At 69.8% G+C, this 115,343-nt stretch carries 92 protein-coding genes, 10 tRNA genes, 1 other RNA gene, 6 pseudogenes and 1 riboswitch (1 of these 110 running past the window's edge); of the genes and pseudogenes, 43 read left to right on the forward strand and 66 right to left on the reverse strand.

What is annotated here, in order from left to right; genetic code table 11:
* Positions 1–435 precede the first annotated feature (435 nt).
* A complete protein-coding gene (locus tag ACFT7S_RS13660; RefSeq protein WP_382730876.1) occupies positions 436–990 on the reverse strand; it encodes a MarR family winged helix-turn-helix transcriptional regulator in 555 nt (184 codons plus the stop codon).
* 152 nt (positions 991–1,142) lie between these two features.
* On the opposite strand from ACFT7S_RS13660, the gene ACFT7S_RS13665 reads away from it, so the two are divergent.
* Entirely contained in the window at positions 1,143–2,441 is a 1,299-nt protein-coding gene (locus ACFT7S_RS13665; protein ID WP_382731343.1) for an MFS transporter, read from the forward strand.
* Here ACFT7S_RS13665 and ACFT7S_RS13670 read toward each other — a convergent pair.
* Together ACFT7S_RS13670 and ACFT7S_RS13675 are read right to left on the reverse strand one after the other, a co-directional pair.
* Positions 2,435–4,096 (reverse strand): SpoIIE family protein phosphatase, encoded by a 1,662-nt coding sequence (locus ACFT7S_RS13670; protein ID WP_382730878.1) that lies wholly within the window; start codon positions 4,094–4,096, stop codon positions 2,435–2,437. The genes ACFT7S_RS13665 and ACFT7S_RS13670 overlap by 7 nt on opposite strands.
* Positions 4,097–4,528: 432 nt before the next feature.
* The gene (locus ACFT7S_RS13675) at positions 4,529–5,944 is read right to left on the reverse strand and encodes an NAD(P)/FAD-dependent oxidoreductase (RefSeq protein ID WP_382730880.1); all 1,416 of its coding nucleotides are present in this window, start codon (positions 5,942–5,944) and stop codon (positions 4,529–4,531) included.
* 382 nt (positions 5,945–6,326) lie between these two features.
* On the opposite strand from ACFT7S_RS13675, the gene ACFT7S_RS13680 reads away from it, so the two are divergent.
* Positions 6,327–7,163: a TetR/AcrR family transcriptional regulator gene (locus ACFT7S_RS13680; protein WP_382730883.1), complete on the forward strand. Its 837-nt coding sequence runs from the start codon at positions 6,327–6,329 to the stop codon at positions 7,161–7,163.
* A 227-nt stretch (positions 7,164–7,390) separates the two neighbouring features.
* Positions 7,391–9,340, forward strand: a complete 1,950-nt coding sequence (locus tag ACFT7S_RS13685) for a sigma-70 family RNA polymerase sigma factor (RefSeq protein WP_382730885.1) — start codon at positions 7,391–7,393, stop codon at positions 9,338–9,340.
* A 19-nt stretch (positions 9,341–9,359) separates the two neighbouring features.
* Here ACFT7S_RS13685 and ACFT7S_RS13690 read toward each other — a convergent pair whose 3' ends face one another.
* Positions 9,360–11,468, reverse strand: coding sequence for an asparagine synthase-related protein (locus ACFT7S_RS13690; RefSeq protein ID WP_382730888.1), 2,109 nt, complete (start codon positions 11,466–11,468; stop codon positions 9,360–9,362).
* 955 nt (positions 11,469–12,423) lie between these two features.
* On the opposite strand from ACFT7S_RS13690, the gene ACFT7S_RS13695 reads away from it, so the two are divergent.
* From ACFT7S_RS13695 to ACFT7S_RS13710, 4 genes are all read left to right on the forward strand, one after another.
* Positions 12,424–13,938, forward strand: coding sequence for a sporulation protein (locus ACFT7S_RS13695; protein WP_382730890.1), 1,515 nt, complete (start codon positions 12,424–12,426; stop codon positions 13,936–13,938).
* Between the two features lie 182 nt (positions 13,939–14,120).
* Complete coding sequence (lhgO, locus tag ACFT7S_RS13700; protein ID WP_382730893.1) at positions 14,121–15,377, forward strand: L-2-hydroxyglutarate oxidase; 1,257 nt, start codon at positions 14,121–14,123, stop codon at positions 15,375–15,377.
* Positions 15,370–16,191 carry a tRNA (guanosine(46)-N7)-methyltransferase TrmB gene (gene trmB, locus ACFT7S_RS13705; protein WP_382730895.1) on the forward strand — a complete coding sequence of 274 codons (822 nt, stop codon included), beginning with the start codon at positions 15,370–15,372 and terminating at the stop codon, positions 16,189–16,191. The genes lhgO and trmB overlap by 8 nt, the downstream gene beginning before the upstream one ends.
* Positions 16,192–16,304: 113 nt before the next feature.
* Positions 16,305–17,804 (forward strand): PrsW family intramembrane metalloprotease, encoded by a 1,500-nt coding sequence (locus tag ACFT7S_RS13710; protein ID WP_382730897.1) that lies wholly within the window; start codon positions 16,305–16,307, stop codon positions 17,802–17,804.
* Positions 17,805–17,809: 5 nt separating this feature from the next.
* Here the strand turns inward: ACFT7S_RS13710 and ACFT7S_RS13715 are convergent, their stop codons facing one another.
* The 5 genes from ACFT7S_RS13715 to ACFT7S_RS13735 all read right to left on the reverse strand — a co-directional run bounded on the left by ACFT7S_RS13715 (position 17,810) and on the right by ACFT7S_RS13735 (position 23,102).
* Positions 17,810–18,754, reverse strand: a complete 945-nt coding sequence (locus ACFT7S_RS13715) for an aldo/keto reductase (RefSeq protein ID WP_382730899.1) — start codon at positions 18,752–18,754, stop codon at positions 17,810–17,812.
* Positions 18,755–18,917: 163 nt separating this feature from the next.
* On the reverse strand, positions 18,918–19,961 hold the full coding sequence (locus ACFT7S_RS13720; protein ID WP_382730902.1) for a M23 family metallopeptidase: 1,044 nt from the start codon (positions 19,959–19,961) through the stop codon (positions 18,918–18,920).
* Between the two features lie 11 nt (positions 19,962–19,972).
* Positions 19,973–20,126, reverse strand: a riboswitch (cyclic di-AMP (ydaO/yuaA leader).
* Positions 20,127–20,410: 284 nt separating this feature from the next.
* Positions 20,411–21,580: a PP2C family protein-serine/threonine phosphatase gene (locus ACFT7S_RS13725; protein ID WP_382730904.1), complete on the reverse strand. Its 1,170-nt coding sequence runs from the start codon at positions 21,578–21,580 to the stop codon at positions 20,411–20,413.
* Positions 21,581–21,793: 213 nt separating this feature from the next.
* A tRNA-Met gene (locus tag ACFT7S_RS13730) sits at positions 21,794–21,867 on the reverse strand.
* Between the two features lie 62 nt (positions 21,868–21,929).
* Positions 21,930–23,102 (reverse strand): sulfite oxidase, encoded by a 1,173-nt coding sequence (locus ACFT7S_RS13735; RefSeq protein WP_382730906.1) that lies wholly within the window; start codon positions 23,100–23,102, stop codon positions 21,930–21,932.
* A gap of 242 nt (positions 23,103–23,344) precedes the next feature.
* Between ACFT7S_RS13735 and ACFT7S_RS13740 the strand changes: the two genes are divergently transcribed.
* Together ACFT7S_RS13740 and ACFT7S_RS13745 are read left to right on the forward strand one after the other, a co-directional pair.
* Positions 23,345–24,724, forward strand: a complete 1,380-nt coding sequence (locus ACFT7S_RS13740; protein ID WP_382730908.1) for an FAD-binding oxidoreductase — start codon at positions 23,345–23,347, stop codon at positions 24,722–24,724.
* Positions 24,725–24,850: 126 nt separating this feature from the next.
* Positions 24,851–25,084: a hypothetical protein gene (locus ACFT7S_RS13745; protein ID WP_382730911.1), complete on the forward strand. Its 234-nt coding sequence runs from the start codon at positions 24,851–24,853 to the stop codon at positions 25,082–25,084.
* A 376-nt stretch (positions 25,085–25,460) separates the two neighbouring features.
* On the opposite strand, the gene ACFT7S_RS13750 is transcribed toward ACFT7S_RS13745, so the two are convergent.
* Positions 25,461–26,720, reverse strand: coding sequence for a S8 family peptidase (locus ACFT7S_RS13750; protein WP_382730914.1), 1,260 nt, complete (start codon positions 26,718–26,720; stop codon positions 25,461–25,463).
* 499 nt (positions 26,721–27,219) lie between these two features.
* Positions 27,220–27,559: pseudogene (locus tag ACFT7S_RS13755) on the reverse strand (ATP-binding protein); the annotation flags it as partial.
* A 387-nt stretch (positions 27,560–27,946) separates the two neighbouring features.
* On the opposite strand from ACFT7S_RS13755, the gene ACFT7S_RS13760 reads away from it, so the two are divergent.
* From ACFT7S_RS13760 to ACFT7S_RS13770, 3 genes are all read left to right on the forward strand, one after another.
* Positions 27,947–28,276, forward strand: coding sequence for a hypothetical protein (locus ACFT7S_RS13760; RefSeq protein ID WP_382730917.1), 330 nt, complete (start codon positions 27,947–27,949; stop codon positions 28,274–28,276).
* Positions 28,277–28,719: 443 nt separating this feature from the next.
* Complete coding sequence (locus ACFT7S_RS13765) at positions 28,720–29,478, forward strand: IclR family transcriptional regulator (protein ID WP_382730919.1); 759 nt, start codon at positions 28,720–28,722, stop codon at positions 29,476–29,478.
* A 139-nt stretch (positions 29,479–29,617) separates the two neighbouring features.
* Positions 29,618–30,766, forward strand: coding sequence for a PP2C family protein-serine/threonine phosphatase (locus ACFT7S_RS13770; protein ID WP_382731345.1), 1,149 nt, complete (start codon positions 29,618–29,620; stop codon positions 30,764–30,766).
* A gap of 338 nt (positions 30,767–31,104) precedes the next feature.
* Here the strand turns inward: ACFT7S_RS13770 and ACFT7S_RS13775 are convergent, their stop codons facing one another.
* Complete coding sequence (locus tag ACFT7S_RS13775) at positions 31,105–31,965, reverse strand: carbonic anhydrase (RefSeq protein ID WP_382730922.1); 861 nt, start codon at positions 31,963–31,965, stop codon at positions 31,105–31,107.
* A 188-nt stretch (positions 31,966–32,153) separates the two neighbouring features.
* Here ACFT7S_RS13775 and ACFT7S_RS13780 point away from each other — a divergent pair.
* Positions 32,154–32,429, forward strand: a pseudogene (locus ACFT7S_RS13780) (hypothetical protein); the annotation flags it as partial.
* 38 nt (positions 32,430–32,467) lie between these two features.
* Here ACFT7S_RS13780 and ACFT7S_RS13785 read toward each other — a convergent pair.
* The 8 genes from ACFT7S_RS13785 to ACFT7S_RS13820 all read right to left on the reverse strand — a co-directional run bounded on the left by ACFT7S_RS13785 (position 32,468) and on the right by ACFT7S_RS13820 (position 40,446).
* Positions 32,468–32,541: transfer RNA gene (locus ACFT7S_RS13785), tRNA-Lys, on the reverse strand.
* 100 nt (positions 32,542–32,641) lie between these two features.
* The gene (locus tag ACFT7S_RS13790) at positions 32,642–34,231 is read right to left on the reverse strand and encodes an amino acid permease (RefSeq protein ID WP_382730925.1); all 1,590 of its coding nucleotides are present in this window, start codon (positions 34,229–34,231) and stop codon (positions 32,642–32,644) included.
* Between the two features lie 95 nt (positions 34,232–34,326).
* Complete coding sequence (locus ACFT7S_RS13795) at positions 34,327–35,547, reverse strand: FG-GAP-like repeat-containing protein (protein WP_382730928.1); 1,221 nt, start codon at positions 35,545–35,547, stop codon at positions 34,327–34,329.
* A gap of 224 nt (positions 35,548–35,771) precedes the next feature.
* Positions 35,772–38,276, reverse strand: a complete 2,505-nt coding sequence (locus ACFT7S_RS13800) for a DEAD/DEAH box helicase (RefSeq protein WP_382730930.1) — start codon at positions 38,274–38,276, stop codon at positions 35,772–35,774.
* 232 nt (positions 38,277–38,508) lie between these two features.
* Positions 38,509–39,087 carry a hypothetical protein gene (locus ACFT7S_RS13805; RefSeq protein WP_382730931.1) on the reverse strand — a complete coding sequence of 193 codons (579 nt, stop codon included), beginning with the start codon at positions 39,085–39,087 and terminating at the stop codon, positions 38,509–38,511.
* 92 nt (positions 39,088–39,179) lie between these two features.
* The gene (locus tag ACFT7S_RS13810; RefSeq protein ID WP_382730933.1) at positions 39,180–39,554 is read right to left on the reverse strand and encodes a fluoride efflux transporter FluC; all 375 of its coding nucleotides are present in this window, start codon (positions 39,552–39,554) and stop codon (positions 39,180–39,182) included.
* Entirely contained in the window at positions 39,551–40,000 is a 450-nt protein-coding gene (locus ACFT7S_RS13815) for a fluoride efflux transporter FluC (protein WP_382731348.1), read from the reverse strand. The genes ACFT7S_RS13810 and ACFT7S_RS13815 overlap by 4 nt, the downstream gene beginning before the upstream one ends.
* Positions 40,001–40,095: 95 nt before the next feature.
* Positions 40,096–40,446 (reverse strand): metallopeptidase family protein, encoded by a 351-nt coding sequence (locus ACFT7S_RS13820; protein WP_382730935.1) that lies wholly within the window; start codon positions 40,444–40,446, stop codon positions 40,096–40,098.
* A 101-nt stretch (positions 40,447–40,547) separates the two neighbouring features.
* Between ACFT7S_RS13820 and ACFT7S_RS13825 the strand changes: the two genes are divergently transcribed.
* The 4 genes from ACFT7S_RS13825 (at position 40,548) to ACFT7S_RS13840 (ending at position 42,523) form a co-directional block, all read left to right on the forward strand.
* Positions 40,548–42,065 (forward strand): metallophosphoesterase, encoded by a 1,518-nt coding sequence (locus ACFT7S_RS13825; protein ID WP_382730937.1) that lies wholly within the window; start codon positions 40,548–40,550, stop codon positions 42,063–42,065.
* 172 nt (positions 42,066–42,237) lie between these two features.
* A tRNA-Glu gene (locus tag ACFT7S_RS13830) sits at positions 42,238–42,310 on the forward strand.
* Positions 42,311–42,349: 39 nt separating this feature from the next.
* Positions 42,350–42,424: transfer RNA gene (locus ACFT7S_RS13835), tRNA-Asp, on the forward strand.
* A gap of 22 nt (positions 42,425–42,446) precedes the next feature.
* A tRNA-Phe gene (locus tag ACFT7S_RS13840) sits at positions 42,447–42,523 on the forward strand.
* A 38-nt stretch (positions 42,524–42,561) separates the two neighbouring features.
* Here ACFT7S_RS13840 and ACFT7S_RS13845 read toward each other — a convergent pair.
* The 3 genes from ACFT7S_RS13845 to ACFT7S_RS13855 all read right to left on the reverse strand — a co-directional run bounded on the left by ACFT7S_RS13845 (position 42,562) and on the right by ACFT7S_RS13855 (position 44,625).
* Complete coding sequence (locus ACFT7S_RS13845) at positions 42,562–43,422, reverse strand: cytochrome c biogenesis CcdA family protein (protein ID WP_382730940.1); 861 nt, start codon at positions 43,420–43,422, stop codon at positions 42,562–42,564.
* Positions 43,419–44,204: a DsbA family protein gene (locus tag ACFT7S_RS13850; protein WP_382730943.1), complete on the reverse strand. Its 786-nt coding sequence runs from the start codon at positions 44,202–44,204 to the stop codon at positions 43,419–43,421. The genes ACFT7S_RS13845 and ACFT7S_RS13850 overlap by 4 nt, the downstream gene beginning before the upstream one ends.
* Before the next feature lie 67 nt (positions 44,205–44,271).
* Positions 44,272–44,625, reverse strand: coding sequence for a hypothetical protein (locus ACFT7S_RS13855; protein ID WP_382730946.1), 354 nt, complete (start codon positions 44,623–44,625; stop codon positions 44,272–44,274).
* A gap of 155 nt (positions 44,626–44,780) precedes the next feature.
* Between ACFT7S_RS13855 and hrpA the strand changes: the two genes are divergently transcribed.
* The 3 genes from hrpA (at position 44,781) to ACFT7S_RS13870 (ending at position 49,368) form a co-directional block, all read left to right on the forward strand.
* Positions 44,781–48,716: an ATP-dependent RNA helicase HrpA gene (gene hrpA / locus ACFT7S_RS13860; RefSeq protein ID WP_382730949.1), complete on the forward strand. Its 3,936-nt coding sequence runs from the start codon at positions 44,781–44,783 to the stop codon at positions 48,714–48,716.
* A 127-nt stretch (positions 48,717–48,843) separates the two neighbouring features.
* A tRNA-Asp gene (locus ACFT7S_RS13865) sits at positions 48,844–48,918 on the forward strand.
* A gap of 144 nt (positions 48,919–49,062) precedes the next feature.
* The gene (locus ACFT7S_RS13870) at positions 49,063–49,368 is read left to right on the forward strand and encodes a DUF6274 family protein (protein ID WP_382730951.1); all 306 of its coding nucleotides are present in this window, start codon (positions 49,063–49,065) and stop codon (positions 49,366–49,368) included.
* Positions 49,369–49,835: 467 nt separating this feature from the next.
* Here the strand turns inward: ACFT7S_RS13870 and bldC are convergent, their stop codons facing one another.
* Positions 49,836–50,042: a developmental transcriptional regulator BldC gene (gene bldC / locus ACFT7S_RS13875; protein WP_003949541.1), complete on the reverse strand. Its 207-nt coding sequence runs from the start codon at positions 50,040–50,042 to the stop codon at positions 49,836–49,838.
* Between the two features lie 632 nt (positions 50,043–50,674).
* On the reverse strand, positions 50,675–51,520 hold the full coding sequence (locus ACFT7S_RS13880) for a hypothetical protein (RefSeq protein WP_382730954.1): 846 nt from the start codon (positions 51,518–51,520) through the stop codon (positions 50,675–50,677).
* Positions 51,521–51,697: 177 nt separating this feature from the next.
* Here ACFT7S_RS13880 and ACFT7S_RS13885 point away from each other — a divergent pair, with 177 nt between their 5' ends.
* Together ACFT7S_RS13885 and ACFT7S_RS13890 are read left to right on the forward strand one after the other, a co-directional pair.
* The gene (locus ACFT7S_RS13885; protein ID WP_382730955.1) at positions 51,698–52,780 is read left to right on the forward strand and encodes a Leu/Phe/Val dehydrogenase; all 1,083 of its coding nucleotides are present in this window, start codon (positions 51,698–51,700) and stop codon (positions 52,778–52,780) included.
* Between the two features lie 302 nt (positions 52,781–53,082).
* Complete coding sequence (locus ACFT7S_RS13890) at positions 53,083–53,340, forward strand: DUF3073 domain-containing protein (protein ID WP_123460581.1); 258 nt, start codon at positions 53,083–53,085, stop codon at positions 53,338–53,340.
* A 182-nt stretch (positions 53,341–53,522) separates the two neighbouring features.
* Here the strand turns inward: ACFT7S_RS13890 and purM are convergent, their stop codons facing one another.
* Positions 53,523–54,590, reverse strand: a complete 1,068-nt coding sequence (gene purM, locus ACFT7S_RS13895) for a phosphoribosylformylglycinamidine cyclo-ligase (protein ID WP_382730959.1) — start codon at positions 54,588–54,590, stop codon at positions 53,523–53,525.
* Between the two features lie 60 nt (positions 54,591–54,650).
* Positions 54,651–56,177, reverse strand: a complete 1,527-nt coding sequence (purF, locus tag ACFT7S_RS13900) for an amidophosphoribosyltransferase (RefSeq protein WP_382730961.1) — start codon at positions 56,175–56,177, stop codon at positions 54,651–54,653.
* A 475-nt stretch (positions 56,178–56,652) separates the two neighbouring features.
* On the opposite strand from purF, the gene ACFT7S_RS13905 reads away from it, so the two are divergent.
* Together ACFT7S_RS13905 and ACFT7S_RS13910 are read left to right on the forward strand one after the other, a co-directional pair.
* Positions 56,653–56,745 carry a putative leader peptide gene (locus ACFT7S_RS13905; RefSeq protein ID WP_351527697.1) on the forward strand — a complete coding sequence of 31 codons (93 nt, stop codon included), beginning with the start codon at positions 56,653–56,655 and terminating at the stop codon, positions 56,743–56,745.
* 187 nt (positions 56,746–56,932) lie between these two features.
* Positions 56,933–58,402 (forward strand): sulfatase, encoded by a 1,470-nt coding sequence (locus tag ACFT7S_RS13910; protein ID WP_382730963.1) that lies wholly within the window; start codon positions 56,933–56,935, stop codon positions 58,400–58,402.
* A 3-nt stretch (positions 58,403–58,405) separates the two neighbouring features.
* Here the strand turns inward: ACFT7S_RS13910 and ACFT7S_RS13915 are convergent, their stop codons facing one another.
* The 7 genes from ACFT7S_RS13915 to purS all read right to left on the reverse strand — a co-directional run bounded on the left by ACFT7S_RS13915 (position 58,406) and on the right by purS (position 64,878).
* Positions 58,406–59,245, reverse strand: coding sequence for an META domain-containing protein (locus ACFT7S_RS13915; protein ID WP_382730965.1), 840 nt, complete (start codon positions 59,243–59,245; stop codon positions 58,406–58,408).
* 37 nt (positions 59,246–59,282) lie between these two features.
* Complete coding sequence (locus tag ACFT7S_RS13920; RefSeq protein WP_382730968.1) at positions 59,283–60,083, reverse strand: sterol carrier family protein; 801 nt, start codon at positions 60,081–60,083, stop codon at positions 59,283–59,285.
* 21 nt (positions 60,084–60,104) lie between these two features.
* On the reverse strand, positions 60,105–61,016 hold the full coding sequence (locus tag ACFT7S_RS13925; RefSeq protein ID WP_382730971.1) for a M23 family metallopeptidase: 912 nt from the start codon (positions 61,014–61,016) through the stop codon (positions 60,105–60,107).
* Between the two features lie 44 nt (positions 61,017–61,060).
* Positions 61,061–61,600, reverse strand: a complete 540-nt coding sequence (locus ACFT7S_RS13930; protein WP_382730973.1) for an ArsR/SmtB family transcription factor — start codon at positions 61,598–61,600, stop codon at positions 61,061–61,063.
* Positions 61,601–61,703: 103 nt separating this feature from the next.
* The gene (gene purL / locus ACFT7S_RS13935; protein WP_382730975.1) at positions 61,704–63,953 is read right to left on the reverse strand and encodes a phosphoribosylformylglycinamidine synthase subunit PurL; all 2,250 of its coding nucleotides are present in this window, start codon (positions 63,951–63,953) and stop codon (positions 61,704–61,706) included.
* Entirely contained in the window at positions 63,950–64,630 is a 681-nt protein-coding gene (gene purQ / locus ACFT7S_RS13940) for a phosphoribosylformylglycinamidine synthase subunit PurQ (protein ID WP_382730977.1), read from the reverse strand. Before purQ ends, purL begins: the two co-directional genes overlap by 4 nt.
* Positions 64,627–64,878, reverse strand: coding sequence for a phosphoribosylformylglycinamidine synthase subunit PurS (gene purS, locus ACFT7S_RS13945; RefSeq protein WP_382730980.1), 252 nt, complete (start codon positions 64,876–64,878; stop codon positions 64,627–64,629). The genes purQ and purS overlap by 4 nt, the downstream gene beginning before the upstream one ends.
* A 374-nt stretch (positions 64,879–65,252) precedes the next feature.
* Between purS and ACFT7S_RS13950 the strand changes: the two genes are divergently transcribed.
* From ACFT7S_RS13950 to ACFT7S_RS13970, 5 genes are all read left to right on the forward strand, one after another.
* Complete coding sequence (locus ACFT7S_RS13950; RefSeq protein ID WP_382730981.1) at positions 65,253–65,588, forward strand: Lsr2 family protein; 336 nt, start codon at positions 65,253–65,255, stop codon at positions 65,586–65,588.
* A gap of 151 nt (positions 65,589–65,739) precedes the next feature.
* Positions 65,740–65,811 (forward strand) — tRNA-Gly (locus tag ACFT7S_RS13955).
* A 79-nt stretch (positions 65,812–65,890) separates the two neighbouring features.
* Positions 65,891–65,963: transfer RNA gene (locus ACFT7S_RS13960), tRNA-Gly, on the forward strand.
* A gap of 131 nt (positions 65,964–66,094) precedes the next feature.
* Entirely contained in the window at positions 66,095–66,859 is a 765-nt protein-coding gene (locus tag ACFT7S_RS13965; protein WP_382730983.1) for a response regulator, read from the forward strand.
* A 23-nt stretch (positions 66,860–66,882) separates the two neighbouring features.
* Positions 66,883–66,958 (forward strand) — tRNA-Gly (locus ACFT7S_RS13970).
* 56 nt (positions 66,959–67,014) lie between these two features.
* On the opposite strand, the gene ACFT7S_RS13975 is transcribed toward ACFT7S_RS13970, so the two are convergent.
* The 6 genes from ACFT7S_RS13975 to ffs all read right to left on the reverse strand — a co-directional run bounded on the left by ACFT7S_RS13975 (position 67,015) and on the right by ffs (position 75,628).
* Positions 67,015–67,929, reverse strand: a complete 915-nt coding sequence (locus tag ACFT7S_RS13975) for a phosphoribosylaminoimidazolesuccinocarboxamide synthase (protein ID WP_382730986.1) — start codon at positions 67,927–67,929, stop codon at positions 67,015–67,017.
* Positions 67,930–68,034: 105 nt separating this feature from the next.
* Positions 68,035–69,495: a N,N-dimethylformamidase beta subunit family domain-containing protein gene (locus ACFT7S_RS13980; RefSeq protein WP_382730989.1), complete on the reverse strand. Its 1,461-nt coding sequence runs from the start codon at positions 69,493–69,495 to the stop codon at positions 68,035–68,037.
* A gap of 263 nt (positions 69,496–69,758) precedes the next feature.
* Positions 69,759–71,465 (reverse strand): hypothetical protein, encoded by a 1,707-nt coding sequence (locus tag ACFT7S_RS13985; RefSeq protein WP_382730991.1) that lies wholly within the window; start codon positions 71,463–71,465, stop codon positions 69,759–69,761.
* A 355-nt stretch (positions 71,466–71,820) separates the two neighbouring features.
* Positions 71,821–73,071 (reverse strand): phosphoribosylamine--glycine ligase, encoded by a 1,251-nt coding sequence (purD, locus tag ACFT7S_RS13990; RefSeq protein WP_382730993.1) that lies wholly within the window; start codon positions 73,069–73,071, stop codon positions 71,821–71,823.
* Between the two features lie 144 nt (positions 73,072–73,215).
* Positions 73,216–75,456, reverse strand: a complete 2,241-nt coding sequence (locus ACFT7S_RS13995) for a DNA polymerase III subunit gamma and tau (protein ID WP_382730995.1) — start codon at positions 75,454–75,456, stop codon at positions 73,216–73,218.
* 75 nt (positions 75,457–75,531) lie between these two features.
* An RNA gene (gene ffs, locus ACFT7S_RS14000) (signal recognition particle sRNA small type) lies at positions 75,532–75,628 on the reverse strand.
* 121 nt (positions 75,629–75,749) lie between these two features.
* On the opposite strand from ffs, the gene ACFT7S_RS14005 reads away from it, so the two are divergent.
* Positions 75,750–75,837: transfer RNA gene (locus tag ACFT7S_RS14005), tRNA-Ser, on the forward strand.
* Positions 75,838–75,911: 74 nt separating this feature from the next.
* Here the strand turns inward: ACFT7S_RS14005 and ACFT7S_RS14010 are convergent.
* The 13 genes and pseudogenes from ACFT7S_RS14010 to ACFT7S_RS14070 form a co-directional block, all read right to left on the reverse strand.
* Positions 75,912–77,174: pseudogene (locus ACFT7S_RS14010) on the reverse strand (tyrosine-type recombinase/integrase); the annotation flags it as partial.
* Positions 77,175–77,256: 82 nt separating this feature from the next.
* Positions 77,257–77,475: an excisionase family DNA-binding protein gene (locus tag ACFT7S_RS14015; RefSeq protein WP_382730998.1), complete on the reverse strand. Its 219-nt coding sequence runs from the start codon at positions 77,473–77,475 to the stop codon at positions 77,257–77,259.
* A 469-nt stretch (positions 77,476–77,944) separates the two neighbouring features.
* Positions 77,945–79,420: an ATP-binding protein gene (locus ACFT7S_RS14020; protein WP_382731000.1), complete on the reverse strand. Its 1,476-nt coding sequence runs from the start codon at positions 79,418–79,420 to the stop codon at positions 77,945–77,947.
* Between the two features lie 2 nt (positions 79,421–79,422).
* Complete coding sequence (locus tag ACFT7S_RS14025) at positions 79,423–80,259, reverse strand: bifunctional DNA primase/polymerase (RefSeq protein WP_382731003.1); 837 nt, start codon at positions 80,257–80,259, stop codon at positions 79,423–79,425.
* Positions 80,256–80,447: a hypothetical protein gene (locus ACFT7S_RS14030; RefSeq protein WP_382731006.1), complete on the reverse strand. Its 192-nt coding sequence runs from the start codon at positions 80,445–80,447 to the stop codon at positions 80,256–80,258. Before ACFT7S_RS14030 ends, ACFT7S_RS14025 begins: the two co-directional genes overlap by 4 nt.
* A gap of 177 nt (positions 80,448–80,624) precedes the next feature.
* Positions 80,625–81,086 (reverse strand): hypothetical protein, encoded by a 462-nt coding sequence (locus tag ACFT7S_RS14035; protein WP_382731350.1) that lies wholly within the window; start codon positions 81,084–81,086, stop codon positions 80,625–80,627.
* Between the two features lie 206 nt (positions 81,087–81,292).
* Positions 81,293–83,410: an ATP-binding protein gene (locus ACFT7S_RS14040; protein WP_382731008.1), complete on the reverse strand. Its 2,118-nt coding sequence runs from the start codon at positions 83,408–83,410 to the stop codon at positions 81,293–81,295.
* 62 nt (positions 83,411–83,472) lie between these two features.
* A complete protein-coding gene (locus ACFT7S_RS14045; RefSeq protein ID WP_382731011.1) occupies positions 83,473–84,027 on the reverse strand; it encodes a hypothetical protein in 555 nt (184 codons plus the stop codon).
* A gap of 27 nt (positions 84,028–84,054) precedes the next feature.
* Entirely contained in the window at positions 84,055–84,393 is a 339-nt protein-coding gene (locus ACFT7S_RS14050) for an RRQRL motif-containing zinc-binding protein (protein WP_382731013.1), read from the reverse strand.
* Positions 84,393–85,241, reverse strand: a complete 849-nt coding sequence (locus ACFT7S_RS14055; RefSeq protein WP_382731016.1) for a DUF2637 domain-containing protein — start codon at positions 85,239–85,241, stop codon at positions 84,393–84,395. Before ACFT7S_RS14055 ends, ACFT7S_RS14050 begins: the two co-directional genes overlap by 1 nt.
* Positions 85,238–85,564, reverse strand: a complete 327-nt coding sequence (locus tag ACFT7S_RS14060; RefSeq protein ID WP_382731018.1) for a DUF6303 family protein — start codon at positions 85,562–85,564, stop codon at positions 85,238–85,240. The genes ACFT7S_RS14055 and ACFT7S_RS14060 overlap by 4 nt, the downstream gene beginning before the upstream one ends.
* The gene (locus tag ACFT7S_RS14065) at positions 85,561–86,160 is read right to left on the reverse strand and encodes a hypothetical protein (protein WP_382731021.1); all 600 of its coding nucleotides are present in this window, start codon (positions 86,158–86,160) and stop codon (positions 85,561–85,563) included. Before ACFT7S_RS14065 ends, ACFT7S_RS14060 begins: the two co-directional genes overlap by 4 nt.
* A complete protein-coding gene (locus ACFT7S_RS14070) occupies positions 86,157–86,423 on the reverse strand; it encodes a DUF6284 family protein (protein WP_382731024.1) in 267 nt (88 codons plus the stop codon). The genes ACFT7S_RS14065 and ACFT7S_RS14070 overlap by 4 nt, the downstream gene beginning before the upstream one ends.
* A gap of 493 nt (positions 86,424–86,916) precedes the next feature.
* On the opposite strand from ACFT7S_RS14070, the gene ACFT7S_RS14075 reads away from it, so the two are divergent.
* Both ACFT7S_RS14075 and ACFT7S_RS14080 read left to right on the forward strand, forming a co-directional pair.
* A complete protein-coding gene (locus ACFT7S_RS14075) occupies positions 86,917–87,705 on the forward strand; it encodes a GntR family transcriptional regulator (protein WP_382731027.1) in 789 nt (262 codons plus the stop codon).
* A complete protein-coding gene (locus tag ACFT7S_RS14080) occupies positions 87,702–88,355 on the forward strand; it encodes a YdcF family protein (protein ID WP_382731030.1) in 654 nt (217 codons plus the stop codon). Before ACFT7S_RS14075 ends, ACFT7S_RS14080 begins: the two co-directional genes overlap by 4 nt.
* A gap of 101 nt (positions 88,356–88,456) precedes the next feature.
* Here ACFT7S_RS14080 and ACFT7S_RS14085 read toward each other — a convergent pair whose 3' ends face one another.
* From ACFT7S_RS14085 to ACFT7S_RS14100, 4 genes are all read right to left on the reverse strand, one after another.
* Positions 88,457–89,404 (reverse strand): SLATT domain-containing protein, encoded by a 948-nt coding sequence (locus tag ACFT7S_RS14085; RefSeq protein ID WP_382731033.1) that lies wholly within the window; start codon positions 89,402–89,404, stop codon positions 88,457–88,459.
* A 1,655-nt stretch (positions 89,405–91,059) separates the two neighbouring features.
* Positions 91,060–91,500: a hypothetical protein gene (locus ACFT7S_RS14090; RefSeq protein ID WP_382731036.1), complete on the reverse strand. Its 441-nt coding sequence runs from the start codon at positions 91,498–91,500 to the stop codon at positions 91,060–91,062.
* A 677-nt stretch (positions 91,501–92,177) separates the two neighbouring features.
* Positions 92,178–92,489 carry a hypothetical protein gene (locus tag ACFT7S_RS14095; protein ID WP_382731039.1) on the reverse strand — a complete coding sequence of 104 codons (312 nt, stop codon included), beginning with the start codon at positions 92,487–92,489 and terminating at the stop codon, positions 92,178–92,180.
* A 66-nt stretch (positions 92,490–92,555) separates the two neighbouring features.
* A complete protein-coding gene (locus ACFT7S_RS14100) occupies positions 92,556–92,969 on the reverse strand; it encodes a MerR family transcriptional regulator (RefSeq protein WP_382731042.1) in 414 nt (137 codons plus the stop codon).
* Positions 92,970–93,375: 406 nt separating this feature from the next.
* Here ACFT7S_RS14100 and ACFT7S_RS14105 point away from each other — a divergent pair, with 406 nt between their 5' ends.
* Positions 93,376–94,878, forward strand: a complete 1,503-nt coding sequence (locus ACFT7S_RS14105) for a SulP family inorganic anion transporter (RefSeq protein ID WP_382731045.1) — start codon at positions 93,376–93,378, stop codon at positions 94,876–94,878.
* Positions 94,879–95,239: 361 nt separating this feature from the next.
* Here ACFT7S_RS14105 and ACFT7S_RS14110 read toward each other — a convergent pair whose 3' ends face one another.
* The 3 genes from ACFT7S_RS14110 to ACFT7S_RS14120 all read right to left on the reverse strand — a co-directional run bounded on the left by ACFT7S_RS14110 (position 95,240) and on the right by ACFT7S_RS14120 (position 97,526).
* Positions 95,240–95,503 carry a hypothetical protein gene (locus tag ACFT7S_RS14110; RefSeq protein WP_382731047.1) on the reverse strand — a complete coding sequence of 88 codons (264 nt, stop codon included), beginning with the start codon at positions 95,501–95,503 and terminating at the stop codon, positions 95,240–95,242.
* Positions 95,503–96,783 carry a Na+/H+ antiporter NhaA gene (gene nhaA, locus ACFT7S_RS14115; RefSeq protein WP_382731050.1) on the reverse strand — a complete coding sequence of 427 codons (1,281 nt, stop codon included), beginning with the start codon at positions 96,781–96,783 and terminating at the stop codon, positions 95,503–95,505. Before nhaA ends, ACFT7S_RS14110 begins: the two co-directional genes overlap by 1 nt.
* A gap of 275 nt (positions 96,784–97,058) precedes the next feature.
* Positions 97,059–97,526, reverse strand: a complete 468-nt coding sequence (locus ACFT7S_RS14120) for a hypothetical protein (protein ID WP_382731053.1) — start codon at positions 97,524–97,526, stop codon at positions 97,059–97,061.
* A 106-nt stretch (positions 97,527–97,632) separates the two neighbouring features.
* Here ACFT7S_RS14120 and ACFT7S_RS14125 point away from each other — a divergent pair.
* Both ACFT7S_RS14125 and ACFT7S_RS14130 read left to right on the forward strand, forming a co-directional pair.
* Positions 97,633–98,007, forward strand: a pseudogene (locus ACFT7S_RS14125) (LuxR C-terminal-related transcriptional regulator); the annotation flags it as partial.
* 1,380 nt (positions 98,008–99,387) lie between these two features.
* On the forward strand, positions 99,388–101,256 hold the full coding sequence (locus tag ACFT7S_RS14130; RefSeq protein WP_382731353.1) for a protein-arginine deiminase domain-containing protein: 1,869 nt from the start codon (positions 99,388–99,390) through the stop codon (positions 101,254–101,256).
* A gap of 140 nt (positions 101,257–101,396) precedes the next feature.
* On the opposite strand, the pseudogene ACFT7S_RS14135 reads toward ACFT7S_RS14130, so the two are convergent.
* Positions 101,397–101,598, reverse strand: a pseudogene (locus ACFT7S_RS14135) (MarR family winged helix-turn-helix transcriptional regulator); the annotation flags it as partial.
* Between the two features lie 17 nt (positions 101,599–101,615).
* Between ACFT7S_RS14135 and ACFT7S_RS14140 the strand changes: the two are divergent.
* Positions 101,616–104,750 carry a BTAD domain-containing putative transcriptional regulator gene (locus tag ACFT7S_RS14140; protein WP_382731055.1) on the forward strand — a complete coding sequence of 1,045 codons (3,135 nt, stop codon included), beginning with the start codon at positions 101,616–101,618 and terminating at the stop codon, positions 104,748–104,750.
* 48 nt (positions 104,751–104,798) lie between these two features.
* Here ACFT7S_RS14140 and ACFT7S_RS14145 read toward each other — a convergent pair whose 3' ends face one another.
* From ACFT7S_RS14145 to ACFT7S_RS14155, 3 genes are read right to left on the reverse strand one after another with little or no spacing between them, the layout of a single operon-like run.
* Positions 104,799–105,638 (reverse strand): ABC transporter permease, encoded by an 840-nt coding sequence (locus tag ACFT7S_RS14145; protein WP_382731058.1) that lies wholly within the window; start codon positions 105,636–105,638, stop codon positions 104,799–104,801.
* Positions 105,635–106,648: an ATP-binding cassette domain-containing protein gene (locus ACFT7S_RS14150; RefSeq protein WP_382731060.1), complete on the reverse strand. Its 1,014-nt coding sequence runs from the start codon at positions 106,646–106,648 to the stop codon at positions 105,635–105,637. Before ACFT7S_RS14150 ends, ACFT7S_RS14145 begins: the two co-directional genes overlap by 4 nt.
* A gap of 3 nt (positions 106,649–106,651) precedes the next feature.
* On the reverse strand, positions 106,652–106,855 hold the full coding sequence (locus tag ACFT7S_RS14155) for a hypothetical protein (protein ID WP_382731063.1): 204 nt from the start codon (positions 106,853–106,855) through the stop codon (positions 106,652–106,654).
* Here ACFT7S_RS14155 and ACFT7S_RS14160 point away from each other — a divergent pair.
* The 4 genes and pseudogenes from ACFT7S_RS14160 to ACFT7S_RS14175 all read left to right on the forward strand — a co-directional run bounded on the left by ACFT7S_RS14160 (position 106,854) and on the right by ACFT7S_RS14175 (position 109,268).
* Positions 106,854–107,069 (forward strand): type II toxin-antitoxin system VapB family antitoxin, encoded by a 216-nt coding sequence (locus tag ACFT7S_RS14160; protein ID WP_382731066.1) that lies wholly within the window; start codon positions 106,854–106,856, stop codon positions 107,067–107,069. The two genes, ACFT7S_RS14155 and ACFT7S_RS14160, sit on opposite strands and share 2 nt — an antisense overlap.
* Positions 107,066–107,404: pseudogene (locus ACFT7S_RS14165) on the forward strand (PIN domain-containing protein); the annotation flags it as partial. The gene ACFT7S_RS14160 and the pseudogene ACFT7S_RS14165, both read left to right, overlap by 4 nt.
* Before the next feature lie 203 nt (positions 107,405–107,607).
* Complete coding sequence (locus ACFT7S_RS14170; RefSeq protein ID WP_382731069.1) at positions 107,608–108,225, forward strand: RNA polymerase sigma factor; 618 nt, start codon at positions 107,608–107,610, stop codon at positions 108,223–108,225.
* Positions 108,222–109,268, forward strand: coding sequence for a CU044_5270 family protein (locus ACFT7S_RS14175; RefSeq protein WP_382731071.1), 1,047 nt, complete (start codon positions 108,222–108,224; stop codon positions 109,266–109,268). The genes ACFT7S_RS14170 and ACFT7S_RS14175 overlap by 4 nt, the downstream gene beginning before the upstream one ends.
* Before the next feature lie 341 nt (positions 109,269–109,609).
* Here the strand turns inward: ACFT7S_RS14175 and ACFT7S_RS14180 are convergent, their stop codons facing one another.
* Positions 109,610–110,200: a TetR/AcrR family transcriptional regulator gene (locus ACFT7S_RS14180; protein ID WP_382731073.1), complete on the reverse strand. Its 591-nt coding sequence runs from the start codon at positions 110,198–110,200 to the stop codon at positions 109,610–109,612.
* 142 nt (positions 110,201–110,342) lie between these two features.
* Here ACFT7S_RS14180 and ACFT7S_RS14185 point away from each other — a divergent pair, with 142 nt between their 5' ends.
* The 3 genes from ACFT7S_RS14185 (at position 110,343) to ACFT7S_RS14195 (ending at position 113,643) form a co-directional block, all read left to right on the forward strand.
* On the forward strand, positions 110,343–111,689 hold the full coding sequence (locus ACFT7S_RS14185; protein ID WP_382731076.1) for an erythromycin esterase family protein: 1,347 nt from the start codon (positions 110,343–110,345) through the stop codon (positions 111,687–111,689).
* Between the two features lie 152 nt (positions 111,690–111,841).
* The gene (locus ACFT7S_RS14190; RefSeq protein WP_382731079.1) at positions 111,842–112,831 is read left to right on the forward strand and encodes an ATP-binding cassette domain-containing protein; all 990 of its coding nucleotides are present in this window, start codon (positions 111,842–111,844) and stop codon (positions 112,829–112,831) included.
* Positions 112,828–113,643: an ABC transporter permease gene (locus ACFT7S_RS14195; protein WP_382731082.1), complete on the forward strand. Its 816-nt coding sequence runs from the start codon at positions 112,828–112,830 to the stop codon at positions 113,641–113,643. Before ACFT7S_RS14190 ends, ACFT7S_RS14195 begins: the two co-directional genes overlap by 4 nt.
* 11 nt (positions 113,644–113,654) lie before the next feature.
* On the opposite strand, the gene ACFT7S_RS14200 is transcribed toward ACFT7S_RS14195, so the two are convergent.
* Positions 113,655–115,343: the 3' portion of a BTAD domain-containing putative transcriptional regulator gene (locus ACFT7S_RS14200; RefSeq protein WP_382731085.1), read on the reverse strand. It continues 1,545 nt past the right edge of the window; 1,689 of the gene's 3,234 nt are visible here — the last part of the coding sequence; its start codon lies beyond the right edge, outside the window; the stop codon is at positions 113,655–113,657.

Here is a 115,343-nt window from a genome sequence, read left to right on the forward strand (position 1 = left end):
CTTCGGTCCCGTTTCACCGGGGCCCTCCGGGCGCTTCCCTTCGTTCTTGCGTTTCCGACTCTATCAGACTCTTTCGTGTCCGATTCCCGGTCGAAGCGGGTTTCGCCTTTAAGTTCTTCGCTTTCGCGTTTCCCTTTCCGGCGAGTCCGACTCTATCAGATCCTTTCGGGCCTGACTCCCAGTCAGCGGGCTTTGTCTTTCCGGCTGTTGGGCCGTTCCGACGTCTCAAACTCTAGCGGATTCTCCCGGCGACTCATAATCGAGTCTTTCGAAATGAATTCCGGCATGCCGAAATTCTCCCCGGTGGGAGATCGTGCTGAGTTTGGTTGCCGCGTTCGCGGCGGGATCGGTTGTCGCAGAACCGTTCCGGCCCCATGACAACTCGACGAACCTTACGGATCGGGGAGGGGCGTGTCAACCCCTCCCCAGGGCGCTTCAGTCCAGGTCGGTGAGACGGCCGCCGGCGTCCGGCTGGGCGTGCTCCACGCGGCGCAGCAGGCGGATCAGCATGTCGCCCAGGCCACCGCGTTCGTCGTCGGAAAGGTCCTGGACCAGGTCTTCCTCGAAGGCGGTTGCCATGCGCATCGCCTCCAGCCACTTCGTACGACCTTCATCGGTCAGTTCGACGATGACGCGTACCCGGTTGTTCTCGTCCCTGTCGCGGGTGACCAGTCCCTCGCCCGCCATGCGGTCGATGCGGTGGGTCATCGCGGCCGGGGTGAGGCCGAGGCGCTTGGCGAGTTCGCCGGGGCCCAGTCGGTACGGGGTGCCGGCCAGGACCAGGGTCTTGAGGACCTCCCATTCGGCGTTGCTGATGCCGAGGGCGGCGAGCTGCCTTCCGTACGCGACGTTCATACGGCGGTTGAGGCGGCCGAGGGCCGAGACGACCTGCTCGACCTGGGGGTCGAGATCGCGGAATTCGCGCTGATAGGCGGCGATCTGCTCGTCGAGGCTCGGCTCCTGCGGGCCGGGCTCGGTGGTGTCAGACATGGCGGGAAGTATGGCACGCCCTCCCTCACCATCGAAGTCCTTCAAGGTCAATTGTTAACTGTCTAACTTTAGTGTTAAAGTCTTCGAGTCTTTGTAGTTCGATGTCGTCCGACGTCTTCGAGATCTTGAGGTAGGTGAGCGTGACCAGGGAGATGGGTGCAGCGCTGCGGCGAATCCAGGTGGGGAGCGCGCTGAGCGCGTTCGGACTCGGGTTCACCGTTCCGTATCTGTACGTCTACGTGGCGCAGGTACGGGATCTTGGTGCCGGCACGGCGGGTGTCGTACTGGCTGTCTTCGCCATGGCAGCTCTGGCCGTCCTGCCGTTCACCGGGCGGGCCATCGACCGGCGCGGTCCGATGCCCGTGCTGATCGTCGCCGCCGCCGTCGCCGCTGTGGGCGCTGCCGCGCTCGGGGTGTCCAGCAATGTGACGACCGCCGTGCTGTCGGCCGCCGTGCTCGGCGCGGGTACCGCGGTCATGCAGCCGGCGCTCGCCACGATGCTGGTGTGGTGCTCCAGCACCTCCACCCGTACCCGTGCCTTCGCCATGCAGTTCTTCCTGCAGAACCTGGGTCTCGGGATCGGTGGGCTCTTCGGCGGGCTGATCGTCGACACCAACGATCCGGCGAGCTTCACCCTGCTGTTCCTGATCGAGGCGGCGATGTTCGTCGTGCTCGGCGTCGTGGCGGGGACCGTACGCATGCCGCGCACCCCCTCCATCGCCGACGCCAGGCCCACCGACGGCACGGCCCCCAAGGCCGGGCTGCGGGTGCTGCTCTCGCACCGAGCCATGGTGCAGCTGTGTGTGCTGGGCTTCGTGCTGTTCTTCGCCTGCTACGGACAGTTCGAGTCCGGGCTCGCGGCGTACGGCACCGAGGCTGCCGGGATCGAGCCCTCGACCCTCGGTATCGCGCTGGCCGCCAATACGGCCGTCATCGTCGTCGCTCAGTTCGTCGTACTGCGGCTGGTGGAGCGGCGTCGGCGCAGCCGGGTCATCGCCTGGGTCGGTGTGATCTGGGCGTTCGCCTGGATCGTGGCCGGGTACGCGGGTCTCGGGGACGGCAGCCAGACCATGGCGACGGCCGCGATGATCTCGACGTACGCACTGTTCGGACTCGGTGAGTCGATGCTGTCGCCGACCGTGGCTCCGCTGGTCGCCGATCTGGCGCCGGAGTCGATGGTCGGGCAGTACAACTCGGCGTTCGCGCTGTGCAAGCAGCTGGCGCTGGCGGTCGGGCCGGCCGTGGGCGGGCCCATGGGGGCGACGCTGCACGGGCCGTACATCGTGACGTTCGTGCTGTTCTCGCTGGGCATCACCGTGCTGGCACTGCGGCTGGGCCGCCGGCTCACCCCCGTACAGGACCAGCCTTCGCTCGCGGTCGTGCCGTCGCGGGTGGTGGCCGTGTCACTGCCGGGGACCGAGCCGGCCCCGGCGCCCGCCGCCGCTCACTGAGGCAGCGCGAACTCGCACCACACCGCCTTGCCGCCCCCGGGTGTGCGGCGGCTCCCCCAGGACGAGGCGATCGTCGCGACGATGGAGATGCCGCGTCCCGCCTCGTCCGCCGGTTCGGCGCGGCGGCGGCGCGGCAGGTGGTCGTCGCCGTCCGTCACCTCGATGATCAGGCGGCGGTCCGTGCGGCGCAGGCCGAGACGCATGGGCGGGGTGCCGTGCTGGAGGGAGTTCGCGACGAGCTCGCTCGCCGCCAGGACGCCCAGGTCGCACAGCTCGACGGGGAAGCGCCAGGACGTGAGCACTCCGGTGGCGAAGGCGCGGGCGCGCGGGGCGGCCTCGATGCCACCGAGCAGATCGAGCGAGGCGTTGTGGAACAGCTCCGCGTTCGACCCCGTACGCGCCGGGTGCTGGACGACCAGCACGGCCACGTCGTCATCGTGTTCGGCGGTCACGCCGAGGGAGCGGATGAGGCGGTCGCAGACCACCTGGGGTGATCCCTTGGCCCCGGAGAGGGCGCGCTCCAGCGCCGCCACCCCTTCGTCGATGTCCTCGCTGCGCCGCTCGACCAGGCCGTCCGTATAGAGGACGGCGGTGGAGCCCGGGGGCAGGGCGATCGTGCCGGAGGTGTGAATCCAGCCGCCGGTGCCGAGCGGCGGGCCGGTCGGGTCCTCGGCGCGGTGGATGACTCCGTCCTCGTCGCACACGAGGATCGGGAGGTGGCCGGCGGAGGAGTAGACCAGCCGGCCCTCGTTCGGATCGTGGACCGCGTAGACGCAGGTGGCGATCTGGCTGGCGTCGATCTCGGAGGCGAGACCGTCGAGGAGCTGCAGAACCTCGTGGGGCGGCAGATCGAGACGGGCGTAGGCGCGGACCGCGGTGCGCAGCTGGCCCATGACCGCCGCGGCGCGCACACCGCGTCCCATCACGTCCCCGATGACGAGGGCCGTGCGGCCCGCGCCGAGCGTGATGACGTCGTACCAGTCGCCGCCGACCGCGGCGTCCGTGCCGCCCGGCTGGTACGTGGCGGCGATCCGCAGGTCGTCGGGCTGCTCCAGCTCCTGCGGGAGCAGGGAGCGCTGGAGGGTGACGGCCGTTTCGCGGTGGCGGCGCTCGCTGGTGCGGAGCCGTTCGGCCGCGTCGGCGTGGCCGGTGACGTCGGTGGCGTACACGAGCACGCCTCCCTCGCTCTCCTTGTCGGAGGCGGCCACGGGGGTGCAGGTCACGGTGTACGAGCTGCCGCCGAGGACCTTGCGGGACTTGACCGTGCGGGGTGTGCCGCTGCGCAGCACCTGGTCCAGGAGCGGCAGCAGGCTCAGCTCGACGAGCTCGGGCATGGCGTCGGCCGCCGGGGTGCCGGTGGGGCGGGGGCCGAACGCGGTCTCGTACGCCTCGTTCACGTAGGTGATGCGGTGGTCGGGGCCCTGGAGGAGGGCGACCGGGGCGGGGAGCTGACCGAGGATCTCGCGGGCCGAGAGGGCCTCCAGGCCGCGCCCCGGTCCGGGCGCGGACGTTTCCGCGTCGCCGTCCGGCAGGACGGTCACGGTCTCCGGCCTGGCGCACTCGGCGCGGGCGGCGGGGACGGAACTGCGGTCGTCCCGCGCGGCGGCTCGTCGCTGCGTGCCGGGAAGGCGGGCGCTCCAACGCGTGAAGTTCACGGAATTTCTGGCCTCGTGTGTCGGTCTGGTCCGCTCGGGCGGGCTGCTTCTTCTGCCGGCCCTTCGACCGGTCCTTCTGCCGTTCTTCTTCCGGCTCCACGCCCGGTTCCACGCCCGGTGCTGTGCCCGGTTCTGCTGCCGGGCGGGGCGCCGGGGGCGAACCCCCGAGAAGGCGCGGCCGGGCCCCGTCGTGCTGGTGGGGCGCCGCTGCTGGTCACTGTTGGTCACTGCCGACGGGGTCACTCTGTGCACGTGTGGGCCCACCTATGGTCACACGTCCAGTGTGACGGTCCGTACTGACAGTGGTCGTTCAGCCGTCGGTCGGCCGTGGGTCGGCCATGGGTCCGGGGGCTGAACGAAAGCCGTCGGAACGGCGCTCGGGTCCCGGGCCGGTGGCCGGCTCGGGTCCCGGTTCCCGTCCTGGTCGCGGGCTCAGTCGTCCGTCTTCGGCGGGTCGCCGTCCTTCGGGGGCGCCGCCGGTCTTCCGGGGCTTCCGTTGCGGCCGGGGCGGCTTCCGTTGCTTCCCTGGCCGCCCGCCGCGAGGGCGAATTCGGCGCGCGGGTGTTCCAGCGAGCCGAGCGAGACGATCTCTCGCTTGAAGAGTCCGGCCAGGGTCCATTCGGCAAGGACGCGCGCCTTCCGGTTGAACGTGGGAACCCGGCTGAGGTGGTACATACGGTGCATCAGCCAGGCCGGGTAGCCCTTGACCTTGCGACCGTAGACGTGCGCGACGCCTTTGTGGAGACCGAGCGAGGCGACGGAGCCCGCGTAGGCGTGCCGGTACTCCTTGAGCGGCCGGCCGTCGAGCGTCGCGAGGATGTTCTCCGCGAGGACCGTGGCCTGGCGCACCGCGTGCTGGGCGTTGGGGGCGGTTTCCCGCCCCGGTTCGGAAGCGGTCAGGTCGGGAACGGCCGCGGCGTCGCCCGCAGCCCACGCGTGCGGGGCACCGTCGACGGCGAGCGTGGCCGTGCAGCGGAGCCGTCCGCGTTCGGTGAGGGGCAGGTCGGTCGCGGCGAGGAGCGGTGCGGGTTTGACGCCGGCCGTCCACACGAGCGTGCGGGTCGGGAAGCGGGAGCCGTCGCTGAGTACGGCGACCCGGTCCTCGCACGAGTCCAGGCGGGTGTCGAGGCGTACGTCGATATTGCGGCCGCGCAGCTCGCGGATTGCGTACTTGCCCATCGCGTCACCGACCTCGGGCAGGATGCGGCCGGACGCCTCGACGAGAATCCATTTCAGGTCCGTGGCCTTGATGTTGTGGTAGTACCGCGAGGTGTACCGGGCCATGTCCTCGAGTTCGGCGAGTGCCTCGACGCCCGCGTAGCCGCCGCCCACGAAGACGAAGGTGAGGGCGGCGTCGCGGATGGCGGGGTCGCGGGTGGCGGAGGCGATGTCCATCTGCTCGATGACGTGGTTGCGCAGACCGATGGCCTCCTCGACGGTCTTGAAGCCGATGCCGAAGTCGGCGAGGCCGGGGATCGGGAGGGTGCGCGACACGGAGCCCGGTGCCATGACGATTTCGTCGTACGCGATCTCGAGTGCGCCGGTGCCGTCCTCGCCCGATGCGAGGGTGGTGACAGTGGCGGTGCGCTTGGCGTGGTCGATCCGCTCGGCCTCACCGATGACGATCGTGCAGTGGTTCAGGACCCGGCGGAGCGGCACGACGACATGGCGGGGCGAGATCGAGCCCGCGGCCGCTTCCGGGAGGAACGGCTGATACGTCATATAGGGCTCGGGAGTGATCACCACAATCTCGGCATCGCCGCTCTTCAGTCTCTCCTTCAACTTCCGCTGGAGACGCAGCGCTGTGTACATCCCGACGTAGCCGCCACCGACTACGAGAATGCGCACACCTGGCCGGGTGCCGGGGGTCGTTCCCCGGGAATCTGGAGCCATCACCATCCCATGACGCAACGGAGTCAGGTGTTTGTCCACAGGCCCGGCACATTGTGTGACTGGAGGTCAGGGGCGGGCCGGTGGCACCTGCGAGCCGCAGGATGCGGCACCTGTGCAGGTCAGACGTTGCGGGAGGGGTGGTGGGCGGGGGTGGAATCAGTGACCAACCGGTCCTTGCTCCGATCGGGGGGCGCTCCGTACGGAACTACCCCCTTCTGAATTGACCCGGGCTCAACTATGTTCGTATCTCGTCGAGGTGTCGGGTACGGACAATGATCCGCTCCTCGGCGGATACGGCGGGAAGTCTCCGGGGGGAGACGTCATAACCGGGGGAAACATGCACATTCAGGATTCGCATTGGCAGGCTGCTGTCTCGTCCTCTTCCGAGGGCCATGGGCGGCTGAGCGCAGTGGGAGCGGTCGGTACCGCGGGGACGGCTGTGACCGGCGCCCGTCAAGCACCGCTCCGCGTGGACGCACAGCGCAATCTGGAACACGTTCTGCGGGCCGCACGTGAGGTGTTCGGCGAGCTGGGTTACGGGGCTCCGATGGAAGACGTGGCGCGTCGCGCCAGGGTCGGAGTCGGCACGGTCTACCGGCGGTTCCCCAGCAAGGACGTGCTGGTACGGCGGATAGCCGAGGAGGAGACCTCCCGGCTGACCGAGCAGGCGCGGGCCGCGCTCGGGCAGGAGGAGGAGCCGTGGTCGGCGCTCTCCCGTTTCCTGCGGACGTCCGTGGCATCGGGTGCGGGCCGGCTGCTGCCGCCGCAGGTGCTGCGCGTGGGCGTCGAGGCGGACGAGACGACCACGTCAGTACGGGAGCCGGGCACGGATTCCGTGGCCGACCCGGCGCCGGGCGAGAGCCATGGAGCGACGCGGGTTCCGCAGCAGCGGCAGGGAGCGGGTCAGCCCGACCTCCGTGTGGTCTCGCAACGCTCCGCCGCCGATGAGGCCCTCGACGAGGACACGGGCGCGGGCGAGCTGCTGGAGGTCGTGGGCAGGCTCGTCGACCGGGCGCGGGAATCGGGCGAGCTTCGCGGTGATGTGACGGTGGCCGATGTGCTGCTGGTCATCGCCACGGCGGCGCCCGCGCTGCCCGACGCGGCTCAGCAGGCCGCGGCGTCGGCACGGCTGCTCGACATCCTGCTGGAGGGACTCCGGTCCCGGACCGTGTGATGTGCCCGGTGTCCGTCCCCCGGCGGACGGACACCGGTTCGGCCGTGGCCGTCAACTGTGTGCCTCGCGGGGAAGGTTGGATCGTCCCCGGACGAGTGATCCCTCATGCCCGCGCGCGGGGAATTCACCTCGGATGAGTGGTTGCCGGGGCCAGCAGTCCGTGGCGATTGCGCTCTGTGGCACTCTTGCCCGGTTCAGGTCCGAAGGCGCATACGGGGGCTTCCGCGATGAGCGGTGACGGGCGACAGGAAGTACCACTCGACGGGATCGCTGCCTCGGGTGGGAACACGGAGACCGGCGGACAGGTGCCGAGTCAGGCCGGACCGGGCCGCTCGGCCGGCGACGCCGAGGGTGGCACCCTCCTGCCCGGCCCCTGGCCGGCGCCCGTCGGCGGCTCTCCGGCGGTTCCGCCGCAGCGCGAGGGCGGCAGCGCCACCGCGGACGACGTGGTGTCCGACGCCCAGCTGATCCAGGCCATGCGGGCCGGTGACGACCAGGCGTACGACGAACTGTTCCGGCGGCACTCGGGTGCGGTGCGCCGCTACGCGCGCAGCTGCTGCCGCGACGCGCACACCGCCGACGACCTGACGGCCGAGGTGTTCGCGCGCACGCTCCAGGCGGTGCGCGGCGGCAAGGGGCCGGAGGAAGCCGTCCGGGCCTACCTCATGACCGCCGTACGGCATGTCGGCGCCGTCTGGACGAAGAGCACCAAGCGGGAACACCTGGTCGACGACTTCGCGGTCTTCGCCGCGCAGTCGTCGCGTACCTCCGAGCTCTCGGACGACGACACCCTGGAACTGGGCGCCGATGTGCTGGCGATGCACGAGGCCGAGCAGTCGATGGCCGTGCAGGCGTTCCGCAGCCTGCCCGAGCGCTGGCAGGCGGTGCTCTGGCACACCACGGTGGAGGAGGAGTCGCCGAGCGAGATCGCCCCGCTGTTCGGACTGACCGCCAACGCCACGGCCGTACTGGCCAGTCGGGCCCGCGAAGGACTCAAGCAGGCGTATCTGCAGGCACATGTGAGCCAGGCGCTGACGACGGGCGGCGACTGCGCCCAGTACGCGGACCGGCTCGGCTCGTACGCCCGGGGCGGGCTCCGTATGCGGGCCGAGCGCGGGCTCCGCAAGCACCTGGACGAGTGCGCGAAGTGCCGGATCGCCGTGGGCGAGCTGACGCACGTCAATACCGGGATTCCGGCCCTGCTGCCCGTCGCGGTCATCGGTTGGTTCGCCGCCGGTTACTCGCTCGAGGCCGCAGGGATCGTCGCGGGAGGCGTGGCCGGTGCGGCCGGTGCCGGCGCCGCCGTGGCGGCCACGGGCGGTGGCTCTTCCGGGGCCTCGGCCGGTGGGGCGGCGGCTTCCGAGGGCCTCGGTGCGCCGGCGAAGGCCGGGATCGCCGCGGCGGTGGCCGTGGCCGCCGCCGCCGGGCTGGTGTGGGCCCTGGTCGGTGACGACCAGCCGAAGCCGGAGCCGAAGCCGGTGGCCAAGCCCCCGGTGGTGGCTCCCGTCGTCCCCACTCCCGAACCGCCGCCGAAGCCGCGGCCTCCGGCCCCGCCGGCCCCTGCTGCGGCACTCGAGCCGAAGCCCACGCCGAAGCCGACCCCCAGCCCGACTCCGCCTTCGAGCCCGAGCCCGAGCCCCGAGCCGCCCCCGAAGCCCACGCCGCCACCGCCACCGCCGCCGTCCCCCAAGCCCACTCCGAAGCCGCCCGCCCCGCCTCCCGCGCCGGCTCCGGAGGTGTACCAGGTCAGCGAGATGCAGTACTCCGCGTTCGGCGACCACACCGAGCCGGAGGTGGTGATCGGCCGGAGCAGCTGGGTCTGGCAGCGTTCGGGCCTCTCGATCGGCACCAGGCAGTACGCGCACGGGGTGACCGTCCACGCGAAATCCTCGGTCCTCATCCAGCTGAACCGCCAGTGCACCCGTTACGAGGCGATGGTCGGCGTCGACGATCTGACGATGGGCCTCGGTGCGCTGCGCTTCTCCGTGTTCAACGGTGACGGGGCGCGGCTGTGGCAGTCCCCGGTGATGCGCGGCAACGATCGGGCCGTTCCCGTGAGCATCGGAATCGCCGGGCAGGAGCGGATTCGTCTCGTCGTCGAGGCGGCGGAGGCGGCGAGGCCGTTCGACGCGGTGGCCCTGGCCGACTGGGCGGAGTCACGGATCAGCTGCGGGTAGGACCGGGTGCCGGCCCCCGCTACGACTGAAGCGTTCGCCTGGCCGGGACCACGCCGCCCGCCACCGCGCGCTGGCGCGGGGCCGCCGTGCCCGTCCAGCAGGTGCCCCGGCGGGCGAGCAGCCGCCTGAGCCAGAGCTCCGTGGACGCCAGCTCGGCCAGCCCGTCCAGCGGAAGCGGCTCGCCCTCGGACGCCGCCCGCAGGGCCTTGCGTACGACGCGTGCCTCGACCAGGCCCGCGTCGGCCAGGAGCGGGGCGTCGAACAGGGCGAGCAGCTCGGGGAGCGCGGTGCGCAGTCCGACGCGGGTGGCCGCCGTCGAGGTGGCGTGGGACGGGGCGCCCCAGCCCGGCGGCAGATCCTGGATGCCCGCGCCCGCCAGGACTCTGCGCAGGATCGCGGCGCGCGCCCCCGGTTGGACCCGGAGCGATTCGGGAAGGGCGCGGGCGGCCCGTACGACCTGGTTGTCCAGGAACGGGGCGTGGAGGCGCTGGCTGCGGATCTCGGCCGCCTGTTCCAGGATGCGGTGATCGTTGGCGTGCCGGGCGAGTGCGGCGCGGGCGCGGGCCTCTCCCGGGCGCTGCACGGAGGTCGGCCGGACCGCCGCCTGCTGGAGGCGAACCGATACTTCAGCGAGCGCCTCCCCCGTCAGCCAGCGGGCCGCGGGTCCCGGCCGCGACCAGGCGAGGGCGGACAGCGACGCGTCGGCGGGGGTGTCGAGGTCGGGGGCGTACCTGTTGGCGTCAGGCAGCCGGTCGGCCGCCGCTTCGAGCCCGGTGCGATACGACGTACGGGCGAGCTTGCGTGCCGCCCGGTAGACGGACAGCGGTACGAACAGGGAGTGCGCCGAGGGCCCTTCGGCCTTGGCGAGTGCGGCGACCGGTCGCAGCAGGTGGCGCCGGCGCCGGTCCATCAGGAGATCGGCCAGGCGGGCCGGATGGGCGTCGAGGACCTGGCGGGCGCCGTGCCCGACGAAGTGGTCGGCGCTGCCCGCGGCGAGGCGGCGGCGGTGGCGTGCCGAGACGACGAGGGACGGGCCGGGCTCGTCGGTGAGCGGACCGTCCAACTCGGCGTAGGGCAGGGCCTCCTCGCCCGCTGCGACGACCACGTGGTGCAGCCGCGGGTTGGCGGCGATGACGCGGGCCCGTTCCAGCTCGTCCTCGTGGTCGCGTGCGGTGAGGTCGTTGAAGGTGACGGCGAGCAGCCGCTCCCCCGCTCCCGTGCCGTGACCGAGGAGGGTACCGGGCAGTCCGGGCAGCCCGGCGGCCAGCAGCGCGAGCGTGCCGGAGGCGCTGCCTCCGGACAGGTCGGCGCCGATGCCGGGCACGGGCGCCCCGCGGGCCGCGCGGCGCTCCGCCGGTCCCATACCGGGTACCGGCCCGGGGTCGACCGGCAGCGCTTCCGGGGCGTGGCGCGGCGCCATGAGCCGGGCGCGTACGGCTTCGACCAGCGCGTCCCGTACGCCCTCCACCGCTCGTACCGGGTCGGCCTGGGGTGCCGCCACGGCGAGGGAGGCCACCGCCTCGTACCCGGTGATCTCGCGGGAGCCCTCGCGCAGGATGAGCGCGTGGCCGGGCGGGATGCGCTTCACGCCCACGTACGGAGTGCCGTTGCCCAGTGCCTCCGGGGTGTCGGGGCAGGCGAGCAGCGCGGCCAGATGACCGATGTCGAGCTGGGCCTCGATGAGGTCGGCGAGCGGGAGGGCGGCGGTGGCGTACGCCGTGCCGTTGGCCCAGGGCGTGTGGAACACGGGGCGGGCCCCGGCCAGATCCCCGGCGACGGTGATCCGGCGGCCGATCTGGACGACGGCCGTGTAGCTGCCGGGCCAGGCGGTGAGGTGGCGCAGCGCTCCGCCGCGTGCGGCGAGCAGGCCGACGCGCAGTTGTTCGTCGGTGGCCCCGCAGCAGCCGAGGACGGCGATCCGGGCGGTGGGGGCGCCCGGGGGCGTCGCGACGGTGACCACACGGATCTCGTCGGACCGCCAGTCCCCGACGGCCCACAGCGGATCGGGGTCTCCCCACAGGAGTTGGGAGCCCACGGGGTGAACCGTGCGCCCCTCGCCGCCCGCGTCGACCGCGCCGACGGTGCCGAAACTCGCGGCGATACTGCTCCACCCCACCAACCAACGCATCGCCGCCTCCACAGGCTGTGGACAAACCGGCGCACCTGAAGAGGAACGCCTGCTGCGGGACATGCTGCCACGACAACGGCCCACCGGAGGGGGTACGGGCAGCGCACGCCGGAACTGCATGCGCCCCTGGCAAAGGCCGGACAGCCCCTCCTCGGAGACTCCACCAACGGAACGCCGCCCTCCGGGCGTTGGGGCACACGGGCGCCGGATGGAGCCGCGATGAACCCCTGCGACAGGCAGTCGGAATCCGGCCAGCGCCGGCCCGCCCGCATCGCCCCAGCTCGATAGGCGTCATTCAGCCAATCTCGGAGGGCCGAGCCACGGCGTGTGCCCGATTCGCGACGCACCGCGACGACCGGCCGGGCGCGCGGGACGGGCGGCGGGCGCCCCCGCTCACCGCATGCCCCGGCCCCGGTCCGGTCCGCAAGAACGCACGGTCCGGGAGGTGTGCTTCACCTCCCGGACCGGTCCACCGCCCGCGGGGAATGGGGCGGCGGTATCCCCCAGCCCACTGAGTCCAGTGCAGCGGGCGACCCACGCAGCACCCATCGAAGCGCTTGCACCCTGGCCGCACGAGAGCGCACGGGCAGGCGCACGGCCACACACCAGGAGCATGTCCGCTGCGGCCCGGTCCGCCACCGCGACCTCCCCCGGACACCCGTTGCGACGGCTTTGCGCGCCCCCGGCCCACACCCCGGCCGCGATCCCGGGGCACACACCCCACCAACACCGGCGGACAACATTCCCGCCATACGGACGTCTGCCCCTTAACGGTAGGGATGCGGCGAACTACGCTGTGTTTACTGACGTTCTCGGCAGGGAGGCATATTCCTCGGGGCTCGGCCAAATGCGTGTGCGGCCGGAGTGCCGGGGTTCGTCCCTGGGGAGGACACGGTACGAATGCCGCGCGCCTCACCGGTGACGCGGCGGCCGTCTGTGTGTCGAGGGGTGGCGCATGTCCAGGGAGCAACGCGGGCCGAACGAGAAGCTCGGCACGGTTCTCGCCCTCGCGGGAATCAGTAACGCCGGGCTCGCCCGGCGGGTCAACGACCTCGGAGCACAGCGCGGTCTGACACTTCGGTACGACAAGACCTCGGTGGCCCGGTGGGTCGCCAAGGGCATGGTGCCCCAGGGCGCCGCGCCCCATCTCATCGCTGCGGCGATCGGCGCCAAACTCGGCCGTCCGGTCCCGCTCCACGAGATCGGGCTCGCGGACGCCGACCCGGCGCCCGAGGTCGGCCTGGCGTTCCCCAGGGACGTGGCCGAGGCGGTGCGGTCGGCGACCGATCTGTACCGGCTGGATCTCGCCGGGCGGCGGGGTGGCGGCGGGATCTGGCAGTCCCTGGCCGGTTCGTTCTCCGTCAGCGCGTACGCGACACCCGCATCCCGCTGGCTGATAACGCCCGCCGACTCGTCGGTGGCGCGGGACTCCACGGCCGCGGAAGCGGCGATCCTCGGGGCGCCCGGAGCGCAGGGCGCGCTCGGAGCGCACGGAGCGCACGCCGGTGTGCCGGTGCAGCCCGGACCGGACTCGGTGTCCGACGCCTCGCCGCTGCGGGTCGGCCACAGCGATGTGTCCAAGCTCCGTGAGGCGGCACAGGACGCACGCCGCTGGGACTCCAAGTACGGCGGCGGGGACTGGCGTTCCTCAATGGTCCCGGAGTGCTTACGGGTCGACGCGGCACCTCTGCTCCTCGGTTCGTACAGCGACGAGGTGGGCCGCGCGCTGTTCGGCGCGTCGGCCGAACTGACCAGGCTCGCCGGGTGGATGGCGTTCGACACCGGCCAGCAGGAGGCCGCGCAGCGCTATTACATCCAGGCGCTGCGCCTGGCACGGGCCGCCGCCGACGTCCCGCTCGGCGGCTATGTACTGGCCTCGATGTCCCTCCAGGCCACCTATCGCGGCTTCGCCGACGAGGGCGTGGACCTCGCGCAGGCCGCCGTCGAGCGCAACCGCGGCCTCGCCACCGCCCGCACCATGAGTTTCTTCCGGCTCGTGGAGGCGCGCGCCCATGCGAAGGCGGGCGACGCACCGGCCGCGGGGGCCGCGCTCAAGGCCGCCGAGAGCTGGCTGGAACGCTCACGGACCGGCGACGCCGACCCGTCGTGGCTGGGCTTCTACTCGTACGACAGATTCGCGGCCGACGCCGCCGAGTGCTACCGCGATCTGAAGGCGCCCCGGCAGGTGCGGCGCTTCACCGAACAGGCACTGTCCAAACCCACCGAGGAGTTCGTCCGCTCGCACGGTCTGCGCCTCGTCGTGTCGGCGGTCGCCGAGCTGGAGTCGGGCAACCTCGACGCGGCGTGCGCGGCGGGGACGCGTGCGGTGGAGGTGGCGGGGCGGATCTCCTCGGCGCGCACCACGGAGTACGTACGGGATCTGCTGCACCGGCTCGAACCGTACGGGGACGAGCCGCGGGTCGCGGAGCTGCGGGAGCGGGCCCGACCGCTGCTGGTGGCCCCGGCGTAGACCGCCGGGCGGCCGGCGTAGGCCACCGGGCGGCTGACGCTGTCCGCAAGGCGCCGGTACGCCCCGGTACGCCCACCTCGCCCGGCACCGGCACCCTGACAGATGTGCGCCACGCCCTGCCCGCCCCTGGTTTGAGCCCGTTGTCAGTGGGTCAGTGCACTATCGGGGTGGGAGGTGGCGTGATGATGACGCACGCGGCGTACGACTGCGAGGTGCTGGTGATCGGCGGCGGGATCGTCGGTCTGTCGACGGCGTATGCGATCACGCGTACCGCTCCGGGCACCCGGGTCACGGTCCTGGAGAAGGAGTGGGGGCCGGCCCGCCACCAGACGGGGCGCAACAGCGGAGTGATCCACAGCGGCATCTACTACCGCCCGGGTTCCCTCAAGGCCCGCTTCGCGGTGCAGGGCGCCGCCGAGCTGGTCGACTTCTGCACGGAGCACGGCATCGCCCACGCGGTGACCGGCAAGCTGATCGTCGCGACCGAGCGGTCCGAGCTCCCCCGGCTGCACGGCCTGGTACAGCGCGGCCGTGAGCACGGCCTGCCGGTCCAGGAGCTGGGACCGGCGCAGATCGCGGAGTACGAACCGCATGTACGCGGGCTCGCGGCGATCCGGGTCGGCACGACGGGCGTGTGCGACTTCGGCTCCGTCGCGGCCCGCTTCGCCACGGAGGTGAGCGCGGCGGGCGGGCAGATCCGGTACGGGGCCGAGGTCACCGCGATCGACCGCCGCCCCTGGGGCGTGGCGGTGCGGACGGCGGACGGCCAGGTCGTCCGGGCCAGGGTCCTCGTCAACTGCGCGGGTCTGCACAGCGACCGGATCGCCCGGCTCGCGGGCGACGACCCGGGAGTGCGGATCGTCCCCTTCCGCGGGGAGTACTACGAGCTCGCCAGGGAACGGCTGGTGCGCGGCCTGGTCTACCCGGTGCCCGACCCCGCCTTCCCCTTCCTCGGGGTGCATCTGACCCGGGGCTTCGACGGCTCCGTACACATCGGGCCGAACGCCGTGCCCGCACTGGCCCGCGAGGGATACAGCTGGCCTGTCGTGCACCCGCGCGAGCTCGCGGCCACGCTGACCTGGCCCGGGTCCTGGCACATCGCCCGGCGCCACTGGCGGTACGGGGCGGGCGAGCTGCACCGGTCGCTCTCGAAGCGTGCGTTCACCCAGGCCGTCCGGCGGCTGCTGCCCGAGGTGACGGAGGACGATCTGCGCCCCTCCACCGCGGGCGTCAGGGCCCAGGCGGTGCTGCGGGACGGCACGCTGGTCGACGACTTCCTGATCCGTGAGGCACCACACACCGTGCATGTGCTGAACGCGCCCTCGCCCGCCGCCACGGCCTCGCTGCCCATCGGGAGGGAGGTGGCACGGCGGGCCCTGCTGCGGGCTCGTGCCACGGGGTGGAAGCCACCCGCCGTAGAATCGGGGCATTGTGTCTGAGTCCCTGAACCTCACCCCCGAGACGCCCGGCGCCACGGACGACGCGGCTGCCCTGCGTGCCGCCTCCTTCGAGCGGATGCGCCGGCTGCGCCAGGAGCCCCGCTTCCCCGGCGGGCCCGCCGCCGACCCCGCCGGCTCGCACCACGAGCGCCGGATCCGCAGCTTCCAGCCGCGCCGCAGCCGGGTCACCGCCGGTCAGGAGGATGCTCTCCAGCGGCTGTGGCCGAAGTGGGGCCTGGACATCGACGGGCTGCGTGTCCTCGATCTGCCCGAGCTGTTCGACGGACTGCCGGTGATCCTGGAGATCGGCTTCGGGATGGGTGAGGCCACCGCGCAGATGGCGGCCGACGACCCGGGCACCGGGATTCTCGCGGTCGACGTGCACACCCCCGGCCAGGGCAATCTGCTGAGCCTCGCGGACCGGACAGGTCTGAGCAACGTCCGCGTCGCCAACGGGGACGCGATCATCCTGCTGCGCGAGATGCTCGCGCCGGAGGCGCTCGACGGCCTCCGGGTGTACTTCCCGGACCCCTGGCCCAAGAGCCGCCACCACAAGCGGCGGCTGATCCAGCCGGAGTTCCTCGACCTGGTGGCCCAGCGGATGAAGCCGGGCGCCGTGATCCACTGCGCGACCGACTGGGAGCCGTACGCGGAGCAGATGCTTGAGGTGCTCACCGCGCACCCCCGCTTCGCGAACACCCAGGCGGACGGCGGGTACGCGCCACGGCCCGCGTTCCGGCCCCTGACCCGGTTCGAGGGCCAGGGCCTGGACAAGGGGCACGTCGTGCACGACCTGCTCTTCGCCCGCGTCTGAGCGCGACGGCCGGTGCCCGCGTGCCGGCCTTTCGGCCGCCGCACACAACCGGTCTCGGCCACGCGCCCCTCGCGCCATGGTCAGGTGTCAGTCCCCCTCGTTAGGGTCATCGGGTGTCCGAGTGGTCCACGCAGCACCAGCAGCCGCAGCCGGCCGTCCCGGTTCTCGAGGAGCAACGGCTCGGCGAGATCCTGGGCGCCGTACCGGAGCGCGGCCAGTGGCGTTACCGCCCGCGCCGCGTCGGCATGGTGTGGCGCAGCAAGGCGTTCCGTGCCGGAGCGGTGATCTCCGTACTGGCGCTCTGCGGGCTGCTCATCCTGTCCCTGGTCCGCGAGCAGACCGGCACGGAGGGCTTCCTCGTCGGGCTCGGGCTCGCCGTACTGCCCGTGCCGCTGCTGATGGCGGCGTTCCGCTGGCTGGACCGGGTCGAGCCGGGCCCCTGGCGGAGTCTGCTGTTCTCCTTCGCCTGGGGTGCGTGCGCCGCCGCGCTGGTCGCGATCACCGCGAACACGTTCGCGGCCCGCTGGATAGCCACGGCGACCGCGGACCCGTCGAGCGCCGACACCCTCGGTGCCACGGTGATAGCGCCGGTCGTCGAGGAGAGCGCGAAGGCCGCCGCGGTCCTGCTGATCTTCCTCTTCCGGAGACGGGAGTTCAGCGGCATCGTCGACGGGATCGTGGTCGCCGGTTTCACCGCGACCGGCTTCGCGTTCACCGAGAACATCCTCTATCTGGGCAACGCCTTCGGCGAGGACCAGCAGTTGGGCAGCGCGGGCCTGGGTTCGGTGACGGCCGGGACGTTCTTCGTGCGTGTGGTGATGTCGCCGTTCGCGCATCCCCTGTTCACCGTGCTCACCGGCATCGGCTTCGGGATCGCCGCGCTCAGCGCGCGGCGCCACCGCGCCCGCCGGATCGCGGTCCCGCTGCTGGGACTCGCCCTCGCCATGGGCATGCACGCACTGTGGAACGGCTCGTCGACCTTCGGCCGGTACGGATTCTTCGCGGTGTACGGGGCGTTCATGGTCCCGGCGTTCGCCCTGGTGACCTGGCTGGCGATCTGGTCGCGCCAGCGCGAGCTGCGCACCCTCGCCGCCGAGCTGCCGGCGTATGCGGCGGCCGGCTGGCTGTCTCCCGCCGAGCCGTCGGCGCTCTCCTCGATGCGGGCCCGCGGAATGGCCCGCGATGTGGCCCGGCACTGGAACAGCGGCGCGGGCCGGGCGGGCGGCAGGGCCGCGGCCCGCTCGGTGGCCGAGTACGAGTCGTTCGCGACGTCGCTGGCCGTGCTGCGGCGAAGGGCCCGCCGCGGTGCGGTGGGCCCGGACTTCGCCGTACGGGAGCAGGAGCTGCTGCACCACCTCTGGGAGCGCAGGGAGGTCGCGGGCCCGGCCCTGACGTACGCGGCGGGCCGGCTCGGATCGCGCCCGTCGGCACCGCTCCCGGCCCCGCACCAGTGGTACGGCGGCTACAACCCGTACCTGAACCGGGCAGCCCCGCCCGCCGGATTCCCGTACCAACAGCCGCCGTACCAGCAGCGTGCGTACCAACAGCCGCCGTACCACTCACACCCGCACCACCCACACCCGTACGACTCACCTCGCCGTCAGGTGCGTTGAGTGCGTCAGGCGGAGGCTTCCGTCAGCGCCGCCTGCTCCTGCTCGGTCAGCTGAAGGCCGGCGACCGCGACCAGCGCGGGCACCTGCTCGACCGTACGGGCCGACGCGATCGGTGCCACCACGGTGGGACGGGAGGCCAGCCAGGCCAGGGCGACGGTCGCGATCTCCGCTCCGCGCTCCGTCGCGATGCTGTCGAGCGCGGCGAGAACCTTCTGCCCGCGCTCCGACTCCAGGTGCTGGCCCGCCTTGTCGGCCCGCGGACTGTCGACCGTGGCGCCCGCGCGGTACTTGCCGGTGAGGAAACCAGAGGCCAGTGCGAAGTACGGGACGGCGGCGAGGCCGGCGGCGGCGGCCGTGTCCTGGAGCCCGCCCTCGTAGGTGTCGCGTGAGACGAGGTTGTAGTGCGGCTGCAGTGCGACGTAACGGGCCAGGCCCTCACGCTCGGAGAAGTCCAGCGAGGCCCGCAGCCGCTCGGGGCTGATGTTGGAAGCGGCGATCTCGCGCACCTTGCCGTCCTTCACCAGCTGGTCGAGGGCGGTGATGATCTCCTCGACGGGGACGGTCTCGTCGTCGAAGTGCGTGTAGTAGAGGTCGATGTGGTCGGTGCCGAGCCGGCGCAGCGATTCCTCGGCCGCGCCCTTGATGGTGGTGGCGGAGAGCCCCCTGTACGAGGGGTGGGCGCCGACCTTCGTGGCGACGACGATCTCGGAGCGGTTGCCGCGCGAGGCGAGCCACTTGCCGACGACGGTCTCCGATTCGCCGCCCTCGTTGCCCGGCACCCAGGCCGAGTACGAGTCGGCGGTGTCTATGAAGTTGCCGCCCGCCGCGGCATAGGCGTCCAGCACGGCGAAGGACTGTGTCTCGTCGGCCGTCCAGCCGAAAACGTTGCCACCAAGGGCGAGGGGGAAGACCTGAAGGCCGGAGGAGCCGAGCGTACGGAGAGAAGTCATGGGTGGTTCAACCCCGTCACCGAACCGCGCTATTCCGTTTCCCGGCGCGAAAGCGCCCCAAAAAACGGCAAACCGGCAGCCCTGACGTCGGGGGGTGTGCGTCAGGGCTGCCGGGGTTCAGGTGCGTCCGGGGAACGGGACGCGGTGTCTCAACTGCCGGGTCTCAGACCGGGAGGCCCTTGCTGCGCAACCAGCTCATCGGGTCGATGCCCGAGCCGCCCGGGGTGTGGACCTCCAGGTGGAGGTGGGCCCCGCTCGCATTGCCGGTCGCGCCGACGCGGCCGATGACGTCGCCGGTGTTGACCTTCTGGCCCGCGGTGACGTTCATCGAGGACTGGTGGCTGTACGTGACCTCGGTACCGTCGTCGAGCTCGATGACGGTGTGGTAGCCGTACGAAGTGTGCCAGCCGGCCGATGTGACGGTCCCGCCGTGCACGGCCTTGATCGGTGTGCCCGCCCCCGCCGCGAAGTCGAGGCCGGTGTGGTAGCCGGAGGACCACATGGGGCCGGACTGACCGAAGGTCGAGGTGATCGTGTACGAGGAGACCGGCAGGGTGAAGCTGGCGGCCAGCTTGGCGAGCCGCTCGGCCTCCGCCTTGCGCGCGGCTGCCTCTTCGGCCGCCTTCTTCTCGGCGGCGACCTTGGCCTCGGCCACGTCCTGCTGGGCCCTGGCCTCGGCGGCGGCCTTCTCGGCTGCCGCCTTCTCCTCGGCGGCCCTGGCCTCGGCGTCGGCGCTGGCCTGCTGCTGCTCGGCCTGCTGGAGGATGCGGGTGCGCAGCGCCTCTCCGGCGTCCGTCGTGCCCTGCTCGGCCTCCGCGGTGGTGATGCCGGCGGTGGTGAGCGGGGACGACGCGGCCACCGTGGCGGTGTCCTTCGCGTCGGAGTCGTCGGACATCAAAGAGCCGACGCCGGGAAGGGACTTGGCGTCGGGCAGATTGTCCGCGATGGAATCGGGAAGAGAGATGGAGACCGGCGGCTTGCCCTGAGCGGTGGCCATGCCACCCGCACCGACTGCCGCGATGACGCCGACCCCGAGGACGGTGGAGCTACGAGCGAGACCGCGCTGCTTGGCTACGCGATGCCTGCCGCGAACGGGCCGGATGGACTCCTCGGTGGGATTCCATTCCTCCCAGGTCCTGTCCTGGGCACCGAGAGTATCGGTGCCGAAGGGTGACGGGGCCTCGGGGGCAGGCTTGTTGGACGCCACGTGGGCGCACTCCTTTCCTTCCTTCTCGCCTACCGGGTTAGCTGACGGGTTCGGAGCAGGAAGGTCTCCTACGGGCCGCTCTGCCTCTCGCGAGACACAGGTGGCCCGATTCACCCCATGTAGGTGGTTCCCCGGTTTCCTTGCGGAATTCGGCGCTCGCGCACGGTGCCGCCTCTTACGACGACTGGGACGACCGCGCTGCGTTATCGAACGTTAATAGACGGACGGGTCCGATTCCAAGCTGTTCCGAGTGATCATTCGCGACTTCGGCCTGGACTTACCGGGATACAACCGGGTGCAATCGGGCGAGTTGAACACCCCTCGTCCGCCATCCGATTTCTGACGTTGCGTCAAATGTTATGCGGAGGGGCACCCTTCGGTTACGGACGGTGGCCCCGCTCCGCAGCACCGGTCGCGCGGCGCCCGCCGACGGCCCGTCACCGACTGGCTCATTCCGCTCCCCCGGGGGTTCCCCGGCCCACGATCTTCACGGTCCGCCGCCGCTCGGGCTGCCCCTCCGCCGGCCGGCCGACCGCGAGCAGCGCCATGTCGTCCGTGGACAGACCGCCCGTATGCAGGCGTACGTCGTCGGTGAGCGCGGACAGCAGCTCCTCGGGCCCGGGGAAGATCCGCCCCCGCAACCGGGCAGCCGGATCGTAGAAGGCCCCGGCCGCGTCGCGTGCCTCGGAGAGGCCGTCGGTGAACATCAGCAGCGTCGTCCCCGCGGGCAGCGGCCACTCCTCCGACCGGTCCGGCCACACACCCAGATCCATCCCGAGCGGCAGCGCGGGCGAGGACGACACGAGCACGTCCAGCCTTCCGTCGGCGTGCAGCAGGATCGGTTCGGGGTGCCCCCGGTTGACGAGCCGCACCAGACCGACCCCGGGCGGGATCTCGGCGAGTGCGGCGGTGATGAACCCTTCCATGGCATCGAGCCCGCCGCGCCGCGTCCGCTCCCGCGCCAGCGCCCGCTCCAGGCGCTGCGCCACGCCCTCCAGAGAGCGCTCCTGCTCGGCGGCCTCCCGGAACGCCCCGATGACCACCGCCACCGCCCCGACCGCGTCAAGACCCTTGCCCCGTACGTCCCCGACCACCAGCCGTACCCCGTACGGAGTGTCCACGACGGCGAACAGGTCACCGCCGACGAACTCGTCCGCCTGAGCCGCCTCGTACCGTGCCGCGACCTGGAGCCCGCCGATCCGGTCGGCCGGCGTCGGCAGCACCGCCCGCATGGCGGTCTCCGCGATGACCCGGGCCGATGCCAGCTGCTCGTTGCCCCGCCGGACGACACCGTTGATGAAGAGGGCGAGCAGCCCGGCGGTGACCACGGTGACCAGCTCGATGACCGGCTCGACCTGACTGAGCGTGCGGCTGTACAGGTCCAGTACCGCCATGACGAGGGCGGCGGCGATTCCCGTCCGGAGCGTGCCGGCCCGCGAGAAGAACGGTGCGGCGATCAGGGGAGCGGCCACGAAGAGGGGCACGGGGGTGAAGGTGGGCGGGGTCGCGAGGTCGAAGAGCATCCCGCCCGCGATCATCAGCGCGGGCAGCATGCGGACGAACCGACGAGCACGGACTCCCCCGGGAGCCCCGCGCCGCCCTGTGTCCCGCTTCCCCACCTGAGTTCTCCTGCCCGGGTCCGCCTACGGTTGCGGACGGTACCGCGCCCCACCCAGGCTGACCGGAGCCGCGCCGCGCGGCGACTCCTCGTCGGCCAAAGGGGGGAGCGCGGAGGTACTACGCACGCCCCGGTCACACGCTGTCGGCCTGCCGGACCCAGGAAACGACTCGGGCCCGGCACGCTGTGTGCGTGCCGGGCCCGGATCTTTCAGTAGCGGGGACAGGATTTGAACCTGCGACCTCTGGGTTATGAGCCCAGCGAGCTACCGAGCTGCTCCACCCCGCGTCGTAAACACAACTCTACGGCATCCCGGGCGGACTCATGACCACTCTCGCGGCGGACGACGGTCAGCCGGTCTCCGGTGCGCAGAGGACGGAGATCCGCTGGACGTGGTTGCTGCCGAAACCGCCACGGTTCCATCGCTGGACGACGGGCTGGGTGCTGCCGGTGGCGTCGGTGGCGCGGACGCCGAGCACGTGGCTGCCGGGGGTGGCCGTCCAGTGCGCCTGCCAGCCCCGCCATGCCCAGGCGTGCGCGCCGTGCTCCTCCGGAGTGCTCGTACCGAGGACGGCATCGCTCCACGTCCGGCAGCCGTCCGTGCTCACCTCGACTCGTACGACGGGGGCGCGCCCGGACCACGCGCGGCCTTCCAGCAGCACCGCTCCTGGGCGTACGACACGGGTCCGCGACATGAAGTCCGGAAAGCCCGGCGGGATCATCAGCGCCCGGGGAGCGATGCGGGTGACGGGTTCGCCCGGCTCACCGGCCTCCTGCCGGTAGCGGTAGGCAACCGCCTGCTGGAATCCGGTGAACGGGGTCGCGGTGAGCGTGATCCCGCGCAGCCACTTCACGGATGCCATGCCGTACCAGCCGGGCACCACCAGCCGCAGCGGAAAGCCGTGCTGCGGCGGCAGTGGCGCTCCGTTCATGCCGTACGCCACCAGCACCTCCGGGTCGCGCCCCGCGGCCACGTCCAGAGGCAGGCTCCGCCGGTAGTCCTGCTCGACGCCGCGCTCGACCCCGTGGTCCGCGCCGCCGAAGACGGCCTCGACGGCGTCCGCCTCCACGCCTGCCTCGGCGAGCAGCAGCCGCAGGGGTACGCCGGTCCACTCGGCCGTGCCGACCGCCTCGACCAGCCACGGCTGGCTCACGGGCCTCGGCGCGAGCCCGGCGCGGCCGTTGCCCGCGCACTCCATCGTCACCCGCTGCGTGACGGCGGGGAACGACCGCAGGGCCGCCGGGTCCAGCGTCAGCGGCTTCCGTACCCGGCCGTCGACGGTGAGCTGCCAGTCCTCGGCCCGGGCGGCGGGGATGTCGTAATGGACGAGTACGTAGTGGAGACCGGGCGGCGTGACCTCGTACCGCAAGGCCTCCAGCGGGAGGCCGTGGTTACGGGCCGCGAGCGCGAGCTCCTCCGGGCTGATGCCCTCGGTCGGCCCGGCGAGGCGCCCGGGCGTACTGATGCCGTCGAGGCGCCCGTACCCGTCCACGACTTCCCCGTCCATGGCTTCCCCGTCCATGACTTCATGGTCCCCCCGTGCCCGGAATCCGGCCTTCCGGCGCGCGCCGGCTACCGCCCCGCACACACAACGGCGGCCGGATTGCGCGGCTTCCCGACCGGCGGGAGGCTTGAAGTACCTGCCCTGCGGTGCCGGTCCGCCTGTGACTCGCGGGGATGCCGAGCGTCGGCGTGAAGCGGCCGCCGACCGAAGCAGAAGAGATGACCGGTGCGTCGCGGCCCACGCGTCGGCGAGGAGACGGTATGGACGACACCACATTCGAAGCGATGAAGACCGCGCTGCGCGGCCCGGTCATAGTGCCGCACGACCCGGAGTACGGACAGGCCCGCAGCCTCTACAACGCCATGATCGACAGACGGCCGGCGGCGCTCGTGCGCTGCAGGGACACGGCCGATGTCATGGCCGCGGTCGACTTCATCCGCGACAACGGACTGGAACTCGCCGTCCGGGGCGGCGGGCACAGCGGTCCGGGCCTGTGCCTCGTCGAGGGTGGCGTCACGATCGACCTGTCGCCGATGCGCGGCGTACGGGTCGACCCGGCCGCGAGAACGGCCCGGGTCGCCGGAGGCGCACAGCTCGGCGACCTCGATCACGCCGCACACGGCTTCGGCCTGGCGACCCCGGCGGGCATCATGTCGACGACGGGCGTCGGGGGCCTCACCCTCGGCGGCGGACACGGCTACCTCACCCGAAAGTACGGTCTGACGGTGGACAGTCTGGTCTCCGCCGATGTGGTCCTCGCGGACGGCAGCTTCGTCACGGCGAGCGAGGACGAGAACCCGGACCTGTTCTGGGCGCTGCGCGGCGGCGGCGGGAACTTCGGCGTCGTCACCTCGTTCGACTTCCGGCTGCACCCGGTGGACACAGTAGGCATGGGGATCACCGTGTGGCCGCTGGACATGATCGGTGAAGTGCTGCGCTGGTACCGGGAGTTCATGCCGCAGGCCCCCGACGACGTATACGGCTTCTTCGCGTCGCTGACCATCCCGCCCGGCCCGCCGTTCCCCGAGGAGATCCACGGCCAGAAGATGTGCGGGGTCGTGTGGTGTTTCACGGGGGACCCGGCCGGGGTGGAGGAAGCCCTGACGGTGGTCAACGACCCCGGTCCGCCCGCCTTCCACTTCACCTCGCCGATGCCCTATCCGGGGCTCCAGAGCCTGTTCGACGAACTGATCCCCAAGGGCCTCCAGTGGTACTGGCGCGGGGACTTCTTCGACCGGATCACGGACGAGGCCATCGATGTGCACGCCAGATACGCGGAGAGCCTCCCCACCGATCTGTCGACGATGCACCTCTACCCGGTCGACGGGGCGGCGGGCCGGGTCGGTCAGGACGACACCGCGTGGGCCTTCCGTGACGCCGTCTGGTCGGGCGTCATCGCCGGCGTCGATCCCGACCCGGCCAACGCCGGGGCGGTCACCCAGTGGGCCGTCGACTACTGGGACGAGCTGCACCCGCACTCCATGGGCGGCGCGTACGTGAACTTCATAGGCGCGGGCGAGGGCCCGGAGCGCGTCAGGTCCACCTACCGCGGCCACTTCGACAGGCTCGCCGCCGTCAAGAAGACGTACGACCCCGACAACCTGTTCCACGCCAACCAGAACATCGAACCGACCGCATGACCGTCAGCACACCTCTCCAGGGGTGACCCGTCCGGGTGCACATGACGCCAACTACCGCACGAGATCATCCCTGTTGCCCGACAATGTCTCCCTTGTTACGTAGTCACGCACGCCCCCGGGGAGACCATGCGCACCCGTACGTCCGCCACCGCCGTCGGCACCGCACTCGCAGCGACGCTCCTGCTCGCGGCTCTCACCGCCTGCGCACAGTCCGAAGCGGAGACGCGGGCCACGTGCGAGCGAGCACTGGACAACAACTCGACGCTCAGCAAGCGCCCCAAGGCCTGCAAGGACGTACCCGAAGAGTCCTACCGAACGCTGCTACTGGTCTACGACCTGAGGGCGGAGGGCCTCGACTAGCCGCCCCCACGACGGGCCGCCGCCCACTCGCGGCCCCAGTCCGAGGTCTGCACCCGCATCCTCGCCTACGGCCGCCCCACCGCACTGCCGTCCCGCGTGGACCTGTAGGCCCGTCAGACCCACAGCTCACACAGAAGCGCCCCACCCGGTCGGAACCGGGTGGGGCGAGCGCGTCGTGCCAACACGTCCGCAAAACGCATCGCTCACGCATCCGGGCTCAACGACTGGCGTTGCGACCCAACACGCTTTCCAAGTGGCCGTCCGGCCGTCCGGGTCTGTTCGGGAGCGTCCTGACCTGCTGTGTATCGCGAGGCGGAGTGTCGCTGTTCGTTGCGCGTGCCGGTGCGCGCCCACGCCATGGTGCAGGTGACCGCCGTCAGAAGGACGTGAGTCTGAGCAGACGCTCCTTGGTGGCGTCGCCGTCCTGGGAGGGCCAGGTCCAGTCGAGGCTGCCGGCGGCCCGCAGAGCCGTCTTGACGGTCTGGGGCAGTGCGCCGGGGTGGGTGGCCCGGTACAGCGCTGCGCCGCCTGCGACGTGGGGCGCGGCCATCGAGGTGCCGGACATTGTGGTGTAGCCGCCGCTGTTGGAGGTGGAGCGGATGCACACGCCGGGCGCGATCAGGTCGACGTCGGAGCCGTAGTTGGAGAAGTCGGCGAAGGTGTCGTCCTGGTCGTTGCGGCACGTCGGCCGGCCGAGACGCCCCGGCTTGCCGTCGAAGTCGGCCAGGGCGCTGACGGTGATCACTTCGTCGTACGCGGCGGGGATCATGTTCTTGGCGTCGGCGTGGTCGTTGCCGGCCGCCACGGTGTAGGTGACGCCCTTGGCGACGGAGTTGCAGATCGCCCGGTGCATGGCGTCGTTGTTGCTCTTGCCGCAGTTGCCGTCGTCGGTGCCCGCGCCGCCCAGGCTCATGTTGGCGACCTCGATCTCGTCCGCGTGCTGGGTGACGTGGTTGATGCCGCAGATGACCGCCGAGGTGGTGCCGCTGCCCGAGGGGTCGAGCACCTGCACCGGCCAGAGCCGGGCGCCCGGTGCCGTACCGACCACCCCGGTGCCGTTGTCCAGGGCGCCGATGGTTCCGGCGACATGCGTACCGTGACCGTGCCAGTCGGAGGGGGGCAGGCTGGGCAACCAGCAGTTCTTGCCGCCGGCCCGGTACACATTGAGGTCGGGGTGGTTCGGGTTGATCCCGGTGTCGATGACGGCGACATCGACGTTCACCCGCGTGTCGACACCGTCGATGGCCGCTGTGGGGCTCTTGTCGGCCTCTGCCCGATCCACACCGGTCGGGACCGACTGAGCGGTGGCCTGTACCCGCCGGTCGGGCTCCACCGAACTCACCTGCGGGTCGTCGGCGATCGCGGCTGCGGCGCTCCGGCTCATGGACGCGGCGTAGCCGTGGAGGGCGTAGCGGTACACGTGCTGCACATTGGCACCCAGACCGGCGGCCTGCTCGACAGCCGCGTCCACAGCCGCGTTCATGCCGGCACCGTCGGGAGCGGCTGTGTCCTTGAGGGTCACGATGTACCCGCCGGGGACCAGGTCGGACTGCGGGGGCGCCTTGGCCACCGCCGGGGTCAGAGGTGCGACCGCAAGAGCGAGCGCGAGGAGGGCGAAAGGGAAGATTTTGGGCATTCCAGATCTTTCTTGAGGACATTGAGAATTTTCGTAGCATGCACGCTTAGCTACCGCGTTCACAGCTAGCAGGTTCGCGGCGGTGGCGGCAGGCCGACATCCGGCGTTCACCGGATTCCCTGACCACCTGTCAGCCGGGTGGTCCCATGCGGCCCTCGCTCCCGGTCGCAGCACGCCACCCTCGGCCCCGTTGCGAGGGCGCTCTGCCCACCGTGGCGCCGACAGCGCATGGGCGACATGCTCTGGGAGCCGCAGAAGGGCAACTGAGACGGACAACGCCGAAGGGCCCCACCGCGAACGGTGGAGCCCTTCGACATCGTGCCCGGGTGAACCCCCAGGCGAACATTTGGAAAGCGTGTTGGGGACAACCCCTCACGGGGCGTACGGGCACGTTTTGACCTGCGGTGCACTCGGCGCCGGTGGGGTTTCCGAACGGTGCTCCACGTCGGTGAACGCAGCCAGAACTGCAACCACAGGAGGCCATCCCCGCTGATGCCTTGCGCCAGGCGCCGAGCAGTTCCTCGGGGCCGTACGCCGCCTGGAGCCCGGAACAGCTGATCCCGTTGCGGGAGACAGCCACGAGAGGCACGGGCTCGTCGGTGATCGCCGCCCGGTGCTTCTGCAGCGCGGCCAGGTCGTGGCTGTCGAACGGGGCGTTCTCCAGCGATTTGACCGAGCCGAGGAAGAGCAACTGCTTGGCCACCGGATGACGGTCGGCGCCCACCAAGTCGATTTCGACGTCGTTGCTGCGGGTCCAGGAATGCGAGCCAGAACCGCAGGTAAGGGTCGGCCACCCGGTAGCGGCGTTCCTTCGATGGCCGCAGTGACAATGGCAGCTCGGTTTCGAAGGAAGCCCCGGCGTGCAACGCCACGGCATCACGCCGACGTCATCCGACCCCGGGGTCGCTACAGTCTTCGCGACGCAAGCCGAGTGATTCAGCGATGCCGTCGTAGAGATCTATCCGCGCGCCGCGCTGGACGGAGTCCCGGTCCACGAGGGATACGTCAGGCGGGAAGCCGAGTGGCCAGTCGAGCTGAGCCCGGCGGAGCTCTCCTCCCGTGCCTCCGGACAGATACCGTCGTCCGTGGCCAGGGAGATCCTCTCCGAGATGGGTATCAACGTCCCACGCAGAATCGGCAACGGGGATATCGATCCGCTCCTCGAAACGATGTTCCCGAACTCACCCCTGAGCAGATCGCGCAGTTCGTCGAGGAGGCCCACCGACGTGCCTGAGAAAGCCACCCTGAGCATCCTGTCGATCGACTCCGTGGCTCCAGGCGGACCAGGCGCAACTGACTGCGTGGCCGTTTGCGTGGTCCGCTGCACTGAGGGCACGGCCCGACTGGGCATGGTGTTCCACCACGTCGCACCGGAGAACCAGGCGCAGGCCGCCGCGCTGTCGCTCACCCTTGCCGCCATCGAGTGGTACGGGAAGCAGGTTGACCAGCTCGACACTGTGCACTCCGGGAAGGTCACCCTCGCGGGCGCGGGAGCGGACGCCCTGGCCCCATGGGATGTCCTTGATTCGGCCCCGGACACCGGCGCAGCGACGTAACCGGGACGGCGCTGCCTAGTGACGACCATGCAGCGCCGTCAGCACCCCGCTCACGCATCCAAGCTCAGCGACTGCCTCTGCCGCCCAACACGCTGTCCGAATAGTCGTCTGGCCGATCGAGGCGCTAAGTAGCAGGTCAGAGGGGGCTTCCCCTCCCTGCATCGCGTAGGCCGTGTGGGACTCGAACCCACAACCAACGGATTAAAAGTCCCGGCAGGTTCCTGCCGGGACTTCCGCTGTATACCCCTCCGGTCCAGAACAGCCTGGTCAGAGAGCTGCTGCTTGACGTCCAGTCCAGATCTGGTTGCGTCATCCCAGTACGTCCGCTCACGCATCGCGCACGCGTCCAGGGTGCCGAGACGCAACGAGTGCCCGCCGCGCTATGCCGGCGATCCGGCTGAAGGGGCCTTGCCCAGGTGGTGAGCCGGGCGCACGCTGGTCTTATGGCTGCGCACGACGGCCCCACGCTCATCACTTCCGTACAGAGAGCGTTCCGCCTGCTGGAAGCGGTGGGCGCGCACGAGAGCGGCGCGCCGGCGAAGCAGTTGGCGCGCGAGACGGGCATGCCTCTGGCCACCACCTATCACCTGTTGCGGACACTGGTCCACGACGGGTACGTACGGAAGCTGGACGACGGCGGGTACGTCATCGGGGACCAGCTGGACGCGCTGCGTGCCGGAAGCCGCGGGCAGGCCCTGCTCAGCCGTATCCGCCCCACGCTCGCCGCTCTGCGGGACGAACTGTCGGCCGCCGCTTACCTGACCTTCTACGAGGAGGGCGAGATCCGGGTCGCCGAGATCGTCGACAGCCCGCGGGCACCCCGGGTCGACCTGTGGGTGGGATTCGAGGACGCCGGGCACGCCACCGCGCTCGGGAAGTGCGTGCTGCGCGAGCTGGACGACGACTCCCGCAATGACTACCTCTCCCGGCACTCCCTCGCCGACCTCACGCCCCGGACCATCACCCACCGTTCCGAACTGCTCAGGCAACTCGACTCGTCGGCCACCGCCCAGGCCGTCATGGACCTGGAGGAGTACGCCCTCGGTACGGTCTGCGTCGCGGTGCCCGTATACAGCGGCGACAGGCTCGGCTCGCTCGGTGTCTCCCTGCGGGCGGACCGGCTCGCCCGCATCGATGAGGTGCGAGCGCGACTGGTGCCGACAGCCGGTCGCGTGACCAGGGGTCTTTCGCTCACTATCTGAAATTCCTCTCCTTGTGGCACCCGCACGGAACCTGTTCCCTGAATGAAAGAGACATTCAGGGCAAATACGACGCCATCGGGAGAGGAGTGCGGACCACAACATGAGTCAGGCCCGAGACCATGAAGGCGGCTGGTGGCCGATGTGGCCCTTCACGAAGCCCCGGACGGGCACCGCCGCGCAGTTCGCCGCCGGTACGCCCGTATTGATCGTCTCTGTCGTTGTACTCCTCGCCCTCGTCAGCGGAGCCGGGATGACCTGGCTGCCACTGCTCGCCGCCGGACCCGCGCTGGCCGCCACCACCAGTCGGCCGCGGGGGGTTCTCTGTGTCGGCTTCCTCGGCGCCGTTCTGGGCGCTGCGCTCGGGGTCCGCGACGGTGTACCGGGTCGCGAGCTGGCAATCGTGCTGTCAGCGTTGGGCGCCGTAACCCTGGCCAGTGCCATGGCGAGCGGGCTGCGCGTGCGCCGCGAACGGGTACTCGCAGCCGTGCGCTCGGTCGCCGAGGCCGCCCAGCACGCCCTCCTCAAGCCCGTGCCCGCGAGGGTCGGCCCGTTTCAGGTGGCCGTCCGCTACAGCGCCGCCGCGGCGGAGGCCCGCATCGGCGGGGACCTCTACGCGCTGGTGCCGACTCCATACGGGGTCAGGGTGATCGTCGGCGACGTGCGCGGCAAGGGACTGCCCGCGGTGGGCACCGCCGCTCTGGTGCTCGGTATCTTCCGCGAGGCCGCCTACGACGAGCCCGACCTCCTCGACGTCGTCAGCAGGATCGAGCGGAGCCTGGCGCGCAATCTGGGTTCCGACGACTTCGTCACCGCCGTGGTCGCCGGATACCCCGGGGCCGGGCGCGTGGAAGTGGTCAACTGCGGGCACGCCCCGCCGCTGGTGGTCCGCGGTTCCCATGTACTGGCCGTCGAGCCGATCCATCCGGCTCCACCGCTCGGGCTGCGTGGCCTTACCGGCGAAACCCCGAGTCTTCAGGTACTGCCCTTCACTGACGGTGACCAGCTGCTCCTGTACACCGATGGTGTCACCGAGGCTCGCAACCACGATCGTGAGTTCTACCCGCTCGTCGAGCGGGTGGCGCGGCACATCTCGGATGAGCCGTCCCATACCCTCGCCGCGCTCCACGACGAGCTGCTGGCGCACGTCGGCGGTCGGCTCCACGACGACGCAGCGCTGCTCCTGCTCCGGAAACCGGCCGCTGTCGGCTCGGCGCCCGTCGCTGAGAGTCAGGCTTCGGTCGGCGGCCGACTTGTTGCCCAGCCGAAGCACGCTGACGCAGCCGGGTGAGAGATCCGGTTGTGACGGAAGCTGAGACGGAGACGACGAAGGCCCCGGCCGGTTTCCCGGTCGGGGCCTTCGTTGCCCTTGCGGGCGAGTGCGGAGGATACGAGATTCGAACTCGTGAGGGGTTTCCCCCGACACGCTTTCCACATGTCCGCCCGGGGGGCCGGCGGGGGTCGTAGGTGTCCTGACCTGCGGCGGAGTGTTCGGGGCGGCCCTGTCCGGACGAGCCCGGACTGGGCTGAACGAGCCCAGAACTGGGACCAGACGGCACAACTGCGCCAGGGCCTGTTGTGGCCGGGCGCTCGAGAGCCAGAACGGCCCTCGGGTGTCGGGATCCGGGGTTACTCGGCCACGACGGTGAGCTCGCGGTCGTTCAGCGGCTGGGTCGGCCGATTGCTCTTCGGGAACAACTCCTTGTACGCGGCCACCTCGTCCGGGGCGACCCGGACGAGGTCCTTGAGAACGGTCCACTTGACGCCCTCGGTGCACGGCGGGGTCGTCAGTGAGCCCTCGTACTGGTACTGCTTGCGGTCACCGGGCAGGAACGCGGTGAGGTCGAATGCCTTGGCGATCCTCGCCGTGACGCCCTCCTCGGACGGCAGTTTCTTGAAGAGGTCCGCGAAGGCGGACTTGCCCGCCTTCTCCTCCATCAACACGGCCACGACGGCGAGCTTGCCGTTCTTGTCCACGTGCACGAAGTGCATCTCCATCGCGGTGTGCTCGCCCTCCTCCGTGTGCTCGCTCGGGAGGTGGAAGTGGAACTGCTTGAGGTCGTAGGAGGTGCCGTCGATGACGATTTTGCTGCCGGTGGAGACATTGGCCTGGATGGTGTGGCCGTTGTTCACCAGCTCCGCGGTGACGGGTCTGTAGTCGATGGTCACTGCCTTGTCGACCGGGGCCTCGTCCACCTTGTCGTCGTCGAGATCGATCGGGGACTGCTCGTGCCCGGCCTCACACGCCTCGAAGTCCTCGGCGAGGGTCGCCCAGTTCGCCGGACCGTCGGCTCCCTTGTAACCCCAGTGGGCACCCTCCTTCTTCTTCTCGTTCTTCACGGCCTTTCCGTCGGACTGCGGTGAAGCGGCCGCGGCCGGTTTGTCCTTCGTGTCCGTGCCACCGCCCCCGTCAGCGCAGGACGTGGCCGTGAGGACCGTAAGGGCGGTGACTCCGGCTATCGCGGCCATGCGTATGACACTGGAAGACATGCTTGTCTCCACCTCGCGGAGGTTGGGTGATCGTGGCCCTCGGTCACCCGCTGGGCGCCGACCTCCACTGTTCCGCCTCGATGGCCAGCACTTAGACAAGCAATGAACAAGGGAGAACCAATAAAGGTAGGAGTTCGTGCAAATTCCGAACCCCCACCCGCGCCGGCGGCTCCTGGCGGACACGCTGCAATCTGCGCCACGTCGCCGCCACTCTCACCCGCGGCGCGGGCGGCGATCTGCACACGATCAAAGAGGCCCTGCGCCACTCCACGATCACCCTGACCTCGGACACGTTCACGAGCCTGCTACCCGAGGTCGACAAGGCTGCCGCAGAAGCCGCCGCCGCTTTGGTGCCACGTGCCCGTAAAGCCCCCTCCGTAGGGCCTGCTGTCGGACCGTCCGCTCACGCACGAGGCCGGGAACGACGAAGCGCCTCGACCGGCCGAAGCCGGTCGAGGCGCTAAGTAGCAGGTCAGAAGGGGTTAACCCTCCCTGCATCGCGTAGGCCGTGTGGGACTCGAACCCACAACCAACGGATTAAAAGTCCGCTGCTCTGACCAATTGAGCTAACGGCCCTCGCGGATCACCCCCGAGCATAGCCCGCCCGGGCCCGGCAGCCGATCCGGTATCCGGTGCCGGGCCCGTCGCGCCCGGTCGCGGGGTGGGCGCCGGCCGGTCAGCGGGGCCCGTCGGCCGTGTTCGTGCGCTTGTGATCCGGCTTGAGGAACCAGTGGCGGGCCGAGGTCAGCCACCAGGTGGCCGCGAAGCCGAGGACCACCAGGACCGCGATCGGGGCGTAGTTGAAGGTCTCCCAGGTGACCGGCGACACCTGGGGCAGCATGAAGAGCACAGTGATCACCGCCACCCACACCACAGCGACGATGCCGATGGGGCGCGACCAGCGGCCCAGGTGCCAGGGGCCCGGGGTGAAGTCGTCGCCGCGCAGCAGACGGAGCAGGGTGGGGATGACGTACGCGATGTAGAGGCCGATCACGGCGATCGAGGTCACGGCGGCGTAAGCGGTGACGTTGATCAGGTACGGGAGGCCGAGGGCGAGGGCTGCCATCGCGGCGAGCCAGACCGCTGCGACAGGGGTGCGGGTGCGCGGGCTGACTGTGTGCCAGATGTGGGAGAAGGGCAGTGCGCCGTCCCGGGAGAAGGCGTAGATCATGCGGCTGTTGGCGGTGACGGAGGCCATGCCGCAGAAGAGCTGGGCTCCGATGACGACGAGCAGCAGGAGTTTGCCGGTCGTGGCGCCCAGGGCGTCCAGGAGGATCTGGGCGGGCGGGGCGCCGGTCGGGGAGGTGAGGGCTCCGTCGTACGACTGGATGGCGAAGGTGAAGCCGAGGAGGAGGACGAAGCCGGCGATCCAGGAGGTCCAGATGGACTGGACGATTCCGCGTGGGCCCGCCATCGCCGCGTCATGGGTCTCCTCCGTCATATGGGCGGAGGCGTCATACCCGGTGAAGGTGTACTGGGCCATCAGCAGGCCGATCATCACGACGTAGAAGCCGCTGTCCCACCCGGTGTTGTTGACGAATTCGGTGAAGACGAACGACGCCGACTGGTGCGAGTCCGGTACGAAGGTGAGGGCGCCGACGATGACCGCGACGCCGACGACGTGCCACCAGACGCTCACGCTGTTGAGGATCGCCACGATCCGCACGCCGAACGTGTTGAGCAGGCCGTGCAGGATCAGGATGGCGGCGAACAGCAGGATCGTACGGCCCGGCGTGACCTCGAAGCCGAACTGAAGGTTCAGGTACGCACCCAGGAACGACGCCGCCCCGAAGTCGATGCCCGCGGTGACGGCGACCTGCCCGAGGACGTTGAACCAGCCCGTGAACCACGCCCAGGCCGCCGCCGAACGCGGTGGGGCGAGACGGTGGGCCCAGAAGTAGAGGCCCGCGGAGGTCGGGTACGCCGAACAGATCTCCGCCATCGCCAGGCCGACGAACAACGTCATCAGGCCGACCCCGACCCAGCCCCAGGTGATGACGGCGGGACCGCCGGTGTTCATCCCGAACAGGTAGAGCGTCAGGCAGCCGGAGAGCACCGAGATGATCGTGAACGAGACGGCGTAGTTGGAGAAGGCGGACATCCGGCGGGCGAGGACCTGGGTGTAGCCGAGTTCGGCCAGGCGGTCTTCGTCGGAGGTCGGGGTGGGAGCCGTCGCGGTGGTGGGAGCTCCCACAGAGGCGGGAGCCGTCGCGGTGGCGTCGGGCGGTGGTGGGGGCTCGGCGGCCCCGGCTTCGCGGTTTGTCATGCCCCCAGCGATTCCCTCGCCGGGGGCACGACATGCGCGGTTCACAGCACGCTCTGATAACCGATCCGCCGAACCGTGCCCGCGCGCCGCATGCCTCAGAACACCTTCGGATACTTCTGCCAGCCCGGCCCCATCCGGGACTTCGCAAGGAAGGTGCCCGAGCCGGTGCCGGTGTACCGCCAGAGCACCCCGTCCCTGTCCCTGGCCAGCAAGTCGTTCTTCCCGTCGCCCGTGATGTCACCGACCGCCGCGAGCGCGTTGTACACCTGCCAGCCCGCGCTGACCCTCACCTTCGGTGCCACTCGGCCGGTTCCCGTGCCGTTGTAACGCCACAGCACCCCCGCCTTGTCACGGACCAACAGGTCTCCGAACCCGTCACCGGTCAGATCGCCCGCGCCGACGACCGTGAGGCCGTTCCAGCCGGTGCCGATCTTGGTTCGCGCCTTCAGCCGGCCGTTGCCGTCACCGGGATAGAGGTAGAGGTAGCCGGTCGACTTCTGACGTGCCAGCAGGTCCGCGACCTTGTCCCCGTTGATGTCGCCGGGCGCGAACAGGTCGTACGGCTTCCAGCCGATACCGATCTTCACCGGCTCCGTGTGAAACCCGTAACCGCTGTCGTCGTCACAGGATCCGTCGAGCCGGATCAGCGTGCCGTCATCCTTGACTGCCAGATAGTCGTTGCACCCGTCGCCCCGGAGGTCTCCGGTCGGGACGATTCTCGTCGAGGCCACGTCGAACAGGCCCCAGTGCCCCATGTGCGGACCGACCGTCCCGGGCAGACGCCCCCGGCGCAGTCCGATCATGCCCTCGTCCACGGCGACAAAGAGATCGCCGAGGCCGTCCCTGCCGCCGAAATCGCGCCAAGCCGGAGCCGCGTGTGTCAGCGCGTACTCACCGGTCCTGGTCAGGGCGGCACCATGGCCGTCGGCGGGCTGGACGGTCAGCGTCCAGTCGTAGCGGCCGTTGACGGCGAGCTTGCCGAGGTCGGTACGGCCGTCCCAGTCCGCAAAAAGCACTCCCCGCGCCTCGCCGCCCATGACGGTACGGACCACTTTCCCCGTCCGCCGGTCCTTGAAAGCGGCCTTCCAGGACGAGGCGGGCTTGGAGAGCGTTGCCCGGTAGTTCCAGTCCCCCACATATCCGCCGGTCGGACCGCCCGTGGGCAGACCCGTCCGCCACTCACCGCGGGCCGACAACACCGTGGGTACTCCGGTCGGCACCACGTGCACCCGCTGCCAGGCATCCACGTACGCGAGGTGCCCGCCGTACTTGTCGACCAGAAAGCAGGCATGGGGGATGGCGCGATGTCCGTACAAGTTCGTTGTCCGGGCGCGGATGAGCGCTCCGGACCTGCCCCCCAGCAGTACCCCCACACAAGTGGACGGAGCCTAACAGCACGTCACGAGCAGCGGAAGGAACTTTCGAACCCGTTCAACCCGGGTTCGGGGGGAAGGCGGCAGGGCCCGTACGTCACCGAGTCGGTGTCGTACGGGCCCTGCCGGTCGGTCAGTCAGACCTGTTCAGACCTGTTCAGCTGCGATCAGCCGTTGCGCTTCCAGCGCGGCTTGTCGTCGCGGCGGCCGAACGAGCCGGTGCTCGTGCCGGTGCCGGTGCCACCGCGGTGGTCGTCGCGGCGGCCGGTCGGACGCTCGCTGGCGCCACCGGCGCGGAAGCCGCCCGCGGGGCGGTCGTCACGACGGTCACGGTTGAACGGGCGGTCGCTGCCACCGGAGCGGAAGCCACCGGAGGGGCGCTCGTCACGACGGTCGCGGTTGAACGACGGGCGGTCGTTGTCACGGTTGAAGGACGGGCGGTCGTTGTCACGACGCTCGAAGGAACGGCCACCGCGGTCGTCGCGGCGGTCGCCGCCACCGGTGCCACCGGCACCGCCGGAGCGGAAGCCGCCCGACGGACGCTCGTCACGACGGTCACGGTTGAACGACGGGCGGTCGTTGTCACGGTTGAACGGGGGACGGCCACCACGGTCGTCACGGCGGTCGCCGCCACCGGTGCCACCGGCACCGCCGGAGCGGAAGCCGCCCGACGGACGCTCGTCACGACGGTCACGGTTGAACGACGGGCGGTCGTTGTCACGGTTGAACGGGGGACGGCCACCACGGTCGTCACGACGCTCGAAGGAACGGCCGCCACGGTCGCCGCCACGGTCGTTGCGGTCGTTGCCACCGCGGTACCCACCACGGTCGCCGCCGCGGTTGTCACGGCGCTCGAAGTTGCCGCGGTCGTCACGACGCTCCTCGCGCACGGCCGGCTGCTGCTCCGGTACGGCTGCTGCGGCGGCCTCGATCGCGGCCTCCGCCTCGGCGGCGGCCGCGGCCACTGCCTCCTCGGGGTCGTCTCCCCGCTCGCGTGCGGCGCGGGCGACCAGACGGTCGGCCTCCTCGCGCAGCTCGCCGGCGCGGCGCTGGATGCGCTCCAGCTGCTTCGTCAGGTCGGAGACCTCGCGCTCGGCCTGCTTGGCGGCGTTGTTCGCGGAGTCGGCCTGGACCTCGGTCAGCGAACGGGCACCGGTGATCTCGGCGACCTCGGGCTCGAAGACGCCCGCGCCCTGCACGATGTGACGCGAGGCGTCGACGCCAGCGTCCTCCATGAGGCGGAAGATCTGGCGGCGCTGGTGCGGAAGCGCCAGCGACACGACGACACCGGACTTGCCGGCGCGGGCGGTACGGCCCGAGCGGTGCAGGTAGTCCTTGTGGTCGCCGGCCGGGTCCACGTTCAGGACCAGGTCGATGCCGTCGACGTGGATACCGCGAGCGGCGACGTCGGTCGCGACGAGTGCGTTGACGTAGCCCTTCTTGAAGTCCTCGAGCACGCGGGTACGGGCACCCTGCGTCATGCCGCCGTGCAGCGCGTCGGCCTTCACGCCGGACTCGATGAGCTGCTCGGCGATACGGTCGGCGCCCAGCTGGGTGCGGACGAAGATGATCGTGCGGCCCTTACGGGCGGCGATCGCGGCCGTGACCGGCGCCTTGTCCTTCGGCTTCACGACGAGGACGTGGTGCGTCATGGTCGAGACGTTGCCCTGGGCGCTGTCCACCTCGTGGGTGACCGGGTTGCTCAGGTAGCGCTTGACCAGCGTGCCGATCTCGTTCTCCATGGTGGCGGAGAAGAGCATGCGCTGGCCGCCGCCGGGGATCTGGTCGAGCAGCTCGGTGACCTCGGGCAGGAAGCCCAGGTCCGACATCTGGTCGGCCTCGTCGAGCACGGCCACCTGGACGTTCGCCAGGGAGCAGGCGCCGCGGTTGATGATGTCGCGCAGACGGCCCGGGGTGGCGACGAGGACGTCGACACCGCGCTCCAGCGCGTAGATCTGGTTGCTCATCGACGTACCGCCGCAGACGACCTTCATCTTCAGGCCGAGTACGTCGCCGTACGGCTGAAGCGCGTCCGCGACCTGCATCGCGAGCTCACGCGTCGGCGTCAGGATGATCGCGCGGGGCTTCTTCTTCTCGGTCGTACCGCCGGCCAGCGTGGCCAGGGTCGGGAGACCGAAGGAGAGGGTCTTGCCGGAGCCGGTACGGCCACGGCCGAGGATGTCCTTGCCGGCCAGGGCGTCCGGGATGGTCGCGGCCTGGATCGGGAAGGGCGCGGTGACGCCGTTCTGGGCGAGCTTGCGGACGATGCCGTCGGGCAGGCCCAGGGAACCGAAGGTGACGGTCGGCTCGGCGTCCTCGGCGTCTTCGGCCTCGGCGCTGTCGCCGGCGGCGACCTCGGCGGTCTCCACGACCTCGACGACGGTGGTCTTGACGGGGGCGGTCTCGACGGCGGGCGTCTCGACGACCTCGGCAGCGGCGGTCTCGACGACCTCCACGACCTCGACCTCGACGACCTTCACGACCTCGGGGTCGGCAGCGACGACGGCTGCGGTGTCGGCCTCGGCCACGACGGCCTCGGCGAGCTCCGCGAGCTCGTTGTCCTCGACGGACTCGATGGACTCGACGATCTCGATGGAGTCGAGGGTGATGAGCTCGTCGTTGTTGTCGACGTTCTCGGGCATGACGGTGTGGTCAGAACTGGAAATTGACATGCGAAATGCGAAACCTTCCGGAGTCTCGGCACGCGCCCGTAACTCCGTGATTCGCAATTTCGACCGCCTCAATGCGGTCCAGCCACGGCAAGGGAGAGTACGCGCCACACGGCGCTCTTCTGTGTCGGCGCCGGGCAATGGGATCAAACGATCTATAACCATACGCACCCTTGCCCACTTAGTGCAAACCGCCTGCCCGCAACCCCCTTCCGCCACCCCACCGCGCCCTCGATCACGCGGGCCCGACCTGCGGTGATGCCTCCGGTGTGCGCTGCGTCTCAGGGCCTTCCGGAACGCCCATCGCCCGGTTTCTGAGCTGTGCGGCAGGCGAGGCGGAGGGGGGTGGCGAGGGCTCCGGCGGCGGGGTCGGTTCCGGGTCCGGATCGGGGGTCGGAGGGGTCGGGCTGGACGGCTCGGGAGTGACCGGCGGGGGCGGCGGCTCGCCCGGTCCCGGCACCGGGGGCTGGGGAGCCGGCGGCTTGCCCGCTCCGGTCGGCACCGGTGCACCCGGCTTCGGGGTGGGCAGCATCCCGCCGGGCGCGGGGGACGGCGTGGCGCCCGAGGCGCTCGGGTCCGGCTTCGCACCGGTCTCCCGGTCGGACTGCGCCTCGGCACGGCTGCCGCCGTAGCCCGACCGGCCCGATCCGGGCACCGTGCCGCCGTTCGGTTCCACCGAGGCTCCCTTCGGGCCGGCCGACCGCGAGGGCGCCGGTTTCTCGCCGTCGTCGCCGACGCTCATACAGCCGGTGGACGCGGCGATCGTCAGCGCGGTGACGGCTGCCCATCGGACAGGGGCGGACAACTGGCGCACGGGTGGCACCTCCGGGCGGGAAAGGGAGCGGGAAGGCGGGGGCGCCGTGCCCAACTCCCTCGACCCCACCGGGGACACGCCCGCGAAGCGAGCTACCGCCCGAACCCGCCCGCGAGTTCCGCCCCCAGGAACACCGCGCCGAGGCCCACCAGCAGGGACGTCACGACATTGGCCGCCGCGAGGAATGCCCGGCCGCCCTCGGCCAGCCGCAACGTCTCGTACGAGAAGGTCGAGTACGTCGTCAGGGCCCCGCACAGCCCCGTACCGACCAGGGCGTACACGGGTTCGGACACCGCAGCCCCGGTCAGCACACCGAGCAGCAGGCTGCCCGCCGCGTTGGCGGTGAAGGTCCCCCACGGGAACACGTACGGAAGTCCGCTGCCGTGGTGCGCCTGCACCGCGCGGTCCGTCAGATAGCGCAGGGGCGCCCCGAAGGCCCCGCCGATCGCCACCAGAAGCCAGTTCACGCGGCCCGCTCACCTCCACGCACGCCCAGCAGCGCCCGTGTCGCCGCGACCGCGGCCCACACCGCACCGAGCGCCCCCACGAGCGTCGCCGCCGCGTACGCCATGGCGGTCAGCGCCTCCTGGCGGTCCAGCAGCTTCGACACATCGGCCGCGTACGTCGAGAACGTCGTGAACCCGCCGAGCACTCCGACCCCGAGGAACGGCCGCAGCAGCGGATGGGCCGCCCCGTCCCGCTCGGCGACCAGCACCATCAGCACGCCGATCAGGGCGCAGCCGGTCACGTTGACGCCGAGGACCGCCCAGGGGAACGCCCCGTCGGCGGCCGGCCAGAGCACCAGGGCCCCGTACCGCGCGACGGCACCCAGCGCCCCGCCCGCCGCGATGGCCCCGAGCACCTTCCACTTCTCGCGACCGGCCGTCTCCGCCCGTTGCGCGGGATCGGTCAGATCGACATCCGGGTCGACGGCCAGACCGTCGACAACCGGACCGTCGGCAACCGGACCGTCACCGCCGCCGGACGCCGGACCGGGCCCGGGAGGGCTCACCCGTAACCCAGGGCGTGCAGCCGCTCGTCGTCGATGCCGAAGTGGTGGGCGATCTCATGGACCACGGTGATCTCGGTCTCGGCGACGACGTCCTCGCGCGACTCGCACATCCGCAGCGTCGGCCCGCGGTAGATGGTGATCCGGTCCGGCAGCACCCCCGCGTACCACTCACCGCGGTCGGTGAGCGGCGTGCCCTCATAGAGCCCGAGCAGGTCGGGGTCGCCGGGGTCCGGTTCGTCCTCGACGAACACCGCGACGTTGTCCATCAGCCGCGTCAGCTCCGGCGGGATCCGGTCAAGAGCTTGGCTCACCAGCTCTTCGAACTCCTCGCGCGTCATCTCCAGCACCCCGCCATTGTCACGTATGACGGCCCCACACCGCCTGCCCCATCCGTACCCACTGTCCCGCGGCCCGCATGTCCCGAGCCGAACCAGGGCATACGGGCCCAATGGCCCGCGACCCGTTCCGCGCCGCAGTCGTCCGTCTCCGGCACCGCACCCGCTCCACCGCCCCCGTCGGCACCCTCACCGACACCCCGCACCCCGTCACCCGCGCACTCGGTCTCGTCGCCGTCGTCGTGCTGGGAGCCTGGCTGGGGCTGTTGATCGTCGGCAGCGTCCGTACGCCGGTGGGGCCCATGGACACGGACATGACCCTGCGCCCGTCCCTCAGCGGCGGCACCAAGATCAATGTGTCCCCGCTCGGCGCCCTGGAGCTGGACTCCCACATCGCCCCGATCCGCCTCGACGTCGATGTCGACCGGCTCGACCCGATGCGCTCCCAGGCGCTGGTCAAACACCCCGAACGGCTCTCCGGCCTCCAGGACGAGGTCGCGTCCGACGTCGTCGCCGGCACCCTCGACCTGGCCGTCCGCTCCTGCGTCGCCGTCGTCTCCGGCGCCACCGCCCTCGGCCTCGCCGTCTACCGCCGCCCGCGCCGCGCCCTCGCGGCCGGCGGCCTGGCACTGGCGCTCCTGGCCGCCTCCGGAATCTCCGCGTACGCCACCTGGAATCCCAAGTCGGTCCTGGAGCCGAAATTCTCCGGGCTGCTCTCCAGCGCTCCCTCACTCGTCGGCGACGCACGCTCGATCGTCACCGAATTCGACGTCTACCAGCGGGAACTGGCCCGCCTCGTCACCAACGTCACCAAGCTGTACGACGCCACGTCCACACTCCCCGTCTACCGCCCCGACCCCGCCACGATCCGCGTCCTGCACGTCTCCGACATCCACCTCAACCCGGCGGCCTGGCACATCATCGGCTCACTCGTCGAGCAGTACGAGATCGACGTGATCATCGATTCCGGCGACACCATGGACCACGGCACCGCCGCGGAGAACGGCTTCCTGGACCCGATCCGCGACCTCGGCGCGCCGTACGTCTGGGTCCGCGGCAACCACGACTCGAAGGTCACCCAGGCGTATCTGAAGGGCCTGCGCAACGCGCACGTCCTGGACGAGGGCAGCGCCCTGAACATCGGGGGGCTACGGGTGGCCGGCACCGGCGACCCCCAGTTCACCCCGGACCGCTCGACCCCCGCCCAGGGGAAGGCCGCCGAACGGATGGCTGGGCTCCGGCTGGCATCCGCCCTGCGCGACCAGGAGCGGGCCGGCACTCCGGTGGACATCGCGGTCGCCCATGACCCGAATGCCGCACGCGAGACCGACGGCACCGTCCCCCTCGTCCTGGCCGGCCATGTGCACCACCGGGTGAACGAAGTGCTGAAACTCGGTACGCGGCTGAAGGTCGAGGGCTCCACGGGCGGCGGAGGCCTGCGCGCCGTGCAGAACGAGAAGCCCGAGAAGGTGCACGCCTCGGTGCTCTACCTGGACCGGGCGACCCGCAGTCTCCAGGCCTGGGACGAGATCACGCTGGGCGGTCTCGGCCTGACGACGGCCGAGGTCAGCCGCCATCTGCCGGAGGGGAACCCGTCCGAAGCGACCCCTTCGCCGAATCGGTTTGGCTGACACCGAAACGCCGTAGTACAGTCTCCGACGTGCCCAAGGGCGCCGGTCAGGGCTTGACCGTTCTGATGCCGATCGGCTGAGGAAGAAGCGGAACCTCTTGAGGGGAAGCGGAGTCACATGCTTCTCACGTCCCCTGGGGCGACAGACGCAGAAGCAGCACAACAGCTGTTTTGCCCTCATCGTCTAGTGGCCCAGGACGCCGCCCTTTCAAGGCGGTAGCACGGGTTCGAATCCCGTTGGGGGCACGCACCACCCTGTGCGACACTTGTGTCGCACAACAGCTTGGTCCTGTGGAGCAGTTTGGAGTGCTCGCCACCCTGTCAAGGTGGAGGCCGCGGGTTCAAATCCCGTCAGGACCGCTGCAGCCCGTATGAGCTGCGTGGCTGGGTAGCTCAGTTGGTACGAGCGATCGCCTGAAAAGCGATAGGTCGCCGGTTCGATCCCGGCCCCAGCCACCACCCGAAGGCCCCGTCCGATGGACGGGGCCTTCGTCGTGTCAGGCTCCCTCCCGCGACTCCCGCTCCCCCTGCTTCTGGTGGACCGCGCGGCGCCACGCCCGTACCGCGAGCACCAGCGTCACAGCTGCCACCACGGCTCCCAGCAGCACCGCGTCCGGCACGTTCTCGCCGAGGCGCTGGGCCCACTGCTCCACGGCGAACGAATCGTCCACGTTCAGCAGTCCGGGCAGCGCGGTCGTCCCGTCGTACGCGAGGAACAGCGTGCCGAGGCCGATGAAGAAGAGTCCGGACAGCAGGGTGGTGCTGTGCAGTTCGAAGCGGCCGACGCGCAGGGTGCGGCCCCGGAGCCACGCCCGGCGCCCCAGTTCGTACCGCTCCCAGAGCAGGGCGAGCACGAACAGCGGTACGGCCATGCCCAGTGCGTACACGGCGAGCAGCAGTCCGCCGTAGACCGGGCTGCCGCTGACGGCCGCCACGGTGAGGACACTGCCGAGGATCGGGCCCGCGCAGAAGCCGGCCAGCCCGTAGACCGCGCCCAGGGCGTAGACCGAGAACACGGTGGTGGGGCGGATGCGTCCGCCGAGGGCGGCGATCCGCCGTGAGGCGAAGCCCAGGCCCACGATCTGGGCGACACCGAGCGCGATGATCAGCCAGCCCGCGCCGAGGACCAGTGCCTCGCGGTTGCCGTAGAAGAGCCGTCCGGCGTACGAGCCCGCGGCTCCGAGGGGGACGAGGGTGGTGGCGAGGCCGGCGTAGAAGATGCCGGTGCGGGCCAGCAGCCGTGAGGCGGAGTCGATGGAGTACGCGAAGAAGGCGGGCAGGAGCAGGGCGCTGCACGGGCTGACCAGCGCCAGCAGCCCGCCGAGGAAGGCCGCGAAGTAGCCGATGTCCGCCGTCACTTCGCGGTGTCCTCGGCTTCCTTGGCGTCCTGGGTGTCCTTGGCCTTCTCCGCCTCCGCCGCCGCCTCGATGGCCTGCGTGAAGGTCTCCATCGGCTGGGCTCCGGCGATGGGGCGGCCGTTGACGAGGAACGACGGGGTGGACGTGGCGCCGATTCCGTATCCCTGTTCCTGGTCGGCGCGGACCGCGTCCGCCGCGGCGGTGCCGTCCGTGTCGCGGACGAAGCGGTCGAGGTCCTTCACACCGGCCTGCCGGGCGAGCTCCTTGAGGCGGTCCTTGCCGAAGCCCTTCTCCTTGGCGTCCTCGGCGTAGGCGGCGCGGTGGAACTCCCAGAAGCGGTTCTGCTGACCCGCGGCCCAGGCTGCGCGGGCGGCGGCCTCGGACTCCTCGCCGAAGATCGGGAAGTTGCGCCACTCGATGCGCAGGGTGCCGTCCTGTACGTACTTCTTGATCAGGGCGGGCTCGGTGTCCCGGGCGAACTTTCCGCAGTAGCCGCACTTGAAGTCGGCGTACTCGATGAGGACGACGGGGGCGTCGGTGCGGCCCTGGGCCAGCTTGTCTGCCGCGTCGCGGCGGGCGAGCCCGGCCAGTTCGGCGTAGACGTCGGCGGACGGGTCGTCGCTCACCTCGGCGACCGATGACGACGCGGCGGAGCCGGAGCCGTCCGGTCCGGTGGCGAGGTAGGAGGCGTAGCCGAGGAGTCCGGCGGCTAGGACGACGACCGCGCCGTAGATCAGCGGCTTCTTCGAGGCGGGCTTGGACGAGGGGGTGGGCGTGGGCATGCGTCACTCCGTGCGGTGGCGTGCGAGAAGGGGAGAAGGGGAAGGGCTGCCGGCTGACCGGCACCGGCTACACCCTCAGCACGGAGAGTTCTATGAGGCTGGGCGTGGCGGGTTCGGGGCCGCGCCCGGCGATCCGTTCAAGCGTTTCCGCGGGTCCCGCGCCGGTGGCGGCGGGAAGGTCCCATGTGGCGAGGCCCGGCGCCTGGTCGTGCGCGGCGCGGCCCCGGACGGGTCCGGCGGGCTCGGTGCCGTCGTGGTCGCTGTCCCTGCCGCAGCCCGGCACGCCCTGACCGTCGGCAGCGGCGGCCACGATCGGGTAACTGCCGGCCGCCGGGGTGACGGACGCGGTGGCCGGGCCGCAGAACAGCCCCAATACGACCGTGAGCGCCGCCAGGAGGCAGCACCACTGCGTACGGGACACGGCGACCGGCCTCTCGGAAATGGGTACGGGTGATCAGTTGCCCGAAATGGTACGTGGTGTGATGCCGCCCCACCCCGCAGTCACCGGGGGAGTGACGGAGACCGCGCGAAATGCGTTCGCCACTCTTCGCGCCCGGGTGCGATCCTGGGACCCGTATGTCTACTTCCTTTGTCGATCTCCAGTCACAGCTCGGACAGCTCTCACTCCGCGAAGCGAACCGGCTCGGCCGTCGCCTCGAGGGTGCGCGCCGTATCCGTAAGCCCGAGGCCCGACAGTCCGTGCTGGACGAGATCGCCGCCGAGGCGGGGAAAGCGGCCGAGCGGCTCGCGGGGCGTGCCTCGCGGATGCCCGCTCTGTCGTACCCGGAGCAGCTTCCCGTCAGCCAGAAGAAGGACGAGATCCTGGAGGCGATACGCGACCACCAGGTCGTGATCGTCGCCGGCGAGACCGGTTCCGGAAAGACCACGCAGATCCCCAAGATCTGCATGGAGCTGGGGCGCGGTGTCCGGGGCATGATCGGGCACACCCAGCCCCGCCGGATCGCGGCCCGCACGGTCGCGGAGCGCATCGCCGAGGAGCTGGACACGCCGCTCGGCGAGGCCGTCGGCTGGAAGGTCCGGTTCACCGATCAGGTGAACCCCGACGCGACCTTCGTGAAGCTGATGACGGACGGCATCCTGCTGGCCGAGATCCAGACGGACCGCGAGCTGCTCGCGTACGACACGATCATCATCGACGAGGCGCACGAGCGGTCGCTGAACATCGACTTCCTGCTCGGCTATCTGGCCAGGCTGCTGCCCAAGCGCCCGGACCTGAAGGTCGTCATCACCTCGGCGACCATCGACCCGGAACGCTTCGCGCGGCATTTCGGCGAGGCGCCGATCGTCGAGGTCTCGGGGCGTACGTATCCCGTCGAGGTCCGCTACCGGCCGCTCCTGGAAGAAGAGGGCGAGGACTCCGACCGCGACCAGATCACCGCGATCTGCGACGCCGTCGACGAGCTCCGGTCGGAGGCCCACGGGGATGTCCTCGTCTTCCTCTCCGGCGAGCGGGAGATCCGCGACGCCGCGGACGCGCTGAACAAACGCAACCTCAGACATACCGAGGTGCTCCCCCTCTACGCCCGTCTGTCGCACGCCGAGCAGCACCGCGTGTTCCAGCGCCACACGGGCCGCAGGATCGTTCTCGCGACGAACGTCGCCGAGACCTCGCTGACGGTCCCCGGCATCAAGTACGTGATCGACCCGGGCAACGCCCGTATCTCCCGCTACAGCCACCGCACGAAGGTCCAGCGGCTGCCGATCGAGCGGGTCTCGCAGGCCAGCGCCAACCAGCGCAAGGGCCGCTGCGGCCGTACGTCGGACGGCATCTGCATCCGGCTGTACTCCGAGGACGACTTCCTGACCCGTCCGGAGTTCACGGACCCCGAGATCCTCCGTACGAATCTGGCGTCCGTCATCCTCCAGATGACCGCGGCCGGCCTCGGTGAAATCGAGAAGTTCCCGTTCATCGACCCGCCGGACCACCGCAACATCCGTGACGGTGTGCAGCTGCTGCAAGAGCTCGGTGCGCTGGAAGCGGGCGAGAAGACCCCCCAGGAAGGGAAGAGGGGGCAGAGGCTCACCCCGCTGGGCCGCAAGCTCTCGCAGCTGCCCGTCGACCCGCGTCTGGCCCGCATGGTCATCGAGGCCGAGCGCAACGGCTGTGCGCGCGAGGTCATGGTGATCGCCGCCGCGCTCTCCATCCAGGACCCGCGCGAGCGGCCCTCGGAGAAGCAGACGCAGGCCGATCAGCAGCACGCCAGGTTCAAGGACGAGACCTCGGACTTCCTGGCGTTCCTGAACATGTGGCGCTACATCCGCGAGCAGCAGAAGGAGCGCGGCTCCTCCAGCTTCCGCCGGATGTGCAAGCAGGAGTACCTGAACTTCCTGCGCATCCGCGAGTGGCAGGACATCTACGCCCAGCTGCGCACGGTGGCCAAGCAGATGGGCATCCAGCTGAACGAGGAGGACGCGCCGGAGCAGTCGGTGCACACCTCGCTGCTTGCGGGCCTGCTGTCGCACATCGGGCTGAAGGACACCGAGAAGAACGAGTACGTGGGCGCGCGCAACGCCAAGTTCGCGATCTTCCCGGGCTCGGCGCTGTTCAAGAAGCAGCCGCGTTTCGTGATGTCGGCCGAGCTGGTCGAGACGTCCCGGCTGTGGGCACGGGTCAACGCGAAGGTCGAGCCGGAGTGGATCGAACCGCTCGCCGAACATCTGCTGAAGCGCACCTACAGCGAACCGCACTGGGAGAAGGACCAGGCGGCGGTCATGGCGTACGAGCGGGTCACGCTCTACGGGGTACCCATCGTCGCCCAGCGCAAGATCAATTTCGGCCGTATCGACCAGGAGGCGTCGCGCGAGCTGTTCATCCGCAGCGCACTGGTCGAGGGCGACTGGCGTACGCACCACCAGTTCTTCCACGACAACCGCAAACTCCTGGGCGAGGTCGAGGAGATGGAGCACCGCGCCCGGCGTCGCGACATCCTCGTGGACGACGAGACGCTCTTCGATTTCTACGATCAGCGCATCCCCGAGCACGTCGTCTCCGGTGCCCACTTCGACTCCTGGTGGAAGCACAAGCGGCAGGACGAGCCGGACGCGCTCGACTTCGAGCGCTCGATGCTCATCAACGAGAAGGCCGGGGCCGTCACCAAGGACGACTACCCGGACTCCTGGCGCCAGGGGAAGCTGAAGTTCCGGGTGACGTACCAGTTCGAGCCCGGCGCGGACGCCGACGGTGTGACCGTCCATGTCCCGCTCCAGGTGCTCAATCAGGTCACGTCGGAGGGCTTCGACTGGCAGATCCCGGGCCTGCGCCAGGACGTGGTCACGGAGCTGATCCGGTCGCTGCCCAAGCCGATCCGCCGGCACTACGTCCCCGCTCCGGACTACGCGGGCAAGTTCCTCGACCGGGCGGTGCCGCTTCAGGAGCCGCTGCCGTTCACGCTCGCCCGTGAGCTCCAGCGGATGGTCGGCGTCCCGGTGAAGGCCGACGACTTCGACCTGACCCGGATTCCGGACCACCTGAAGATCACCTTCCGGATCACCGACGAGCGGCGCCGCACGGTGGCCGAGGACAAGGACCTGGACGCGCTGAAGCTCCAGCTGCGTCCCAAGGCCCGCCAGGCCCTCTCCAAGGCCGCCGCGGCCACCGCGGGGCCCTCGGGCGAGTCCATCGAGCGCTCGGGCCTCACCGACTGGACGATCGGCACACTGAACCGGGTCTTCGAGACCCGCCGGGCAGGCCAGCCCGTCAAGGCGTATCCGGCCCTCTCGGACCAGGGCGGGACAGTGGCCGTACGGCTCTTCGACACCGAGGCCGAGCAGCAGCAGGCGATGTGGCGGGGCACCCGGAAGCTGATCCTGCTCAACATCCCGGTGAACCCCGCCAAATTCGCCTCGGACAAGCTCACCAACCAGCAGAAACTGGCCCTGTCCCGCAATCCGCACGGCTCTATCCAGGCCCTGTTCGACGACTGCGCGACCGCGGCGGCCGACCGGCTGATCGCCGCGCACGGCGGCCCGGCCTGGGACGAGGAGTCGTTCCGGAAGCTGTACGACAAGGTGCGCGCCGATCTCGTGGACCTGACGGTCCGCACAATCGGGCAGGTGCAGCAGATCCTGGCGGCCTGGCAGGCGTGCGAGCGGCGGCTGAAGGCCACCAGCAGCCTGGTCCTGATCAACAACGTCGCGGATGTACGGGAGCACCTCGCCCGCCTCGTACCGCCGGGATTCGTCACCGCGACGGGGCTGCGCAGGCTGCCGGACCTGATGCGCTACCTGGTCGCCGAGGACCGCAGGCTCCAGCAGATGCCGACGAACGTCCAGCGCGACACCACGCGCATGGAGAAGGTCCACGAGATGCAGGACGAGTACGCCTGGCTGCTGGAGCAGCTGCCGCAGGGGCGGCCGGTGCCCCAGGAGGTGCTGGACATCCGCTGGATGATCGAGGAGCTGCGGGTCAGCTACTTCGCCCACGCCCTGGGCACGGCGCAGCCCGTCTCGGACAAGCGGATCATCAAGGCGATCGACGCGGCGGCACCCTGACCCGGAGGGGTCGCGGGAGGCCTGTCGTCCCGTAACGGGGGCGCAACCCTGGGTGAGTTCGACCGCACCCTCCGACCTCCTGTACAGTCTGGTTTCGCAGCCAGCCGCAAGGCAGCCGCGAAAACCTGGTCCTGTGGAGCAGTTTGGAGTGCTCGCCACCCTGTCAAGGTGGAGGCCGCGGGTTCAAATCCCGTCAGGACCGCAAGAAGCGAAAGCCCGGATCTTCTGATCCGGGCTTTCGTGCGTCTTGACTGCGGCATCTGCCCCGGGTAACCCGGAGAGCAGAGGCTGCCCCCGATTTCCCTCGGCGAGGGGCCGCCCCGGGCCCCACCGGGAGGTGGCACGTATGTCTGCGTCCACGGCACGGCACGAAACCCGCGCGCTGCTGCGCGCCCACCTGGCGGCGGCATCCGGCTACCGGCACCTCACCCGGCACTGCCCGATCTGCCATCGGCTGCTGCGCCTCGCCCTGGAGCCCACGACGGCGCCGCGGGCGCCCGGCACCTTCCTGGGCCCCTCCCGCCCTCCCGAGGCCCCCGAAGCGCCCGAAGCGCCCGAAGCGCCCGACAGCGACGCAACCGCCTCCGACGGTCCCCCGGGGCCGCAGAGGGCGGCGGGGCAGAACGAGGACGAAGGTCCCGCCACGACATGACCAATGGCCGCGCCGCCCGCTTCCCGGCAGTGGCAGGCTGGGAGTTGGCAAGTCCCAGCCGGTGTGACGGGAGTCACCGAATGAGTTTTTGGAAGGGGTGGCTTTACCCCCTTCTTACAACTGGCGAATTTAATATGTGCAATTGCACCACTCGCCAGACATGCCCGAGGCCGCCCCGCCGGGGCCGGCCCGGAACCTCCAGGAGGCCCGCACAGGGCCCCGGACGGGTCCGCGCACGGTCGCCGAACAGACCCGGCGCAGCGGCCCGCACACGACCCCGCCCCCGGCCGTTCGGGCACAAAAAAATCGCGCTGGACCCGGCGGAGTCCAGCGCGATCAGGTGACGTACCCGTATTGCATAGGTATGACGCCTGTTGAGGCAGGCGTCCGTCATGTGGAGCTATGGGTGGGCAACGGGGGCTGGGGGGCCCAACAGTGCCCAGTTATGGCGCGGCGACAGGGGTGTGTCAGGCCTCGCTGCGCTGCTGCGGAATACCCGCAAGCAGTGCGCGGACCTCTGCCTCGCGGTACCGGCGATGCCCACCGAGCGTGCGGATGGACGTGAGCTTGCCTGCCTTGGCCCAACGGGTGACCGTCTTCGGGTCCACGCGGAACATCGTGGCAACCTCAGCCGGGGTCAGCAGCGGCTCGGCATCAGGGGTGCGAGCGGTCATGAGCGGCCTCCTCGGGAGAACCGAATCCTTCTCGGTTCTTTCCTCTAAATTCTGCACCTTGACCCGCGTTGCCCGAAATGGCGGACGCGGGCCGAGTCGGTTATAGGACGAACGGCTTGTCCTCGGCACTACAACTACACCATCCGTCCAGCCGCGTCGGCCAAACCGATGGAATTGCCCTCCCAGGTGTTCATCAGCGACGGAAGCCGATGGACCATGCCATAGCGGACAGTCACACCACAGTGACGATCAGTCACAGAGCGATCAGGAGTCATCAGACCCCCCATAGAGTGCAATGCCGAGCTTTCCGCCCATAGTTAGACGGAAGGAGTCCTCCCCGGACTCCTTGTCCTATTTTGGCACGAGGGGTGGGGATGGGCGCAAGGGCGCCGTTAGTGCTATCCGTCACGCTTGAGGCAAAGGCCCGGTTCGGGACGTAGGTCCTGGCCTCCACGGCGTACTCTCCCGCCCCACTCGTCACATGGGTCACACAGGACGCACTTTCACGCCTCGTCAGCTCACCGGAGCGCCCCTCGGCGCACTACAAAAAGTGTGGATGCGCTCCGGCTCGCACACCTCTGCGCCGGTTGATGCGCCTCTGCGCCGATTGCCTGGGCATGGCGGGTTTCGCGTCAGTTGGCGAACTGTCGGTCCCGTACCGCCCGCCAGCGCTCGGCGAGACGCGCGTACGCCGTGCTCGCCCCTTCGCTGTCCCCGGCCCGCAGCGCCGCGATGCCCTCGGCCACATCCGCCGCCGAGTGGTCCCCTGCCAGATGCTCGGCCGGCAGCGCATGGACCAGGCCCCCGTAGTCGAGCTCGACCAGCGCGCGCGGATGGAACTCCTCCAGCCAGCGGCCGACATCCACCAGGCCCTCGGTCAGCGGCCCTTCGTCGACCGTCTCCCGCAGAGTCTTGAGCGACCGCGCCAGCCGGCGCCGGGCCTGCACCATCGGGGTCCGGTAGCGCAGCACCGGCGGCCCGCCGCCGTCGCCCGCCGCCTCGTACTCCCGCTCCTCCTCAGCGAAGAGCACGAACCAGCGCACGGGAACCTGCCACACCGCCGTCCTGATCCACGGCCGGGCATCCGGATTCCGCTCCCGCCACCGCTCGTAATCCGTGAGCGCCTGACCCCGCACGACCGGAGGCAGCACCGCGTCGAACACCGTGGCCGGAAACATCCCCTCGAGTTCCTCCAGAGCCAGCCATCCCCGCAGCCGGGTCCGCCACGGACAGACGCACACCACCCCGTCCACCTCGGCCACGAACGCGTCCGCGCTCTCGTGCACAGGCACCCCGACCGGTGGCGTGGCCGCCAAGTCGGCGAGTGAGCGCCGCAGTTCGTCCTGGGCGGTGGGGAAGGCGGAACGCTCCGCGTACCTGGCCCAGTGGGCGCGTTCGGGCCCGGGAAAGGCGGCGAGCGGCTCGTACACCCGCAGGTAGGACGAGTAAGGGACGAACACTGAAGACACCACCGACATGCGCCGAATCGTGTCACGCCGGTACTCCGCGAGGGGGTGATCCTCGGCACCGGCACAAATCTCCGTACGCGGAGGACTTACGCTCTTGCCCAGTCGGACCGACCGTGCCGGTCGGCCCGGGGCCCTCCCCACCTTCAGGAGGGTCTTTCCGCCGCTTCGTACTTGGGAGTCACCACAGTGACCGATGTGACCGACGGCGTCCTGCACACCCTGTTCCACTCGGATCAGGGGGGCCACGAACAAGTCGTGCTCTGCCAGGACCGTGCCAGCGGCCTCAAGGCCGTCATCGCCATCCACTCCACCGCCCTGGGCCCGGCCCTCGGCGGCACCCGCTTCTATCCGTACGCCTCCGAGGAGGAGGCCGTCGCGGACGCGCTGAATCTCGCGCGGGGCATGTCGTACAAGAACGCCATGGCCGGCCTCGACCACGGTGGCGGCAAGGCCGTCATCATCGGCGACCCTGACAAGATCAAGACTGAGGAACTGCTGCTGGCCTACGGCCGGTTCGTCGCCTCGCTCGGCGGGCGCTACGTGACGGCCTGCGACGTCGGTACGTACGTCGCCGACATGGACGTCGTGGCCCGCGAGTGCCGCTGGACCACCGGCCGCTCCCCCGAGAACGGCGGGGCGGGCGACTCCTCCGTCCTCACCGCCTTCGGCGTCTTCCAGGGCATGCGGGCCTCCGCCCAGCACCTGTGGGGCGACCCGACCCTGCGCGGCCGGAAGGTCGGTGTCGCCGGCGTCGGCAAGGTCGGCCACCACCTGGTCGAGCACCTGCTCTCGGACGGTGCCGTGGTCGTCATCACGGACGTACGCGAGGAGTCGGTACGCCGGATCACCGACCTGCATCCCGAGGTCGCGGTGGCCGCGGACACCGACGCGCTGATCCGTACCGAGGGCCTGGACATCTACGCCCCGTGCGCGCTCGGGGGAGCTCTCAACGACGACACCGTGCCGGTGCTCACCGCGAAGGTGGTGTGCGGCGCGGCCAACAACCAGCTCGCGCACCCGGGCGTCGAGAAGGATCTGGCCGACCGCTCGATCCTGTACGCACCCGACTACGTGGTGAACGCCGGTGGCGTGATCCAGGTGGCCGACGAGCTCCACGGCTTCGACTTCGACCGGTGCAAGGCGAAGGCCACGAAGATCTTCGACACCACGCTGGCCATATTCGCACGTGCGAAGGCTGACGGAATTCCGCCGGCCGCGGCGGCCGACCGGATCGCCGAACAGCGGATGGCCGAAGCACGCCGTCACTGACCGGTGACGGGATCTTCATACCCCGTCACCGGACACGGCCCGCCGACCGGCGAGACAAGACTCACGCCGGTCGGCGGGTCGGCCGCTCAGAAGAGGTTAAAATCGCAGTTGACCAGCGAGGACAGGGCTCCTCGCCGGGTCGCTTCCGGGGCACTTCATGCGGGCGGCGTACCGTATGGCCACGGAAGCAGGTACCGTTAAAGCCCTACAGGCGCGGTCTCTCAGCCGGGAGTCCGTCCTGAAACATGAACGCGTGTCAAGACTCTGGGGCCGTCGAGCCCCGTCACCGAGGGGGTCGAGCCATGGGGCGCGGCCGGGCAAAGGCCAAGCAGACCAAGGTCGCCCGTCAGCTGAAGTACAGCAGCGGCGGGACTGACCTGTCGCGTCTGGCCAATGAGCTGGGCGCATCACCTTCGAGTCAACCACCGAACGCTGAGCCGTTCGAGGACGACGACGAGGAAGATGACCCGTACGCACAGTACGCGGATCAGTACAACGACGACGATGACGAGGACGAGGACGATCAGTCCGGTCCGTCGTCACAGCGCCGCGGCGCTTGACCTCGCGCTGACACAACAACCCGGTCCGGGCCTGCTCGGACCGGGTTTTGTGCTGTCCTGATGCACCCCGGTCCGGTCGGCACTCCCCAGCCCGCCCGGCGGTTGAGGGCATCTTTCAGCCCGTCCGGCGATTGAGGACGGGGTGGGTCACCGGACGATGCCGGTGACCCACCCCGTACTGCCTACTTCGCGTAGTCGCCCACGAGCTCGGCGCCCGAGGTGTGCGCACCCCGGTCGGTGATCTCACCGGCGACCCACGACTCGACGCCTCGGTCGGCCAGGGTGGTCAGTGCGGCGTCCACGGAGTCGGCGGGCACGATCGCGATCATGCCGACGCCCATGTTGAGCGTCTTCTCCAGCTCCAGCCGCTCGACCTGTCCGGCCGTGCCGACCAGGTCGAAGACCGCGCCGGGCGTCCACGTGGAGCGGTCCACGGTGGCGTGCAGCGCGTCCGGGACGACGCGGGCCAGGTTGTTGGCCAGACCGCCGCCGGTGACATGGCTGAAGGCGTGCACCTCGGTCGTGCGGGTCAGTGCCAGGCAGTCCAGCGAGTAGATCTTGGTGGGCTCCAGGAGCTCCTCGCCGAGCGTCCGGCCGAACTCCTCGACCTGGCGGTCCAGCGACCAGCCGGCGCGGTCGAAGACCACGTGCCGGACCAGCGAGTACCCGTTGGAGTGAAGACCCGATGACGCCATCGCGATGACCGCGTCACCCTTACGGATACGGTCCGGGCCGAGCAGGTGCTCGGCCTCGACCACGCCCGTGCCGGCGCCCGCCACATCGAAGTCGTCGGGGCCGAGGAGGCCCGGGTGCTCGGCCGTCTCGCCGCCGACGAGGGCGCAGCCCGCGAGGACACAGCCTTCGGCGATGCCCTTCACGATGGCCGCAACACGCTCGGGATGCACCTTGCCGACACAGATGTAGTCAGTCATGAAGAGCGGCTCGGCGCCACAGACGACCAGGTCGTCGACGACCATGCCGACGAGGTCGTGGCCGATGGTGTCGTACACGCCCATCTGCCGGGCGAGGTCCACCTTCGTACCGACGCCGTCGGTGGCGGAGGCGAGCAGCGGACGCTCGTAACGCTTGAGTGCCGAGGCGTCGAAGAGGCCGGCGAATCCGCCGATGCCCCCCAGGACCTCGGGGCGCTTCGTCTTCTTCACCCACTCCTTCATCAGCTCGACGGCACGGTCGCCGGCTTCGATGTCGACGCCCGCTGCCGCGTAGGAAGCACCTGTTGTCTCAGACATTGCCTGGGATCTTTCGTGTGGAAATACGGGGCTGGTGGGGGAAGCGCCGGTCGTTCCGGGTCACGGACGACGCAGCGCGTCGGCCGCCGCGGTCGCGGCAGGGCCGGCCGCCAGCTCGGTCTCCAGCAGCTGCTTGCCGAGCAGCTCCGGGTCCGGGAGCTCCATCGGGTATTCACCGTCGAAGCAGGCGCGGCAGAGATTCGGCTTGGCGATCGTCGTCGCCTCGACCATCGCGTCGAGCGAGATGTACGAGAGCGAGTCGGCACCCATCGAGGTGGCGATCTCGTCGACCGTCATGCCGTTGGCGATCAGCTCGGCGCGGGTCGCGAAGTCGATGCCGAAGAAGCAGGGCCACTTGACCGGCGGGGAGGAGATCCGGATGTGGATCTCGGCGGCACCGGCCTCGCGGAGCATCCGGACCAGTGCGCGCTGGGTGTTGCCGCGGACGATCGAGTCGTCGACGACCACCAGGCGCTTGCCCTTGATGACTTCCTTGAGCGGGTTCAGCTTGAGCCGGATTCCCAGCTGGCGGATGGTCTGGGACGGCTGGATGAAGGTCCGGCCGACGTACGCGTTCTTGACCAGTCCGGCGCCGAACGGGATTCCGCTGGCTTCGGCGTATCCGATCGCGGCGGGAGTGCCGGATTCCGGAGTCGCTATGACCAGATCCGCGTCGACCGGGGCTTCCGCGGCCAGTCTGCGGCCCATCTCCACACGGGAGAGGTAGACGTTCCGCCCGGCGATATCGGTGTCGGGGCGGGCCAGGTAGACGTACTCGAAGACACAGCCCTTGGGCTTCGCTTCCGCGAAGCGGGAGGTGCGCAGGCCGTTCTCGTCGATGGCGATCAGCTCGCCCGGCTCGACCTCACGGACGAAGCTGGCGCCGCAGATGTCCAGGGCAGCGGACTCGGAGGCCACCACCCAGCCGCGCTCCAGACGTCCGAGGACCAGCGGGCGGATGCCCTGCGGGTCGCGGGCGGCGTAGAGGGTTTGCTCGTCCATGAAGACGAGCGAGAAGGCGCCCTTCACCTCGGGAAGCACCTTGGTGGCGGCTTCTTCGATGGTGAGCGGCTTGTCGTCGTCATCGGTCTGGCCGGCGAGCAGCGCGGTCACGAGATCGGTGTCGTTGGTCGCGGCGACCTGGGTGGCGCGGCCGTCCCTGCGGGGAAGGTCGGCGACCATCTCGGCGAGCTGGGCCGTATTGACCAGGTTGCCGTTGTGACCCAGGGCGATCGAGCCGTGCGCGGTGGCACGGAATGTCGGCTGCGCGTTCTCCCACACCGAGGCACCGGTGGTGGAGTAGCGGGCATGACCGACCGCGATATGGCCCTGGAGAGATCCCAGAGACGTTTCGTCGAAGACCTGCGAGACCAGTCCCATGTCCTTGAAGACCAGGATCTGGGACCCGTTGCTCACTGCGATGCCCGCGGACTCCTGTCCACGGTGCTGCAGGGCATACAGTCCGAAATAGGTGAGCTTGGCGACCTCTTCGCCCGGAGCCCAGACACCGAAGACGCCGCAAGCGTCCTGGGGGCCTTTCTCTCCGGGGAGCAGGTCGTGGTTGAGTCGTCCATCACCACGAGGCACACCACCGAGTGTAGGCGAGATCGACCACCGGTCCGAATTCAGTGCCTGCCGCACACGGGCTGTTGGTGCACTGCGGGCGTGCGTGACGGTGCCCGCGGACGAGCCCTCCATGCGCCCCCGACCGATCACTCCGGGTGACCGGGGGGAGGTGGCCGGACAGGCCGTCTGCGCGCTGTGGGCGGCAGGCGCCCGGATTAGCGGCGGGTTACCGATCGGTTCAAGCCGTCGGCGATACGGGGCTGCGAGCCCGCGTCGTGGCACTCGGTGATCCGGGGCATGACAGGAAGAGCCGCTGGCCGAACGCTCGTTTCGTGGTGAGCCTCACACTGCGGGCCGCCCATGAAGGCGCTCGGGACCTCTCGGCAGGGCCGGATTCCACGGGAGCGGACGGTACGAGCGGCCTTCCGGCGCGTGAGCGTCCGGGGTTCGAGACCGGCATTGACAGGCGCACGGCCGCTTGGCAGGCTCCTGGGCCATGCAGCCCCTCGGTGATCATTCGGTCACGCTCGTGGAGCGCCGCCACGTCGATCTGGGACGTGTGGCGAGCGCCATCTGTCGCTGCGCCTGACTCACTCCGCACCACCGCCGGGTCTTCAGAGACCCCGTTGAGCGTGCGCTGAGTTCTTCCTTCTTCCTTTCCCTCTCCTCGCCCGCCCCCGGTCCGGGCGCACTGCTGTGCGCAGCTGGTGCCTGACGGGCTCCTCCACCTGCCCCTGCCGTCATCCGCCGCGTGCGCGGCCCTGACAGGAGTCCTCATGTCCGCAGATCAGTCGAACACCAGTTCCCTTGAGGATTCGTCCTCCTCCCTGACCCGTCGCGCCTTCGGTACGGCCGTCGGCGCGACCGCGGCCACCGCCGCCATCGGCCTCTCGGCCGCAGGACCCGCCGTCGCCGCCGGACCCGCCGCCCCGGTGACCGCACCGCGTGAGCGGCCCTTCCGGGCGGCTCGCGGCAAGCACTCCCGGCGGCCCAACATCCTCTTCATCCTCGGCGACGACCTGGGCTGGGCCGACCTCTCCTCGTACGGTGCCCCCGACATCCGCACACCCCACCTGGACCGGCTCGGACGGCAGGGGGTGCGGTTCACGGACGCGTACTCCGGCTCGGCGACCTGCTCCCCCACCCGGTTCAGCCTCTACACCGGGCGCTATCCGGGACGTACGAAGGGCGGGCTCGCCGAGCCCATCGCGGACAGGTCCGTGGGACTGGACCCCACCCATCCGACACTCGCCTCGCTCCTGCGCGGCGCGGGCTACTCCACCGCGCTCATCGGCAAGTGGCACTGCGGCTATCTGCCCGACTACAGCCCCACGAAGTCCGGGTGGGACGAGTTCTTCGGGAACTTCGGCGGGGCACTGGAGTACTACTCCAAGCTCGGTCTCGGCGGCGAGTACGACCTGTACGAAGGCGACGCCACGTACAAGGACCTGCGGTACTACACCCGCATCCTGACCGAGCGTGCGAGCGACTACGTCCAGCGCGACCACGACCAGCCGTGGCTGCTCAACCTCAACTTCACCACCCCGCACTGGCCGTGGATCGCGGACGGGGACACCGAGGAGAGTGCCGAGATCGTGCGGCGGATCAAGGCCGGTGACAGGCGTGCGCTCCAGCACGGCGACGGCGGCTCGCTCCAGAAGTACAAGGAGATGGTCGAGGATCTGGACCGCTCGGTCGGCGAGGTACTGAAGGCGCTCGACCGGTCCGGCCGGGCGGAGGACACCCTGGTCTTCTTCGCCAGCGACAACGGCGGTGAGCGGTTCTCGTACAACTGGCCCCTGGCCGGCAACAAGGGCTCGCTCCAGGAGGGCGGCATCCGGGTCCCCGCCGTACTGCGCTGGCCCGCCCGGATCGACGCGGGCCAGGTCAGCGGCCTGCCGGTGTTCTCCCCCGACTGGACGGCCACGCTGCTGGAGCTCGGCGGGGCGCGGCCCGACCCGGCCTACCCGCTCGACGGCACCAGCCTCGCCGGGTATCTGCTGCGCGACGAGGAGCCCGGGGAGCGGGACCTGTTCTGGCGGGTGCGCGGGGAACGGGCGCTGAGGCGCGGCGAGTGGAAGTACTACCGGGGCAAGGGCGGCGCCGATCAGCTGTTCCGGCTCTCCCACGACCAGCGGGAACAGGCTGACCGGGCCGCAGCCGAACCGGAGCTGCTGGCCGGTCTGCGGGCGTCCTGGGAGCGGACGAACGCGCAACTGCTGCCGTATCCGACGGGCGGTGCGTGACCGCTACTTCTTGCCCGTCCCACCCTCGGGGGCGGAGGCGCCGAGTCCCTTGCCGTTCTCCGCGGTGAGGGACAGGGCGTGGTGATCGATCGTGTACGCCGTCTTCCCCCGGAGGACGGCGAGCATGGACCGTTCGACGTCCATCTCGGCGTCCCCGCACATCTTGCGGGTGGAGGCGAGCGGTCCGAAGGTGATCGACGAGCCGGCGACCGTCGCCTTGCCGTGGAAGTTGTTGCAGCCGAGGTTGCCCTCCACGGTGCCGTCCTTGCCGAAGGTGAGGCGCGGTGCCTTGTCCCGGGTATCGGCGGGCAGCGACGTTGCGATCTCGCCGTCGATCAGGGTGGTGACGGTCCAGGTGGTGCCGGTGAGCGGGGCCGGGGGCTCGGACGTGAGGGTGATGGTGTCCCCCTTGCTTGTCGTCAGGGTGAGGGTCTTGTTCACCACGGCGGCCTTGAGGGTGCCGCTGAACGCACGGGACAGGGCGTTCTCGAAGTCCTGAACGTCCTTCTCGCAGGCCATCTCGGTGGTGGTGCCCGGTCCGAGGGTCACGGTGTCGCCCTCGACGCGGACGTCGGCGGTGTAGTGGTTGCAGCCGAGGTTCCCGGTGGCTTTGCCCTTGGAGTCGATCCTCACGTGGGCCTCGGCCGGTGCGGTGCTCTTCTTCCCGTCGACGGTCAGGGACTCGACGCCCCAGCGGACGTCGGTGACGGGCTGGTCGGTACGCACCGTGCCGCTGCCGTCGCCGGTTCCCGCGCCGGAGTCGGCTCCGGAACCCGGCTCCGTGCCGCAGGCGGCGAGGGCGAGGAGGGCCAGGACGCTGACAGCCATACGTTGTGTGCGCATGGCCCTGGGACGGATCGGGGTGGCGATCCGGTTCCCCTCAGCTCATCAGCGGCAGCAGGTGGGCGAGATCGGCCCGCTCACCACTCGCGCTGACCTCCGCCGCTTCCAGCGCCTGGGCCCAGTGGGTGCGGCCGGTGGCGAGCCTGGTCCAGACGAGTGGACCGGTCTCGACGACATTGGGCGGGGTGCCGCGGGTGTGCTTTGGGCCGCCGATGCACTGGACGACGACGAACGGCGGGATACGCACCTCGACCGAACCGCCCGGGGCCTTGTCCGCGAGGGCGTCGGCCAGCAGCCGGGTACAGGCGGCGAGCGCCTGCCGGTCGTACGGGATGTCCAGGCCGGTCGCCGCGTTCAGGTCGTCGGTGTGCGCGACCAGTTCGACGGTGCGGGTGACCAGGAAGTCGCCGAGCCGCATCGTCCCGGCCCTTGTCGGGACCAGCCGGTCCCCGGGGACGGCGGGCACCCGCTCGTCGAAGCGGTCGGCGACCTCCCCGTACAGCGCGTCGAGGTCCGGGTGGGCGGCGGCCAGCGCCCTGGTGTCGTCGGCGATGCGCTCCGCCCGTCCCGCCGTGGAGAACGGCCACTCCAGCAGGGCGAGACCGGGCTTCGGACCGGCCGGTTCCGGCAGCTCCAGGCTGGTGGTGACGCGGGAGAGCGCCATCGTGAGGTGTGCGGCGAGCTCCCGTACGGTCCAGTCCCCCAGCCGGGTCGGCAGCGCCAGCTGCTCGGGTGTCAAGGCGCGGACGGCTTCCCGGACATGGGCGAACTGGGCCAGGACCGCGGCCCGGGTTTTCGTGGCGTCGTACGTGCGCAAGCGCTTCTTGGCCGGAGGCATACGGGCGAGACTAACCGGCGGCTATGACAATCCCCGGAGGTCCCGGGCGAGGTCGGGAGAACCGGTGGCGAGGTCGGGAGAGCCGGTGGTGGCGGCGTCGACAGAACCGCCCGTGGCGTCCCCTGCCGTGAACTGCTCGCCGTTGGCCGGTATGCCGATGCCCCGCCACCTGAACGGGATTCCGCGGGCCACGTCCAGGTCCGGGTCGTCCATCAGCTGGAAGTGGACGTGCGGCTCGGTGGAGTTGCCGGAATTTCCGCATGCGGCGAGCTCCTGTCCGGCCCGGACCGTGTCCCCCGCCTTCACCCGGAGCGAGCCGCGCCGGAGATGGGCGTACATCGCGTACGTACCGTCGCCGATGTCGAGGACGAGGTGGTTCCCGACGACCCTGCGTGCGCTCGTCATGTCGCGGACCGAAGCCTCGATCAGCATCAGGTAGGCGAGAGCGGGACCCGAGTCCCGGCTGAGGTGGTCACGCTGGCCGTGGCTCGCGTGCACCACGGTGCCGTCCGCGACCGCGAGAAGCGGGGCCCCGAAGGCCGGGAAGTCCCGGTTGCGGCGGACGACCGGCCACAGCCATCGGAACGACGGGCGGACCGCGGCCCCTTCGCCCTCCGGTTCGGCCACGATGTCGATCGCGTACGTCTGCCCGTAGCCGTGCGTACCGTGACTGGGCACCTTGTCCGCCGGGCTGTTCAACGCGGTCCAACGACCGGTCACCGGCGGCTCGACCTCCACCGGGGGAACCGCCTTCGCCTGTTCCGTACGGCTGCGGCGGCCCATCGCGAGACCGATGACGATCGCGACGGCCGCCGGCACGAACGTCAGACCGTAGGGGATCAGCGGATCGGCCAGGAAGCTCACGAGCACCAGCGCGACGAAGGCGATCCAGCAGCAGCGGTACAGGGTCATGGCGGCTTTGCGTACGGACATGGCGTCCCCCTCGTTCTGTCGGCTCGGCGTGTGTGCGGGACCGCTCAGCGTCTCCCCGCCGTCAGCGCCACCAGGAGCGGCACGACCCGGACACCCGGCACCTCGTACCGTCCGCGTCCCGTCGTGTGCAGCCAGCCGGCACCGGCCAGTTGGCGCAGATGGTGGTAGATCTGGCCGGTCGTGCCGACCCCGTCGAGTGCGGTCAGCTCGGCGGCCGTGCGGCGGCCGGCGAGGATCTCGCGCAGCAGCCGCAGCCGTACCGGATGGCCGAGAGCGGCGAGGGACTCCGCGACGTCCGACCAGCCGGACGGATCCTCGTCCGTGCCCAGCAACTGCGTGGTGAGCGCGCCGTACTGCCACTCGTACTCCTCGCCGGTCGGCAGGCGCACCGCACCGGTGTAGAGCACTCCGCCGTCGGCCGTGGCGTCGTCGTCGCCGCTGAGCTGCTGTTTCAGTCCTTCCAGCGCCCAGAAATCGGTCTCGATCCGGTGCTCTTCCCCGTGGGCGGCAGGCTCCGGACGCGCCGGCCGCTCCAGCGCGGCAAGCCGCCGTTCCAGCTCGGTGACCCGCTCCTCAAGTGCCATGACAGCATCTTACGTAATTACGTAATGCCGCGCAAGGGTGCAACGACGAAGCCCCCGCCCGGATGACCGGGCGGGGGCCTCAGCGAAACGTGAGCGGTCCTGCTCAGCCGAACAGAGCCGGGATGACGGCCTCGTGGGCCGTGCGCAGCTCGCTCAGCGAAACGCTGAACTCGCCCTGGACCTCGATCTCCTCGCCGTCCACGACACCGATCCGCGTCACGGGCAGACCCCGCGCACCGCACATGTCGTTGAAGCGGAGCTCCTCGCTGCGCGGGATCGAGACGATCGCGCGCCCGGCCGACTCGGAGAAGAGGAAGGTGAACGCGTCGAGACCGTCCGGCACGACGAGCCGTGCACCCTTCCCGCCGCGCAGGCAGGACTCGGTGACCGCCTGGATCAGGCCGCCGTCCGAGAGGTCGTGCGCCGCGTCGATCATGCCGTCGCGTGAGGCCGAGATGAGGATCTCGCCGAGCAGCTTCTCGCGGCCCAGGTCGACCTTCGGCGGCATGCCGCCGAGGTGCTGGTGGATGACCTCGGACCAGGCCGAGCCACCGAACTCCTCGTGCGTGTCACCGAGCAGGTAGAGGAGCTGGCCCTCTTCCGCGAAGGCGACCGGCGTGCGCCGCGTGACGTCGTCGATCACACCGAGCACGGCCACGACCGGCGTCGGGTGGATCGCCGTGTCACCGGTCTGGTTGTACAGCGACACATTGCCGCCGGTGACCGGGGTGCCGAGCTCCAGGCAGCCGTCCGCGAGACCACGGGTGGCCTCGGCGAACTGCCACATGACGTCCGGGTCCTCGGGCGAACCGAAGTTCAGGCAGTCCGAGATCGCGAGCGGCTTGGCGCCGGAGGCGGCGACATTGCGGTACGACTCCGCCAGCGCGAGCTGCGCGCCCGTGTACGGGTCGAGCTTCGCGTACCGGCCGTTGCCGTCGGTCGCCATGGCCACGCCCAGGTTCGACTTCTCGTCGATCCGGACCATGCCCGCGTCCTCGGGCATCGCCAGCACGGTGTTGCCCTGCACGAAGCGGTCGTACTGGTCGGTGATCCAGGACTTGGAGGCCTGGTTCGGGGAAGCGACCAGCTTGAGGACCTGCTCGCGCAGCTCGGCGCCGTCGGCCGGGCGGGCCAGCAGGCCGGCGTCGTCGGCCTGGAGTGCGTCCTGCCAGGAGGGGCGCGCGAACGGGCGGTGGTACGTCGGGCCCTCGTGTGCGACGGACCGCGGCGGTACGTCCACGATCTGCTCGCCGTGCCAGAAGATCTCCAGCTGCGAACCCTCGGTCACCTCACCGATGACGGTGGCGATGACGTCCCACTTCTCGCAGATCTCCATGAAGCGGTCGACGTGCTGCGGCTCGACGATCGCGCACATGCGCTCCTGCGACTCGCTCATGAGGATTTCCTCGGGCGAGAGGGAGGAGTCGCGCAGCGGCACGGTGTCCAGTTCGACGCGCATGCCGCCGGAGCCCGCGGAGGCCAGCTCGCTCGTGGCGCAGGAGAGCCCGGCGCCGCCGAGGTCCTGGATGCCCGCGACGAGCTTCTCCTTGAAGATCTCCAGGGTGCACTCGATGAGGAGCTTCTCCTGGAACGGGTCACCGACCTGGACCGCGGGCCGCTTGGCCGGACCGGTCGACTCGAAGGTCTCCGAGGCCAGCACGGAGACGCCGCCGATGCCGTCGCCGCCCGTGCGGGCGCCGTACAGGATCACCTTGTTGCCGGGGCCGGACGCCTGGGCCAGGTGGATGTCCTCGTGCTTCATCACGCCGATGCAGCCGGCGTTGACGAGCGGGTTGCCCTGGTAGCAGGCGTCGAAGACGACCTCGCCGCCGATGTTCGGCAGGCCGAGGCAGTTGCCGTAGCCGCCGATGCCCGCGACGACTCCGGGCAGGACCCGCTTGGTGTCGGGGTGGTCGGCCGCACCGAAGCGCAGCGGGTCGACGACCGCGACCGGGCGGGCACCCATGGCGAGGATGTCGCGGACGATGCCGCCGACGCCGGTGGCCGCGCCCTGGTAGGGCTCGATGTACGAGGGGTGGTTGTGCGACTCGACCTTGAAGGTGACCGCGTACCCCTGGCCGACGTCGACCACACCGGCGTTCTCGCCGATGCCGACGAGCATCGCGTCGTTGTCGGGGACCTTCTCGCCGAACTGCTTGAGGTGAACCTTGCTGCTCTTGTACGAGCAGTGCTCGGACCACATCACGGAGTACATGGCGAGCTCGGCACCGGTGGGACGGCGGCCCAGGATCTCGCGGATCCGCGCGTACTCGTCCTCCTTGAGGCCGAGCTCCTTCCAGGGCTGCTCGGTGTCCGGGGTCTCGGCCGCGTGCTTGACCGTATCCAGGCTCATGCGTTGACCAGCTTCTTGATGATCGAGGTGAAGAATCCGAGACCGTCGGTGCGACCGGTTCCGATCAGCGGCTCGACGGCGTGCTCCGGGTGCGGCATCAGACCGACGACGTTGCCCGCGGCGTTCGTGATGCCGGCGATGTCGCGCAGCGAGCCGTTGGGGTTCACGTCGAGGTAGCGGAACGCGACACGGCCCTCGGCCTCCAGCTCGTCGAGCGTGCGCTCGTCGGCGGTGTACCGGCCGTCCACGTTCTTCAGAGGTACGGAGATCTCCTGGCCCTCGGTGTAGTCCGAGGTCCACGCGGTCTCCGCGTTCTCCACCTTCAGCTTCTGGTCACGACAGATGAAGTGGAGGTGGTTGTTGCGCAGCATCGCACCGGGCAGCAGGTGTGCCTCGGTGAGGATCTGGAAGCCGTTGCAGATGCCGAGGACCGGCATCCCCGCCTTCGCCTGCTCGATGATGGTCTCCATCACCGGCGAGAAACGGGAGATGGCTCCGGCCCGCAGATAGTCGCCGTAGGAGAAGCCCCCGGCCAGGACCACGGCGTCGACCTGGTGCAGGTCCTTGTCGCGGTGCCAGAGCGATACGGGTTCGGCGCCCGCGATCCGGACGGCCCGCAGGCTGTCCTGGTCGTCGAGCGTGCCGGGAAAAGTGACGACGCCGATACGAGCGGTCACTTCTCCTCCTCCACCTTCACGATGAAGTCCTCGATGACGGTGTTGGCGAGGAAGGTCTCCGCCAGCTCGTTAATGCGGGCGAGGGCTGCGGCGTCGACCGGCCCCTCGACCTCGAGCTCGAAACGCTTTCCCTGACGTACGTCCGCGATTCCTTCGAAGCCGAGACGGGGCAGTGCGCGCTGCACAGCCTGTCCCTGCGGGTCGAGGATCTCCGGCTTGAGCATGACGTCGACTACGACGCGTGCCACTGGCACTCCCGGTGGTGTGGTGCGGCTGTGTCTCCGGGGGGTTCCCCAGACCCCCGCGGGTCCACTCAGCGTACCTGCCCAGAAATTCTACGCGGGTAGATATCGGGCGGGGCAGATCACGCCGAGATATCGGCCGCGACAACATGCGGGGAAAGTCCTGGAAAAAAAATCCTCACCGGATTACACATGGACACGCTGAAGCAATTGACTGGGCTTCACAATGCGGCACCCGTCGCTGTACAAATGATTACCTGGGGAAAGTGACATCACCCCCGGAACAGTCGACGCCAGTCGATCCGCATCCGCCTAACAGCCGGAAGGCCGGCATCACCGCATGTCAGACGCGGGGGTGCCGTAGGAAAGGACCGATATCCGTGGCTCAGCGCGTAGTGGTTACGCTCTCCGACGACATCGACGGGGGAACAGCGGCGGAAACGGTCACCTTCGCCCTGGACGGGAAGTCGTACGAGATCGACCTCAATCCCGCCAATGCAAAGAAACTGCGCAAGACGCTGGCGCCGTACGTGGCGGCCGGCCGGAAGCAGACAAATGCCGGCAAGCACGGCAAGACTCCCGTGTCGTACCACCACACGTCGCTCGCCCCTGACCCTGCGGCGGTCCGCGCCTGGGCCCGGTCGCACCGGATGGAGGTGCCTGCCCGGGGCCGGATTCCCAAGAAGGTCTACGAGGCGTTCCACGCCGCCAGTTGAGAGCGGCCGACGCCGAAGCGCTCCGCGGCGCCCGCTCCGGACTCTCCTCGCGACACCCGCGGGGAGCCGACTTGCGCGACACCCCTGCAGGTCGGCTAGAGTCTGGAGCACGCCGAGGGGCGAGGCCGAAAGGCCGGGTCCCGAGCCGCGTGCGGGTGTAGTTCAGTAGTAGAACATCCCCCTTCCAGGGGGAAGGCGCAGTGTGCAATTCCTGTCACCCGCTCTGCATCGCACTGTCTGACCACTTAGTGGATCAGGTAGAGTGGTGAGCGCTCCACCGGTGAAAGCCGAGTGGCAGCAATGCGGACGTAGCTCAGTTGGTAGAGCGCAACCTTGCCAAGGTTGAGGTCGCCAGTTCGAACCTGGTCGTCCGCTCGTGATCAAAGGCCCCGGTCGATAATCGACCGGGGCCTTTGTCGTATCCGTAATCGACGCATGACGTTTGTCATGCGCAGTGGTGACAGCACGCACTGCTCGCGGGCGTGATCCGGCGCAAGTCTTGAGTCATGACCAGCGACGACTTTCTCCCCGCCGACACCGCAATCGAGGCGAACGCGGTCCGGCGGCGGTATGCGGGCGGCTTCGAAGCAGTGAGCGGTATCTCCCTCTCGGTGGCACGCGGCGAGCTCTTCGCCCTGCTCGGGCGGCCGGAGGTCCTCTTCCTGGACGAGCCGACGACGGGGCTCGACGCCGAGGGGCGGCGCGACACCTGGCGGCTGGTCCAGGAGCTGCGGGAGGGCGGTACGACCGTCCTGCTGACCACGCAGTACGCCGGGGAAGCGCTCGCGACGGCGCTGGCCCACCGGCCCGATGTCGCGGTCCTGGATCTGGAGATGCCGGGCGCCGACGGTGTGAAGGTCGCCACATCGCTGCGGGCGGAACTGCCCGGCTGCCGGACGGTGATCGTGACGAGTCATGGCAGGCCCAGGCACCTGAAACGCGCGCTCGCGGCGGGCGTCCGGGCGCTCGTACCGAAGACGGTCAGCGCCCGGCGGCTGGCTGAGATCATTCGTACGGTGCACGCCGGAAACCGTTATGTGGACCCGGAGTTGGCTGCCGATGCGATCTCCGCCGGGGACCCGCCGCTGACCGCCCGGGAGGCGGAGGTGCTGGAGCTGGCGGCGGACGGAGCACCCGTCGCGGACATCGCGGAGCGGGCGTCGCTGTCGCAGGGAACTGTGCGCAACTACCTGTCGCCAGCCGTCTCCGAACTCGGTGCGGAGAACCGTCATGCGGCAGTGCGTCTCGCACGGCAGCGAGGATGGGTATAGTAGGCACCGCGCTTCGGCGCACTGCGAACGTAGCTCAGCTGGTAGAGCGCAACCTTGCCAAGGTTGAGGTCGCGAGTTCGAACCTCGTCGTTCGCTCCACGTAAGAAGGCCCCGGTCCTCGTGACCGGGGCCTTCTTCGTGTCCGCAGGGGGGCGCTACGACCAGGTGGTACCGGTCAGCAGCTCGTAGGCGTCGATGTACTTGGCGCGGGTCGCGTCCACGATCTGCTGCGGCAGCGCCGGGGGCGGCTGCTCGCTCTTGCGGTCCCAGCCGGAGGCCGGCGAGGTCAGCCAGTCACGCACGAACTGCTTGTCGTACGAGGGCTGGGCCCTGCCCGGCTGCCAGGTCTCGGCGGGCCAGAAGCGCGAGGAGTCGGGGGTCAGTACCTCGTCCCCGATGATCAGCTCGTCCTCGCCCTCGCTGTTGGTGGCGAAACCGAACTCGAACTTCGTGTCGGCGAGGATGATCCCGCGCTCACGCGCGATGTCGCGGGCCCGGCCGTATACGTCGAGGGTCGTGCGGCGCAACAGGGCGGCCGTCTCCGCACCGACCTCCCGGGCCACTTCCTCGTAACTCACGTTCTCGTCGTGGTCCCCGACGGCCGCCTTCGTGGCGGGCGTGAAGATCGGGCCCGGGAGCTCGGAGCCGTCGACGAGGCCCTCGGGGAGACCGAGGCCGCAGACGGTGCGGGACGCCTCGTACTCGACGAGTCCGGAACCGGTCAGATAGCCGCGCGCGACGCACTCGACGGGCACCATGCGCAGCGACTTGCAGACGAGCGTCCGGCCGGCCCAGTCGGCGGGGGCTCCGGCGGGGAGCTCCGCGGACAGGACGTGGTTCGGTACGAGATCGGTGAGCTGGTCGAACCACCACAGCGACAGCTGGGTGAGGACACGGCCCTTGTCCGGGATCTCGGTGGGCAGGACCCAGTCGTACGCGGACATACGGTCGCTGGCGACCATGACGAGGTCGCCCGCCTCGTTCCGGTACAGGTCGCGCACCTTGCCGGTGTGCAGGTGGGTGAGACCCGGGACCTGCACGGGCTCGGGCTTTTCTACGAAACCGGACACGCTGCCTCCGCGTAGGTTGATCCAGGAGTCGTTCCGATTGTCCCGTATCAGGGTGGAGCCACGAGGGGCGGGGCCTCCAGATGGGTGCTGAAGCGCCCGGGAGGGTCAGTCGCGCTTGCAGATGCGGTCGAGGAGGTTGGCCGTGGCGCGCTGGATACGGGGGTCCACATGACCGGGGCGGTCCAGGGCCGGGGACCAGGCGAAGGTGCCGGAGGCGAAGACGAGGGCGCCGGACGGTGCCCGGTACAGGGAGGTCTCCTGGTGGCGGGTGACTCCGTCGCCGTCCCGGTACGGCGAGTGGGCGAGCAGGATGCGGTTCTCGTGTTCGGGGAGCGTGGTGCGCGGGAAGTAGCGGTCGGCCTCGCCCGCCACCAGCCCGTCGATCTCGTCGCCCTCGGTGGCGCCGGTCGAGTCCCAGAGCCAGTGCTCCGCGTTCCGCACGACCAGGGGGTGGGGTTCGGGGACCCGGCCCGCGTACTGGATGCCGAGGAGCTGCTGCTCGGCGCGGTCGACCTCGCGCCACAGGGCGGGCTTGCCCGGGCCGCGACGCTTGCGGCAGGTGAGCAGGCGGTCGGGGACACCGGAGGCGGACGGGGAGAGGCCGACCTGCCAGTACATGGTGTTGGCGGAGAGGAAGACGAGCGAGGTGCCGGTGTCGCGCGCGAGCTCGGTGGTACGGCGCATCGGCACGGACCAGTACTCGTCGTGGCCGGGGAAGACCAGGCCCCGGTAGCGGCTGGGGTCGACGCGGCCCGCGTGGAGATCGCGGGCGTCGGCGTACGCCAGGTCGTATCCGTACCGCTCGGCCCAGCGGATGAAGTCGTAGGCGTGCCCGACGTGGAGGGGCAGCCCCGCGCCCGCGTACGGCCGGTCGAAGGAGATGGTGGCGGCGGCGTCCTCCTCGCCGAGCAGCCGTCCCTGTTCGTCCCAGGCGTGGTAGAGGCTGGCGCCCGTACGGCCGTCCTCCGGGTAGAGGTTGTACGCCTGCCATGTGACGTCCGGGAGCAGGAGCAGCAGGTCGGCGGGGTGGTCGTCGCGGACCGTGAACGGGATGTGGGAGCGGTAGCCGTCGGCGGTGGTGAGGACGGCCACGTACGCGCCGACGGACCAGTAGCTGGGAATCTGGAGCCGCCAGGAGAGCCACCAGTGGTGGCAGGAGACCGTACGGTCCGCGGCCAGCGGGGCCGGCTGGACGATGCCGGAGAGCCGGGGGCTGGTGGTGATCTTGGCGGCGCCGTCGCCGCCGTAATGACCGATCCGGTAGACGTCGACGGAGAACTGCTGGGGCGGGTCCACCGTGATGTGGAAGTCGATCGCCTCACCGGGGGCCGCGGCGCCGGGCGAGACGAAGCCCTTGATCTGGCGGTGGACGTCGTCGGCGGTACGCGTACCGCCGCCGGCGCCGCCCCGGCCGAGTTCGGGGTCCGCGTACCAGGGGACGACCTGGCCGGTGTCGTCGAAGTAGTTCTCGCTGCCGCGCAGCCAGGGCAGGGGGCCCTGCCCGAAGGGATCGCTCACGGCATGCGCGAGGGCACCCGACTCCCATCGCCGAATCTGCTCTCCCATACCGCTCCCCTCCCTCGAGTCCCCCGGACAACTCTGGTGCGCCGGATGTCAGCGCCGATCCCCAGCACATCACATAACGCATGCACTCCGTCACCGTTCGTCGCGAATTGACGTGAACGGACCTGGGCTTCCGGGTGTTGGGGATGCCGGGGCGGGAAGACAGGCTCGTCGTATACGGCGGATTCTCACCTCCGTGGGCGGGGACGGCTGGGCAGGGGCGGCCCCGCCCCGGCCGGTGGGGCAGGGCCGCCCCTGCCCGCCGGTCACACGAGGCGGACGGGCTTGTCCGTGCGAACTCCGACCTCGGAGAGCCACGTACGCAGCGGTTCCGCGTCGCCGTCCTCGACCAGGCTGAGGACCGGGCCGCCCAGGTCGGCCGGGCGTTGCCCGTCGACGAGGAGTGCAGGGCCGTCGAGCCAGTCGAGCCCGGGGGCCGCGCCCGCCGTGTCGACGGCGGCGCAGCAGACCATCGCCACCACGTGGTCGGCGAGCAGCTCCGTGCCCGTACGAGGCGGCTGGAGCGGGAAGAGCGGGAGCGGGTCGGAGCCCCAGAAGTCGAGGGGGTCGGCGCCCGTGCCGCTCTTCGCGGAGTCTGCGCCGCCGGCCGTCGGCCGGGGGGCCTGGGCCGCCTCCTCGCGGGCCACCGCGGCACCGATTCCGGCGGCGAGCTCCTCGCCGCCCGCCGAGGGGCCGGCGAGATGGCCGATGACGCGGGCCAGCGTGGGGACCGCCGGGTCGGCCGCGTCGATCGTGGTCGTGGGCGGCACGCCCATGGCGTCGAGGACCCGGTGGAGACGGGCGGCCTCGGCGCGCCACTTCCGGTCGACGACCTCCTCCGGATACTGCTGCCAGTCGACGGGGGACCAGTCGGGGCCGCTCTCCGCGGGCCCGCCGTGGAAGAGCCTGGCGGCGAGCAGCGAGGCCGCTTCATCGGCCGTGCCCGGTTCTTCCAGGAGGTCGCAGGCGGGGCGCTCGCCGAGACGGGAGGCGAAGCCCTCCGCCAGCCGGTCCCGGCGGGACAGCTCGGTCAGGGCGGAGACGACGCCCGCGTCGAGCCGCGACGGCCAGCGGCCCATCCGCCAGGCGGGCAGCGCGACCCGGGTCAGCAGCCGGTCCCAGCCCGCGTAGGCGAGGCCGACCTGCTCCTGGGCGACGATCCGCAGCCCGTAGTCCACGCTCTGGGCGCGCATCGACGCGGCGGCGGCGACGCACCGCTCCATCTCGGCCGCGTGGTCGCGGCTGCTGCGCAGCAGGATCCGGGCGACCCAGCCGACGAAGGCGAGCGGCAGTCCGCGTATCCCGCCCTGGCCGGGCGCGGCGGCGTCGGCGACCGCGGCGTCGAGCCCACGGACGAAACGGCGGGCCGCGGCTATGTCCGGGTGCGCGGACGAGCCCGTGCCGGCGACGACCGGGGCGAGGACCGCCCGCAGCTCGGCGACCCGCATCCACCAGAGGAAGGGAGAGCCGATGACCAGGATGGGGGCAGCCTGCACCCTTCGGCGTGGCCGCCCGGCCACGAGGCCCTTGGCCACGGCCGATGCGCGTGGCTGGGCGGAGGGATGCGTACGGTCCTCCAGCCAGCTGTCGCAGTCCGGGGTCAGCGCTATGGCGGACGGGGCCGGAACGTCGAGCCGGTCGGCCAGATCCCGGACCAGTCGATAGAGGTCGGGCGCGGACTCCTCCGTGACGGCGATGGTCGGGCTGACCGCCGGTCTCGCCCTGGCGACCGCGAAAGCGACCGCGGCGGCGACCAGCAGCACGACGAGCGCGACGGCGGTCACCGTCCAGCGCACGGTGTCCCAGACGCTGCCGTTGATACGGCCCTGTATCGCCGCGGTCAGCAGCACGACGGCCACGGCCACGGGCAGGATCGCCACGGCCACTGCTCTGCTGCGGATGCGCAGCAGAGCGAGAGCTCGGGCACGCGCAGCCAGCGCGCCCAGCTCCTCACCCAACCCGGTACCGGACACGGCCGGATGTCACCCCCTCTGTCCCCGCGACGGTGTTGCTCACTCCCCCACTGTGGCACCCGTCACTGACATCGCAATGCCGGTGGGCCAAGTGCCGGAACGCTTGCGCCGCACCCTAGTTGGGAGCTCGGCGGGCGTCATCCGGATGGCCGAGTCGTCACCCGATGGAATGGCTTTGGCTAAAGCTGCTGACGCGCCGGTTCATATGGGTTCGCTTTTTGCGTGACGTACGGCGCACGGGGGCCGTGCACCCCGGCGCACGAGAGGCGTACGGACGGGGGTGGATATGCACGTGCCCGGCGCCTCCGTAGAGGTGCCGGGCACGCGTGACGCCGCGGGGCGGCCGGGGCGGATGTCAGGCCCCGGCGGCCTTCAGGGCGATGTCCGTACGGTGCCGCGAGCCGTCGAGCCGGATACGGCCGAGCGCCGTGTAGGCCCGCTCCCTGGCCTGGGAGAGGTCCTTGCCGGTCGCGGTCACCGAGAGCACGCGGCCCCCGGCGCTGACGACCGCGTCGCCGTCCTGCCGGGTCCCGGCGTGCAGCACGAACGCGTGCGGGGCATCCTGCGCCGCGACGTCCGCCAGCCCGTCGATCGGGTCGCCCGTGCGGGGCGTACCGGGGTAGTTGTGCGAGGCGATGACCACGGTGACGGCGGCGTCGTCGCGCCACTTCAGCGGCGGTACGAGGTCCAGGGTGCCGTTGGCGGACGCGAGGAGGACACCGGCCAGCGGGGTCTTCAGACGGGCCAGGACCACCTGGGTCTCGGGGTCGCCGAAGCGGGCGTTGAACTCGATGACCCGGACGCCGCGCGAGGTGATCGCGAGACCCGCGTACAGCAGCCCGGAGAAGGGGGTGCCGCGGCGGCGGAGCTCGTCCACGGTCGGCTGGAGGACGCTCTCCATGACCTCGTCGACCAGCTTCGGGTCGGCCCAGGGAAGGGGCGAGTACGCACCCATGCCGCCGGTGTTCGGGCCCTCGTCGTTGTCGAGGGCGCGCTTGAAGTCCTGGGCGGGCTGGAGCGGCACCACGGTGGTGCCGTCGGTGATCGCGAAGAGGCTGACCTCGGGGCCGTCGAGAAATTCCTCGATGACCACACGGTCGCAGGCCAGCGCGTGGGCACGGGCCTCGTCGACGTCGTCGGTGACGACGACGCCCTTGCCTGCCGCCAGACCGTCGTCCTTGACGACGTAAGGGGCGCCGAAGGCGTCGAGGGCCTCGTCGATCTCGGCGGGGGTGGTGCAGACGTAGCTGCGGGCGGTCGGGACGTTGGCGCCGGCCATGACGTCCTTGGCGAATGCCTTGGACCCCTCCAGCTCGGCCGCCTCGCGCGAGGGGCCGAAGCAGGGGATGCCGACGGCGCGCACGGAGTCGGCGACTCCGGCGACAAGCGGTGCCTCCGGGCCGACGACCACCAACTCGGCGCCCAGTTCGGTGGCGAGGCGCGCGACGGCGTCGCCGTCGAGCGCTTCGACCGGGTGCAGTTCGGCCACCTCTGCGATGCCGGCGTTGCCGGGGGCGCAGTACAGAGCGGTGACGTCGGGGTCGAGGGAGAGAGAGCGGCACAGGGCGTGTTCGCGGGCGCCGCCGCCGATGACGAGGACCTTCACGGGGTGCAGCCTAGCCGCCGGGGGCCCGGGCGCTCGACGGGCTCCGCCCCGTGGACGGGGCGGGACTCGAGCCCGCCGTTTCGTGGAGGCGCTCCCGGCTCGTACGCCACCCTCGCACTCACTGCTCGTGCTCACTGCTGGTACTCACTGCTCGTTCGTGAACTCCTCCACGACCGTGGCGCCCAGTTCGCGGACGATCAGGTCGTGGCCCGAGAGCGCCGAGTCGACGAGATCCGGATCGTCGGCCTCCGGAGTGTCGTCCTCCGGCGCCACGGAACGCGGCGGCTCGGGAGCGTAGTGAGTCTGCGGCACGGCTTCGGCACCGGGCCCGCCGGAGCCCTGCGACTGCGACTGCGGGGACTGCTGCCCCTGCTGTCCATACCCCTGCTGCTGGGCCGGGGGCTCGTACGCCTGCGGAGTGGGCGCGGGTGGCTGGTAGGGGGCAGCCGGCGGGCGTCCGCCGCCGGTCTGCGGCGGCTGGCCCGAGCCGCCCGAGGGGTCGATGACCGCCTCCACCTTCCACTGGGCGTTGAACCGCTCGGCGAGTGCCTGCTTCAGCACTTCCTCGCTGCCGCTGGTCGCGAAGTTGTCGCGGGCTCCGGCGCTGAGGAAGCCGATCTGCAAGGTGGTCCCGTCGAAGCCGGTGACCTGGGCGTTCTGGCTGAGCAGGATCCAGGTGAACCGGCGGCGGTTCTTGACGGCCTCCAGGATGTCCGGCCACATGTTCCGCACCTGGGCGGCGCCTACACCCTGCGCCACGGCCTGGCTCGGCTCGGGCGCCGGGGGCGCGGAGGCGACGGGCGCGGCCGGAGCCGGAGCCGGAGGTGCGGTCTGCGCGGGCGGTGTCCGGCCGGGGACGGATGCGGTCGGCCAGCCGCCGGGACGGCGACCGGCATCGGCTCCGGCCGCGGCGGGCCATACCCCGGGCCGCTGCCCGGCGGGCGGCTCCGCCGGCGGCTGCTGGGCGGGGGCGGCCGGAGCCACCGGAGCCGCGGGCACGGGCTGGGCCTGCGGCGCGACCGGCGGCGCGGGGGGCGCTGCGGGCGCGGCTGCGGGCGCCTCGCCCCGTACCGCCGCACGCGCGGCAGCAGGACCGGCTTCGGGCTGACCAGCGGGCTGTACGGCGGCGGGCTGTACGGCAGCGGGGGGCGCGACCGGCGCCATGGTGTGGGCCTCCGGCCCCGGCACGTACCCCATGGCGGGGCCTGCCGCGGCGGTCGCGAAGGAGGCGCCGCGCTCCAGCCGGTCCAGCCGGGCCTGGAGCGAACGCTCGTCGTCGAAGGCGGCGGGCAGCAGCACCCGGGCGCAGATCAGCTCGACCTGGAGCCGGGGAGACGTCGCCCCGCGCATCTCGGTGAGCCCCTCGTTGACCAGGTCGGCGGCGCGGCTCAGCTCGGCGGCGCCGAAGACCGCCGCCTGGGCCTGCATCCGCTCGACCACATCGGCGGGTGCGTCGATGAGGCCCTTGGTCCCGGCGTCCGGGACGGCGGCCAGGATCACCAGGTCGCGCAGGCGCTCCAGGAGGTCGGCGACGAAGCGCCGCGGATCGTTTCCTCCCTCGATCACGCGGTCCACGACCTCGAAGGCCGCAGCCCCGTCCCCGGCCGCGAAAGCGTCCACGACGGAGTCCAGCAGGGACCCGTCCGTGTATCCGAGGAGCGAGGTCGCCATGGCGTATGTCACACCGTTGTCGCCCGCTCCCGCCAGCAACTGGTCCATGACCGACATCGAGTCACGCACGGAGCCCGCACCGGCCCGCACGACCAGGGGCAGCACGCCGTCCTCGACGTAACTGTTCTCCTTGCCGCACACCTCGGCGAGATACCCGCGCAGCGTGCCCGGGGGGACCAGGCGGAACGGGTAGTGGTGTGTACGCGACCGGATCGTGCCGATGACCTTCTCGGGCTCGGTGGTCGCGAAGATGAACTTGAGATGCTCCGGCGGCTCCTCGACCACCTTCAGCAGGGCGTTGAACCCTGCCGGGGTGACCATGTGCGCCTCATCGATGATGTAGATCTTGTAGCGACTCGACGCGGGCCCGAAGAACGCCTTTTCCCGCAGGTCACGGGCGTCGTCCACGCCTCCGTGCGAAGCGGCGTCGATCTCGATCACATCAATGGAACCCGGCCCGTTGCGCGCGAGGTCCTGGCAGGACTGGCACTCCCCGCACGGCGTCGGCGTCGGCCCCTGCTCACAGTTCAGACAGCGGGCGAGGATGCGCGCGCTGGTCGTCTTTCCACAGCCGCGCGGCCCGCTGAACAGGTACGCGTGATTGACCCGGTTGTTCCGCAGGGCCTGCTGGAGAGGGTCAGTGACATGCTCCTGACCGATGACCTCGGCGAACGACTCGGGGCGATAGCGGCGGTACAGCGCAAGGGACGACACACATACGAGGTTATCGGGGCGGACTGACAACCGGCCCCGCACCGGGCACACCACCGGCGCAACAAGCCCCGGAAACACAAGGGCCCCCCACGCACCCGCCAGAGCCAACCTACCCTTGCTGCCTTCCGGCCCTGGGGGAGTTCAGTCAGATAGCGCCACGTGAGGGGCTGACGCCCACCTTAGCCGATCCCCACCCCCCGAAGTCCACCCGATCCGACCCCGGGGAGGCCTCCGGACGGTCTCGGGGGGAACGGGTTCGCGAGCACTCCTCAACGTCTTGTATTGTTTGCCGCGGAGGATTCGCCTAGTGGCCTAGGGCGCACGCTTGGAAAGCGTGTTGGGGGCAACCCCTCACGAGTTCGAATCTCGTATCCTCCGCCATTGCTCTCACCGGGCAATACGTCGAAGGGCCCCACCGCTTGCGGTGGGGCCCTTCTGCGTTGTCTCAACCCCTTCTGGTCTTTGTCCACAGTGCCGTTCAGCGAGGGCCCCCAGATGGCTTCCGCGAGCTTCCGCGCCACGTCCTTCAGCATGGCGTCGGGCACATGCAGGTACCGCGCGCGCATCCGCGCGGACGTGCCCGCCTCCCAGCCCATGATCTGGTCGATCACGCGGTCCGGGACACCAAGCAGCATTAGGACGGTCGCCGCGGTGTGCCGGGCGTCGTGCAGACGGCCGTCACGCACCCCAGCGTCACCCAACAGTTTCTTCCAGTCGTGGTAATCCGTGTTCGGGCTCAACGGGCCCCCAAGCGGCTTCGTGAACACGTAGTCCGACTCGGTCCACAGATTCCCGGCGGTCTTGCGCTCCCGAGCCTGGACCTCCCTGTGAGTGCGCAGCATCACGACCAGAGGACCCGGCAGGGGAACCGCACGACGGCCGGCACGCGACTTGGTGTTCTTCGTCTCGCGCCGCGCCTGCTTGCGGTCCGGGCAGTACCCGGCCTTCCGCCCACACGGCTCCGCTTCCTTGCACCCGTGCTCGTACTTCGGCCGCAGCCGGTTCCGTCGGAGCTTCAGGTACTCCTGGTCCAGGTCCACGTCGACCCAGCGCAGCCCCAGCGTCTCCCCCTGCCGGAGACCGAGCGCCAACGCCAGCATCCAGCGGGCGCTGTTGCGGCGCTTGTTCACCTCCACCAGCAGGCTCTGCACCTCCTCAACCGAGTAGGGCTCGATCTCCTTCTCCGGCTCCTCCACCCGTGGCGGCTTGGCCAGGGCTGCGGCGTTCTTCGCGGCGTGGCCACGGCGCACCGCCTCACCGAAGGCGGTACGGGCCGTGCGGTGGGCCTGGTGGGCCGTGGCGGGCTTGCTGCCGCTCTTCTGCATCCGGCGGTACAGGCTCTCTAGGTGCTCCGGCTCCAGGCGGTCAATGCGGTGCTTACCGATGCCGGGAACGAGGTGCACGCGAACCGCGACTTCGTATCCGTCGTAGGTGTTCTCGCTGACGACGTCCTTGGCAATGTTCTCAACCCAGTGCCACAGCCACCTCTCGACCGTCCACAGCTTGCCGGGCTGCTGTGCAGTTCCCTGGTCGCGCTGCTTCTCCAGCCGCTTGACCTCTTCGTTCAGGGCGTCTTCGGAGGTGCGGGTGATGTGCCTGCGATAGGGCTCACCGTTGTCCTTGTAGCCCATCGGCACCCGGGCGTGCCAACGGCCGTCCTTGCCGAAGTAGATGGCCGTTTCGCCGTTCGCCCGGCGAGTGCGCTTTTTCTCCGCCACGGGCGGGATCTCCTTCAAATCGGTGGGGAGGAATGGCCGGAGCGCCGCCCCAGGCAGGGACGGCGCTCCGTTGTCGAGCAGGTCAGGCTCCGCAGTCCTCAGTACGGCGGCGCGCGATGTATGCGGCCGGCGCATCGGCAGGCACCCGGCGGAGTCGGCCGATCATCAAGGACTCCAGGGCCCCAGAGCGAATGAGGGTGAAGCAGGTCGTGCGGCCGATCTGGAGGCGGCGCGCGGCTTCTTCGACGGTGAGGAGAACGAGGGTGCTGTCATCGCCCTGAGCGATTCGGGCGGTCTCCATGTGACGCTCCTTGTGTCGTCCATCGCTTCGATGACGAAAGCTTTGGGTTGGCGTTCCGGGCGCGCGACTGTCCTAGGTGCGGATTTCTGCGTCACAGCGTCACGAGCGTCACGCGGGCTTCTGACCTGGGGTTTCGCGTGACGCGGCGGTGTGGGGGTGCGTCATCGGTGCGTCACGGGCTGCGTCACGGCGTGACGCAGGTGACGCAGGATGACGCAGAGATTTCCGTCTGCGTCACGCCTGTAGCCGCAGGCCAGGGGCTGTTTCTTCCGTGAGCGTGACGCTGTGACGCAGAGCTTCCCTACTTAGGAAAAAAGGAGGGGTGTCTGTAGTGGTCCGGTTGCCCCTCAGAGCGTGAATGAGGGGCCGCTGCGCGGCGCGCAACGGGCGGCGTTCCGCCGAACAGCAAGAGGAGCACGCCCCCGTGGCTGGTGCTCTTCTTGCTTGTCCTGGGCGACCGGGCTGCGGGTCAGAATGCTCCCGTCTGCTCGTGTGGGGGCGGGGTGGCTCGGCGGGTCATTTCGAGGTAGCGACCCTCACGGGTACGGCCGCTATCGATGAGGACTCCCCGAGCCGCGAGGGTCGGTTGAAGGCGCTTGAGCCGGTCGGAGAGGACTTTCCCAGTGGTCGGCCAACCCTTGGGCAGGGGCCGCAGGTCGTCGCCGCCGTAGAGGCGGCTGAGGCAGTGCAGCCACTCGGTGGACGTCATCTGCTGCTCGGCGCCCGGCGGCAGGCCAGCGGCGTGCGTGAGGACGGTCTGCGCGAGCAGGTCGCCTTCGATGACGTCGTCGTTCAAGTCGTCCAGGCTGGCCCGGTAGGCGGCGAGCGCGCCAAGGCTGGTGGCCGCATCGAGCTGCGCGCACAGATGGGCGAAGTCGGCCATCCGCAGATCGGTGGGCGTCTCCGCCTCAGCGGCGCGAACCTTGACCGTGAGGTCCAGCAGCGAGCCGAGGATGACGGGCAACGCGTCCTCGAACTCCGCCCACAGTTCCGCCTCGGTGCGCCTCACGCTGGGGCGCTCCAGCCGCAGGGGCAGGAGTCGTTCGGCGAGGTCGGGCCGGATGACGCCAACGTCGATGCCGGTGAGGAGGAGGGGACGGCGGTAGCGGGCCCGGTGCACGTCCCCGTCGGTGAACAGGGCGCGCTTGACGCTCTCGGCCCCGGTGACGATGCAGCACATGGCGTCGGACAAGTCAGGGGTCATGTGGGAGAGGTTGTCCAGGGCGGTGACCCACCCGGCCGCGACGGCCGCGATCAGGTTCTCCTCATCCTTCGGTGCCCGGCGCAGGTCGCCGCTCATGCCTTCGACGATTCTGATGAGCATCCGTCCGGCCGTGGACTTCCCCGCCCCTTGCGGTCCGGTGAGGAACGGGGCGGGGACGGGGACAGACGGTCCCAGGCAGCCGATCAGCCACGCGATGGCCAGGCACTCGGTTTCCGCATTCGCGAAGTTCGTCAGCCGGAACAGAAGGTCGATGCCCTTGCCGTCGGTGTCCTTGGCCGGCAGCGGGAGTTCCCCGGTGAGCTGGGTGCGCCGCCAGCACACCTCGCGAGGGTTGGGGACGGTGATGTCCCAGCCGGTGGGGTGGATGCGGACGGACTGCCCGTCGTTGCGGCCCAGGTCCAGCCAGGTCGCCCCGTCGAATCCGGGAGCGACGCGGATGTGCACGGGCTGGGTGTCCTCGGTCAATGCCAGGGCTTCGATCAGGTCCAGCGCTTCCTTGAGGGCGGTCCCGTTGAATACGCCGCGGCCGTCCTTGAACAGGCCGACCATGAGTTCCTGCCGGTGGCTGCCCGTCGTGCCCTGTGAGCGGATCGGACGGGCCACGGGGTGGCCGTTCTTCTGCGCGTACACGGTTCCGTCGGCGGTGCGGAAGTACCGGAAGTGCTGCTGCGCGTAGTCGGTGATGACCTCGCGTGCCGGATTCTTCTCGTCGTCGGACATGGTCACATCCCCAATTTGGTCAGGGCGTTGGTCCACGCGTCGGTGCAGTGCCGGGCGGATTCGCCCCGGGTCTGCGCAGCGGCGAACAGCCGTCCGACGTGGGTGTCGGTGAGGCAGCCGCATCGACCGTGGGCGGACAGCACGGCGAGGAAGGTCCGGTAGACGGTGGCGTGTACCGCGCTGGGTGCCTGGGTGATCTGCTGCTCGGCCATGGCGATGCCACGGTTCAGGTAGGCGGGCGTGCGATGTCGGCACTCCCCGCCCCCGCCCGACGGGGGCGCGCTGGCGACGGGCCGCGCGGGCGTGAGGGCAGAGGGCTCCTTGACGACCAGTGCGCGCGCGGTGTCGGGCAGAGCGGTCATGGTGCCGGTGCCGGGGCCGAGCCACCGGGCGTAGGCCATCGTGGACTTGATGTCGACGCCGTCCCGGACCGCGTTCACGGACCGCATCGCGCCCCGGTAGATCCAGTGCTCGCCCCGTGTGGTGAGCACGGTCCTGGTCGGCGGCAGGGTCTGCCGGGCCCAGGAAACGGCGGCGGTGTCGTCCAGGTCCACGACGGTGAGTCCGGCGCCGCCGGGGTGGTAGGCCACTGCTTGCGCCTGCCGCCATGCCGCCGCCCACAGAGGGGAGGTAAGGGTGTCTGGGTCGGTCGTGGCTGCCGCCCATCCGTGACAGATGCCGGGGCAGGAGCACACCCCGGCGCTCTTCATCGTGGGACGTCCCCCGCAGGCGTTGCCGGCGCACGTCGGGCAGTTGCCGAACGGGAGCTTGCCCGCTCGCAGCGGCAGCACGGGAACACCCGCCGCCGCGAGGCCCAAAGCCGTCTGGAGGGTGCTCATGCGGCGGTCCTCCGGGTTTCGGTGGCCGTGTGGGGGCAGTGCCCGACGCGGACGCGGGAGTTGAGTTCGGTGACGGCCTTGCGGCCCCGGGCGCGTTCGTGGTGGCCACAGGTGCACAGCCAGTCGGCGACGGGGATCTCGTTGCGGTCGAGGCCGCGGATGTGGAGTCCGGGGACGATGCCGGTCACAGTGACCGTGCGCGGGTCAGGACGAAGAGATGAAGGGACGGCCTGACGGCCCAGGATCCGTAAGGCGGGGGATCGCCGAATGCGGGTGGGTTGGGTCATGCTGGGTGTCTCCAGTTCTCTTGGGTGCTGGCAGACGAGGGCGGCCCCGGACTTTGCCGAGACGGGGGCCGTCCTCGGTCAGTTGTGGAAGTGGTTGCGCTTGATGACGGCCTTGCGGATGTTCACCGTCGTGGCGCCCCTCTCCTGGCCGGTGGCCGTGAGGACCTGCACCGCGATCCAGCCGCCGAAGATGACGGCGGCCAGGATGATGAGTTGCTGGACCAGGGCCGCGAGTGCGGCGATGAACGTGGTCAGCAGAACGAGCCCGCCGCAGACCGCGGCGAACCCGATCCCGCCCAGCGCGATGTTCACCGCCGCCCGAGAGATCACCGGCTTCGTGGTGACCGGTTCGGGGTGGGTGGGGGCGATGGCGTAGCCGGTGATGACCCGCCCGTCGGGCAGCACGATCGACGTCACCGCCGGGATGGTTCCGGGCTGGACCGGCACGAGCGGCGCGGCTTGGACGGTGGCGAGTGGGGTGGGCTGGTGGATGGTCACGGCCCGCTGGGCGGGCAGGTGGCTGGTGTGCTCGGGGAACATGTGGAATCCCTTCCTCTGCTGGGTCAGGGAGGCGGACACACCCCCATCGGGAGGCGCGTGGAGGGGTGTTCTGGGGTGCTGAGCTGGGGTGACTCCCTGCCTCCCTGAACATCATTTGTGCAGGTCAGATCCAGGGAGGCGGGTCAGGGAGGCGTTCAGGGAGTTCTCCCTGCCTCCCTGACCCACCCGGGGTGCGCTCCCTGCGATCAGGACGCGGAAGCGGAACCGTCACTGTCCCGGTTGGCGAGAGCGCGGGCGATGCGCTCACGGCCAACGACCATCCGCCCGTCGGACTTGTAGGGCTCGGCCGCCGTACCGTCCAGGACCCGCTTGAGGTCGGCGTGCGTCCAGCTCCCGTAGCTGTCCTCGGACAGCACCGCGAGGCGCTGCAGCACGTCCTGCGTGAGGACCCGGTTCGTGTCCCCGATGACGGTCGCGATATCCGCGAGAGGGTCACGCACCTCGTCCCGCTCGATGACGTGAAGGGTCGTGACACCGTCACGCAGAGCCCGAGCCCGGTTGGCGATCTCGTAGGCCCGTTCGTCGTCGACGTAGTGCGTGCGGATGGTGATGGATGCCTGGCCGGCAGGGATCGCGATGCCGTCGCTCGCGACGACCAGAGTTCCCTTGTCCAGGCCCTGCCGCAGCAGATGCGGGGCCGCGCCACCTTCGACGGCCTTGTCGCCCAGCGCCATCCGGGACTGCGACTCGCTGCCCAGGACCAGCGATGCGCGGGTGTGAGCACCCTCGCGGACCAGCTTGGGAAGGTTCTGGTCCGTGGGGTCCTGCGTGCCCTCCCACAGGGTCACGTTGACCGCACGACCCTGGTTGTGGACCTTGCGCACAGCCATGAAGTACCGGGACGTGGCCTTGGATCCGCCGTACGGGAGCTTCTTGTCGTCCTTGACCGGGCACATGAATGCGACCTGAGCCTCATCCACGATCCCGACCAGCGGCGGAAACACCGTGCCGGGCGGCGCCTGAAGGCGGCGCTCCATATCCGCCACCAGGCCCTCGACCAACTCGGTTGCCTGGATGACGTGGTCGTCGGTCGGGCCCTGGATGAGCACGGTGGCAAGGTCATCGAACATGGCCCAGTCGCCGGCGCCCTTGAGGTCGGCGATGCGGAACTCGACCGTGCGGTCCAGGGCCAGCCACAGGGCCAGCGCCCGCAGGGCAGCGGTCTTGCCCTGGTTGGACAGACCGGTGATGAGCAGGTGGCGCTGGTAAAGGCTCAGCGCTGCGGCGTCGCCGCGCAGGTCCTGGCCCCACGGCGCCTTGCCCGTCTTGTAGTCGGCCTTGGTATCGGGGTCGGTGACCAGCGGAGACGGGCCGATGGGCTCGTCCAGCGCACCGGAATCCGCGACCCAGAGCCGGACCGTGCGGGCCGCCTCTGGGATCGTGATGAATACCTCGTGCTCATGCCGGGACAGGTTCTCGGCAAGCTTGCGGCGCCTGCCCTGGATCTCGTTGGTGGACACCCCGGAGGGCAGCGTCACGTCCACCTCGACACCGCATCCGGCGATACGGATCGGACCGAGCATGGAGGCGCCCGCGTCGCCCATTTCCTTGATGGCGTTGCGCAGCGGGGCGATTCCGAGGTTCCGCAGTGCGAGGACGACGATGGAAGGGGTGATCGGCTCGCCCTCACTGGAGCGGGCGTTGGCGGGCAGGGCCCACTGGGGTGCTGCCTGCTGGTTCTTGCCCACGGCCCACAGGCCGAGCAGGACCGCCCACGGACCGATCGTGACCAGCGGTCCCCAGGTCACGGACACGATGAAGACGATCCAGCGGACCAATTCGATCAGCGCCATGGTGGGGGCGCCGATGTCGGTCCAGTCCTTGTTTGCGACGGCCAGCATGATGCCCAGGACCAAGAGCCCACCGGCAGCCATCCCAGCACCGGCCGCGACACCCTTGGCGGCGTCCATGGGTGCGGTGAGCAGGTCCATGCGGCGGCGGTGGCGTTCCTGCCGGAACTTCTGCCCGCGCTCCTCCCACTCCGCTGCCGCTTCCATGTTCCCCGCGGCTTCCGCCGCACGCAGCAGACGTTCGTAACGGGAAGCGGTGCGACCCTCCCACGTCCGACGGGCCACGATCTGCGTCCCACCAAGGACGTAGAGGCCGTGGCGGGCAGTGACGCGGCAGACGGTCTTGGTGTGTTCGTGGGTGGCCGCCGTGCGCACACCCCTCGCGGAGCGCACCCACAAGGGCGCAGGAGGCTTTGTAGCAGCGGGAGTTGCTACCGCAGTCGCCACGGCGACCGGGGGTGTCTCGGGGGCGGTGGTGGTCTTTTCGAAGAGGGGAACGACGTTGTCGCTCATGGCGGAACGACTCCTGACTGCCCCGGAACCCGGAGCGAGGGAAGTGGAGGTGCGGGGGTGGGTCAGGCTGCGGCGGCGGGGACGAGACGGCCGGCGAGGTATTCGGCGCCGTACGCCTCCTTCTCCTCCCGCTCCAGGCAGCGTTCGTGCTCCTGGTTCTTGCGGCGGGACTGCTTCTCGACTCCCAGGTCGTTGCGCAGCCCGGCAACGAGCCGGTCGCGCACGCCCTTGCGGCTGGTCTGCATCGCGTGGACCAGTTCGTGCACGAGCGTGATCGCGAACACGGCCTCGTTCGGGAGTTGGTCGACGTTGACGACGATCAACACCCCGCCATCGGCGAGCGGGACGGCTCGGCCGGCGGTGTCGCGTGCCAGCTTCTTCGCGGAACGCAGCGCACGGGCATGGACCCGCTTGTCCGTGCATCCGGCGGTCTCCCACTCGGCAGCCGTAGATACCTCGGCCAGGTTCCGTTCCGAGGTGAGGACGATCTGCACGTCGGGCATCTGGCCGGGCACGGCCCGGTTCACGACCGTGACGGCCTGCTCGGCCAGACGCTTCGCGGTGCGCAGGGTCGCGCCGTAGCCGAAGAGCTTGTGTGTGCTGACGGTCAGCTTCACTACGTCACTCCGTTTCCATGCCGCAGCTCAGGCGGCAGACTCGGTGTCCAGGTCGGAGCAGGGCACGCACACGCCGAGAGAACGCGGGATGCAGTACCCGGCATCCCGGAGGCAGTTGGGGCAGGTGCGGCGGGCAGCCATGGCCTTGGCCAGCGCGGCTGCACGGCCTGGCGTCATGGGCCGTACGGGCTTGGCCCGGTCGATGCGGTACAGGTAGGCGACCAGCGGACCTCGGCGCCGGCGGGGCCGTTGGAGCTCGGCGACGACGTCCTGACCACCCGGCCGTAACCCCAGTGCGCGGAGCTGACGGCGGGTGGCCAGGCCATCGGGGGCCATGCGCCACCGGTAATCCGGCAGCGCACCCATCAGGCCACCGCCTCATCCGGCATGGCGGTCCGCTCGGCGCGCAGGGTCTCGCGCAGCACGCGGGCCTTGGCCGCAGAGGTGTGGACCGCCTTGCGGATCGCTTCGCCGGTCAGTTCCTCGACCGGCCAGTCGGCGGTGGCCGACCGGGCTTCGTCGAGCAGCTGATCGGCGGTGCGGACCGGTCGACTCGACCGGGCGACGTCCGGTACCCGACCGGTCGCCCGACGCGGGCGGGTCGACTCCGCAGCGAACGCACCGACCGGGGACAGCTCCACCGGCGGCAGTTCCTCGACCGCTTCTGGCGCCGGGAGAGCGGGCGGAACATCGACCGGGCTCATGGGGAAGGGGGTCGACTCTTGCAGGTCAGAGGTAGACCGATTTGGTGTCGTCTCTACCGTTTCCTCCGTAATTGCAGAGTCGACCGGTCGGTGGTGCAGGACCTTCGCGACGAGGTCGGAGCCGAAGTAGATCGACCCGACCGGCAGCGATGTGGCGAGCAGTACCAGGGCCCAGTTCGCGGGGTCCCAGTCGGCCAGTCGACCCCAGTCGACCGACTTGGCGTGCAGCTCGGGGACGAGGCCGTGGACGTAGTTGAGGACGAGCGAGGCCAGCGTGTAGGAGGCCAGGACCCGCAGCGCGAACCGCCGTGAGTCTCCGGTCAGTACGAGCGTGGCGACCAGGGCCAGGGCCATGAGTCCGTCGACCACGAACGGGTACAGCAGCGCGGCCGTGTCGTCTGCGCCGGTCGCGGTGGCGACGTCCCGCAGCGCGTTCCAGGAAACCCGGAACGCCATGGCGACGACCGCGACCAGCGCGAGGACGAGCAGCGTCTTGCCAGTGCGGTTCATGCCGCACCCCCGTCCAGCCGCTGGACCTCGGCGCCCGCGGAGAGGGAGACGCGCGCCGGGTGCGGGTGGTACTCCGGCCCGGTGTCCTCCGTCCACTCCCACTCGATCCCGTTGACGAGGACGAATCCGAGCGACGCGAGAGCCGCCTTGCGCTCGTCGATGCTCGGGACCTCGGTGGATGTCGACCAGGTGTGGACCGGCCAGTCACGGACGCTGCCGGTCATCACCACGTACAGCTGCCAGCACGGCCCGGCCGTCCGCTGCGGTGCGTGCGTGCCGCAGCAGCGCAGCCCGAGCCACGCCCTCATCACGCCCCCACTCATGCCGCATCCCCCTGTCGCGGAGAGTTGGTCATGCCGGTCAGGGCCGCGATGTCGTCGCCGGTGAGGACGGTCCGCTCGTCCATGGCCAGGGCCACGGTGCGGATCTCACGCCACAGGTAGCCGATCTTGCGGCGTGCCATGCCGCGCACCATCCCCCAGGACTTGCGACGGTCGGGGGTGTGATCGCGCCCCAGGTCGTAGCCGAAGTCGGCCAGTACGTCGATGGCCTGCTCCCGGTCGTGGTCGGCGCTACAGGCCAGTGCCCGCTCCGGCGTCCACAGGCCGTAGGTCATGAGGTACTGCACATTGGCGATCTCACCGGCGGCGCACTGGGCCGCAAAGTGCCACGGCTTGGTATCGCGCGCCTCGAATGCGGTGTTGCCGGTGAGGCTCCACCTGTCTGTCTCGGGGGACCAGGCGATGACTTCGCTGGTCACGACGTGGACGCCGTAGGCCATGGCCAGCACCGCGTGACCGGCCTCGTGAAAGGCCGTGCCCAGCCGCGCCTGCTCGTAGCTCAGCGACATCTCGAAGGACGCCCGGGGGTTGCCGCGGTGGTCGAGCAGCACCTCGGGGGCGGGAGCGATGGCCATCATGCGGCACCACCCGTCAGCACCGTGCCGGCGCGGTTGGTCAGGTCGCGGCGGGCGGCCAGCGCCCGCCGGCGGGCCCGGCGGATGCGCCGCTCGTCCAGCTCGGTGATGGGGCGGTCGATGGTCATGATCTGCGCGTCCAGCAGGTCGACGTCCGCCAGGATGACGGGCATCTCCAGCTCGATCGCGTCCAGCTCAGCGGCCGACGGCTCCATATCGAGCGACGCGGCCGTAACGAGGTCCTGAAGTGCAGCGATGGTCTTCACGGGTCGTTTTCTCCTTAGCGGTGGACGGCCCAAAACAGCGGCCCCGGTGTTCGAGCACCGGGGCCGCACGCCGTCTGCGGGTGAAGCAGGAAAGGGTGTTCCGGCTCCCCTCTGCCCCGCCCGTACGACCAGTGGCCGGACGGACGGAGGAGGCAACCGACCGCAGCGTGAGCTGCGGAGTTGAGTGGTTCAGGTGTCTCTTCCGGGGACGCGCCTGCCGGTTCAAGGAACAGGTCGCTAAGGCCCCGCTGTAGGCAGAGACATGCCGTCCGGACTGACAAGGGACCGCCCACCTCTCGGCAAACGGCTGTCCGGCACCCTCCCCCCGACCAACGCGGGGCTCCTGAGTCGTGCAGCTTGAGCAGCCCAAAGAAGGGCCACAACTCCCGCTGTCCTAGGACTGCGGCGTGTCTGCAATGACAATGACGCACAGTCCTGGGACTGTCAACAGTCCTGGGACTGTGTTTCACTGGAGCCGTTGAGAGGAGTGCGCGTGGCACCCAAGTGGCGGGAACTGGCAGACAAGCTGGCCGGGCAGATCAAGAGTGGTGAGCTACCCCCTGGCCGGCAGCTGCCCCATATCCGGGATCTTGTCGAGGCTGGTGAAGGATCGAAGTCCACGGTTCACGCGGCCTACAAGGCGCTGGAAGCCGAAGGCTTGGTGACCTCTTCCCGAGGTCACGGCACTGTCGTACGGCAGCAGGCCCCGCTCAAGCGGCTCGGCATCGCTCGGTACGACAAGGCCAAATGGCGTGACGGGGACGAGGTCGCGTTCATCGCCGACCGCGTGGCTTCGGGCCGCGCGCACAAGCGTGGAGAGCAGACGCAGAACGTCAGTCGGGTGCCCGCCACGCCGCTGGTAGCGGCGGCGCACGGTCTACCGGAAGGTTCCGAGGTGTACGCGCGCGCCCGCCTCGTGAAGGAGGGGGACCAGCCGACGCACACCTTGACCAGCTACTACCGCCCCGAGCATGTCGAAGGGACCCAGCTTGTTGACCCGACACCGGGCCCGGCCGGCAAGGGCGGCGGGTACCGCGTGCTCTACGACGCGGGGTACGAGATCGATCACATGCGGGAGGAGCTGTTCGCGCGCCCCGCGGCGTCGGAAGAGGCGGCGCTCCTCCAGCTGACGCCCGGTGAGTGGGTCGTAGAGCTTCACCGAACCACCTACACCGCTGACAGGACCGTGGTGGAATTCGCCATCGGCATTCACGCGGCGAGCCGCTTCGCCTGGGCCTACGACTTCAAGGTTCCCGATTCAGCACAGGGAGCGGGCCAGTGATCTCGGTGCAAACATGGGCTGACGCTCAGCGGCTCTGGGACTTTCAGCAGATGCATCACGAACCGCGCCCCTGCTCGGTTGCCATCGGCCTCGGTAGCCATGACCTGGGCGTGGCAGATGTGACCGTGGAGCTGTACCAGCGCGACATGTTCCCACTGATCGTCTTCACAGGCGCTACCAGCCGCACGACACGTGACCGCATGCCCCGCGGGGAAGCTGAGCATTATCGGGAACGAGCGCTGGAACTGGGTGTTCCCGCATCGGCCATCCTCGTTGAGCCGAACGCGCGGAACACGGGCGAGAACATCAACTTCTCACGCGAACTGCTCGCAGAGCGAGGCGCCGATGTGTCATCCGTACTGCTCGTGAGCAAGCCGTACGAGGAGCGGCGGGCCTACGCGACAGCCCGCCGACTATGGCCGGAAGTTGAGATCGTCAGCGCGTCAGCACCCACGACGCTTTCGGAGTACGTCAACTCAATCAAAGACCCACGTCTTGTGCTGGACATGCTTGTTGGGGCTCAACAGCGTCTGCTCATCTACCCGGAGCAAGGCTTCATGATCAGACAAGAGGTACCTAGTTCCGTAGCCGCAGCTTACGAGCGCCTATGTACCGCAGGGTTTACGAGCCGCCTCGTGTCAGCGCGTTAAGGCCCAGAGCACGCAGGGGCAGGCGCCTGCATGGATGCCTCAATTGAGTCATCGCAGCAGGTCCAACGCAGCTCCATCCGTAGCGCTATTTTCAGACCGAGTTATACGCCCCCTCCCTCGGAGCGATCGCTAGGCTGATCTAGTTGTTGCTCCCTTTTTCTCTGCTCGACCTTAAGGGCCTCCACGCGCTCAGTGAACAGCCCCAACGCCTCATCTTTACTCTTCCCCTTATAGGGCCCAATATTGAGGGATGCGGCGTCAACTTCTTGCTCGATCGCGTCTGCGCTCTGCTGCAGATAGAAACCGCGCTCTTTGAACTTGAAGTAGCCAGCAAATCCGGAAGCAACTCCTACAGAGAAACTGACCCCGACGGAGGCCCAGTCGTTTGCCATAGCCGACAAAGCCGTCATGGCAAACGACCCCAGGATTATCACACTCTGAAAACCGTTATGGATACGCCGATACTGCGCACTGCCTCTACGAAAATCCTCCACGGTGGAAGGTATTGTTTCCTTGTAGATATGCCTCTGCGTAACTATATCCAGTTCAATGCTTGCCGCATAAAGTCGCCTTCGCTCTTTCGCGAGAGACAGTTCAAGCCTACGTTCGGCAACGTCGACGCGTGCAAAATCGGAAAACTCTACAAGGCTCTCTTTCAGGACGAACGAGGCGATCACGCATACGACAGTTACCGGTATGCCAATTCGATTGAACATTCCCAGGTCGACTCGGCCGTAGGTGGCGTAGGTCGCGATACCAATTGCCGGAATCCCTATTATGGCAATAGCGTATGTGAGGAAAAGAAGCGTAGCCATTGCCGAGGCGATGGCGTTCTGGAGCTTAGCGCCCCGGAGTTCAGATTCTAGAGTAAGAATGCGTCGCTGAAATTCGAGCTGTTGCTCAATCGGACCCTTCTCTGGGCCCGTCGTGTCCCGGCTAACCACTCGGCTCACCCTCCCCCGTCCAGCGCCCTGCCACGCTCCGATCAACTCTAGGCGGCCCGCTGCCTGCTTGTCCGTGATCTCTGCATCACCTTGTCGTATCTGCATAGAGCGACGGATCAGCACATAACCCGTAAGTTGATGTGAGCGAAGGTGGCAGCGAGCGGATCTGCGAGGGTATGACGACAACCCCGCGACCCACTTCAGCTGGGACGACACGGTGCCCCACCAGGCCACGCTGCAGGTCGGCGACGTGATCGAATTGCGGGGCTCCACCAAACTGGCCTGTCGGTGATTGAGCGGACCCGCAGTCTCATCAGCAGTCTCGTTCACAGACGTTCGCGACGGTTCAACTCCTCAGCGGGCGCCGACGCGGACCGCCTTGTGGACAGTCGCGAACCAGGACGAACGTCGCCGTGCAGAGTTGGAGAGCGTGTTGGGGCGGAGCCTGACGCGGCTCCGTCCTCGTTGATGCCCGACATCAGCGTCTGACATCAACGGCGGCGCACACAAGTGCACGCCGACGTACAGGTCACGCTGGTCATCGGGCCCTGGTGGCTTGGTGGGCTGGCGGGGCCGCCCCGCCGTGGGGTCGATCCCACTCTGCGCGGTGCACATGGCGGCGTTCGCAGTGCTGGCCAGGTGGCAGAACCCTAAGCGGAACATTGAGGTCCGGAAAAACTTGGAGTTTTTTAGAGGATCTTGTTATCCACGAACCCCCGAAGGTTAACGCACTACCTCGTGCGTTTTCCGGGCTGCGGGTTAACAGGTTTCTCTCCGCGATTCCTGATGGGCCGAGTAGATCTTTGTGCACAACTTTCTCGCACTTATCCACAGGCCTGGCGCGCGGCCTGTGGACAACCAGATTGGATGGCAGTTCGGCGTCTGCCACGATGAGCGCTGACGGGCGGCGTAGTCGAAAAAAAGCGACTCCCGCTGGCACGGGAGCCGCCCTGACCTCACTCGTTAGTAGAAAGGTCAGTAATGACAGTACCGAGAGACAGCCTCAGGGCAAGTTCCGAGGGGCCCAGCAGGCGAAAAACGCCGCGCCCGACACGGAGCGTGCGCGCATTCCTGCGGGCGAGGGTCGGATGGTTGATGTTCGGCAGTGCCATCCTTGCCGGGTGCGTGGTCTACGCCTTCCCCCACACGGCTACTGCCCTCGGTGCTGGCGCTGGAGTCTTGGGGCTCGGCCTTCCGCTCATGCGCAGCCGTGGGGGCGGCGGCTCGCCGCCGACGGATGGTGACTGCTCCGTGCACATCGCTCCTCACGGGCGGGGGCCAGCTCCCGGTACCCCTGACATCAGCGCCTGACATCAACGTCCACGTACGTGGGCGCACACACGCGCACATGCTGACGCGCTCAACTGGGAATCCCCCTAGGAACGATTGGTAGGCGTAGGAGGGTGCACCCGCCTACGGATCAGAAGGTTGCAGGTTCGAATCCTGCCGAGTGCACAGCAGGCCAAAGGCCCCCGGGAGAAATCCAGGGGGCCTTTCACGTTGCCCGTACAGCAGCGAAGTGCAGCAACCGTGTCAGCCGGTACCGCCCATCGCGTCGCGCACTTCTTCCCCGCGCGCTTCGGGACAGCCCTTAGCGTCTGAGCCCAGGGCCGGGTTGTTACAGATTCCTCTACCTCATCAAGACCCCGCGCACGGCGCGGGGCGCGCCGCCTCTGCGGCGCGATACGTGCTCGGGGGTGGGAGGAAACCCGTTGCGGCTGGGGCGGTCGGCTCCACGGCTTTAGGTAGCCACCTCAAGATCAGTCGTCGGTGGACTCGCTGCGTGGGATGACACGCCCCCGCTCATCACGGTGATGCTTGCTTGCGTCTTGCGCGGTGCCATAGGCAGCGACGGCGAAGAGCAGCGCGCCGAAGGCGGTGAGGAAGTGCCACCAGCCACCACCTTGGTCAAGAGCGACCCACACTAGCCACCCACCCACGAGCATGAGCGCGATGCCAAGAACTACCCCCTGCGGGTCTCGCGATCGTTCGTCCTCATCGTTGATCAATGCCTCGAATGCTGCCGAGATGTGCTGCTTGTACTCATCCCTGACCTGTAGGTCGTCGGGCATCGCAGCAAGCAATTCCAGGTCCCTCTGCAGTCGATCACGACTGTCGAAGCGTGGCCGCCGCCCTTGCCAAAGAACGCCAATCAACACCAAGAGGGCGACCAGGACCGGCGTCACTTCCGACAACTTCATGCCTGCCAGGTTAGATCGTTGATCCCCAAGTCCGCAGGAGCCATGCATTGGTCACCTATGCAGCCAAGCACCAGCAATACAGCAGCCCGGTACTGCAACCTCAGCAACCGAACCAGGCCGCCAGCGTCACTGCGAGGACTCGAAGCGGCCGGAATGGCCGTGGCTGACCGACCGGCTAGAGCTACGAATCAGAAGGCCGTAGATGACGGCGCTGACGCCGAACTTAGGCCAGCATCCACAGGGCAAAGGGCCCTCTCCACCGCCGCCCGTTGTCCTGTTCTTTGTCCAGTTCACTCACGTCCGCTGCAGTTCAGCCTCGTACGCCAGCCCTCTCTGAGCTGCCGAGTGGCCATCCATGAACGCCCACGAACGGCCACTCGCACAGTTGGAAAGCGTGTTGGGGGCAACCCCTCACGAGTTCGAATCTCGTATCCTCCGCCATTGCTCTCACCGGGCAATACGTCGAAGGGCCCCGCAGCTTGCTGCGGGGCCCTTCGACGTTGGTGGTTGCAGTTTTGGTTGCAGTTGTCGCCAGCGGGCCGCTGGCGCCTACCGACCGTTCAGGAACTCACGGCACACGCCGCAGAACATGGCCGCGTCGCGCCCGTACCGGACCGCCCCTGGTGGCGGCCGTTTCGGTCAACCTCACAGGCCCGGCGGGCGGCCTCTCGCCCAGGTCAGCGCACGCGACCGTCCCGAGCCATGCCGACGGCGGGCAGGCCGAGGTCTACCGGGCCCGTCGTCGGGTCGCAGGCGGCTGCCCGGCGCCGACGGTGCAGCACGTAGGCGCCCACCGCGGCGGCCCCCACCACAACCGCCAGAGCGAGAACCCAGAACGAGGCGAGCGCGGAGGCCGCGCCGATGTTGCCGAGCAGGGCCAGCAGCGGGCCCGCGAAGCAAACCGCGCAGGCGGCCACCGCGGCGATGCCGGCGCCCATCGTCCCCCACGGGCGCGGGCGGCGGGAAGAGAAAGAGGCGGGGTGGCTCATGCCGAGGTAGGCCCGCGCACTGCTGAACGAGCACAGGCACAGGCCAGGCACGGTGGAACGCGCAGGTCAGGGCAGGGCGACAGAGGTGTTCTGGTCCAGGCGCGTGCGAAGGGTGGCGGCGAAGTCCTCGGCGCGGGCCAGCTGGACGCGGAGCTTGTCGACCTGCTCGGTTGCGGCCTGCTCGTAGACGTGGACACGGCCCAGCAGGGCCTCTCGCTCGGCAGCGTCGAGGTGTTCGTCGCTGTCGAGGCGGTCGGTGGCGTCCAGGAGGTCGCGCATCTGCTCCAGGGTGAAGCCGAGCGGCTTCATGCGGCGGATGACCATGAGCCGGGCGACGTCGGTCTCGGTGTAGAGGCGGAAGCCGCCCTGGGAACGGGCGGAGGGGATGACCAGGCCGGTCTCCTCGTAATGCCGGATGGTCCGCAGGGACAGTTCGGTCCGCGCGGCGACTTCGCCGATCTGCATGTGCTTGTCGTCCACGCCCGTGTCCTGTGCCCTTCTCGTCCTGCCGGGACCGCGTCCCGTGCGACCCCACCGATCTCTACTCTAACGTTAGGGTAGAGTTGCTGATGGCGAGGGCGGCCCGGCTGCCCCGCGACTGCCGTTCCGGGGCCGATGACGCCCCCGGCGAAGATCCGATTCTTGCAGGAGAGAGCGTGCGCGAGCCCATGACGCCTATCGCCGCCGCCTGCCCGCCGTGACGCTTCGCCCCCGATGTGAGCCGACTGCCCGCGCCTCCGCGTAGGTCCCCGGCTCCGTCGCTTCTTCGACTTCCGGCCCGCTCCGTGCGGGCCGTCCGCGGGGCGCCGGCCCGGCTCCTCCGCGTTCTCTCGCACGCCCCGGCCTGCCAGTGGGGTGTACCCGAGCACGACAGGTACTCATCTCCTTGTCTTCTTCCGCAGTGACTCCCGCCGCGCGGCTGCGCGGCCTGCGCCCCGACTGGCTGAGCAACCCGAAGGTCTGGCGCACCGAGGTCCTGGCCGGCCTGGTCGTCGCCCTCGCGCTGATCCCGGAGGCGATCTCGTTCTCGATCATCGCCGGTGTGGACCCGGCGGTCGGACTGTTCGCCTCGTTCACGATGGCCGTGGTCATCTCGATCGTCGGCGGCCGCCGCGCGATGATCTCTGCCGCCACCGGCGCCGTCGCCTTGGTGATCGCCCCGCTGAACCGTGAGCACGGCCTGGGCTACCTGATCGCCGCCGTCATCCTGGCCGGGATCATCCAGGTCGCCCTCGGCGCGCTCGGGGTGGCGAAGCTGATGCGGTTCGTCCCGCGCTCGGTGATGGTCGGCTTTGTCAACGCCCTGGCGATCCTGATCTTCATGGCCCAGGTGCCCGAGATGCACAACGTGCCCTGGGCCGTGTACCCGCTGATCATCGGCGGTCTCGCGCTGATGGTGTTCTTCCCGAAGGTCACCAAGGTGATTCCGGCGCCCCTGGTCTCCATCGTCGTCCTCACCGTGATCACCGTCGCGGCCGCGATCGCCGTGCCGACCGTGGGCGACAAGGGAGAACTGCCGTCCTCCCTGCCCGTCCCGGGCCTGCCGGACGTGCCGTTCACCCTGGACACCCTGACCACCATCGCCCCCTACGCCCTCGCCATGGCACTGGTCGGCCTGATGGAATCGCTGATGACCGCCAAGCTGGTCGACGACATCACCGACACCCACTCCTCCAAGACCCGCGAGTCCATCGGCCAGGGCATCGCCAACATCGTCACCGGCTTCTTCGGCGGCATGGGCGGCTGCGCCATGATCGGCCAGACGATGATCAACGTGAAGGTCTCCGGCGCCCGCACCCGCCTGTCCACCTTCCTGGCCGGTGCGTTCCTCATGGTCCTCTGCATCGTCTTCGGCCCGATCGTCTCCGACATCCCGATGGCCGCCCTGGTCGCCGTCATGGTCATGGTGTCGTTCGCGACGTTCGACTGGCACTCCATCGCACCCAAGACCCTCAAGCGGATGCCCGCCGGCGAGATCGCCGTCATGGTCATCACCGTGATCTGCGTTGTCGCCACCGACAACCTCGCCATCGGCGTCGTCGTCGGCTCTGTCACCGCAATGGTCATCTTCGCCAAGCGCGTCGCCCACCTCGCCAACGTCACCGCCGTCGCCGACCCCGACGGCACCAGCGTCGTGTACGCCGTGACCGGCGAGCTGTTCTTCGCGTCCTCCAACGACCTCGTCGGCCAGTTCAACTACACCACCGACCCCGACAAGATCGTCATCGACCTGAGCGCCGCACACATCTGGGACGCATCCTCGGTCGCCGCCCTGGACGCCATCGAGACCAAATACGCCCAGCGCGGCAAGAGCGTGGAGATCATCGGCCTGAACGACCCCAGCGCCGACCTCCACGGCAAGCTCACGGGCGAGCTCACCAGCCACTGACCCATCCCCGCGAAACCCGAGAGGACCCCGGCCAACCGCTTCGTCGTTCTCACAAACGGCGGGGAGGCGAGTGAAGACCGCGGGGCGAGCCGTGACCAGGGCATCGTCGTGATCCCTTCGGGTGGAGGGCGGCCCCAGAATCCCGTTACGCGGTTGGGGCGTCACCGGTGGCCGGTGGCGGCCATGATCAGGCCGGTGACCAGCAGCGCCAGGCCGATGATCAGGACGGGAAATCCGGGGCCGGGCAGGACTTACATCAACGCCCCGGCCAGGGTGAGCGGAGCGCCGACGGCCGCCAGCACGGTCCCGATGCGACGTTTCAGAAATGCGCTGCTCCTGGGTGCTGCTGAGGCGGGGATCATCAGCTGTCCCTGCCGATCAGGTATGCGGTCAGGGCGCCGACGATCAGGGCCCAGGCGACGGCGGCCCACCCGGCCTGGCTCCAGCCGCTGGCCGTCACGGTCACCGCGACCACGCCTGCGGCTGTCGTCGCCCCCCGGCTGGTCGTGAAGGCCCATTGGCGGCGGGCGCTGCCCGGGTGCCGGATCTCGGTGAACGCGGTACGGATGACGAGAGCCGCGACGATGATCACGGGCGCCAGCAGCGACGCCTCGCCGCCGCCCATCAGATGTCCTGGCCGTCCGGCCCGGCGCCCGCAGACCGGGCCTGCTGGTAGATGTCGGGGGTGCCGTCCGCGTCGGCATCGAGGTTCTCCGCCTCGTACAGGCGCCGGTAGATCGTGTTCCGGCGGCGCAGCAGAGCGGAGGCGAGCAGTGCGGCGAGCACGGAGGCGATCAGGACCGCGGCCTTGACGTGCTCTGTGGCCTGGCCGTCGGGGAAGGCGAGTTCGCCGATCAGCAGGGCCACAGTAAACCCGATCCCCGCCAGGACCGACAGGCCCAGCACGTCGGCCCAGGCCAGGTCAGGGTTGAGACGGGCGCGGGTGAAACGTGCGGCCAGGTATGTCCCGGCGAAGATGCCCACGGTCTTGCCCGCGACCAGACCGATGACGACACCGAGAGGCTCGGGGCTGGTGAACACCTCGCTCAGGGCCGCGCCAGTGATGCTCACCCCGGCGGCGAACAGCGCGAACAGCGGCACCGCGACCCCGGCAGAGACCGGGTGCACCAGGTGCGCGACCCGGGCGGCCGGGGACTCCTTCTCACCTGCGTCACGGGTGGTGCGCAGGATCAGCCCCATCGCGACCCCGGCGACCGTGGCGTGGACGCCGCCGTTGTACATCAACGCCCAGATGGTGACGCCGAGAGGGACGTACCACCACCAGCCGCGTACTCGCGCCCGCTGTAGCAGGTAGAAGACGACGAGTCCGGCGAACGCCCCGGCCAGCGCCCAAAGGTTCAGGTCGAAGGTGAAGAACACCGCGATGATCAAGATGGCGCCGAGATCGTCGACGACCGCGAGGGTCAGCAGGAACGCGCGCAGCACGGCCGGCAGGTGGGTGGAGAGGACCGCGAGCACGGCGAGGGCGAACGCGATGTCGGTGGCCATCGGCACCGCCCACCCGTCCAGGTTCCCGCCGCCCGCCGAGGCGGTTGCGGCATATAGGGCGGCGGGCACGGCCATTCCACACAACGCGGCGATCACCGGCAGCGCCGCGGTCGCGGGGGTGCGTAGCTCGCCGACGACCAGTTCGCGCTTGAGCTCGATCCCGGCGACCAGGAAGAACACCGCGAGCAGTCCGTCCGCCGTCCAGTGCCCCATCGACAGGTCCAGGCCGAGGGCCGGTATCCCGAAGTGGAAATCCCGTATCTCCTCGTATGCCCCGCTCCACGGGCTGTTGGCCCATACCAGCGCCACCACCGCGGCGGCAAGGAGGACGAGGCCGCCGACAGTCTCGGTGCGCAGTGCACGGGCGACGGCCTGACGCTCGGGAAGCGGAAGCATGCCCAGGAAATAGGAACGCGAGCGAACGTCAGACACGGCGGGAGCCCTCCGGGGCGTCGGCGGAAAAGGGCACACAGCCCCACGGACGCCGACCAGACTTCCCGGCACACCCCGCGCCTGTTCTTGACGCGTTCTTTACACCGTATCGAGCCCAAGCCCCGCTGTCTCCCCAGGCGGACGTTCAAGATCGACATGACGAGGCGCTGTGACCGTCCAGCCCTGTCAGGTTCGGCTACACGCCGATAGCCGCTGTGCCAATGTCCCCCGAGGCCGTTTCAAAGGGAGACGGGCGAGCACAGCGCGAAGCCGGGCGACGGATCCCGGCAGTTTCGGTCGATCTCCTGCTCGGCGAAGGTGAGCTCGTCGTCCTCTTCCTGCCCCGGCGCCTCGGGAAGAGGAGTCTTCTCGCCGACCATCTCCCGCCAGCGCTCGCAGTCGGCCGCCGAGACCCACGTATGCCGCCCTGCCCGGCCGCTCCCCCGATTGGGCACGTAGACAGGCGCGCTCTCCCCCGTCGCGCTCGACAGGACGAGGTCTTCGAGATGCACCGCCTTCTTCTCCGGCAGGCACTGGGCGGGCACGAACCAGTCCGAGTGAACCCCGCCACAGTGACCGGCGCCATCGGTCAGCAGGCAGTGGCGCTCGCTGCTGGCCACGCATTTCCAGATCTGGAGGTGGCGGTAGCCACCGCGGATCACCATCTCCTTCCCGCCGGCGATATCCCTCCAGGGCATGTCGTCCACGCGAGCCCAGGGCGCCCGGTCCATCAGGGAAGCCGTGCGGTCCTTCGCGACCCACAAGGGCGTGATGTCCTGCTGCAGGGCGTTGGCCGAGCGACGGTGCACGCTGCTACGCGCGGGCGCCTCCGGGTTTCTCCTCAAGGACGCCCAGCCAGAGGTACTGCTCACCGGCATCCGGGCCGTGGCATCCGGGGACGGCATACTCGCCCCAGCCGTCACCCGCCGACTGATCGAAGCCTTCGCGCACACCGCCCCGGCGCCGGACCCCACGCCCCTCGACGCGCTCACCCCGCGTGAGCGCGAGGTCCTGTCGCTGGTGGCGGCGGGACTCGCCAACGCCGAGATCGCGGACGCACTCGGCGTGACGACGGGAGCCGTGAAGTCCCATGTCAACGCCCTGCTCCGCAAGTTGGGCCTGCGCGACCGGGTACAGGCCACGATCTTCGCGTACGACACCGGTCTGGCGCCGCCGCGCGGCACCTGACCCCGCCGCTCGTGAACCTGAAACCACGTCAACCCACCCTGGCCAGCGAGTCAGTATCTCCCGCACGGCGGGGGGACCTCATGCCACTCCATAACGACTTCCACACGTGCGTACGGTGCACATCAACTTCCCGACATACGGCCGCCTTGATCACAAGCGTGTGCCATCCGCCCCCGCACGGGGCCGAGAGGCATGGACCCTTGCGACCAAAGAGGTCGTCAGAACAGTTCAACAAGGGGAGAAATGAAGCCGGCCAGGTCTACTGGATGGAATGCAACGGCGGCCGCTACCAGCAGTGGGATTTCCGCTCCGATGAGTCAGTGGTGAACGTGGCAACCGTCAGGTGGCTCAGCCCCTACTGGAACGGTCGCGGGTGGTTGGTTGAAACCACCAGCGGCCCGCTGGGTAGCAATCTCAGTCGCTGGACTTCGGGTAGACCGAAGCGCCCGGCTGATCGCTCGCTCTGCGGTTACGGCTCTGACCCATTGCTCGGCATGCGGATGACCCCGGAATGATCAAGCAGCGCATGCACGGCCGCTGCGACAGCAGGCCGCTCTCCCGGCCTCGGCATTTCATGACGGCTCGTCGGTCCAACTGGCGGGCTGTTCCAACTGGTTGGGCTGGCGATGAGCAGTGTCAGGGCCCGCTGTCGCGTCGGATGGGCGCCGAATTCCACGGCTCCGGGGGCGATCGGGCTCGCAGGGACGGGGAATGCTGCTGGTCAGCCTGCGTTCGGCAGCGCGGCGGCCGATGATGACCAGCTGGGGCGGCGGCGGAGAACAGCCGCGGGTCGCGGCGGCGTCCCGCTTCTCGGAGTGAGCGATCACGAGCACCCGTCCAGGTCCACGACCACCTGCCTGTCAGCATTCGGTGCCGTAAGGCGGGCCAACTTCCAGACCGATCGCGGACTTGGGCCCGAGTCGAGAGGTGCGACCCTTGCGGGCCGAGCGGGTGCGACTCGCAGTGGTAGTTGTCGCCGGTGACATCCGCTGACCTGGGCGGTTCTTCAAGGAACTCAGCGCTTTCTGTCACCGGTTGCACGCGGTAGTTGTCGCTTCCGGGCTGTTCTCAATCGTGTTGTCACCTGCTCCGGAGTGTTTCCTCGACGCTCTCGCGCGCCGTGCGAAGGAGACTTCGCTGCGCCCCCGTCACACCTCGGGCGGGTCCCCGGGAGCGGATGTACGTCAGCAGGTCCGTCTCTTGACCCGACGCACAACCTCCGTGGCCAATCCGGCCTCTTCCCTCACGCACACACCAGACCACCTGACTCCGGACCATCTGCCCCGGGCTCATGATCGACAAGGACAACGCAGGGTGCGTAAGACTCTTGCGGTACGGACCGCCCTGGCCATCACACTGGCGGGCGCGACGCTGGTTCCCATGGCCCCCGCCTTCGCGGCACCACCGTCCGCCCGGGCGGACCTGCGCGCGGACGTCAACCGCGACGGCCGCGTGGACGTCGCCGACAGCACGGACAGCGCCGGTGAGGACGGTTGGACCACCGGGCGGGGAGCGGTCTTCCTCCCCAACATCGACGACGACACCAAGCGGTGCAAGTCCACCGGCTCCGACGGCAAGCCGCTGTCCGACGCCAAGCTGGCCAAGTGCAACGACGCCGCCGACACCAAGGTCAACGGCCGGGCGGACACGGCCGACCTGGCCCGGCTGCGCACCGTACCGATGCCCAAACTGCGCAGCAGCGCCACCGGCACGGTCAAGGTCACCGGCACCGGCACCGGCACCGGCGCGAAGTACACCCGGCTCTTCGTGAAGCGCACCACCGGCTGGACCGTCGTCAAGGCGACGACCCGGCTGTCCGCCACCGAGCTGCGCGCCGGGGTGGAGCTCGGTATCGAGGGCACCGACGTCATACGCGACCGGGCGGTGTGGGACGGCACCGCGGTCGTCGAACTGAAGGTCAGCCCCGGCGGCGGCGCCGAGACCACCACCGACCGCGTCACCCTGCACGCCGCCCCGCTGCTCACGCACCACCACGTCCAGCAGGCGCAGCAGGTCATGGTCACCGAGCTGCGCGGCGGCTATGTGTACGAGCGCACCCAGCGGAAGTTCGTCAAGGAGTTGGAGACCCAGGTCAAGCGGGCGGGCATCTCCACACCGCTGGTGAAGTTCACCATGGGGGAGGAGGAGCAGGACATCTGGGCGCAGGACTTCCTGGAACCGGGATACGTGACCATGGCCGGCCCCGGCGGCAAGCCGCAGGGCATGCGGGTCATGATCCGCTCGGCGCAGAAGGATCGTCCGGCGGGCCGCCAGGTGTTCGAGAAGCTGCGCGGACGCGACGTGGGCGCGGTGCAGGTCGCGCTGGGCCGCGGCGTCGAGGACTCGAGCCTCGACTCCATGGGCAACCTGGAGACCATCCCCGCCTACGAGCACGGCGGCCGGTCCTACCCCGCCGGGCGTATCGTCATGGGCGAGTACAAGGACACCGGCGTCAAGCCGGTCAAGGCGATGCGGACGCTGCTGGCGTCGCAGGGCATGCAGGACCCGCTGCTGCTGGACACCTCGTGGCTGGACGTCGGCCACGTGGACGAGTTCGTCCAGTTCCTGCCCGCCGACACCAGGCGCGGCTGGCGGATCGCCATCGCCGACCCTGAGGCGGGCATGAAGCTGCTCAAGGACGCGAAGGCCGCGGGCCACGGCGCGACCAAGATGTTCTCGTTCAAGGGCACCGAGTACGCGTCCGCGCCGAAGGAGACCATCAACCAGGTGCTCACCTCCGACAAGATCCGTGCGGACAACGCCCTCGCGGCGCGGCGCATCGCCGCCAACCTGGAGATCCTCAAGCGGGAGACCGGCATCACCGACGCCGAGGTGGTCCGGGTGCCCGCGCTGTACTCGCGCCCGTCCGACGAGGGGCGGGGCGACTTCGCGGGGACGCAGCGACTGACCCGGCTCGGCGCCTCGGTCGATGTACCGGACGCGGCAGGGGAGTTCGGCAAGCGGGACCTGACGGAGGCCGTCGACGACACCCTGGTGACCAGCGCGTATATACCGGGCGCGGTCAACGGCGTGGTCCTCGGAAAGAACCGCTACCTCGCGCCGAAGCAGTGGGGGCCTGTGATCGGTGGCAAAGACATCTTCACCGCGGCGGTCAATGCCGCGTACCGCAAGGCGGGGATGCGGGTGTCCTACATCGATGACTACGAGATCTACCACCTGGGGATGGGCGAGGTGCACTGCGGCACGAACACGCTGCGGGACATCTCGGCGCCCTGGTGGAAGCTCTAGCGGCGGCCAGCCCTTCGGACCAGCCCGTTCGGCGCCACGCGCCCGTCGCACCGTCAGTGCGGCGGGCGCGTCGTCGTACCGGTCGGTGTGGTGGGTGCACCGGCTGACTGCGGTGCCCCGACCGCAGGTGACGACTATCGGGCGCGGCCGTGGTCGGTGGTGGCGGGCCGGGAGATCAGCTCCGCGTCCTTGGAGACCGCGGAGGACGACGTTCATGGACTGTCGGGTGACGAATGCGCCGCGGGCGAGCTCGGCGTTGGACAGGCCGGGCTGCTGGTCGAGGAGTTCGAGGCACGCGTACCGCGGCACCGTCAGGCCGTGCTCGCCCAGCGCTTTGTCCAACCTTCTAAACTGACCGGGTGCCGATCGTCCTGACGTTACTCAACGGGGTGCGCTGGCGGGGCGAAGCCGTCGTTGGCGAGCGTCCTCAGGCCCTGCTCGCGGCGCTCGCGTCCGGCACCACGGTGCGCGCCGAGCGGCTGATCGAGGCGGTCTGGGCCGATAACGAGCCCGCGACCCCGGGAAAGGCGCTACAGGTCCTGGTCTCCCGTACCCGCGCGGCGTGCGGGCCGGAGTCGATAGTGCGCGACGGCAACGGATACCGGCTCGGTCTCGGCCCTCACCAGATCGACTCGCTGGTGGTCCGATCGGAGACCGCGGCGGCGAGGGGCGCGTTGACGGGCGACCCCACGCAGGCGGCCGAGCACGCCCGCGCCGCACTCGCGCTGGCCGACGGCCTCGCGATCGTGGGAGACGTGACCGGCCCGCTCGCCGACGTACGCCGAGAGGCCGCCCGCAACCTTCGGACTGCCCGCACCGTGCTGGCGCAGTCGGCGAGCCGCAGCGGGTCGCACAACGAGGCGCTGCCGGAACTCGAGGAGGCCCTCGCTGCGCAGGCTGACGACGAAGCCCTGCTGGCCGACCTGCTGCGGAGCCTGGCGGCCGTGCGCGGTGCCGCAGCGGCTCTGAACCGCTTCGAGACCTACCGGTCCGCTCTGCGCGACCGGCTCGGCACCGATCCCGGGCCCGAGCTGCGGCGACTCCACCATGAGCTGCTCTCGCGGGACAGTCCGGTGCGCGACGGTCTGCACTACGAGGCTACTGCGCTACTCGGACGCGCTGACGATGTCCGCCGGCTGTGCGCCGCGATGGTGGCCTCGCGGGTGGTCTCGATCCTCGGCCCCGGAGGTCTCGGCAAGACCCGGCTCGCCCACGTGCTCGGCCGCAGCGCCGCGCAGCCGGTGGTGCACTTCGTCGAGCTGGTCGGCGTGACCGCCCCCGAGGATCTGGTCGGCGAGGTGGGATCGGCGCTCGGCGTCCGCGACTCGGTCAGCGGGCGCCGGGCCCTGACGCCGGAGCAGCGCGCCGACGTACGCGCGCGCATCGCGCACCATCTCGACCAGGCACCGAGCCTGCTGATCCTGGACAACTGCGAGCACATCGTGGGCTCCGTGGCCGATCTCGTCGCCTACCTGGTCACCACGACCCGCGAGGTACGGGTGCTGACCACGACACGGGCACCCCTGGCGATCGCGGCGGAGCGGGTCTACCCGCTCGACGCACTCCGCGCCGAGGACGCCGGCGAGCTGTTCGCCCAGCGTGCCGTCGCCGCACGCCCCGACGTCGTCCTCGACGAGGGCGCGGTTGCGGACATCGTCGGCCATCTCGACGGTCTCCCGCTGGCGATCGAGCTGGCCGCAGCCAAGGTACGGGTGATGTCCACCCCGGACATCGCGCGTCGGCTGGAGAACCGCTTCGCCCTGCTGCGCGGTGGCGACCGCAGCGCGCCGGACCGGCACCAGACACTGCTCGCGGTGATCGACTGGTCGTGGAACCTGCTCGCCGACACGGAGAAGCGCGCGCTGCGCTGGCTGTCGGTCTTCCACGACGGCTTCACCCTCGATGCCGCGGAGCGGGTGCTCGGTCCGGACGCGCTGGACGCGGTACAGAGCCTGGTGAACCAGTCGCTGCTGACGGTCCTCGAATCCGGCGCGGGAGTCCGCTACCGGATGCTTGAGACGGTGCGCGAGTTCGGCAGGATGCAGCTGGTCGACGTCGGTGAGGACGAAGTCGCCCAGGCGGCACACCGTGCCTGGGCGGTCGAGTACGCCGCACTCCACGTCCCCAGGCTCTTCGGCCCCGATCAGTTCGAGGTGGTTGACGCTATCCGGGTCGAGGAAATGAACCTGGCCGACGTGCTCCGGCAGGCGCTCGCGGCGCCGGACCCGGAGACCGTGGTGCAGGTGCTGGCCGCGCTCGGCACGTACTGGTCGATCCTGGGCAGCCATGGACGTGTGATCGTCCTGGTCGACGCGGTCGCCCACACGATCAGCTCTTGGACACCGTCACCGGAGATTGCGGAGATGGCCCGGATCGCGCTGGTGATGACGCTGAGCAACGCGATGATCGTGGTCGAGGAGACCGCGGAGCCGATCCGCGCGCTGCTGCGGAAGCTCGGGCCCGGCGACGAGCCACGGGTGGCGGGGATGGTGCGGGTGCTGACGGGGTTCTCCCAAGGTGACGAAGACGAGTTCGTCCGCCGGCTCGAGGAGTTCACCGCCTCGGACGACCGGCACATCGCCGGGCTCGCGTGGCAATGGCGCAGCTATGGGCTCGAGAACGCCGGAGACCCTGAGGGGGCCGTGACCGCCGCCGAGCGCGCACTCGCCCTGTGCCGGGAGAGCGACGGGCTCTGGTCCGCAGCGATCCTGCACACGCAGCTCACCCAGCTGGACATGCAGCTCGGACGGGTGCCCTCCGCCGTCGTGCACGCGCGCGCCGCGCTGCCGGTGCTCCTCCGGCTGGGCGCCAGCGACGACATCCTGCAGCTGCGTGCGCTGCTCGCGCTCGCCGCGATCCACGAAGGCGACCTCGACCATGCCAGGCAGGAGGGGGCCCGGATGAGCGAGGCCGAGAACTCCGAACATATCTTCGCCGGGCAGCTCGCCATCGACATGGGCCGGGCCGAGCTCGCCCTGGCCTCCGGTGACCACGACACCGGCCTGGCGCTCTACCGCGCTGCCGTCGACCGGGTGCGCGGTCTGCGGTTTCCGGGGATCCCCACGACCGGCCTCGAGCCGTGGCTCCTCAACTGTGAGGGGATCACGCTGGCCGCGCACGCGCGCTACTCGGGGCCGGAGCACGAGGAGTACGCGACCGCGCTGTTCCGGTCGTGCCTGGACCGGTCGCGGCGGGTGCTCGACCCGGCGTACGACCGGCTGGACTATCCGGTCACCGGCATCGTGCTGTTCGCGCTGGGCGCCTGGGGCCTGCTCCGGGACGCGCTCCCGGAGCAGGACGCCGTCCGGCTGCTCGTGTACGCCGACCGCTTCGCCTACAACCGGTCGGTGCCCACGATGGCGTGGGAGCGGATCACGCCGTACGCCGAGGAGAAGGCCACCGGCCGGCTCGCGGCGCTACAACACGAGCTCGGCGAACGACGCGGACCCGAACTCCGCGACGAGGCCCTGAGGTTCGTCAAGAAGCTCGAGTGACGGACGTCCTGCCATTCGAGACGCAGCGGGACAAGTTCAACGCCGGACTCACAGATGAAGCTTGTAGCTGCGTACCGACAGCGGCGCGAAGATCGCGATCACGACGACGCAGGCCAGCAGCGTCAGCCAGACCTGGCCGGTGACGTCGCCATGGTTGGCCAGGTCGCGCGCCGCCGAGACCAGATGCGAGACCGGGTTGACCTTCACGAAGGCAGCCAGCCAGTCGGGCAGTGAGTCGACCGGCACGAACGCGTTGGACAGGAACGTCAGCGGGAACAGGATCATCATCGAGATCCCCTGCACGCTTTGCGCGCTCCGGGCGATCGTGCCGATCCAGGTGAACACCCAGGCCAGCGACCAGCCGGTGAAGATGGCCAGCAGGATCGCGGCGAGGACGCCGATCACACCACCGTCCGGGCGGTAGCCGATCAGGATGCCCATGCCGAAGGTCAGCGTCGCCGCGATTGTGTAGCGCAGCAGATCGGCGACCATCGGGCCCGCCAGTGGCGCGATCCGTGCGATCGGCAGGGACTTGAACCGGTCGAAGACGCCCTTGTCCATGTCCTCGCGCAGCTGCACACCGGTGGCCATACAGGTGGTCAGCACCGTCTGGGCGAGGATGCCGGGGATCATCAGCGGCAGGTAGCTCTTCACGTCGCCGGAGATCGCGCCACCGAAAATGTAGGCGAACATCGCGGTGAACAGGATCGGCTGGATCGTCACATCGAAGAACTGCTCCGGATTGCGGCGCATCTTCTTGGCCGCCCGCCAGGCCATGGACATGGTCTGGCCGACGGTCTCCTGCAGGGTGGTGTGGCTCCGGGTGCGGGCGACCAGGTCCATCGGGTCTCCGATGGGATTGCTGGGCGCGGTGACAGTGGTGCTCATCGGGCGATCTCCATGGCGGGCTCGTCGGTACGGGGTTCGTCCGTCTCGCCGGCGTCCTGGCCGGCGTCGCGACCGGCGTCGTGACCGGTGATCGCGAGGAAGACCTCGTCGAGGGTGGGCTTGTCGACACTCACCGAAGTGATCGAGATGCCGGCCTGACGCAAGCTGATCAGTACGTCGGCGGCGCGGTCGGCCTCGTCGAGGGCAACGTTCATCCGGCCGGACTCCGGAGTGAGTACCGGCTCCTCGTGCAGCAGTCGGCGTACCACGTCGACGGCGAGCATCTGGTCGGCGTTCTGGGCCAGCTGGAGCTGCAGGGTCGAGTTGCCGACTGAGGACTTCAGCTCGTCCGGTGTGCCCTCGGCAACCTTCCGGCCGCGATCGATGACCGCGATACGGTCGGCGAGCTGGTCGGCCTCATCCAGGTACTGCGTGGTCAGCAGGACAGTGCAGCCGTCGGTCACCAGGCCGCGGATCGTGTCCCACATCTGTCCGCGGGTCCGTGGATCGAGGCCCGTGGTCGGCTCGTCGAGAAAGATCAGCGGCGGGCGGCTGATCAGGCTGGCGGCAAGGTCGAGGCGGCGTCGCATGCCGCCGGAGAACTGCGAGATCGCCTTGTCGGCGGCCTCCTCAAGGGAGAACTGGCCGAGCAAGCGCTCCGCGGTGGCGTGCGCCTTTTTGCCGGGCACGCCCTGAAGCCGACCGAAGAGCCAGAGGTTCTCGCGGGCGGTGAGGTTCTCGTCCACCGAGGCGTACTGCCCGGTGACACCGATCAACTGCCGGATCCGGTGCGGCTCACGGCGGACATCCACGCCGAAGATCTCGGCGTGGCCCTCGTCCACCGACAGCAGCGTGGCGAGCATCCGCAGGACAGTGGTCTTGCCGGCGCCGTTGGGACCGAGGACGCCGAAGATCTCTCCGCGGCGCACCTCGAGGTCGATGCCGTCGACGGCGCGGAACTCGCCGAAGTCCTTCACCAGGCCGGTCGCCTGGACTGCGTACTCAGTCATCGTCTACTCCATCGTGACCGGGATCGAGCGGTCACCGGAGACTCTGGTGCCCGGCGGTTTCACGGCGCCTTCACGTGGTTTCACCGGGTTGCCGTGGTGCTGGGGGCCGCCGCTGCCGGAAGTCGCCCGGCGCTGAAGCATGTCGGTCAGGGCATCGATGTCGGCATCGGCGAGTTCGGCACCGGCGAGTATCCAGGAGGCGCACATGAGCCGGACCGTCATAGATCTCGACGACGAGCTGGTCGCCGACGTGGCGAAAGCCCTGGGGACGCGCACCAAGAGGGAAACGGTCAACCCAGCCCTGCGCGAAGTACTGGAGAACCGGCGCCGCGCCCTTGCCCTCACCCGGCTTCGCGCCGCAGCCGATCAAGGTGCGTTCGACCTGGAGCTGTTCGAGGACAAGCGGAACTACCGTCGGTGAACGCGGCACAGTTCCTGATCGACACCAGTGCGCTCGCACGCTTCCTGCGCGGGGACGCGGAACAGTACGGCTGGGACCAGGCGGCAACGGCCGGGCTCATCGCCACCTGCCCGATCACAGAGCTGGAATTCTTCTACAGCGCCCGGTCGGCCGCCGACCGGGCGCGCGGCATCGAGGCCATGCGGTTGATCTTCGGCTGGGTTCCCGTCGACGACCGGGCCTACGATCGGGCCTGGCATGTTCAAGAGGCCCTCACCAAGCAGGGCAAGCACCGCAGCGCCGGCGCGGTGGATCTCGTCGTCGCCGCAACAGCCGCGTTGCAGGGGCTCACCCTAAGCGTGTTGGGGGCGACCCCTCACGAGTTCGAATCTCGTATCCTCCGCCATTGCTCTCACCGGGCAATACGTCGAAGGCCCCCACCGCTTGCTGCGGGGGCCAGCTTTCCGGACGCGCGTGCAGTGGTGTGGCGGAGGCCACAGGAACCCCGTCGGGCCCGCGGAGAGTAACGAGTGTGAGGCATACAGAACCAACAGAGTCGGTGCGTGCTCGCATACGGGCAGGAGACCGTGCGGCGTTCGCCGACCTGTACGACCAGTACGCACGAGCGGTCTACAACCATGCCCTGCGGCTGACCGGCAACTGGTCGGAGGCCGAGGAGGCCATGTCCGAGACCTTCCTCGCCGCCTGGCGTACGCGGGAGACGGTGGAGCCGGAGGGCGGTTCACTCAAGCCCTGGCTGCTCGGCATCGCCACGCACAAGGCGCACAACGCCAACCGTGGTCTGCGCCGACGGCTCGTCTTCCTGGCGCGCAGCCCGGCACCGCGTCCCGTCGAGGACTTCGCGGACGAGACGGCCGGCCGGATCGATGACGCCCGCCGTCTCGCCGTCGTCCACGGGGCGCTGGGCAAGTTGCGTCCCCAGGACCGGGAGGTGTTCGCCCTGTGCGTGTCGGCCGGGCTGGACTACCAGCAGACCGCCGAGGCGCTCGGCATCCCGGTCGGCACCGTGCGGTCGCGGCTGTCGCGCGCACGGGCGCGGCTGGCGCGGCTCAGCTCCGGGCTCGACCGCGTAAAGGCGGAACCGCGGGGCCCTCGCGGAGAGAAGGAGAGTGAGGCCGCATTCGCGGCCAAGTTTCTGCAGGAGGAAACCGGATGACAAACAACAATCCGCCGCACCCCGGTTCCGCCCGGAGTGAGGTCGAGGAGTTGCTGTCGGCTCCGGCCGAATGGGACCTCCCGCCGAGCAGACACCTCCACTACAAGGACGTTCTGATGCAGCAGATCGACCACGACCGCACCCCTTCCACCCAGACACACCCGACGCCACGCCGTCGACTGGCGCGTGGAGTCGTGCTGTTGCCCCTCGCGTCGATGGCACTGGCCGGGGCACTGATCGTCACGCTCTCCGGCGGTGACGACACCTTCGCCCCGGCGACCGGAGCCGCCGGCGCCAACAGCGCCCCCGCCACTCTCAACCGGATCGCCGTCGCAGCCATGGCAACCGACGCGACGCCGGTGAAGGACGGACAGTTCGTGTACGCCGAGAGCCTGACCCGCTCGAACGAGGGCACCTTCGACGGTCCCGTGCGTCTCGGTGCGGTGCACAAGCGTGAGGTCTGGACGTCGCAGGAGCCCGGCCCGGTCACGAACACCGGGTGGATCCTCGAATCCGGGAAGGGCGCCGTGATGCCCGGTCAGCTGGTCCCCATCGAGTCCTCAGATCCAGTCCCGGCGGGCATCCACCACCCCACGTACAAGTGGCTGGCCTCGCTGCCCACCGACCCCGACGCGCTGCTCAAGCTGCTCTACGCCCAGACGGGGGTGGACGAGGACGAGTCGAAGGAGCAGGCCGTCTTCTCAACGATCGGCGACCTGGTGAGCGAAACGATCATGCCGCCGGCGAACGCCTCCGCGTTCTACAAGGCAGCCGCAAAGATCCCCGGCGTGAAGGAGATCCCCGACGCCGTCGACGCCGCCGGCCGTCACGGCATCGCCATCACACACGAAGACGCCTCTTCCGCGACCCGTGACGAATGGATCTTCGACAAGGACACCCTCGCCTTCCTCGGCTCGCGCTCGTACATCACCAAGGACGAGGTCAAGGGGATCACTTCCGACACACTGTTCGGGACCAGCGCCATCATGGAGCGCACGGTCGTCGACCAGCACGGCAAGGAACCCGCCAAGACCGACAGCTGACCTGCGCCACGCCGGGTCCCTCGGGCGGTTCCGTCACCGTCCGAGGGGCCCGGCGTCCCCCACCATCGAATACGTCGCCGCCTCGGGCAGCCGCACCGTACGCGCCCTCAGCGAGCTCGATCTCGACCCGCCCCACCTGTATGCCTGGTGCCACCTGCGAAACGACGAACGTGTCTTCACCCTCTCCCGCATTCACGCGGTCATGCCCGCGTAGATCGCCGGTCATGGACTGGCGGGAGCGCGCCGCGAAGCTGAGGCAGTGGACCAGAAGCGGGACCCGCGCTCCGCAAAAGCCGCTGCCCTGCGTCCGGGGTGAGGCGGGCCCCTCGTCGTGAGCCTCTCTACTCGTGCGCGTTGACGATGCCGGTGAGAGCGCCCAGTCCCGTGACGACTTCGGCAGCGGTGGGGGCCTGGCCGGGATCGGTGAGCCACTGCGTCATCACGCCGGTGAAGAGGGCCATCTGGACCGCGCCAAGGGTGCGCGCGGCGCCGGCGTCGACCTCGTTCTCCGGTGCGCCGCGCAGTAGGGCCGCCAGGCCCTGACGGCCCTGGGCCTGGCCTCCCGCCAGATAGAGGCGCAGGTCGTCGGCGTGCTCGGCCTGGACCAGGGCTTCCATCGTGGCCAGCCACAGCGTGCGGTCGGCGGTGAACGATTCGATGACGGCCACCCACATGGCTTCGTAACGCTCGGCCGGACTGCTGTCGGCCTTGCCGAAGGAGGCCAGAGTGCGGCCGAGCCGCGTTCCCCAGTCGTCGATCGCCTCGATGAGCGCCGCGTTCAGCAGCGCCTCGCGCGAACCGAAGTGGTAGCCGATGGCGGCCATGCTCACGCCGCCCGAGGCGGCCGCAATGTCGCGCACCGTGGTGCGCGCCCAGCCCCTCTCCTCCAGGCAGCGCCTGGCTCCGGACAGGAGGTCTTCACGATTTCCCATGCCGGCGGACACTACCCGGCATGTGGCGCGAACGCCTCAGGCGAACGCATCGGACGGACGTCTTATACAAACGTATTGCGCAAGCGCCCAACTTATCGCTACGGTCGTTCACACCACACCGACCACGCCCCAGGGGGACGCAATGCACGGCTCCAACTCCGTCCGAAGCTCCGTCCGACGTCGCAGCCTGCTTCGCAACGCCACCGCGGCACTCGCGGCAAGCACTCTCGCTCTCAGCACCACCCCTGCCGACGCGTCACCGACGTCCCCGTGGGGCGAACTCGACCGTCACGCACACCCCCTGGGCGATCTGGGTGCCCTGGACCGCATGGTCGGGAACGCCCGCGTCGTCGGGCTGGGCGAGGCCAGCCACAGTGCCCATGAGTTCTTCACCCTCAAGCAGCGCGTCTTCCGGCACCTGGTGACCACCCGGGGCTTCACCACGTTCGCCCTGGAGGCCAGTTGGAGCACCGGGCTGCGCCTGGACGACTACGTGACACGCGGTGTCGGTGACCCGGCGCAGATCATGCGCGACGAGTTCCAGGGCCAGTACGTCTTCTGGAACACCGAGGAGTACCTCGACCTCATCCACTGGATGCGCCGCTACAACACCGGTCACCCCGACCGGCCCCGGCTCCGGTTCGTCGGCAACGACCTGGGCTACCCGGGCCCGGATGCCTTCGACCGCGTCACCGACTACCTCGCCGCCCACCGGCCCGATCTCGCCGGACGCGTGGACGAGTTGTACGCACCGCTGAAGCCTGCCGCCGGCACCCAGGCCGGGCCCTGGATGTTCCAGCAGCTCACCAAGGACGCATCTCTGCGGGAGGCGGACGCCGACCGCGCCGACGCCGCCCTCGCGCTGCTCCGCAGCCACGGCGGCCCGAACGTCTCCGACCGCCGTGCCGAACGCGACCACGCCTGGGCGGTGCAGAACGCCACGGCGATAGCGCAGAGCTTCACCGCCTACGCATTCCCGGACGACCAGTTCCCCGAGCGCATGCGCTACCGCGACCAGGCGATGGCCGACAACACCGCTTGGTGGCTCGACCACACCGGCGGCAAGATCCTGCTCGCTTCCAACAACGGTCACGTCGCCTACGTCAGCGACAACCCGGCGGAGTTCCCCACGCCCGCCGGGGCATTCCTTCGTGAACGACTCGGCGGGCGCTACGTGAGCATCGGCCTGACCTTCCATCAGGGCACTGTCAACGCGCTGCCCGATTTCACCGCGCAACAGCCCAGGACCTACACCGTCCCGCCCGCACCGCGGGGCCACAACGAGTACGTCCTCGACCGCGTGCGCCACCGTGACTTCGTCCTCGACATGCGCAGCGCCCCGGCCGCGGCCCGTAACTGGCTCGCCGAAGCCCGCCCCACCCGCTCCTACGGTCTGTACTGGTCGCCCGAGGACCCCGAGATCGCGCTGGGTCACTCCTACGACATCCTCATCCACCTGCACCGGGTGGAGGCAGCCCACGTCCGGTGACCCGGCGACGCTCCGGTCCCGCCCCGCAGGGGCCGGCTGACACCCCCTGACAGCCCCCGCCCCTCCCTGTCAGCTCTCTGTCCGTCGCCTGTCAGCGGTGGTCGGCATCGTCGTGGTCATCAAGAACGACGAGGGCCTGACGAGGAGAAAAGATGTCGTACGCCATCCGGGCCGAGGGTCTGGTCAAGCGGTACGGGGACATGGTCGCGCTGGACGGGGTCGACCTGGAGGTGCCGGCCGGGAAGGTGATCGGGGTGCTGGGGCCCAATGGGGCCGGGAAGACCACCACCGTACGGATTCTGGCCACGCTGCTGCGGCCTGATGCCGGGCATGCCAGCGTCGGTGGGTACGACGTGGTGAAGGAGCAGGTACGGGTCCGGGGGCTGATCGGGCTCACCGGGCAGTACGCCTCGGTGGACGAGGATCTGTCGGGGACCGAGAACCTCGTACTGCTGGGCCGGCTGCTCGATATGTCGCGGCGCGATGCCAGGGCGCGGGCCACCGAGCTGCTGGAGCAGTTCGAGCTGACCGATGCCGCTCACCGGCCGATCAGCACCTTCTCCGGGGGGATGCGGCGGCGGCTCGACCTGGCGGCGAGTCTCGTCGGCCGGCCGCAGGTGCTCTATCTGGACGAGCCGACCACCGGTCTCGATCCGCATGCGCGGCAGGAGGTCTGGGGGGTCGTACGGCGGCTGGTGGCCGACGGGGCGACGGTGCTGCTCACCACCCAGTATTTGGAGGAGGCCGATCAACTGGCCGACGGGATCACCGTGTTCGACCACGGCCGGGTGGTCGCGGAGGGGCGGCCCGATGAGCTCAAGCGGCGGATCGGCGGTCAGACGCTGCAGGTGCGTCCGACCGTGCCCGCCGACCTGGACGAGGTGGGCCGCATCCTGGCCGAGCTGACCGGTTCCGCCCCCGTGCGTGAGGTGAACACCGGGCTGCTCACTGTGCCGGTCGACGACCCGATGCTGATATCCGCGCTGGTCCGTCGTCTCGACGGGGCCGGGATCAGTGCCGATGAGTTGGGCCTGCGCCTGCCCAGCCTCGACGAAGTCTTCCTCGCGCTGACCGGCCGGTCGGCGGACGAGGGCGAGAACAAGAACGTGCAGAACACCGTCGCTGAGAGGACCGTGGCATGAGCACCTCGACCGTCACCCCCGTTGCCGCGCCCGCGCTCCGCATCGGCCCGGCCAAGACCGTCCGGCACAGCCTCGCCCTCGCCGGGCGCGGGGTCACCAAGCTCGCGAAGTCCCCCGCGTCGCTCGTCGATGTCGTCCTGACGCCGATCGTGTTCCTGCTGATGTTCGTCTACCTCTTCGGTGGCGCCATCGCCGACGGCGACACCGACGCGTACCTCCAGACGATCGTGCCCGGCATCATGGTGATGACCGTCTTCCAGGCCAGCATCGGCATCGGTGTCGCCCTCAGCACGGATGCGGGCACCGGGATGTTCGACCGGTTCCGCAGCATGCCGATCGCCCGTTCCGCGCCGCTGATCGGCGCCGTCCTGGCCGACATCGTCCGGTACGTCGTCGCCCTCGGCACCCTGGTGGTCCTCGCGCTGGTCATGGGCTACCGGGTCGAGACCGACGCGGTGTCCGCACTGGCCGCGATCCTGCTGCTGCTCGGCTTCGCGGTCAGCTTCTCCTGGCTGTCGGTCTACATCGGCATGCTGGTCACCGCGCCCGGCTCGGTTCAGGGCCTGATGACGATCCTCGTCCTTCCGCTCACCTTCGCCAGCAATGTGTTCGTCCCCTCGCAGTCCATGCCGGGGTGGCTCCAGGCCTGGTCGGACATCAACCCGGTCAGTCTGATGGCCGATACGGTGCGCGGCCTGCTGAACGGCGGGGAGGTCGCCGGACCCCTGTTCGGCAGTCTGGGCTGGATGGCCGGGGTGATCGTGGTCTTCTTCCCGCTGGCCATGCGGGCCTACCGCAAGAACGCCGCCTGAGCGGCCGGCTGTTACGACGCCACCGGTTGGCCGGATTCCTCGGTCAGCCGGTTCAGCGCGTCCTGGCGCGGCATTCGTGCGCCACGGCCGTACGCCTCGCGGTAGTCGGCATCGCCCAGACGGTCGGTCAACTCGGCTGACAAGGCGTGCAGTTGTGGGTCGCCCTCGTCGAAGGTGCCTCGGATGAGCTGACTCGTACCCAGTGCGGTGGCCGCGCCGACCGGATCGCCCTCCAACAGCAGGAGCCGGGCCAGGAGTTCGGCGGCGCGCGCGATGTCCGCGGTGTCGCCGCGGGCGAAGGCTCCGCCCACCGCCCTCGGCAGCAGCTCGCGGGCCCGCCCCGCCGCCCCCTCCGCGAGCCTGTTCGCCATCCGGGCGCCCGCGATCTGGTCCCGGGCCATCTCCTCGGGGAGGGGCAGCCGGTCGACGAGGGTGTCCAGCCGGTCGAGCGTCAGATCGGCCTGTTCCAGGTCGCCGGCCCTGCGGTGCAGGTCGGCGAGGCCGAACAGCATCTCGGCCTCCATGCGCCGGTACCCCCGCTCCTTGGCCTGGCGCTGCGCCGCGCGGATGTCCCGCAGCGCGCCGTCCAGGTCGCCGCCGCGCATCCGCTCCGCCGCAAGCGCGGCCCGGCCGTTGACGATGTCGTCCTCCGCGCCGAGTTCGGAACTGAGGACGACGCCCCGTTCGAAGGCCGCGACGGCCCGCTCGTGTTCGCCCTTCAGGGAATGGTCCCGGCCGACGGCGAGCAGCGCGATGCCCAGCCCCCAGCGGTCACCGACCGCCTCGAAACCGCGCAGGGCCGCTTCGCGCGCGTCCACGCCCGCCGGCTGTTCACCCCGCCCGGTGAGGACGAAGTCCCGTACCCAGTGCGCACAGGCCCGTACCCAGGGCTCGGGGGCCTCCCCCGCGCGCCGGAGCAGGAGTTCACCGAGGTCCGCGTTGTCCGAGGAGTACGCGAGGAGCGGCAGCCACAGCAGCAGCGACGGGTGGAACTCCACCGCACCGGCCCGCTCGCACTCCTCGATCAGCGCACGCACCGGGACGGACCCGGTCGCCGCGTTGCCCGCCATCAGCCGCACCACGGCGAAGGCGGCCCGCGCCCGTTCGGGCAGGGCGTCGCCGAAGCGCAGCACGTCGGCGAGGTACGTCTCGAACTGGGTGGTCATCCCTCTGATCCCCCAGTACCAGAACATCGCCCCCACGAACCGGGCCGCCGACTCCGCGTCCCCGGAGTCCACGGCCGCCCGCAGCGCGGCGACCAGGTTGTCGTGCTCCGTATCGAAGAGCCCGAGGGAGCGGAGCTGGTCACCGGTGCGCAGGCCCGGTTCGTGCTCCTCGGCCAGCGCGAGGAAGTACGCCGCGAAGGCCGCCGGTACGCCGTCGTCGGCCTGGCCTGCCCGGTCGAGCTGCCGGGCCGCGTACGCGCGTACGGTCTCCAGCATCCGGTACCGCGGACCGTCCTCACGATCCCCGCCCAGTGACCCTCCGGAGCCCGTGTCCGACGCTTCCACCAGGGACTTCTCGACCAGGGAGCCCAGGACGTACACCACGTCGTCGGCCGGCAGCGAGTCGTCCGGGCAGACGGCCTCCAGGGCGGCGAGCGTGGCTCCGCCGGGAAACACGGAGAGCCTGCGCGCCAGTGTCCGTTCGGGCTCGTCCAGCAGGTCCCAGCTCCACTCGACCACCGCGAGCAGGGTGCG

The organism is Streptomyces sp. NPDC057136 (assembly GCF_042670885.1).
Lineage (GTDB): Bacteria > Actinomycetota > Actinomycetes > Streptomycetales > Streptomycetaceae > Streptomyces.

Coding starts and splice junctions, on each gene's coding strand:
- ACFT7S_RS13660 (WP_382730876.1), bottom strand. CDS start 990: ATGTCTGACACCACCGAGCCCGGCCCGCAGGAGCCGAGCCTCGACGAG.
- ACFT7S_RS13665 (WP_382731343.1), top strand. CDS start 1,143: ATGGGTGCAGCGCTGCGGCGAATCCAGGTGGGGAGCGCGCTGAGCGCG.
- ACFT7S_RS13680 (WP_382730883.1), top strand. CDS start 6,327: ATGCACATTCAGGATTCGCATTGGCAGGCTGCTGTCTCGTCCTCTTCC.
- ACFT7S_RS13685 (WP_382730885.1), top strand. CDS start 7,391: ATGAGCGGTGACGGGCGACAGGAAGTACCACTCGACGGGATCGCTGCC.
- ACFT7S_RS13690 (WP_382730888.1), bottom strand. CDS start 11,468: ATGCGTTGGTTGGTGGGGTGGAGCAGTATCGCCGCGAGTTTCGGCACC.
- ACFT7S_RS13695 (WP_382730890.1), top strand. CDS start 12,424: ATGTCCAGGGAGCAACGCGGGCCGAACGAGAAGCTCGGCACGGTTCTC.
- lhgO (WP_382730893.1), top strand. CDS start 14,121: ATGATGACGCACGCGGCGTACGACTGCGAGGTGCTGGTGATCGGCGGC.
- ACFT7S_RS13715 (WP_382730899.1), bottom strand. CDS start 18,754: ATGACTTCTCTCCGTACGCTCGGCTCCTCCGGCCTTCAGGTCTTCCCC.
- ACFT7S_RS13735 (WP_382730906.1), bottom strand. CDS start 23,102: ATGGACGGGGAAGCCATGGACGGGGAAGTCGTGGACGGGTACGGGCGC.
- ACFT7S_RS13740 (WP_382730908.1), top strand. CDS start 23,345: ATGGACGACACCACATTCGAAGCGATGAAGACCGCGCTGCGCGGCCCG.
- ACFT7S_RS13745 (WP_382730911.1), top strand. CDS start 24,851: ATGCGCACCCGTACGTCCGCCACCGCCGTCGGCACCGCACTCGCAGCG.
- ACFT7S_RS13750 (WP_382730914.1), bottom strand. CDS start 26,720: ATGCCCAAAATCTTCCCTTTCGCCCTCCTCGCGCTCGCTCTTGCGGTC.
- ACFT7S_RS13765 (WP_382730919.1), top strand. CDS start 28,720: ATGGCTGCGCACGACGGCCCCACGCTCATCACTTCCGTACAGAGAGCG.
- ACFT7S_RS13770 (WP_382731345.1), top strand. CDS start 29,618: ATGTGGCCCTTCACGAAGCCCCGGACGGGCACCGCCGCGCAGTTCGCC.
- ACFT7S_RS13775 (WP_382730922.1), bottom strand. CDS start 31,965: ATGTCTTCCAGTGTCATACGCATGGCCGCGATAGCCGGAGTCACCGCC.
- ACFT7S_RS13790 (WP_382730925.1), bottom strand. CDS start 34,231: ATGACAAACCGCGAAGCCGGGGCCGCCGAGCCCCCACCACCGCCCGAC.
- ACFT7S_RS13800 (WP_382730930.1), bottom strand. CDS start 38,276: ATGTCAATTTCCAGTTCTGACCACACCGTCATGCCCGAGAACGTCGAC.
- ACFT7S_RS13825 (WP_382730937.1), top strand. CDS start 40,548: ATGGCCCGCGACCCGTTCCGCGCCGCAGTCGTCCGTCTCCGGCACCGC.
- ACFT7S_RS13850 (WP_382730943.1), bottom strand. CDS start 44,204: ATGCCCACGCCCACCCCCTCGTCCAAGCCCGCCTCGAAGAAGCCGCTG.
- hrpA (WP_382730949.1), top strand. CDS start 44,781: ATGTCTACTTCCTTTGTCGATCTCCAGTCACAGCTCGGACAGCTCTCA.
- ACFT7S_RS13870 (WP_382730951.1), top strand. CDS start 49,063: ATGTCTGCGTCCACGGCACGGCACGAAACCCGCGCGCTGCTGCGCGCC.
- bldC (WP_003949541.1), bottom strand. CDS start 50,042: ATGACCGCTCGCACCCCTGATGCCGAGCCGCTGCTGACCCCGGCTGAG.
- ACFT7S_RS13880 (WP_382730954.1), bottom strand. CDS start 51,520: ATGTCGGTGGTGTCTTCAGTGTTCGTCCCTTACTCGTCCTACCTGCGG.
- ACFT7S_RS13890 (WP_123460581.1), top strand. CDS start 53,083: ATGGGGCGCGGCCGGGCAAAGGCCAAGCAGACCAAGGTCGCCCGTCAG.
- purM (WP_382730959.1), bottom strand. CDS start 54,590: ATGTCTGAGACAACAGGTGCTTCCTACGCGGCAGCGGGCGTCGACATC.
- ACFT7S_RS13905 (WP_351527697.1), top strand. CDS start 56,653: ATGCAGCCCCTCGGTGATCATTCGGTCACGCTCGTGGAGCGCCGCCAC.
- ACFT7S_RS13910 (WP_382730963.1), top strand. CDS start 56,933: ATGTCCGCAGATCAGTCGAACACCAGTTCCCTTGAGGATTCGTCCTCC.
- ACFT7S_RS13915 (WP_382730965.1), bottom strand. CDS start 59,245: ATGCGCACACAACGTATGGCTGTCAGCGTCCTGGCCCTCCTCGCCCTC.
- ACFT7S_RS13920 (WP_382730968.1), bottom strand. CDS start 60,083: ATGCCTCCGGCCAAGAAGCGCTTGCGCACGTACGACGCCACGAAAACC.
- ACFT7S_RS13925 (WP_382730971.1), bottom strand. CDS start 61,016: ATGTCCGTACGCAAAGCCGCCATGACCCTGTACCGCTGCTGCTGGATC.
- ACFT7S_RS13930 (WP_382730973.1), bottom strand. CDS start 61,600: ATGGCACTTGAGGAGCGGGTCACCGAGCTGGAACGGCGGCTTGCCGCG.
- purL (WP_382730975.1), bottom strand. CDS start 63,953: ATGAGCCTGGATACGGTCAAGCACGCGGCCGAGACCCCGGACACCGAG.
- ACFT7S_RS13965 (WP_382730983.1), top strand. CDS start 66,095: ATGACCAGCGACGACTTTCTCCCCGCCGACACCGCAATCGAGGCGAAC.
- ACFT7S_RS13980 (WP_382730989.1), bottom strand. CDS start 69,495: ATGGGAGAGCAGATTCGGCGATGGGAGTCGGGTGCCCTCGCGCATGCC.
- ACFT7S_RS14015 (WP_382730998.1), bottom strand. CDS start 77,475: ATGGAGACCGCCCGAATCGCTCAGGGCGATGACAGCACCCTCGTTCTC.
- ACFT7S_RS14020 (WP_382731000.1), bottom strand. CDS start 79,420: ATGTCCGACGACGAGAAGAATCCGGCACGCGAGGTCATCACCGACTAC.
- ACFT7S_RS14025 (WP_382731003.1), bottom strand. CDS start 80,259: ATGAGCACCCTCCAGACGGCTTTGGGCCTCGCGGCGGCGGGTGTTCCC.
- ACFT7S_RS14035 (WP_382731350.1), bottom strand. CDS start 81,086: ATGTTCCCCGAGCACACCAGCCACCTGCCCGCCCAGCGGGCCGTGACC.
- ACFT7S_RS14040 (WP_382731008.1), bottom strand. CDS start 83,410: ATGAGCGACAACGTCGTTCCCCTCTTCGAAAAGACCACCACCGCCCCC.
- ACFT7S_RS14050 (WP_382731013.1), bottom strand. CDS start 84,393: ATGGGTGCGCTGCCGGATTACCGGTGGCGCATGGCCCCCGATGGCCTG.
- ACFT7S_RS14055 (WP_382731016.1), bottom strand. CDS start 85,241: ATGAACCGCACTGGCAAGACGCTGCTCGTCCTCGCGCTGGTCGCGGTC.
- ACFT7S_RS14060 (WP_382731018.1), bottom strand. CDS start 85,564: ATGAGTGGGGGCGTGATGAGGGCGTGGCTCGGGCTGCGCTGCTGCGGC.
- ACFT7S_RS14065 (WP_382731021.1), bottom strand. CDS start 86,160: ATGATGGCCATCGCTCCCGCCCCCGAGGTGCTGCTCGACCACCGCGGC.
- ACFT7S_RS14085 (WP_382731033.1), bottom strand. CDS start 89,404: ATGCAGATACGACAAGGTGATGCAGAGATCACGGACAAGCAGGCAGCG.
- ACFT7S_RS14090 (WP_382731036.1), bottom strand. CDS start 91,500: ATGAAGTTGTCGGAAGTGACGCCGGTCCTGGTCGCCCTCTTGGTGTTG.
- ACFT7S_RS14095 (WP_382731039.1), bottom strand. CDS start 92,489: ATGAGCCACCCCGCCTCTTTCTCTTCCCGCCGCCCGCGCCCGTGGGGG.
- ACFT7S_RS14110 (WP_382731047.1), bottom strand. CDS start 95,503: ATGGGCGGCGGCGAGGCGTCGCTGCTGGCGCCCGTGATCATCGTCGCG.
- nhaA (WP_382731050.1), bottom strand. CDS start 96,783: ATGCTTCCGCTTCCCGAGCGTCAGGCCGTCGCCCGTGCACTGCGCACC.
- ACFT7S_RS14130 (WP_382731353.1), top strand. CDS start 99,388: ATGGCCCCCGCCTTCGCGGCACCACCGTCCGCCCGGGCGGACCTGCGC.
- ACFT7S_RS14145 (WP_382731058.1), bottom strand. CDS start 105,638: ATGAGCACCACTGTCACCGCGCCCAGCAATCCCATCGGAGACCCGATG.
- ACFT7S_RS14150 (WP_382731060.1), bottom strand. CDS start 106,648: ATGACTGAGTACGCAGTCCAGGCGACCGGCCTGGTGAAGGACTTCGGC.
- ACFT7S_RS14160 (WP_382731066.1), top strand. CDS start 106,854: ATGAGCCGGACCGTCATAGATCTCGACGACGAGCTGGTCGCCGACGTG.
- ACFT7S_RS14155 (WP_382731063.1), bottom strand. CDS start 106,855: ATGTGCGCCTCCTGGATACTCGCCGGTGCCGAACTCGCCGATGCCGAC.
- ACFT7S_RS14175 (WP_382731071.1), top strand. CDS start 108,222: ATGACAAACAACAATCCGCCGCACCCCGGTTCCGCCCGGAGTGAGGTC.
- ACFT7S_RS14180 (WP_382731073.1), bottom strand. CDS start 110,200: ATGGGAAATCGTGAAGACCTCCTGTCCGGAGCCAGGCGCTGCCTGGAG.
- ACFT7S_RS14185 (WP_382731076.1), top strand. CDS start 110,343: ATGCACGGCTCCAACTCCGTCCGAAGCTCCGTCCGACGTCGCAGCCTG.
- ACFT7S_RS14190 (WP_382731079.1), top strand. CDS start 111,842: ATGTCGTACGCCATCCGGGCCGAGGGTCTGGTCAAGCGGTACGGGGAC.
- ACFT7S_RS14195 (WP_382731082.1), top strand. CDS start 112,828: ATGAGCACCTCGACCGTCACCCCCGTTGCCGCGCCCGCGCTCCGCATC.